Below are 115,343 nucleotides of genomic sequence, written 5' to 3' on the forward strand. Positions count from 1 at the left end.
GAATAAGTTATTTTTTAATTTAATTTCTAATAATAATTTTTTGACCTATATCTACTTTATCATCTGTTATCAATTTAACGATGTAAATTCCGTCACTTAATCCCGAAGTTGAAAAGTTATAATTTGAATCCGATCCTAATTTAGCTTTGCTAAAAATAAGTTTTCCAACTATATCATATATACTACATGAAACTAATTCTTTTTGAAGTGGATTGCTTATTTTTAAGTTTTTAGCGTTATTATCCTGATACATTATTAAATTTTCTTTAGTAACGTCATCAACTCCTAAAGTACTACCATTTTTAAATGTAATTTCAAACTGTGTATTATTAACCCCTTCAGGCAATGTCATTTCATGAAAATTGTTTTTAATATCAAAATATTCGTTAGTGATTTTATCATGTAAAAACACATTATCTACGGCATCTAAATTAATGATTTCGTTAACCATAATTTTATAATTAGCTTCTGCATTATTTGTAAACCCTAGCGGAATTTTTTTATCAATATCCATTTGCATTGCATTAATCACAACTGATCTATCTTCAACAACAAAATAAGCATCTGCTTTAGCATCAACTCCCGTTGAAGCGGCATCCATTGCGTGATCTAATCCATCAGTTGCATTCTCAGCAAAAGCCACAACAATTTGGCGAACGCCTTGACTATTTAGCACCGCATTTAATCTAATTTGTGGCGTAGGAGCTGTACTAATTGTAGTATAATCAAAACCTGAAACCGAAGCAATAGCTTCATAATACCCCGTATCTTTTGTAGTTTTTGAGGTATTTTCTTTTCTTTCAAACTCAGATAAATTTGTTGAGCCTTCTTTAACAAAAACGCGAAAACTGTTTTTCATTTCTACATTCCCATTCGCCGTTCCCGCAATCATAAAACCTTGCCCGATTGGCGAAAAGCGTCTTTTATAAGAAGCTCCAGTTCCTGCAGCTGCTACTTGATTTCCAGAACCATCGTAGGTGTAATATGTAGCTGGACTATATACTCCATTACCAGAACCTCCCATAGGAGAATAGGTTCCATACCCTCCTTTATAACTTGCTATATAGTGCGTATTATTTGTCTTGTCTTGTTCCCAGAAATAAGCTATCCCACTAGTATTTGTTGCTGCCAATAAAAAAGCAGACAAATCAATTGCTGATGGATAAGGATTCCCAGTTAATACTAATTTACCTGCTAAAACCGGAATTGCAATTGTACCATCATTAGGTTTGCCTTTAAAGTCATAACGTTGCTTACCTCCTGGGTTATTTTGTACAGAGTTCACCATATTTGTATTTGTCCCTGAAGTTCCTTTCATTGTAAATCCTTCTCCAGCCGCTAGTGTACTTCCTGAACCTACATAAACCCAGTTCGAAGCTGCTAATGAAGGTAATTTCCAAATCCAATAAGGAGCTATCCCAAGTGGAGATGCTGTACCGTCATAATTATTTGACGGTAAAATTGTCGCTGCCGTACTAGTTGTATTTGTAGTAACATCATTCAATTGAGTAATTCCAAAATTTGAATTTCCAGCAACAACATCATTCCCTCCTACTGGAGAACACCAATAGTTATATTGAAAGTTATTAGTACTTCCTTCTTGATAAACTGACAAATTACCTAATCCTTTATTGGTACTTGCTACAGCTGATCCTTGTAGTAATTGCCCATCATTTCTTAAATAAAAATTACTAGTTCCTCCATTTAATTCTAAACCACTTTTTATATAAACAACTTCATTACTTACATAAACACTACTATTAGGACTCACAAACATTTGCGATTTCACAGTAGAAACTGTAAATAAAAACCCTAAGGCTAGGCAAATTTGGGTAGGTATATTTGTTTTCATAAGCGTAAAAAATTTAGTTAATAATACATTCTTATTATGGAGAACTAATGATTTTCTTAACAGAAGGAACAATCGTTCTTTTTAGATAATTTGTTTTACAAAACTACAATTAATAACAATTCAGAATTAAAAAATAACCGATAAAACACCTATAATATCGACAAACTACACGTTTACTGATTTAATTAGCTTTTTTTCTTACAATAATATCTATATATAAAGATTTTAAAATCTAACATATAAGAATATTCGTATTTAATAAATAGAAGACTGAGTTAATTCTCAATAAATCAACAAGGTAGGTTTGCAAAAAAAAAGATTTCTACTTAAGAAATCACAAAATGGGGAGACTTTTTACTTTTTGGTTTTCACCAAAATAAAATTTAAAAAGCTAAAAAAAGGCTTTTTATTCAAATAACTAAGATCGCTTTCTTTAGTATAAGCTTCTCTTTCAAAACTAATATTCAAGTAGGCGCGATCAAAATTTTTATATTGTAATAATCTGAAAACAAATTCTAAGAAGTACCAAATAAAAAAAGGGATTATTAGCATTTCTAATTGTTGTCTCAAATGAATTTTTTCATGGTTTATAAAAATTGCATTCTTCTTATCTGATTTATGTCTTATAAATACAAAGGGGTAAATTGTTAAACCGCGAAATCCTTTTGGGATTAAAAACTTTGTAAATACTAACAACATCTAAATCATTTCAATAATGATTAAAGATAATAAAAAAATCAATTCAATACACAATATTAAATATTTAATAAGTAAAAGGCACTATCGCTTTAAAAAGCATAAATTTGTAATCACACAACTGATTTTTCTTAATTATCATTGCTACAATTGACTTTTATAGAAGGACAAGTTTTAAATACTAAAAATCATACCGTTACAAGAATGCAAGAACCTGAGAATCAAAATAAATTAATTGAAGGAGAAGATTTTTATTATACCCCAGAAGGTTATAAATGCTTCACCGAAAAACACCACTTAAAAAGAGGCTATTGCTGTAAAAGTGGCTGTCGTCATTGCCCGTATGGCTACGACAAAAAAACAGGAGCAATTAAAAAATAAGATGATTGCTACAATCAACTTATCAATTTAAAAAATTAAACATAATAAAATGGATATTTGCGCTCAGAAATTTAGGATTACCATCTTCAAATCCTATCATCGGTCGGATATTCGTTATCCTTAGTGATTTGTACGCATATTAGTAACAAACAGTTCACCTATTTAACGAATAAACATTTTAAGATGACTTTTAAAGAACAAATCCAACAAGGAATTCCAACTACTTTACCGCAACCAAAACCGTTTGAGGGCAACATTAATCACGCGCCTAAACGAAAAGATATTTTATCTACAGATGAAAAAAAACTAGCGCTTCGCAATGCCTTACGCTATTTTGATGCAAAACATCATACCGAATTAATTCCAGAATTTAAAGATGAACTAGCCACTTACGGCCGTATATACATGTACCGCCTGCGCCCTGATTACGAAATGCGTGCGCGTCCCATAGCAGAATATCCTGGGAAATGCGAACAAGCAAAAGCGATTATGTTAATGATTCAGAACAATCTGGATTATGCAGTGGCGCAACATCCGCATGAATTAATTACTTACGGTGGTAATGGAGCTGTATTTCAAAACTGGGCTCAATATTTATTGACCATGCAGTATTTGTCTGAAATGACCGAAGACCAAACCCTAACCATTTACTCTGGACACCCTATGGGCTTGTTCCCTTCGCACAAAGAAGCGCCAAGAGTTGTGGTCACAAACGGAATGGTAATCCCTAACTACTCCCAACCTGATGATTATGAAAAGATGAATGCGCTTGGCGTATCTCAATATGGTCAAATGACGGCAGGAAGTTATATGTACATAGGTCCACAAGGAATTGTTCATGGAACAACCATTACTGTTTTGAATGGGTTTAGAAAAATAAAAAAATCCCCCGAAGGAGGTTTATTTGTTACTTCAGGATTAGGAGGAATGAGCGGCGCACAACCCAAAGCGGGTAATATTGCCGGTTGCATCACTGTTTGTGCCGAAGTAAACCCAAAAATCACCCACATTCGCCACAGTCAAGGTTGGATTAACGAAGTCTTTGAAGACTTAGACCAACTGGTGAGCAGAGTCGCTTTGGCGAAAGCCAATAATGAGGTAGTCTCATTAGCTTATTTAGGAAATGTAGTTGATGTATGGGAAAAATTCGATCAAGAAAACATTTCTATTGACCTTGGTAGTGACCAAACTTCGCTTCATAATCCTTGGGCGGGAGGCTATTACCCTGTCGGAATTTCATTTGAAGAATCGAATAAACTAATGACTGAAAATCCCGAATTATTCAAACAAAAAGTACAAGAAACATTACGCCGTCATACAGAGGCTATCAATAAACACACCGCCAAAGGAACTTATTTCTTTGATTACGGAAATGCTTTTTTACTAGAAGCTTCCCGCGCAGGTGCAGCAATTATGGCCGAAAATAACATTGATTTTAAATACCCTAGTTATGTACAAGACATCATGGGACCTATGTGTTTTGATTATGGATTTGGTCCGTTTAGATGGGTTTGCGCTTCAGGGAAACCCGAAGATTTACAAAAAACAGATGACATTGCATGCGCTGTTCTTGAAGAAATGGCAAAAACAGCTCCTATTGAAATTCAGCAACAAATGCAGGATAACATCACTTGGATCAAGGGGGCGCAGGCCAATAAATTAGTAGTAGGTTCGCAAGCCAGAATATTATATGCCGATGCGGAAGGTCGTGTGAAAATTGCCGAAGCTTTTAATCAGGCTATAGCCAAAGGATCAATTGGAACTGTGGTATTAGGTCGTGATCATCACGATGTATCTGGAACGGATTCACCCTACAGAGAAACTTCAAATATTTACGATGGATCCCGTTTCACGGCTGATATGGCAATACAAAACGTAATAGGCGATAGTTTTCGCGGTGCAACTTGGGTTTCTATTCATAATGGTGGAGGTGTTGGCTGGGGAGAGGTAATTAACGGTGGCTTTGGTATGGTTCTTGATGGTTCTAAAGAAGCTTCAAGACGCTTAGCCTCAATGCTTTTCTGGGATGTCAATAACGGAATCTCTAGAAGAAGTTGGGCTCGTAACGAAGGCGCTATTTTTGCAATAAAAAGAGCGATGGAAACGCAACCTTTATTAAAAGTGACCATCCCTAATATAGTTGAAGATAGTTTATTAGATTTTTAAACATTAAAAGTATCTTTAATACCTCCTAATTATAAAATAATCACACTATGAAAGCAATTAAACTTCTTCCCGTACTTTTCCTTTTCATATTAGGTGCCTGTAGCTCTGTGAGAGTGAATGCCGATTATGATAAAAATGCCGATTTTACGCAATACAAAACCTATGCCTTTCATAAAAACGGCATAGATAAAGTACAAATATCTGAATTTGATAAAAAACGAATTCTGCGTGCCATCGATAATGAATTGGGCAAAATGGGAATGACAAAAAGTGAGAATCCAGATCTTTTAATCAACATTATGACTAAAGAAAGAGAAAAGCTAGAAGTGAACCAGTTCAATGCTGGATTTGGTTATGGTTGGGGATTTGGTTGGAATCCTTACATGTGGGGCGGACGCAATTACGTAAGCTCATCGACAGAAGGAACCTTATACATCGACCTGATTGATGCCAAGAAAAAAGAATTAATTTGGGAAGGTGAAGGCGTAGGATATTTAACCGAAAATCGTGATAGAAAAGAGCAAGTAATCAACGAATTTGTTGCTAAAATTCTAGCACAGTTTCCTCCAAAACAATAAAAAAACAAGACTTTTTACTAGAAATGGCCTACCTTTGCGTAGGCTTTTTTTATACCCAATTATGATAACACAAGCAGATATATCCACACTCGATGATATTAAATTATTAGTTGATACTTTTTATGACAAAGTTCAAAAAGACGACTTTATAGGCCCTATATTTAATAACAAAATAGGCAACCGCTGGCCAGAGCATTTAGAAAAAATGTACCATTTTTGGCAAACTATTTTATTGGAAGTCCATTCTTATTCTGGCAGCCCTTTTCCACCACACAAACATTTACCCGTAGACAAAGAACATTTTGACCGATGGATGAAAATTTTTGTAGCTACAGTAGATACTTTATTTGAAGGGCCAATTGCCGATGAAGCTAAATTACGTGCTAAAAACATGGCCGAAATGTTTAATTATAAAATCAACTATTTTAGAGACGCAGCCAAAAATAACTAGTCTTTAAACTAAAAACAATACCTCATGCGTAAATTACTCCTTGCTTTTTTAGCTTTCGCGATCATCTCTTGTTCTAGCATTAAACCTGCAACGACAGCAAACCAAAATCCAACATTAAGATACATCAACACAATTGAAGTGCCTTTTAATCAAGAATTCAAAAATACCGTTGTAGGCGGATTGTCAAGTGTAGATTATGATGCTAAAAATGATTTATATTATTTTATTTGCGATGATCGATCCGTTTATAATGATGCGCGTTTCTATACCGCCAAAATTCAATTGACTGCAGACACCTTAAACCATATTGCTTTTCAAAATGTAGTTTCTTTAAAAAATGAGGCTGGTCAAAAATACGCAAACTGGGAAAAATATCCTGATAGCTCTATAGATCCTGAAGAGATGCGTTATAACCCAAAAACAAAATCAGTAGTTTGGAGTAGTGAAGGCGCTAGAGTAATTGCCAAAGATTTTGCGGTTGTTCAAAATCCGTCTTTGCAGTATGCAAAACTAAACGGAGATTACAGTAACGCATTTGAATTACCCAGTAACCTCAACATGCAAAAAGAGGAAAAAGGGCCACGTAGCAATGGGGTGCTTGAGGGAATTACTTTCAACAAAGATTACAGTGTTGTTTACACTAACGTTGAAGAACCTTTATACGAAGACGACACTGAAGCAACAACAACTAAAGGTGGCTTAATCCGTATCTTTAAATTTGATGCTAAATCACGAAAAAACACCGCCCAATACGCCTACCTTTTAGACCCTATTGCTCATGAACCCAACCCACACACTGGCTTTGCCGTAAACGGAATATCGTCGATTCAATTTTATGATGACAATCATTTATTCGTTTTAGAGCGTTCGTATTCCGTAGGAAAACAAGCGTGCACCATAAAATTGTATTTATGCGATTTATCGAAAGCGACTGATATAAAAAACATAGATTCATTACAAAATCAAGAATTCACTGTCGCTCCTAAAAAATTAATTTTGAATATGGACGATTTAGGAATTTTTACAGACAATATAGAAGGAATTACTTTTGGTCCTAAATTAGCCAATGGCAAGCAGTCATTACTTTTTGTGACTGATAACAATTTCTCTGACAAACAAAAAACGCAAGTATTGCTTTTTGAAATAGAGTAATTTACCTTTATAAATAACATTAGAGATCCGCAACCGTTTTGTTGCGGATTTTTTTTCACTTTGTCATTGCGACGAAAGAAGCAATCTCACTCAGCATTTCGGTTCCAATAGTTTATTTATTGTAAATTTTTAGCTTGATTGCTTTGCTTCATCATTGGCAATTACTTGCAATTACTTTGAGTGTATAATTATCTAATCCTACCTTTTACCACCACTCCCTAGCCGCGATTGCAATGAAAAGCTTTTTATGCAAGCCGTTTTTTGGTTTTTCTAGTTTATAAAAAGCGACCGCAGGAAGCTCTTTTAGAAACTTTAGAAAAACAAACGGCTCAATAAAAACTTGTAATGAAAAGCGGGAAATAGCTTCTATAATTCGTACTTTTGTAGCTCACCACTACAACGTTTTAGATATGAATGCAACTATTGAAAGTAATCCCTTATTAGACCGATTACCCAAACATTTAAAGCAATTTATTAAAGCTCAAGATTATAGCGATTACACGCCTATTAATCAGGCAGTTTGGCGCTATGTAATGCGTAAAAATGTAGATTATCTTTCGCGAGTAGCACATAGTTCGTATTTAGAGGGCTTGAAAAAAACCGGAATTCAGATTGATAATATCCCCAGTATGTATGGTATGAACCGCATTTTGACCGAAATAGGTTGGGCTGCTGTTGCTGTGGATGGCTTTATTCCGCCTAATGCATTCATGGAGTTTCAGGCGTATAACGTTTTAGTGATTGCATCAGATATTCGTCAACTCGAACATATAGAATACACGCCTGCTCCCGATATTATTCACGAGGGTGCTGGGCACGCGCCTATTATTGCCAATCCTGAATATGCGGAATATCTTCGCCGTTTTGGAGAGATAGGTTGCAAGGCGATTTCGTCAAGCAAGGATTACGAGATGTACGAGGCAATTCGACTTTTATCGATTGTAAAAGAGGCCGAAGGAACGCCACAAGCGACGATTGACGCTGCTGAAAAAGCAGTGGAGGACTTGCAAAACAATATGGGAGAATTATCTGAAATGGCTCAAATACGTAACCTGCACTGGTGGACCGTGGAATACGGTTTGATTGGTACGGTTGAAGATCCTAAAATTTATGGTGCTGGATTACTTTCATCTATAGGAGAAAGTGCGCACTGCATGACGCAAGAAGTAAGAAAAATACCTTACGATATATCGGCGGCTTACCAAAGTTTTGATATTACAAAACTACAGCCACAACTGTATGTAACTCCTACTTTTGCTTATTTGAATTTGGTTTTAGAGGAATTTGCTAATAAAATGGCTTTGCGCACTGGTGGTTTGTCTGGAATTGAGAAATTGATTAATTCAGCTGCTCTTGGAACGATTGAATTGAGTACTGGATTGCAAATTTCGGGTGTTTTCACCAATGTGATTGCACATGAAGGCAAACCAATTTACATACAATCGACCGGAAAAACAGCGCTCGCTTCACGCGAAAAAGAATTGGTAGGGCACGGAACTTTGACGCATCCTGAAGGTTTTGGTAGTCCGATTGGGAAACTAAAAGGCATCAACTTAGCTATAGAAGACATGAGTCCGAAAGACTTGCTTGCTTATGATATACTTGAATCTAAAACGGTAAGATTAGAGTTTGAAGGAGGAGTTGTTGTTGAGGGCGAAATCGTAACGGGTTCTAGAAACTTACAGGGTGAAATTATCTTGATTCGTTTTAAAAATTGTACCGTTACCCATGGAGAAACGATTTTGTTCCAACCGGAATGGGGCGTTTATGACATGGCTGTGGGTAAAAAAGTAGTTTCGGCTTTCTCTGGACCCGCTGATGTGAATAGTTTTGACTTGATTACACACATGCCTTCTAGCACGACAATAAAAGCACAACAAAGCGCAGAACGTGATGATCTGGAGGTTTTGTATCAATCTGTTCGAATGATTAGAGAGAGTAAAGACACCACATCTTCCTTGGTTGTGATTTTTGGAGATCTGCAACAAAACCATCCAAAAGATTGGTTGCTTTCTGTAGAAATCGCCGAACTGCTACAGGAACGCAACGATATGTTTTTAATGGAAGAAGTTGTTGCTTATCTCGAAACACAAAAACTAAAAAGACCCGAAGTAGCGCATTTAATTTGTGGTGGACTAGATTTAATTTTTGAAAAAGCCAACGCATAATAAGACCGATTGATTCGCTAATTGATGTGAATTGAATAAATATAAAAACCGCAAATTTGCTAAATAGTTTAGCCAATTTGCGGTTTTTAATTTTAAAAATATCCTAAGAAAATAAAAAACAGTTCATATAGCGTTAAACTATTTACAACTTAATTTGTTGATCTAGCTCTTTATCATTTGCAATAACTTTCCCTTCATATTTTAACGTCCAACCTAAATTTTTGGTCGTAATTAATAATTGTGACAATTCACTTATTAAGCGATTTTGAGCATTGGATTTTAAAGTAGACCCTTCAATCTTCTTCGCTAGATTCGCTTTTACTGATTTGTTGATTTTGTTGTAATCATCACCCGTAAATGGATTCAACTTGCTTTGTTCTACATCGTAGAATTTAATATCTGGATTGATTTTTATTTCTTCTTTTGGAATATAAACGATCGAAATTGTTTTATTCGCTTCATCAATATCGTATTTCATTTTATGTAAATCGTAAGCTACCGTTACATCAGCATTGACAACTACTAAGGCTTTTTTGTCAAAACTCACCATCCCCATCAAGTATTTCTCTTGATTTTTATAGGTAATTACTTCAGAGAAATGTCCTTCGGTTACAATAAGCTTTCCTACGTTCAGGATTTGCTGCTGAATCAAGCCAGCGCTGTCTATAGTTGTAGCATCGTCTGCTTTCTTGAAATCACAAAATTTGAACAGCAAGAATACTGTTCCTATCAAACCTATAAAAATAAAAAATCGCTTTAACATAATTAAAATTTCATAAATGAATATTGTGAAACCACTTTAGCTATTTTAACTTTTAAGTTGGCTTCAAATTTTTGATGACTTTCCGATGCTGGATTGAAAGGTCGGTGTTGCAATGATTTCTGAATTGTTGCTACCGATTCCATCGTTTCATGAGCAGCCTCAGCAATAGTTGTTGCTCCAAATCGCTCCCAAATATAATCAATAGCTACTTGATTGGGATGCAACATGTCTGCATTATAAAAGCGATAATCACGAAGTTCATCCATCATGATTTCATAACTAGGAAAATAACTCATGTTTGACGAAAGTCGAAAGTCAAAAGTAGCGTGTAGTGCACTTATTAAATGTGACTTGCTCAACTGATTTTCGACAAAACCATCTTTGATATGGCGTACTGGTGAAACTGTGAAAATAAATTGAATTGCCGGATTAATAGATTGTACTAGCTGTATGGTATTTGCAATACTTTCCTGAATTGTTTGTATTGAAAGTACCTCTTTACTAAATTCTTTTTGCGGTATTTTGTGACAATTTGCAACTATTTCTTGGTTTTCATTGGAGCGATACACCCACGAAGTCCCGTAAGTAATAATGATGTGTGATGCTTCTTGTAAATACTGGTTAGTAAAATCAATTAATCTGTTTAACGAAATTAAAAAAGCAGCTTTATCAGGATTTGAAAGTTCCGAATGTATCTCGAAACAATGCCACATATTGCTGTGGAAGAAAATATCTTTCTCAGTAAAATATATTTTATTAACTGCCCTATCCACTAATTTCTCTATCGAAACTGGGTTAAATATAATTCCAAACGGATTACATGTATTTTGAAACTTAAAGTAGTCTAATTTAGCCGACATATTTTCGGCAAAGCAAGAACCCAAAGACACCATCTTTGCGTCATAATCAATAGGATTATAACTCTTAGAAATGGGTATTTGGGTTCTGAATTGCATATTTTTTTTTACTAGTAGAAAAATACGGTCTTTAAAGAACCCGATTTTCCATTATTTGGAACAACATCGTCTGTATTTTGCTCAGTAGGATAATTTTCATTATCGTATTTATAACTATTGATATACAACAAAGCCGAAGACACTATTTGATCTCCATCTTTACTTTCATCAGCTATAGTCGTTATAATCACATTATTTTTTGATGCCCTTTCATTGTTATCTAATAACTTACTGTAATTTACTATCGCTGCAAAGGGATTATTTTTAGTATCATACTGAAATTCATACGTTTTAGTTTCTACAACCCCCATAACCGACAGTTCTGAAATCCGGATATCTTTTACCAAGTTGGCGGCCTTAAAAAACAACTGTCCATGATATTCTTTAGTTTCTTTTAAATCAGTACCTATTCGATACTTTTCATAAGCCACTACGCCGTCATTCCCGTGAATATAGCTAACGATATAACTAGCAGACTTAGCCTCAATTAATTGCTCATTTTCATAGCGATAATAAACGGTTTCTATCAACTGAGAAGCTTTATTTAAAATGGTCTTTTTTTTAATTAAATCGTCAGTGTAGGTAAAAGTTGTTTTAAAATTTACCTCATCTATACTTTCTATTTTATTGTCCTGATAAGTAAAAAGAGTCGGTTCTTCTTTTCCGTTTTCTGCTGTTTCAACCAATCTCTTTACCAGTTTACCACCCTGTTCCTTATCTCCTGAACAGGAAATAAGGGCAACTAAAAAAACGATTAAATATCCAAACCTACAGCTCCCTTTTTTCATACTTATACTTACCAATAGTCCTATTTGTATTGCGAAACTACAAAATAAAAAAGACCGTTATTGACGCTAAAAGATTTTATTTTATTTCAAAAAATCTTTTGCTTTCACCAATGCCTCTGGAATTCCCTCTGCTTTTTTTCCACCAGCAGTTGCAAAGAATGGTTGCCCACCTCCTCCACCTTGAATGAATTTACCTAATTCACGCACAACAAGTCCCGCGTTTAGATTTTTATCTGCCACTAATTCTTTTGAAATATAACAGCTCAACATTGGTTTTCCTTCTTCGGCTGTAGCCAAAACTAAAAACATGTTATTTCCTAATGTTCCTAATTCGTAAGCCAAATCTTTAGCTCCTTCAGGATTTAAGTCTACTTGTTTTGCCAAGAACTGAATTCCGTTGATTTCTTGGATTTCTTTAGCCAAGTCGCCTTTCATGTTTTTAGCCTTGTCTTTCAACAAGCTTTCTAATTGTTTTTTCAATTTTGCGTTATCGTCTTGTAGCGCCACTACTGCTTTTAAAGCGTCTTGTGGGTTTTTAAGAGAAATTTTAATTTCGCTTAACAATTCTTCTTGCGTAGCATAAAACTTCTTCACCGCATCAGAAGTTATCGCTTCAATACGACGAATTCCTGCTGCAACTGCTCCTTCAGATACAATCTTGAAAGACCAAATTTCAGCGGTATTGTTTACGTGGATTCCTCCGCACAATTCCATGCTGTCGCCAAATTTTATTGCACGAACAGAATCTCCATATTTCTCACCAAATAAAGCCATAGCACCTTCTGCTACCGCTTGCGCGAAAGGAATGTCTCTGCGCTCAATTAACGGCAATTGTTCCTGAATTCTTGCATTAACAAAATCTTCGACTTGCTTTAATTCTTCATCAGTTACTTTAGCAAAATGCGAAAAGTCAAAACGCAGGTTATTTGGCGTTACCAATGACCCTTTTTGCTCTACGTGCGTTCCTAAAACGGTACGTAAAGCCAAATGCATCAAGTGTGTTGCCGAGTGATTCTTAGCAGATGCTGCTCTTAAATCAGTATTTACTTTTGCTACAAAACTTGCATTTACATTTTCAGGTAACTGCTTCGCTAGTAACAATATTAAGTTATTCTCTTTTTTAGTGTCTATAATTTGGATGGTCTCATTTGCCGAAACCAATGTTCCTTTGTCTCCTACTTGCCCTCCTCCCTCTGGATAAAACGGACTCTTATCAACAACGATTTGGTACAAAACACCATCTTTCTTAGAATCTACTTTTCTAATACGAGTGATTTTTACATCCGCTTCGGTTTTATCGTACCCTACAAATGTTTCTACGTTTCCAGGAACTAATACAGACCAATCTTCAGTTGAAACTTCAGATGCTGCGCGAGAACGTGCTTTTTGTTCTTGCATTGCTACATCAAATCCAGCCTCGTCTAACGCTAATCCTCTTTCTCTTAAAATCAAGGCTGTTAAATCTTTTGGAAAACCAAAAGTATCATAAAGCTCAAAAGCTTTCGCTCCGGCTACTTCTTTACCTTTTGTTTCGCTAATTACATTTTCAAGCAATTGCAATCCTTGATCTAATGTTCTTAAGAAAGAAGCTTCTTCCTCCCGAATTACATTAGTCACTAAGTTTTGTTGCGATTTTATTTCTGGGAAAAATTCGCCCATTTGATCTGCTAGAACAGCAACCAACTTATAAATAAAAGGTTCTTTAGTATCTAAAAATGTGAATCCGTAACGAATAGCACGACGCAATATACGACGAATCACATAACCCGCACCTGTATTAGATGGCAATTGACCATCGGCAATAGCAAAAGCCACCGCACGTACGTGATCTACAATGACACGAATTGCGATATTGGTTTTATCTTGCTCCTCCGAAATGTTCTTAATCTCGTTAGAAGTATATTTTAATCCTGTAATCTCTTCAACTTTAGCGATAAGCGGTGTAAAAACATCGGTGTCGTAATTTGAAGTTACGTTTTGAATTGCCATACACAAGCGCTCAAATCCCATTCCAGTATCTACGTGTTGTGCTGGTAATTTTTCAAGAGAACCATCGGCTTTACGGTTGAATTCCATAAATACGTTGTTCCAAATCTCCACTACTTGAGGATGATCTGCATTTACCAAACTTGCTCCACTTACTGCAGCTCTTTCTTCATTGGTACGTAAATCGATATGAATTTCAGAACAAGGTCCGCATGGTCCTTGATCTCCCATTTCCCAGAAATTGTCTTTTTTGTTTCCAAGGATAATATGGTCTTCGGGAACAAATTGTTTCCAGATATCAAATGCTTCTTGGTCAAAAGGAACGTTCTCTTCTTCATTTCCTTCAAAAACAGAAACATACAAACGGTCTTTGTCTAGTTTCAATACTTCGGTTAAGAATTCCCATGCGAACGGCAACGCTTCTTTTTTGAAATAATCACCAAAAGACCAGTTCCCTAACATTTCAAACATGGTGTGGTGGTAGGTATCAAAACCTACATCTTCTAGATCATTATGTTTTCCTGAAACACGAAGACATTTTTGCGTATCGGCAATTCTATTGCTTTTTGGCGTGGCATTCCCTAGAAAATATTCTTTGAATTGGGCCATCCCTGAGTTATTGAACATCAAGGTTGGATCATCTTTAAGAACAATTGGTGCAGAGGGAACAATTAAATGTCCTTTGCTTTGAAAAAAATCTAGAAATTGTTTACGTACGTCTTGTGATTTCATTATTTTGATTTAAAAATTTAAAGATTGAATAATTTAAAAATTTTAGTGGTTTGATCCATTTAATTTTTTTCATTATTTAATCTTTGTACACTCATACCTTGCCCCAGATAGCAGTGAAAAGCTTTGAAGTTTTGAAATCTATTTTTTTCTTGTGGTGGCAGAGCGACCGGAGGAAGCTCCTGCCAGCGCAGTAGAAAAAATGATTTCAAGACGAGAACTTGAAACGAATAGCTGGAATAGGCACATTAATATATTTATTACTAAAAAAAGGCGATAACAAATGAAACATTTCTTAAATTTGTTGTTCTAACCTTTTTATAAGGTGCAAAAATAGGGTATTTTAAAATATGGCGAAAGTAAAATATTATTACGATTCTGAAAATCTAGCATATCGGAAAATTAAAACTAAGAAAAGAAGGAAATTTGGTTTCATAGCCTTGTTTTTACTGGCTTCAGTGCTTTTTGGTTTTATTAGTTTTGTGGTTTTATTGAACACTCCGTACTTTAAAACACCAAAAGATTTGATTCAGGCGCGTGAAATTGAAAATTTGAAACTGAATTATGCCGTTTTGAATAAAAAAATGGACCAGCTAGACAATGTGATTACCGCTATTGAGGATCGCGATAATAATTTGTACCGAACGTATTTTAATACTACAGCTATTCCTGAGGAAGACAGAAAATCAGGGTATAGTAACAATAATCGTTACGCTGCATTAGAGGGTTATGATAATTCGCAGTTGGTTTTAAATACCACAAAAAGAGTGGATGTGTTATCTAAGGAGCTGGCGATTCAATCTAAATCTTTAGATTATATTTTAAAATTAGCGAAAGAAAAAAACAAATTATTGTCTGCCATTCCTGCCATTCAGCCAGTGAAAAATGAAAATTTGAAACGCATGGCATCTGGTTTTGGATACCGTACAGATCCGTTTACTAAAGCGCGTAAAATGCATGAAGGAATGGACTTTACAGCCAATACTGGCACTCCTATTTATGCTACTGGAGATGGAGTTGTTGCTCGTGCGGACAATACGGCATCAGGTTATGGAAACCACATTGTAATTAGGCATGGTTATGGATACGAAACACTGTATGCGCATTTAAGCAAATACAATTGTAGAGCTGGTCAAAAAATTAAACGTGGTGATGTTATAGGGTACATAGGGAGCACCGGAAGATCAGAGGGACCGCATTTACATTACGAGGTTCATAAAGACGGAAAAGTGGTGAATCCTCTTAATTTTTATTACGGAAATATATCAGCTGTGGAATATGTGGCCATTTCGCAACAAGCCAATCAAGAGAATCAGTCTTTAGACTAGTATTCAGGAATGAGTTAGTAGTAGCACTATTTATTTGAAAATAAAGTTTAAAAAAATTAAAATATAAAAAATGCATATTGAACTATCTAAAGACAAGAGGTATTATAGCATAGGTGAAATTGCTAAGGCATTTGATGTCAATGCCTCACTGATTCGTTTTTGGGATAGTGAATTTGATATTCTAAAGCCTAAGAAAAATGCTAAAGGAAATAGAATGTTTACTCCAGAAGATGTGACCAACCTGCAACTGATATATCATTTAGTTAAGGAAAGAGGTTTTACGCTTGAAGGAGCAAAAACACACTTGAAAGAAGGTCAGAAGAAAACACTGGATAAATTTGAAATTATCAGAAAATTAGAAACAGTACGAACACAGTTAACAAACATTAAGAATCAACTTTAAAAGTGGATTTAGATTATAATTTTAAAACCAAATATTAAACATTAAAAAAAATAAACATGAAAAGATTTTTGCCTTGGATTATTGTAGCCGTAGTTATTATTGGAATGTACAGCTGGATTAAAGGAATTAACAATACTGCTGTAGAATTAAACCAAAATGTAGAACAATCTTGGGGAGATGTACAAACAGCTTACCAAAGACGTAATGACCTAATAGGAAACTTAGTAAACACCGTAAAAGGAGCTGCTGAATTTGAAAAAAGCACATTGACAGCGGTTATTGAGGCTCGTGCCAAAGCTACGCAAGTAACTATTGACCCATCAAACATTACTCCTGAACAATTACAAGCATTCAACTCAGCTCAAAGTGGTGTTAGTAGCTCTCTATCCCGTTTATTAGTAAGCGTAGAGCGTTATCCTGATCTAAAAGCAAATCAAAACTTCTTGAAATTACAAGACGAATTAGCAAGTACCGAAAATCAAATATTGACTTCTAGAACTCGTTTTAATGAAGCAGTTAGACCTTATAATACTCACATCAAAACATTCCCAAATAGCATGTTTGCAGGAATGTTTGGATTTAAAGAAAAAGCTTATTTTAATGCTGTTGAAGGTGCTGATAAACCTGTAGAAGTAAAATTCTAAAACAACTCCATTAAAAAGGATTTTAAAATAAACCATTAAGAAATTTAGATTATTAAGAAATAATGAATCTTGTTTCTTAATGGTTTATTGTTTTAAATTAATTATAACATAAAAAGTAACTCATGTCTAAAGTAGAAGATTTTTTAACACCTGAAGAAGAACAAGAAATTGTTGATGCAATTTGTGTGGCCGAAAAAAATACCTCTGGAGAAATCAGGGTGCATCTAGAAAAAACAACAAAACTTGATCCTTATGATCGTGCGCTGGAAGTTTTTAATGAGTTAAAAATGGATCAAACGCAGTTAAAAAATGGCGTCTTGATTTACTTAGCCGTAGCAGATAAAACGTTTGTTATTTGTGGAGATCAAGGAATCAATGATATTGTAACCAATACATTCTGGGACAGCACAAAAGACGTTATGATTGCACATTTCAAAAACGGGAATTTTAAACAAGGATTGATTGACGGAATTTTAAGAGCTGGAGAGGAGCTTAAACAACATTTCCCATCGTCTGAAGATGATACGAATGAACTATCAAACGAAATATCTAAAGGATAATATGATTTTACAAAAAAAGAATACCGCCTTATCGTTACTCTTGCTTATTGGACTTTTCATAACACAATTAGGGTTTGCACAATTTACGATTCCGAAAAAGCCGGATGTACAAACTAGCGTTTATGATTATGCCAATGTGTTGAGCGCATCAGAAAAGGCACAGTTAGAAGAAAAGCTAATCAAGTACGCAGATACAACAACTACCCAAATTGTTGTGATTACTATTGAAAGCTTGAAAGGAGAAGATATAGGCATCCTTACTCCAAAATGGGGTCATGAATGGGGAATAGGCGGAACAGCAAAAGACGATAACGGCGTACTTATTTTATTAGCTAAAGAGGAAAAAAAAATATGGATATCTCCAGGTTACGGTCTTGAAGACCGTTTAACAGCTGGTATAGGTGGTGAGATTACTCGAAATATAATTCTGCCAGAATTTAGGGCAGGAAGTTATTACAATGGTCTAGACAAAGGTACAGATGCACTTTTTGACGTTTTTAAAGGAAAATATAAAGGAGAACGAAAACAAAGTAATAAGGGGAGTGATTTCCCGCTATTACCCTTAATTATCATTGTTATAATTATACTCATGCTGGTTTCTAAAAACAAAGGAGGAGGCGGAAACTCTGGAAATCGCGGTGGCGGAGGCCCTAGTTTACTAGACGTCATCCTACTGAGCAGTCTTGGCCGTGGTGGCGGAGGCGGTTTTGGTGGTGGATCTTCTGGAGGAGGATTTGGTGGCGGCGGCGGATTCGGTGGCGGATTCGGTGGCGGTGGTTTTTCTGGAGGAGGCTCCGGAGGAAGCTGGTAAAAATACAATCTAAAAAAAAAGCTGCAAAATGCAGCTTTTTTTATTTTATAGCACTAAAATATTATATTGAATGTACTTTTTTAACTCAAAAAACCTAAATAATAGCAAACTATAGCATAACCTACTTTTTATCTTATCTAGCGCAATAGATATGCTTTAGTGGTTCTCGACTCCGCTCGAACTGACAATTTGACTTTTTACAAATAGCATTTGTACAAAGTTTTAAGAAGCAATTTTACCAAAAAAAATCCCGATTTTCATCGGGATTTTTTAATTTTTATTTCTCTCTAATATAGATATCAATTGGAACTCCTGAGAAATCCCAGTTGTCTCTAATTTTATTTTCAAGGTAACGTTTGTACGGTTCTTTTACATATTGTGGCATGTTCGCAAAAAACACAAACTGAGGTGTAGGTGTTGGCAACTGCATACAATATTTAATTTTTACGTACTTTCCTTTAGTAGCTGGTGGCGGATATGCTTCAATCACTTTCAACATGTATTCGTTGAATTTTGAAGTTGCAATACGTTGTTGTCTACTTTCGTATACTTTAACTGTAGCCTCAAGCGCTTTTAACAAACGTTGTTTTGTCAAAGCAGATACAAAAAGAATTGGCACATCAGTAAATGGCATTAACTCTTCTCTAATTTTTTCTTCGTAATCTCTAGTAGACATCGTCTCTTTTTCGACTAAATCCCATTTGTTTACTAATATTACAACTCCTTTACGGTTTTTTTCAGCCAACCAAAAAATGCTTTGGTCTTGACCTTCAAATCCACGAGTTGCATCAATAATTAAGATACAAATATCGGCATGCTCAATAGCACGCACTGAACGCATCACAGAGTAAAACTCTAAATCTTCCTTTACCTTAGCTTTACGACGAATTCCCGCAGTATCTACTAAGTTAAATTCAAAACCAAAACGGTCAAATTTTGTATCGATAGAATCACGAGTAGTACCCGCAATATCAGTCACTATATAACGATCTTTACCAATTAATGCATTGATAAAACTTGATTTACCAGCATTAGGACGACCCACAACTGCAAAACGAGGCAAGTCTGAAGTTTCTTCCACTTCAGGTTTTTCAGGAAATGCTTTAATTAAAGCATCTAATAAATCTCCTGTACCACTTCCTGAAATACTTGCAAAAGTATAATACTCCCCTAAACCAAGGTTGTAAAATTCCACTGCGTCTTTCTCACGCATGGCGTTATCCACTTTATTCACAGCAAGAAGCACTGGCTTAGTTACTTTACGCAATAATCTAGCAACAGCATCATCCATTGGAGTGATACCTTCTTCTACATCAACTACAAAAATGATGACATCAGCCTCATCAATAGCAAGTTCTACTTGCTTACGGATTTCGCCTTCAAAAACGTCATCAGATCCACGAACGTATCCTCCTGTATCAATTACAGAAAACTCTTTTCCGTTCCACTCGCTTTTACCATAGTTCCTATCTCGGGTAACTCCCGAAACTGAATCTACAATAGCTTCTCTTCTTTGTATCAGCCTATTAAAAAGGGTTGATTTCCCTACATTAGGTCTTCCTACTATCGCAACAATGTTATTCATAATCTAATTTTCAAATATTCTGCAAAGGTAGTGTAAAAAGCGTGAATATCAATTTTTTTGATATATTAGCACTTTCACTGACATTTAACTCTAAAAAATGGTACTTATGGAAGTCGATAATGAAATAAGATTACTGCTTCGTTTTTATAAGGACGTACCCGAAAAAACGGATTTATTATTGGATAAATTCAAGCATTTTGCACAAATTAAAGACGATAACTACCACATTAAAGTTAGCGGAAATCATGTGTGGTTACATATTATAGGATTACAAAAAGAATATTATTCTCCTCACCTCCACTTAGAATTAGAAACTCCTACTGAAAACCAGACCCATATTCGAGGTTTGTTTGGCCCTGATCCTGTGCTGTGGAGTTTTTTTATGTTTCTACATTTTATAGTAGCGGGTGTTTTTTTAATCTTCCTAGGAATACTTTATTCTGATTACGTGTTGAAAAACGAACTCACCACAGATTTCCTAGTACTTACCTTAATGTTTATTGCTTGGTTTTTATTGTATTTTATTGCACGGCAAATAAGACATAACGGGAACGATCAAATGAAAGAGTTGGAAGTTTTATTCGAAAACATCATCGCTTCATGATTCCTAAAATTGAAATCTGTTGCGGTTTTGCGTAAGGGATAGCAGTGAAAATCCTTTTTTAAGGCTGTTTTTTAAGCCTTAAAAAAGATTGAAACGAATAGCCCGACCCGCATAATCCCGATAACTATCGGGATAGTTATCGGGATTATGTGGGTTACGCCCAAATTAAAATTGTTCTTTTTATTACGCCCAAATCTTTCAACCATGGTGGTGATTACTTATTGCAAAATTTTTCTTTGAAACAAAAAAAAATCAGCACTAGAAGTAAATTCTACTACTGATTTTTAAATTATTGCAATATCGAATTCCGATACGCTAACAAATTATATATTTTATTGGTTATAACCAAAACGTTTTAACATGTTGGCGTTGCTTCTCCAATTTTTATTTACTTTGACCACCAATTCGATGTGGATTTGTTTTCCAAAAAACTTTTCTAAATCGGCACGAGAGTCCACTCCTACCTTTTTCAAAGCTGCTCCTTTGTGTCCAATGATAATTCCTTTTTGTGTTTCGCGCTCCACCATAATTAAAGAACGGATGCGAATAATGTTGTCGTCTTCAAAAAACTCTTCGGTAACAATTTCGACCGCGTACGGAATCTCCTTACTATAATTCAATAAGATTTTCTCGCGAATAGTCTCATTTACAAAGAAACGTTCTGGCTTATCTGTCAATTGATCTTTTGGATAATAAGCAGGTGATTCAGGCAAAAGCGAAATGATTCTTTGAAAAACTTCGGGTACATTAAAATTCTTTAAAGCTGATATTGGGTAAATTTCGGCATTAGGTACTTTGGCAGTCCAGAACGCTACTTGTTCTTCCAATTGTACTTGATTCGAATTATCAATTTTATTCAACAATAACAATACTGGTATTTTAGAATGAATGATTTTATTAAAAAACGCTTCATCTTTTAAATCTTGCTCCCCTATTTCGACCATGTAAATCAAAATATCAGCATCTTCGAATGCCGATTTTACGAAATTCATCATCGATTCCTGCATTTCGTATGCTGGCTTAATAATTCCAGGAGTATCTGATAAGATCATTTGAAAATCTTCACCGTTTACAATTCCTAGGATTCTGTGACGTGTTGTTTGTGCTTTGGATGTAATGATTGATAATCGTTCTCCAACAAAGGCATTCATTAATGTTGATTTCCCAACGTTAGGATTCCCTATAATATTTACAAAACCTGCTTTATGTGACATTTAATATACTATTTATTTTGCAAAGGTAGTTATATCAAGTCAATAGATAAAATAAAACATTTTTTTAAATTTTTGTTGCAAATGCCGAATTTCGTTGTATCTTTGCACCCGAAACAACGCGGGATAGAGCAGTAGGCAGCTCGTCGGGCTCATAACCCGAAGGTCACAGGTTCGAGTCCTGTTCCCGCTACTAAGTAGCCTTATTGAGATTACAAAACGCACATCGCGGGATAGAGCAGTAGGCAGCTCGTCGGGCTCATAACCCGAAGGTCACAGGTTCGAGTCCTGTTCCCGCTACTAGAAAAGCTTCAGAGAAATCTGAAGCTTTTTTGTTTACATTACTTTTTCAATTGATTCCAAGATCAATTACAATACCTGTTGACTAGTGAAATTTTAACTTGATAACATTACGAGTTTAAAATCAGAAAAAAATTATTCCGCGTTTTACAAAAACTCTTCTTAGACTGAAGTGTAGAAATAAATAAGTCATAAAAGTGATTTTAATCGAAATCTCTTTTATTTTTGCCAAATGTTAGAAATTCTATACCAAGACCAATATATTATCGCAATTAATAAACCTAGCGGTTTGTTAGTTCACAAATCATTTTATGCACGCGATGCAAAAGTGTATGCTATTCAAGAATTGAGAAATCAAATAGGAGGACAACACGTTTATCCTATTCATCGGTTAGACCGAAAAACATCTGGAGTATTACTGTTTGCGTTAAATAAGGAAGTATTAAAAATCATGAATGATCGCTTTGCGTCAAGGGAAGTCGAAAAAAAATATTTAGCAATCCTACGTGGCTGGTCGCCAGAAGAACTCACGATTGATTATGCTTTAACTAATGATGACAATGTAACACAAGATGCAATAACTTACTTTAAGTGTTTGCAAAAAACAGAAATTGATTTAGCTTTTAATAATAAACCAACATCACGCTATTGTTTGGTAGAAGCGATTCCTGAAACGGGACGTATGCACCAATTGCGCAAACACTTCAAACACATCTTCCATCCCATTTTAGGAAGTCGCCCCCATGGTTGTAACAAACAAAATAAATTATGGCTAGAGAATTACGACCTTAAAGGAATGATGCTCCATGCCCATCAGTTAATTTTTAATCATCCCATTACAAATGAACAACTGATTTTGAATGCAATTATTAATGAAGAGTTTAGCAAAGTAGGCACTATTCTTAATCTAGATTTGAGTAAGTATGAATCCAATACCCGTTTATAAGTTATTATTGCATTTTTAAATTTTAAATTCGCATGCCAAAAAACTATTATAACCCTCAAAAACTGGTTAGCTATTTCAATACTACCCGTTACAAAGATAGCATTCTAACAATAGTAACGTTTGTAACATATTAGCACAGCTAACCTACTGCAACCGTCAATTACCTTTTTTTTACTTTGAACTTTTTTCTAGGAGCTTATTCCAGCTATTCGCTATATCTTTTATTTTTATAACTAAAAAATAAAAGGATGCCGCTGCTATCTGGGCTACGGCATCTGTTTTTATTAGAGCATTATTTTTTTCAACCACTCCAAAACACAAAAACCAAGCATTTACAAAGAGCATTGAAAAAGCCCTAGTTTTCAAAAACTTATTAAAAAATCAATTAGACAAGAGTTTGATTTAACTTGAAATCTTTTTTTTCTCAAACTTAATTTTCTGAATTTACAGAGGTTTATAACAGCAAAAAAGAGCATAAATATTACTGCTTATGTTCTTTTTTTGTTTTTTTACATTTTAGGAACTTTTTCAGTGCCCCCCCAATCACTCTTGGTTTTTTATTTTGTTTACTTGCTCAACTTTGTTGGCACGAAGTGAAAGCTAATCGCAAAGCAAACTCGTTAAAATTATTTATTATAAGAACACTTCGTAGAACGGGCACTAACTAGATACTCGCATTAGCCTTTACGGATATATCAAGGTTATTAAATTATTTTTTTTCTCAAACCAATAATGTGACCTATTAAAAAAATCAAAAAATAAATAGAAATATAAAAAAAACCATAACTATTAATTAAGTAGTTAAAATCATTAAAAAGAATCAAAAGTGAAACTAAACAAATAATAATTTCCATTGGTTTTCTTATAATAAATAATTCATATTCTTCAAAATAATAATAATATTTAAAAAATAATAATTTTATAAATACTCCTAGCAAAGCCACAAATAGGAATGCTAATACTGTTATCGGATCAAGAAAACCTATTAAGAGTAGAAAATATGCTAGATAAATCATATTGACATTTATATTAATATACCTCATCGTCTTAGAATTTTTTGTTTATATATCTCCTTGATACTGATTTTGAAAAAATTTAGTATATATCCAAGCAATCGGACTCAATATTCAACTAAAGAGAAGCCTTCATATCTAAATACCTCGCCCCATAATAACTAAGATTTGTTTCTCGATCTAGTTCCTTTCCATTAAACAAGTACGGTAAAGAAAACGAGATAGAATGCTCATCAAATAAAACGGCTACAATAAGTTATACATACTCAACGTGCAGGCTTCTGCTACCATTTCTTGCGCTAATATACGAAGTACTTCCCAAATGATCAGTTTATCCTCAATACTATAAAACACAAAAATCAAGCATCAACGCTTGGTTTTTGTGTTTTGTTTACTTGCTCAACTTTACAATTACATTACCGTTACAAAAGCCACACGAAAGGATTCATGCGGGAACGCGGAATTCTTAATTCTAATTTAAGTTCACAATTTCTTCTCTTGAAAATCCTGCATTTAAAATAGCAACTGTATCGGTAACTTCCTCGGAATAAACCCCTCTAACAATATTAGTAGAGTTGGGTAAATATTTTACATAGTAAAATCTACCTATATTTTTGTTTGTTATTTCTATATAAGAATTATTTTCTGAGGAGCTGTATTTTTTATTTCTTATATAATATGAAATCCATAAATAAGACCTTTTAGGAAATTTTTGAATACTATCAATTTTTCCAATTGTTACTACACCCCTTTCTTTTAAATCATTATCATACCTTAAACTTCGTATTTGACCATACAATAGAAAAATAAAGAATGCTAACAAAAATAATAAAGGAATTACATTTTTCTTTTTTATCATAATTAATCTAATGTTTGTGGAGCACTATTTGCGCCAACTTCAGATGGTAGTTGCTTTTTCATATATCCATTTCCCACTATTATCAGAATGTACAGCACCATCTTCCGCATCCATTCCAATTGGTGGTTCAGCAATCATTCCTGTAGGATCAGTAAACCTAATAGGATTATTAAAAGTGTAAACATATGCGCCATAATTCGGTATTTTCTCCGCCAAAGGATCCACACTCAACCAAAGCGAGGTCTTCATATCCAAATACCTAACCCCATAATAGCTAAGATTCGTTCCCCAGTCGAGTTCCTTTCCATTAAATAAGTATGGCGAAGAAAACGAGCTAGAATGCTCATCAAATAAAATCTCCCCAAATCGATTTTATGAGATTCAACGACTCCAAAAAAACAATAAAAACTAGAGTTTAAGGCTATGTATTCTACGTGTTGCGAAATAGAACCATTTCGTGTACTAATATACGAAGTACTTCCTAAATTATTGGTTTTTTCTTAAAACTATAAAACACAAAAACCAAGCAATTACGCTTGGTTTTTTGTTTTGTTTACTTGCTCTACTTTGTGGGTGCGAAGTCAGAGACATTCGCACAGCATACACGACAAATTTACTTTTCTATAGAACTCTTCGAAGAGCTGGGTTCAACGAAAAAATTAAAGTATTACGTAAATCTGCCAACATGAACCAATTAGAATTGGCGGATAAAATACATATTCATGTTACTCATTTGTCTAAAATGGAAAATGGTCATTTATTACCTAGCATAAATATTGTACAGCGACTAATGAAAGTATTTGCTGTCTCGGCTGATAGCCTTTTAAATGATAGTGAAAGTGGGTTAGTAGACATACAAAACAATGAACTTAACCAACAAATATTATTGATTAATCAACTCGATGAAGATGAAAAGAATGCACTAATTAAGATTATCAATTCAATGCTCACTAAAAAAAGAATGAAGGATTTATTAGATGGTAAAGTGAATTTTTAAGGAACCAAAAAACCGAACAAATTGCTCGGTTTTTTTATACTCATTTCTCTTTGTTTAATTGCTTAACTTTGTGGGCACAGATTGCAAATCTGCGCTATCATTGTCGACATATCCGAGCGATCGGAGGCATATTCGAGTAAGCTAGTTATATCGTTCAATTCCCTTTTAAATTTCCTATTTCTTTTCTTGAAAAACCCGCTTTTAAAATAGCAGTAGTGTCTGTAATTTTTTTTGAATAATCTACTCTAATTATTTCTGGAGAATCTGATAAATATTTAATTTCATAAAACTTACCGATATCTCTTTTGGTCGCTTTATATTTTGTATCACTTTCAAAAGAGGTATGTTTTTTATTATCAACATAATAAAATAAATAAACGGTTGATGCCCATTTAGGTGGTGTGAAAATAGAATCAATTCTCCCAATTGTTATTTTACCGTTGTTTTTAAACTCTTTTTCAAATTTGTGAGTTCGTATATAAGCGAACACACAAATAAAAATTAAGGGACTTAAAACTAATATTGCTTTTGTTTTTAATTTCATAACTACTTAATTCCTTGTGGTGCTGAATTTGCTCCAACTGCTACTAATCCTTTAAAAAACTCCCTAACCATCGCTTCTCCAAAACCTGAACCTGATAGATAATTATCACTTGCTTTTGCAAAACGATTACTCAAAACAGCAGAACCTGCTTGAACAGCCCATTTATTAAATGATACTGGAGTTTGAAATCCCTGACCTTTCATAATATTATTAGGCGTCCACCCTATAGTTTCTCCAAAAATTGCGGGGCCAATTCCAGGCACTATTGAGCTAGCTGTCGAAACCATATTTATATCTCCAAAACTTCTTCCATTAGCTAAATATTGAGCTGTTGCATTAGATGCCATATTAATTCCCGCAGAGCTCCAAGTTATTTGAGATAAAGCTGCTACTCCTTCTGACCACAACTAAGAGCCTGCAGCAGCGACAGCTCCTTCAGCGGCCAGTACTGGCAAGACAACTGCTGCAGCTATCAAATAAGCATGATCTGGGTCTTTATCTGGTCCATACTCCCCTGAGGAAACATAATTACTTTTATAACCTTTAATATTTATATTATCTAATTCAATAGTATTTCCAATATCCTTAGCTCCATTTTGTCCTTTCCAAGTAGTAGTTGCTTTTTCATATATCCATTTCCCACTATCATCAGAATGTACAGCACCATCTTCTGCATCAACTCCAGCGGGCGGTTCTGCAATCATTCCTGTTGGATCAGTAAAACGAATAGGATTATTAAACGTATATACATAAGCTCCATAGGCTGGCATTTTCTCCGCCAACGGATCCACATTCAACCACAAACTAGTCTTCATATCCAAATACCTCGCCCCATAATAGCTAAGGTTGGTTTCTCAGTCTAATTCCTTTCCATTAAACAAATACGGACTGGAAAACGAGCTAGAATGCTCCTCAAACAAAATGGCTTCAAATCGATTTTATGAGATTCAACGATTCCAAAAAAACAATTAAAACTATAGTTAAAGTCTATTTACTCCACATGCTGGTTTATACTTCTATTTCGAGTACTAATATACGAAGTACTTCCTAAATGATCAGTATTTTCTCAACGCTATAAAACACAAAAACCAAGCAATTAAGCTTGGTTTTTTATTTTGTTTGCTTGCTCAACTTTGTGGGTGCGAGTGCGAAGTCAGAGACATTCGCACAGCATACACGACAAATTTACTTTTCTAAAGAACTCTTCGTAGAGCTGGGGGCATCGCGCTAGCCGTTGAGCTTATTTCTGCTCGCGCCAGCTGGGGGGAATTACCATTTGAATTTTTCTTTTGGTATTAGCCATAAAAACAGGGAAAGAACGAATAAAACTCCAATCACATTTAGAGCATGAACTCCAATATTACTAGAAAAAATAATATCGTTTTTACTATCGTAGTAGAAGTTTGATTTATTAGTACTTCCTTTTTTTAAATTTGAAGGAAGTGCTATGTTATCGTAAATTTGATATTTAAATTCAACTTTGCAACTAGATCTACTGCGACCACGATGAATTTCTAAAATCTTAACAGTAACAGGTTTTTGATTTTTAATCATTCCTTTTTTTTCGTTTATATCTTTATAACCGACAAACAAAGTAGTTAATAAACTTATGTTACAAACTATACAAATGATAAATTTAAGAGTAAAAAAATTAGACATTGATTGATTTATTAATTGTGTTCATTAATCCCTGTGGTCATGGTACTAGCTCCTGTAGTTGCAGATTTATTTAAAACAGTACTTACCTTTTGATACACCTCTTTTTCTTTGGTTGCAGTAGCAATTATGCTATTTTGGGTTCGAATTTTTTTAGCTTGTCCTTTTACCGTCCCAATACCTGAAGATTCTATTCTCGCTATTTTACTTTCTGCTTTAGATATTATCTTCTCTTGTTTGGTAATATATTTTTCTAAGCTAGTACCTTTTAAAAGGTAACCCATCCCTAAGTCTGTTAAAGACGAAATAAGTGTTTGAGTTAAATCGATATCTCCATTTTCACTACCAACATATTGTTTAAGAACATCTTCCATTGCTCCCAACCCTATTTCTAACATTTTTACAATGATTTTTCTACCAGTAGAAGTACCCGCCCATTTTGCAAATTTTGCAACACCTGAAACAGCTCCAAAACCTCCTGCAATTGCAATTTTACCCGCATCACCCCATTTCATTTCTGCATTGGCTTGAGTAAAACTCTTATTTTCAAATAGCATTTTTCCACCTATAATTGAAGCGTACTCTGTAAATGCCCCTAACAATGCTCCTGCTACAGCTTGCTTTCCATTGGGGTCAACATACTTAATTGGATTTTGATAGCAATAATTATAATTTGAAAGGTTACCAGAATTATAAACACCTCCATTATGTTGTCCATCAAAATAAAATTCGTGTTCAAAAGTAGGATTGAATAATGCCAACGGATCCACACTCAACCAAAGTGAGGTCTTCATATCCAAATACCTAGCCCCATAATAGCTAAGATTTGTTTCGCGATCGAGTTCCTTCCCATTAAACAAGTATGGCGAAGAAAACGAGCTAGAATGCTCCTCGAATAAAATCTTTCCAAATCGATTTTATGAGATTCAACGATTCTAAAAAAAACAGTTAAAACTAGAGTTAAAGGCTATGTACTCTACATGCTGGCTTATGCTTCCATTTCGGGTACTAATATACGAAGTACTTCCTAAATGATCGGTTTTTTCTTAGCCCTATAAAACACAAAAACCAAGCAATTACACTTGGTTTTTTATTTTGTTTACTTGCTTAACTTTATGGGTGCGAAGTCAGAGACATTCGCACAGCATACACGACAAATTTATTTTTCAAAAGAACTCTTCTAAGAGCGGGGGGTCTCTATTTTTTCCTGACTTTCATATTTTAAAATCTTTTGAAATTTTTATTTTTATTTTTTTTCTCTTCTTTAATTAAGTAATTTCTATAAACACCTGATGGTCGAAGACTACTACTATCGTTAAATTTTAATGACTTGTAAAATAATTTCTTATCAATTGAATTAGTCTTTACATAAGGTAAGTCAATTGAATTAATGACCTTATCTCTTATATCGGGATAATCAAATATTGCAATGACTATAGCAATGCCATTTTTAGAATCATAAATCCCAGTAAAGTCATCATTTTTATCTAATTTATTATAATGAAATTTAATTGAATCAACCTTAATATACAACAAACTTGTAACCCCTCCTAAATACTTATAATCATAAACTTGTCCTTCAAAATACAAAGAGGACTTCGAAAAATAAAGATCTTTATCATCTTTATATTTCTTGCCAGAAAAATTAGTAATCATAATGAATATCATAAAAAAGGAGAAGCCACAAAAAAATACTACCATGATAATTTTAAAAACTTTCATATTTATTGAAAAGGATTAATTAATTTACTTACACTTTTTAATTTGTCTAAAAAAGACTTTGGTTGACCAATATTTTGCCCCTTATTAAACTTAACATTCCCTTTACCTATTGTACCATCGCCAACTATTCCCGTAGAGACTCCAATACCTACTCCAAATGATCCTCCCATTGAATATACACTCCAATCACTTCCTTTTGCAATTGTCCTAGATCCAGAAACACCAAAGTCAACTCCAGCAGTTATAGAACCTGTTGAAACACCAACTGCACCTCTATAATAATCATAATCACCGTCAAATGAATTATGTCCTCCCTCACCTGAATGATTATAAGCTAAAAAATAACCGAGACCTGCATTAACATCTGTTGAAACAGAACTTTCTATCCCGAAACCTATTTCAGCACCATTATAACTATAAACATAACCTGCATCTTCCCCTCCTAAAAATACTACATTTCCTGTTATTGCATTCCCTTCTGTTTTAACAACTGCGGAAGATTCAAAACCTACACTCTTTTCAAATCCGATTGCTAATTTAGAAAAATCAAAATCTTTAACATTCTTCTTCAAATTATTTACCGCCGTTTCGACCGTCTTTCGTTGTTCTTTAGGTAATAAATTTAAAACTGTTTGATATACTTTTTCTGCAGTTGGAGGATCAATTCCAGCAGTTTCTTCACCCATTCCAGTAGGGTCAATAAGGTTCATTGGGTTTTGGCTTACATAAATATATGGCGAGTTCATAAAAAACTTCTCCGCCAACGGATCCACATTCAACCACAAACTAGTCTTCATATCCAAATACCTAGCTCCATAATAGCTCAAATTCGTTTCTCGGTCGAGTTCTTTTCCGTTAAACAAGTATGGCGAAGAAAACGAGCTAGAATGCTCCTCAAACAAAATCTCCCCCAAATCGATTTTATGAGATTCAACGATTCAAAAAAAACAATAAAAACTAGAGTTAAAGGCTATGTACTCAACATGCTGGCTTATACTTCCATTTCGGGTGCTAATATACGAAGTACTTCCTAAATGATCGGTTTTTTCTTAGCGCTATAAAACACAAAAACCAAGCAATTACGCTTGGTTTTGTATTTTGTTTACTTGTTCAACTTTGTGGGTGCGAAGTCAGAGACATTCGCACAGCATACACGACAAATTTACTTTTCTAAAGAACTCTTCGTAGAGCTGGTTTTTTATTTTTTTTTAACAACATATACGCCTCGAGTAAGTCTAGTTTCATGAGTAATTACACGAGTATTTAAACCTCCGTTTTTATCTTTTCCTCCATTTTCTATCATTACTTCATCAGTGATAATCCCATCAAAATAATTTAAACCTAATCTATTAAATTTGATATTATACAATGGAATTTCTTTATTTGATATTGCTACAAAAGTGTCTGTTACTATCGTTTTCAAATACTCCACTTCATAATTTTTATCATTAGTTGTTAGAAAAGAATAATACATAAATCTAGCTTTTTTAACATCATCAAAAACTGTAGTGATTGTATCTAAATCACTTTTATATTCTATTTTCCCATCATACTTCTCGTTAACGAAAACAGTATCAGGAAAAATAAGAACTGCTTGATCATACCTTTTTTTATCGTTTTTCACCTGTTTAACTTCTTCTTTACAAGAAATAAAGAAAATGAACAAACAACTTATAATAAATGTCTTAATTTTTATCAAAATTTACTCTTTATAATAATTTATCTTTTTTTGTAACTCTGCGTTGTCCTTTTTAACTTTTTGTTCAGCTCTCATTAGGTTTAACTTATTCATTTTATCAATAATTCCTTTCTGAGACTTATCAACAGTAGTGTCTTTAGTTCTCGTATTCACTTGAGATAAACTCCAACCAGTAGTGCCAGTTGCAGTATTCTTTTCTAGTTTCATGTCAATCATAGCATTATTTGAATCAACCGTAGAAGTTGAAGATAAACCACTACCACCATTAGCTTCAAACTTACCTGCTACTTTATCCCCAATTTTAGCACCTTTAACGGTTTCTTTGATTAATTTTAATGTCATTTTAACACTTCCATTATATTTAACACCATCCCTCTTTGATGAAGCAAAGCTACCAGCTTGAACTAAACCACTACCAACCAACATTTCTACATCAGTTCTTCCACCTTTTCTAATCAAACTTTGGTCACCTGATGAACCCCCGCTTCCATTAGACAACATATAATCTCCTCCTTCATAATTTTCAATTTTAGAAATGGTTTTAGAAATAGAAGCCTTTACACTATTAATTTTCTGATTTACATAATTTCGAGAATTAGTGACTATATTATCAATTTTATGAGCTACATAACTTTTTGCAGCTGACTTTGCTCTGTTTACCAAACTATTCCAAATAGGTATATCGGGCCAATTCCCATCAGGATCTGTAAAGTTTATTGGATTATTAAATGAATATATATAACCTCCAACACCTAAATCATTCTCGCCTTCATCGTCTAATGATAACCACAAACTCGTCTTCATATCTAAATACCTCGCCCCACAATAGCTAAGATTCGTCTCCCTGTCTAATTCCTTTCCATTAAATAAGTATGGCGAAGAAAACGAGCTAGAATGCTCCTCGAATAAAATGGCTTCAAATCGATTTTATGAGATTCAACGACTCAAAAAAAAAAACAATAAAAACAGGAGTTAAAGGCTATGTACTCAACATGCTGGCTTATACTTCCATTTCGGGTACTAATATACGAAGTACTTCCTAAATGATCCGTTTTTCTCAACGTTATAAAACACAAAAACCAAGCAATTACGCTTGGTTTTTTATTTTGTTAACTTGCTCAACTTTGTGGGCACGGATTGCAAATCCGCGCTATCGTTGACGACATATCCGAGCCATCGGGGACCCAGCCTTTAACATAGCATTCACAGTTATTTGATAATGCACAGATACAGCATAATTCCCATCAGGGTTTTTCCAAAACATCCCAATTTAATAATTGTACTTGTCTATTAAATTTTAAATCCTTCATAATTATACTATCATTATAAATATTTAAAACTAAAAACTTGTTGCCACCGATTTCTAAAATACTATCACTTTTCGTAAATTCCCAATCCATAGAAGGACCATATTGTCCTCCATTTTTATCACAGAAAAAATTAACACATTCCCCGTTTTTATTAAACTTCAAATATGTTAGAAAATGTACACTGTCTTTTTTATATTTTTTTGATTCGTTATAATAAACCCATTTTTTATTGGCATTTGTTAATCCAATCATATCTTTATTTTTACAAGACGCAAAAATAAATACAATAAATAATAATATTATACTTTTCATATTTAAAATTTAATTTGGCACAAGTAATGCTTTAGTTATTGGAATTGGAATTTCTTCACCCTTATTATTAAACAATTGTGTTCCTCCTGAACTTCGATATTTCACTTGATAACCTCCTAAAATATTAGACTTATTAAAATCCTCTATAATACTTTGAAAGTCAGTTTCACCCTCCATAGAAGCTTTATCTATATATTTAACAAAGTTAGCCATTTGACCTTCAGTGAAAGTTTTACTAGTCTTTTTAAAACTACTGTGTTGAAATTGCTTTAAATAAACTTTAGCATGCTTAGAATATGTATAATCCCCTCTATTACCTTCTTTTTTATGATAATCTTCATGTTTTAGAGTACTCATTAAATCGTATTTATTATTAAGATCAGGGTCAACACCTCCCTTTGAATTTGGATGGACCCACACTTTATTATTTGAATCTGTGTAAGCTAAGCTTATGTCCTCCATATCATAATTAGCTCCGATTCCTATTACTCCTGCTTGATTACCGTAGTAACCAACAACATTTGCTACAATTTGTCTATTAGTATTATTCCAAGTAAACATGCTTCCAGAAATATCTAAATCTGATAATAAAACTCCTTTACCATTTGGCAAAACTACAGTTATATATGGTGAATCATTTACGACAACTCTATTAATACTTCCATTCTGATTTACATAGATAAAATCGTTACCATCAGGGTCTTTTGCATTAATAGGATTATTTAAACAATAAATATATGAACCAACACTTGGGTATTTCTCTTTAAACAAATCAACATTCAACCATAAACTCGTCTTCATATCTAAATACCTCGCCCCGTAGTATGAGAGGTTCGTTTCTCTGTCGAGTTCTTTTCCATTGAACAAGTACGGCGAAGAAAACGAGCTAGAATGCTCCTCGAATAAAATGGCTCCAAATCAATTTTATGAGATTCAACGATTTCAAAAAAAAAAGCGATAAAAACTAGAGTTAAAGACTATGTACTCCTCATGCTGGCTTCTGCTACCATTTCGAGTGCTAATATACGAAGTACTTCCTAAATGATCAGGGTGAAAATAAAAAATATCATTCTCGGGCAAGCCAATTCCTGTAAAACCTTCGGCTGCTAGTACGGTGGCGGGTTCTACTGGAGGTCCAAATTGCACCGGTGGCCCTGGAACATCGCCTGGAGCGTTAAAAATAGGGTTGCGAGGCCAACCTTCTGGAGGCTCTTGGTTTTCTTCCACAGGTGTTACCACCGATGATGGGTAAGGATCACCCGTAAACTCAGGTGTCGCATAAATACCTTGTTGCGTTGGTGGTCCTGGTGGCACGCCCAAAGTTTTTACATAAGAATCTAAGGCTTTTTGCTCTGCAGCCGTTCGTTGCGTGTAATCCACACCACCTGCGGTAATGCCCAAAGGTTGTGCAAAAGCACCGTTCCCTAGTTTACTCACAATACGTCCTGCTCCTTCAAAATAATGCTTGGTAAATTTACCTTTGCTTATCACAAAATAAGGACTCACATAACCTGTGTAATCATCAGTATGTACGATTGTTGCTGCTGTTTGTCCGTTTACGGCAATGTGTTGACTGTCGCCGCTACTTTTTATCACACGCTCGCCGCCTGCATCATAGGTGTATTGATGAATGCGTCCGTTATCATTGATGCCCATCAATCGGTTTTCTTCATCCCAGGTCATCTTCATCCCCCCAGCCCCCGAAGGGGTAGCTCCCTCGATATACGTAGGGTTTCCGTTTCCATCATAGGTATAATTTCTACCTGCTGCTCCTGGATTCGGTGTTGCATTAGCTTGTGCCGCTTCGCTGATATATGACGGAGCATTAGGATGTGCTTCATTATCATAAGTATAATCTAAAACATAGCCTTTTTGCTCGTTGTTTACCGTATGTCCCAAGTCTTTTTTGGTGATGTTGTGCATTTTGTTATAGCTCATGTTTAGGTCATAATTAGCTTTGGTAAACTCCCCTTGATAGGTTGCTTTTGCACTTTTTAAGCGGTAAAAATCATCGTACTGGTACTCGTGATTGGATGTTCCTCCTAAGGTGTTATTGACTACAGGCGCTGTGTTTTTTATCCCTAAAACATTCCCAACCAAATCATAGCTGTAACTGTTGTTCATGATCTGGCGACCTAAACTTGAGCTTACTTGCAATTGTTGCAAACGGCGCATGGTTGGGTCGTAGTTGTAATTGGTTTCGGTATCGTTTCCGTATTTTAAATACTTGCGTAGCTCAAACTCGTCATACGCCAATTGCTTGATGTAATCGTACGTATGGCTTTCTTTTTTCCCTTGCATACTTTGCAAGTTTCCTGCTCGGTTGTAGATGTAATCAACTACTTCCCCATCAGGGTAGGTCATTTTCTGGATTCTATTCCAAGTGTCGTATTCAAACTGCGAAATATAGGTTTGTATGTCCGTTGGCGTGATGCGTAGCGTGCGAATCTCTTTTTCGACTTCGCCTAGTTTTAATTTGTTTTAGGAGCTATTTCCAGCTATCATTCCAAACGAAGTTCACTGAACTCCAAAAAAATAAATATAAAGTGAAGTAATCTTTTTTAGCTGTAAAAAAACAGCCAAAAAAGGATTTTCCCTTCTATCTGGGCTAGGGCATCTGTTTTTATAAGTACATTTTTTTTACAAAAATTATTATTCCTTTCAAAATCCTATAAAAGACAAAAACCAAGCAACTACACTTGGTTTTTTATTTTGTTTACTTGCTCAACTTTGTGGGTGCGAAGTCAGAGACATTCGCACAGCATACACGACAAATTTACTTTTCTAAAGAACTCTTCGTAGAGCTGGAGTTTATTAATCCTTCTCAGAGCATGGCAGATATATTTGTGGTTTTTTTTCAAATCCGTTCCAAAAAACATGAAGAGTTTGACAATTAGGACACTTGACCATAATCTCCATTTTAGAATATAATTTATCAGAGTTAATATTATCATTTTCCCAACATTCATCTAAATGAATATCGGAGATTATCATCCACTGATTTTTAGAAGGAATCTCACTTAAATTAATTATTTCATTACATTTTTCACAAATTATTTTTGGCATAATCGCTTAATTTTTTGGCATTATTTTTACATCCTTGATATTTTTGGCTCCTGCTCCTTGAACTCTTTTTAATACATTTCCAAGTTGATCTGCGGTAACATTAGTTTTCGACAAATCTAATACTATCCCATTTGCTTGCTTATTTTTCTTCGCTATAGCAGATATGATACTATTGGGATTATTTGAAATTGGAGTATAAACATCATAGTTTACTCCATTTACAACCAAATCTGATGTTCCTCCAGTACCTGTTGCTGTTCTAGTACCTGAAGGCGGTCTTAAAGTTACATTATTCCCTTCTTTCCACATATAATTAGCAGCATTCATTTCACTACTTGAATAACTTCCTTCTGAGATAGTTAAAGAAAAATTATTTTTTCCAGCAGATAATTTAAACCCTCTCAATATAGAGATTGTAGCATAAACAGTCGCTAATTTTGGAATAGATTGTGCTACTCTAGCACCGTCACCATCCATAATTCCACCAATAAAACCTGTTGCTCCATATACCAAATTTGATGAAAAATTCTGAATTTGCCACGTAGGATTTAACTGATCGTTCCAAGCAATTTCATAATTTTTAAAATCATTAGGATTAGGAGATTTCATAGTATGAGAATATCCATATCCCGCATGATTTGGATTATTTATTATATGTTTTGCAACTCCCACTATTCCTCTACCAATAGAACCAAAAAAACCTTTCCAAAATCCAGGCACAGGATCCTCAGGTCCCATACCAGTTGGATCTATAAGATTTATAGGATTATTAAAACAATAACTATAAGGAGATTGATCAATAAATTTCTCCGCCAGCGGATCAACATTCAACCACAAACTCGTCTTCATATCTAAATACCTAGCCCCATAATAGCTAAGATTCGTTTCTCGGTCGAGTTCCTTCCCATTAAACAAATAAGGAGAACTAAACGAGCTGCTATGCTCCTCGAATAAAATCTCTCCAAAGGCTATGTACTCCACATGTTGGCTTATACTTCCATTTCGAGTACTAATATACGAAGTACTTCCTAAATGATCAGGATGAAAATAAAAAATATCATTCTCCGGCAAGCCAATTCCTGTAAAACCTTCGGCTGCTAGTACGGTGGCGGGTTCTACTGGGGGACCAAATTGCACCGGCGGACCTGGTACATCGCCCGGAGCGTTAAATATTGGGTTTCTTGGCCAACCTTCGGGAGGCTCTTGGTTTTCTTCTACAGGTGTTACCACCGATGATGGGTATGGATCACCTGTAAACTCAGGTGTCGCATAAATACCTTGTTGGGTAGGCGGTCCTGGTGGCACGCCTAAACTTTGTACATAAGCATCTAAGGCTTTTTGTTCTGCAGCCGTTCGTTGCGTGTAATCCACACCACCTGCGGTGATTTTTAAGGGTTGTGCAAAAGCTCCGTTCCCTAGTTTGCTCACAATACGTCCTGCTCCTTCAAAATAATGCTTGGTGAATTTTCCTTTGCTAATCACAAAATACAGACTTACATAGCCTGTGTAATCATCAGTATGTACGATTGTGGCTGCTGTTTGTCCGTTTACAGCAATATGCTGACTGTCTCCACTGCTTTTTATCACCCGCTCGCCGCCTGCATCGTAGGTGTATTGATGAATATTTTTTCTTGGAGCTATTTCCAGCTATTCGCTATATCTTTTATTTTTTGAAAATAAAAAATAAAAGGATGCCGCTTCTATCTGGGCTAGGGCATTCCGTTTAATAAAAAACTTTTTTTTGAAAATTATTATTCGTTTTAAAAAATCCTATAAAACACAAAACCCAAGCAACTACGCTTGGTTTTTTATTTTGTTTACTTGCTCAACTTTGTGGGTGCGAAGTCAGAGACATTCGAACAGCATACACGACAAATTTACTTTTCTAAAGAACTCTTCGTAGAGCTGGGCTTTAATTGTATAAATTTAAAATTATTATCAATTTTAAATTTATCAATTTCAATTCTTTTTAAAAACTCTTTTCCTTTAGGAGGATCTAATCCATTCGGGATTTTATTGTAAGTATTTTCAATCACCAACACTTCATCTTTAAAATAACTTTTCTTGCTCAAATTAAAATCATTTACCATTATTTCAATACTAGAAGTGATTTTTCGTTCATCTGTATTATAAATAAATGATAATATCATTGATTCATGATAGTTGAAAAATATCTTACATGAAATAATATAGTATATCTCATTCAACTTATATCTTCCATAATAATAATATTTATTTTTAATATGTAAATCAGAATACTTAATCTTATTTAGAGGTATTAGAAATTTTGACGCAACATCATCTAAATTTATAGTGTCATTTTTAATGATTATTTCATTTTTCATAAAAAATTCACTTGTTGGAAATTCTTTTATTTCGATAAATTTATTCAGAAATGGATCATTATTATTTTGTGACATACACGAAAAAAATATAAAAATTAAAAAAACGCAAAAATATTTTCTCATTATTGATTGGGTTTAACTTCGGTTATTGTATAATTAATATTACCATATTGAGCATGATTTGGACCTGTAATTGTCGTTGGAGTATCATCAACAAATTTCATGCTTTTATCATCATAATAAAATCTATTTAATGCAACATCAGTTGCTTTATTTTCTCTATCAGCAGGTGTCGGTGAAGATGTAGGGTCAACATAATTATCATAATACGAAAAATAAACTCCTTTTTTATCTTTACCCATTCCTACTACATTAACGTAATGATCAGTTGCAACATTATCATTACCAGGAGAATCCGAATCTTTATAATTCACCCCAACAACAACTGGTTTTCCTTTTTTCAGATTTTCAACTAGTACGTTAATTCCTTTACTAATATTAACATTTGCAGTTTTGCTTTTATCTAATTTATCTTGCACATCTTGTCTTTTTTTATCAATTACCATATTTATTTGGCTACCATCATAAACAGGACTAGAATTTTTAACTTGATTATTTTGCTGTCTCGCAGCCTTTCCGCAAACATGTACATCTTGATAATCAATCCATTTTTTTCCTTGCAAAACATTTTTAACATTGGTAACTGCATTTAAGGCATCCTTTATAGGGTCTATGGGTTTTCTACCGTCAGGATCAACTAAATTTAAAGGGTTATTAAAACAATACACATAACTACTAACATTCGGATACTTCTCCGCCAGCGGATCCACATTCAACCAAAGACTAGTCTTCATATCCAAATACCTAGCCCCGTAATAGCTAAGATTCGTTTCTCTATCTAATTCCTTTCCATTAAATAAATAAGGCGAAGAAAACGAGCTAGAATGCTCTTCGAATAAAATTTCTCCAAAGGCTATATATTCTACGTGTTGCGAAATAGAACCATTTCGAGTACTAATATACGAAGTACTTCCTAAATGATCAGGATGAAAATAAAAAATATCATTCTCGGGCAAACCAATTCCTGTAAAACCTTCGGCAGCTTGTACTGTTTCGGGTTCTACTGGGGGACCAAATTGCACCGGCGGACCTGGTACATCGCCCGGAGCGTTAAATATTGGGTTTCTTGGCCAACCTTCGGGAGGCTCTTGGTTTTCTTCTACAGGTGTTACCACCGATGATGGGTATGGATCACCTGTAAACTCAGGTGTCGCATAAATACCTTGTTGGGTAGGCGGTCCTGGTGGCACGCCTAAACTTTGTACATAAGCATCTAAGGCTTTTTGTTCTGCAGCCGTTCGTTGCGTGTAATCCACACCACCTGCGGTGATTTTTAAGGGTTGTGCAAAAGCACCATTTCCTAGTTTGCTCACAATACGCCCTGCTCCTTCAAAATAATGCTTGGTAAATTTCCCCTTACTTATTACAAAATAAGGACTCACATAACCTGTATAATCATCGGTATGCACGATGGTTGCCGCTGTTTGACCATTCGTGGCTACGTTTTGGGAGTCTCCGCTGCTTTTTATCACACGCTCGCCGCCTGCATCATAGGTGTATTGATGAATCCTTCCGTTATCATTAATGCCCATCAAGCGGTTTTCTTCGTCCCAGGTCATTTTGCGGAAGCTTTTTTCCTCAGTGTAACTTGTGGGATTTCCGTTGCCATCGTAAACATAGGCTCTTGGCTGTTGGCTAGTAGCTGTTGGCTGCGCTGCTGTTTCCTGAATACTACTTGGCGCATTAGGGTGCAGTTCGTTATCATAAGTATAATCTAAAACATAACCTTTTTGTTCATTGTTTACCGTATGTACCAAGTCTTTTTTGGTAATGTTGTGCATTTTGTTATAACTCATGTTTAGCTCATAACTGGCTTTGGTAAACTCCCCTTGATAGGTTGCTTTTGCACTTTTTAAGCGGTAAAAATCATCGTATTGGTACTCGTGATTGGATGTTCCTCCTAAAGTGTTATTGACTACAGGTGCTGTGTTTTTTATCCCTAATACATTTCCAACCAAATCATAGTTGTAACTGTTGTTCATGATCTGGCGACCTAAACTTGAGCTTACTTGCAGTTGTTGCAAACGGCGCATCGTTGGGTCGTAGTTGTAATTGGTCTCGGTGTCGTTTCCGTATTTTAGATACTTGCGTTGCTCAAATTCATCGTACGCCAATTGCTTGATGTAATCGTAGGTATGGCTTTCTTTTTTACCCTGCATGCTTTGCAAGTTTCCGGCTCGATTGTAGGTATAATCCACCACCTCACCATCAGGGTAGGTCATTTTTTGGATTCTATTCCAAGTGTCGTATTCAAACTGCGAAATATAGGTTTGTATGTCCGTTGGCGTGATGCGTAGCGTGCGAATCTCTTTTTCGACTTCGCCTAGTTTTAATTTGTTTTAGGAGCTATTTCCAGCTATCATTCCAATCTTTTTTGGCTGTAAAAAAACAGCCAAAAAAGGATTTTCCCTTCTATCTGGGCTAGGGCATTCCGTTTAATAAAAAACTTTTTTTTGAAAATTAATATTCGTTTTCAAAATCACTATAAAACACAAAAACTAAGCAACTACGCTTGCCTTTTTATTTTGATTACTTGCTCAACTTTACGGGTGCGAAGTCAGAGACATTCGCACAGCAAACACGACCAATTTACTTTTCTAAAGAACTCTTCGTAGAGCTGGAGTACTTCCCAAATGATCAGTTTTACCTCTAAACTATAAAACACAAAAACCAAGCATTTACGCTTGGTTTTTTATTTTGTTTACTTGCTCTACTTTGTGGGCACAGGTAAATACCTGCGCTAACGATTATCTACAAGCCTGCGCCATCGGGTTTTTTTATTTTGCTTACTTGCTCCACTTTGTGGGCACAGATTGCAAATCTGCGCTAGCGTTGTCAACATATCCGAGCCATCGGGGTAGCGTTGTCAACATATCCGAGCGATCGGGTAACGATTATCTACAAGCCTGCGCCATCGGGTTTGTTTCTATCTTTATTAATTAGTTTAAAATTTCTTCTTCTTCTTTTGAAAGAGGTTCTTTAAAAAAGTCATCTCGAATTAACATTTTACCAATACTAGTTTTAATTGCCAATACACCTTCTTTTTCATTAAAGTAATAAAATGGCTGATGTAATTGGGTAATTTTAGCAGGTTTTAAATAAATTTTATCTAAACTAATATTTCTAACTTTTATTTCTTCTTTAAAAGACAAATGATATTTGATTCCTGAAATGCATATATCTCCTCCTTTTTTTGTTTTAAAGTCATAAAATAATATCCACTTTTTTTTATATTTATAATAAAGTACTTTATCCTTCTGTTTAAAATCTATGAAATTTTGATTTCCTGTAAATAATCTTGAAATACTAAACTCAAATTCGCTTAAACATTTTTTTTGAGCAGAAAATTCTAATTCCATTCCAACGTATGGTCTGCTTTTATAAGGATTGTTGTTAATTCTATAATTATACTGAATTGTATTTTGAGAGTAAATTACAGAGGTAAACAAAAAAATTGATACTATTAAACTATTTACTTTCATCTTTCTTTTGATAAATTAAATTTGAAACTCTTGTGTCGTAATTAGATTTTTCTTTTTCATAAGTTGAATTATTATTTTTAGCTAAATCGGTTATATAGCTTTTAAATTCTTTTGAACTTTGCTGACCAGAAAATACTAAATCTTTAATATCTCCTTCACTTAAATTTAAATTATTCGCTTTACTATATTCGCTGAATACATTTGTCAATTCAGACGTGTATTTATTATGGTCACTATCTTCTTTAACTGGTAATAATGCAATTTTTTGATGAAGAGCTTCGTGAGCAACTACCAAAATAACTCCCAAAGTAGTATATTCATAATTAGTTTCTACAGATGTAGTCGATTTAAAATATGTTGTCACATCTAAAGAACTAGGAGCTTTATCATACTGTCCTTTAGCATATTCTGTAAAAGCTGCAGAACCATTACTGTTGACTTTTTGCGTATTAACAGTTAATTTTAAATTGAATTTGGAATTATTTTCATATTTCGAAATTAATGTATTAAATGTTTTACTTCCTGTTTTCAGCGAATTAAATGCTTTTCCAAATTCCCCTTTAGAAAATAATGGAGATAAAATAACATCTTTACCATCAGGGTCAACAAAAATCACTGGTTGCAAATCCGCGCTATCGTTGACGACATATCCGAGCCATCGGGATAATATCATAGTAATCGGGGGCCTTTTACTTATTTATCCATTCTTTAGGAACACCTTCATTTTTAATGCATACAGGATGAGTTGTTTTATAAACGTAACCTTTACTATTTATCCAAATCTTAATAATACATGGACTTAAACCATTTCCTGATTTTTCTATAGTATACCTGCAGTTTGGGTTTAATTTGACTTTCGATTTGTATATAAGGCCTCCTTTTGTAGAAATATATTCCTTAGGAATACTATCAAATGAAAAACTAGATGGTATTAAATGTACATTGCCTTCCCATTTAAAAAGCATAGCTGCTTCATATGGAAAACCATCTGGCTTAATAGAATCATTTTCAATCGAAAATGAACTTATAGGAATGTCATTACAACTAATAACTTTTTGTGTCTTTGTATCAAAATAAATATTGTGCTTTTGACATGAAGTTAATAAAAGCAACATAATAATTAAATGTTTTTTATTATTCATCTTTCTTGTTTGCTTTTTGATAATTTTTCCACCATTGGTCTATCCTGTTTATAATATCTTTTTGGGTATTATTTTTATTTTCAAACAATTTAGACAATTTATCTTTTCCATAATTGTTATTAATAAATTCATTAAAATTTTCAAACACTGTAAATCCTCCTTCAGCCTCGGCTTCTTTATGAGCGTATGCGGGGTCATGTGAATCATTTAAATGAGCCCAATTATTTACATATTCAGCAAAAGAACCTAATAAATGGCCCAAATTTCCACCAGCTTTATCTATTTGGGGTATATGTCCAACTTCATGTGCCATTAAACCAAAAAATCCTTTTATCCATGCAGCATTTGTATTGTACACATAGCCTTTTGGAGCATCATTCCAAAAGACATTTATTGCAGAATTATTAGAATTTGACCCCTCTGTTAATGCTCCACCTCCAACAGGAGTATATTGAAAATTAATCTTAGCATTGCTGATATTCTTTTCACTAACTCCACTTACTAAACTCAAAAGATGTGAAGCTCCCTGTGTAAACTTATATCCTTCTTGATAAGAAACCTTTGTTCCTAATCTTCTTGTATATGTTTTGTAATTTGCCTTTAATAAAACACTAGCGTTAGCTTGCTTTCCATTAGGATCAATATATTTAATAGGATTTTGATAGCAATAATTGTAATTTGACAGGTTACCAGAATTATAAATACCTCCATTATGTTGTCCATCAAAATAAAATTCGTGCTCAAAAGTAGGATTGAATAATGCCAACGGATCCACATTCAACCAAAGTGAGGTCTTCATATCCAAATACCTCGCCCCATAATAGCTAAGATTCGTTTCTCTGTCTAATTCCTTTCCATTAAACAAATAAGGACTAGAAAAACTAGAACTATGCTCCTCAAACAAAATCTCCCCAAAGGCTATGTATTCTACGTGTTGCGAAATAGAACCATTTCGAGTGCTAATATACGAAGTACTTCCCAAATGATCCGTTTTTCTCAATACTATAAAACACAAAAACCAAGCAATTACGCTTGGTTTTGTATTTTGTTTACTTGTTCAACTTTGTGGGCACAGGTAAATACCTGCGCTAACGATTATCTACAAGCCTGCGCGATCGGGTTATATATCTTTCATCAAGATTAATAATTCACTTGCATATTCTCTTATTTTACTCCAATCGTTCAAATCTAATGAAATTACCTCCCAAAAAGAATCATTAGGTAAATTACTCATCTCACCAAATATTTTATTAATATCATTTAACTTCTTAAAAATTATTTGATTAATTAAATCATCACATTTATGATTTATATTACGTAAATAAAAAACATATGCATAGTCAAAATCTAATGCAAGTTCATCTGTAGAAGGATATGTTCCTAAGTCTATAAGATAATTTATTTGTTCGTCTTTTGTCGAAGCTAAAATTTTTATAATTTTTAATAATTTCATAACTTAAAATTAATCTTTTTATCTAATAACCCCTCCTATATCCCCGTCTTTACCTACGACCCTCCAATATGGTTTTGCTCCTTTATGTCCACCTCCGGGATGCCATCTTATTTGAGGCCCTGTTGGATTACCTTTAGAATTATAATGTCTTAATACCCATCCATTACCTTTTTGAGAACCTTTACCGAGTGTTTCAACTTTCCATCCTGATGTCCCTTCCAAAGTAGATGATACATCTGAAGGTTTTTTACCTCTTAATAAATTAGGATTAGCCATAACATCATCAATATTTCTTATTGAAGCACTAGAATTTGCAATTGAAAACATTCCAACCTCTAAAAAAACAGATAGTAATTTCCCTGCATTAAATTCTTGTGAATTATGAGATGCAAAATTATACGCTCCATTTGGAGCATGACAAGACATACAACCTGTCCAAATGTAACCATCCGATCCTTCTTGAGAAAACTCTCCTAAACTTCTTGGATAATGGAACATATATTCAGGGGCTTCATTAGATCCTATTGTATAAACAATTGATGTAGTCTGATTTACACGCTCATATATCTTATTGTCATCAGGAAGAAAAGTAACTGTCGGTTCCTCCGCAGTTACAGTATAATTTGTTTTAGATTTATTTTTTTCAGGAATATCTTTATAATCACTGCTTGACGAAAACCACCCTTTTACAGTATCAATTGCTCTACCAGCCCAACTCTTTTTCGGCGGGTCACTTCCCGCAGTTTCCTCGCTCATCCCAGTTGGGTCAATTAGATTTATTGGATTTTGACTAACATAAGCATATGGTGAATTTCTATAAAACTTTTCCGCCAACGGATCCACATTCAACCACAAACTCGTCTTCATATCCAAATACCTAGCTCCATAGTAAGTTAGATTAGTTTCTCTATCCAACACTTTACCGTTAAACAAATAAGGAGAACTAAACGAGCTAGAATGCTCCTCAAACAAAATCTCTCCAAAGGCTATGTACTCCACATGCTGGCTTATACTTCCATTTCGGGTGCTAATATACGAAGTACTTCCTAAATGATCGGGGTGAAAATAAAAAATATCATTCTCTGGCAAGCCAATGCCTGTAAAACCTTCGGCAGCTAGTACGGTGGCGGGTTCTACTGGAGGACCAAATTGTACGGGTGGTCCTGGAACATCGCCTGGAGCGTTAAATATTGGGTTTCTTGGCCAACCTTCTGGAGGCTCTTGGTTTTCTTCAACTGGTTGTAAAACTTCACTCGGGTACGGATCACCTGTAAACTCAGGTGTCGCATAAATTCCTTGTTGGGTTGGTGGTCCTGGTGGCACGCCCAAAGTTTTTACATAAGTATCTAAGGCTTTTTGCTCTGCAGCTGTGCGCTGTGTGTAATCCACACCACCTGCGGTGATTTTTAACGGTTGTGCAAATGCACCATTTCCTAGTTTACTCACAATACGCCCTGCTCCTTCAAAATAATGCTTGGTGAATTTTCCTTTGCTTATCACAAAGTACGGACTCACATAGCCTGTGTAATCATCAGTATGTACGATGGTTGCCGCTGTTTGTCCGTTTACGGCAATATGCTGACTGTCGCCACTGCTTTTTATCAGACGCTCGCCGCCTGCATCGTAGGTGTATTGATGAATGCGTCCGTTGTCATTAATCCCCATCAATCGGTTTTCTTCGTCCCATGTCATCTTCATCCCCCCAGCCCCCGAAGGGGTAGCTCCCTCGATATACGTAGGGTTTCCGTTTCCATCATAGGAATATGTCCTACCTCCTGCTCCTGGATTCGGTGTTGCATTAGCTTGTGCCGCTTCGCTGATATATGACGGAGCATTAGGATGTGCTTCATTATCATAAGTATAATCTAAAACATAACCTTTTTGTTCGTTGTTGACCGTATGCACCAAGTCTTTTTTGGTGATATTGTGCATTTTGTTATAGCTCATATTCAGCTCATAACTGGCTTTGGTAAACTCCCCTTGATAGACTGCTTTTGCACTTTTTAAGCGGTAAAAATCATCGTATTGGTACTCATGATTGGATGTTCCTCCTAAGGTGTTATTGACTACAGGTGCTACATTCTTAATACCTAATACATTTCCAACCAAATCATAATTGTAACTGTTGTTCATGATCTGGCGACCTAAACTTGAGCTTACTTGCAGTTGTTGCAAACGGCGCATGGTTGGGTCGTAGTTGTAATTGGTCTCGGTGTCGTTTCCGTATTTTAAATACTTGCGTTGCTCAAACTCATCATAAGCCAATTGCTTGATGTAATCGTAGGTATGACTTTCTTTTTTACCCTGCATGCTTTGCAAGTTTCCTGCTCGGTTGTAGGTGTAATCGACCACTTCCCCATCAGGGTAGGTCATTTTCTGAATTCTATTCCAAGTGTCGTATTCGAACTGTGAAATATACGTTTGTATGTCGGTTGGCGTGATGCGTAGCGTGCGAATTTCTTTTTCGACTTCGCCTAGTTTGCCATAATAAAATTCTTGTCCGCCACTGGCATCTTGCACAAACCACAATCGGCCACGGCGCGAGGCTGTACCATCGGCCTTACCGTAATTGTACTGCACATTATTCTGCGGGTTTTTCGGATATTGAATGGTTTCTAATCGGTTGTAATCGTACAAATACTGAATCGCACCTCCATTTGGTACCGTGTTTTTGATGTCTTGCGTAACGCGTTTGGTCAGGTTGCCTGCCAAATCGTATTCCATGGTCGTAGTTCCTGCATCGGGATGGGTGAACTCGGTTCTTCGGCCTAACCAGTCGTAACTGCTTTTGGTGATGTGGTCCATGGCATCAGTCACCTGGATCGTTTCTCCAAGTGCGTTGATGTCAAATTTGGTAACCAAATCATTCTGAATACTCGCTAAATTACTTCCTTTAACATCCGTTTGCGATTGCACGGTTTTACCCAAAGCATCGGTTTGTGTCGTAAGCATCGTGGGCACACCATTGTAATTGTCTATTTTAAAAGTGGTCGCATTGGTGCTTCCGTCTGGCAAGGTTACTTTTACTGCACGGCCTACTTCGTCGTATTCGGTTTTCGTAGGCGTAACATTCGAAACCGCTGCACTAAAATTAGCATCTATCGTAGTGGTCGTAGTAGGATAATAACTAGTCGTTGGGCGACCCAAACCGTCATAAATTACTTTTCCAGATACGATTTGCGCTTCTTGATCGGGGCTTCCGGCTTGGGTGAACAAACTGGCGGTTTTTTTAACCTGCAACGCTCTCCCAAAACCATCGGTATAGGTATAGGTTACGATGTCCTTGTCTAATTCGGGATCGTAATTTCTAGTTTTCGCATACGGCACTTTGGCTGTTGGGAAATAATCATACGCAATCGTGTAAGGTTTGCCACTGGCAATTTCGTATGGCCCGCGAATAGTCGCTGGACGACCTATGGCATCAATGGTATATTCGGTGCTTTGGTCGTTACGGTCCGTTGTTTTTAGCGGAATCCCAAAACGATAATCGTATTCCATTTTATTTTGGTACCCAAAAGCATCTTTAATTTCGGTCAAAAACTGATGATTTTCGCTGTCATACACATAATCCATTGTCATGCGTTGGTCTTTGTAATTGGCAGGTCCTGTTATTTTTTGCAGGTTTCCGTAGGTATCATATCCTATATCGGTAAGGGCTATTTTATCAGCCGCACTGTAGTTTTTGATTTGAGTAACTTCGGCAGTAGTTGTGTTGATGGTAGTCGCTCTTTTGCGGCGCAAGCCATCCTTGGTAAACACTTCCAGCTGTTTTGGAATTCCTCCAAAATAAGGTGTTGTACTTTCGTAATAACTAATTTTGGCCGTTACTTTATCATCAGCGCTTCCGTTACCTAAATCTTCGTATTGTGTGATGTTTCCGTTAGCATCGTAGGTATTAAAAGTATTGGTTTCGAGGTAGTCGCTACCGCCTTCATACATTTTTTGATTGCTGTGAATCATTCCCACAAAAACACGTTTGGCATCGCATGCAGCAGTACCCAAACTCGCTACGGGTACACTTGCCTGCGTAACGACATCAGTAAAACTGTATTCGTTTTCTGATTCCTGACGCATTTTGTTGTTTTTGTCTAACGTATAACTGCGTTTCAACAAGTTTTTTCTAAAATAATCTTGGTTGTAAAATTCTTGAACCGTAGTCGCAAAAACAGTATTATCAGCTGCATCAATTTGTTCTTGAATGATTTTCCCGAAACCATAAAATTCACGTTCGCGACGGTCGTAATACCCATCTTCATACTTGAATTTCGCTATCGAATGATCAATTCCGTCACCTGTATGTCCATCATTCACATCTACGGATTGCAATACCCATTTGGCACTCGGGTTTTCGTAAGTGGGTTTTATTAATTCGTAGTCAACCACATAACTATTCCCAACGGCATTAGTTACTCCTTTTAGCTTGTTAGTACGTTTGATATTGGAAAGGCGAACGATTAGATTGTCTTCATCAGTTGAGAGAATGTAATCGAGGTTTCCGTCTCCGTCCATGTCTAAAAATGAGGATTCTGATCTGGAAGTACTCCATCCTTTGGATGCTCCAATAGTAGGTGTTAAACGCAATACCCAAATCGTAAAATCAAAAGAAGCATTCGCACTAAAACCATAACTTGTACTTTTGTTTTGATTCATTTGATTATACTTTGGATAACTTATTGGGCTACTAAAAGAATTTCCTAAGTTTAAAGAAACATAAATAAAATTTTCGGCATAATTAATTTTATCGGCAAGTCCATCACCATTAATGTCTAAAAATGACTGTTCTGAATCAGACTGTGATCTAGAAAAGTTAGCTCCTCCAGAAATAGATCCTTGCTTAATACTATACCCTAAACCTAAACTCCAATCCGATGAAGTTCCGCTGTTAATAGTGTTTAAATTCCAATTCTCAAGCGGTAAAAACCCATAACCTGAATTTAAATATACATCTCCTGAATTACTTATTTTGTCAGGTAATCCATCACCGTTAATATCACTATGGATCTTGTCAGAATAATCACTACCATGACCAGAAGAGCCACTCATTGAAATTTCATTACTTCCTTTTTTGGCATCAGAAGCAGTTCCTGTTTTCCCAGAAACAATTTTTGTATATAAATTCCCAATACTAACCGATAATGAATTACTAGCTCCTCCGTGCTTATAACCTCCTGAAAAATTAGGGCCTTCAGAACTTGTATTCGAGTGGCTAAACTTATCTCCCAAATCAATTATTTGTCCGGATATACTTCCAACTGGAGAGGTTAACTCTACATTACTACCTCGAATATAATCAGGAAATCGATCTCCATTAAAATCACTCATGGTTTGTGTCACATAAGTATCTCCGTCAATAGACTTACTATATCCAATACTACCACTTCCAGCAAAATCAGTACCTGTAGAAACCCCACCCGATATACTTTTACTTTTACTTTCATTAATCATATCAAGTGCAGATGTACTTCCATCTTGAATATTGGGCATATAAAAATCAGTGTAGTCTGCAATATCATCTTCTCCTAGACGAGAAGTTCCTATTGTAGCTCCTTGAATATAAATCCCTTCTTCTAAACCTTCCCACTTTGCTTTTGCATAGGAAGGGTTTAATGATATAAAATAATTATCTGCTATTTCATAACCTTTACCATCATAATTTTCTGGATCGGTATTATTCAAATCTGGTTCCGTATTGTAGGCATCCGACTGTTTTAACAAAGATTGATCTATAGTATTTGAAGCTAAATTTCCATTAATAACAAAACCACCCCATTGCCGATGGTATAACCCTAAAGTTCGCTCGTCTGGATTTAAAAGACTATAAATAGTAAAATCATCAGTCGCACCATTCCAAAATTCATCATCTGCAAGGTTATTTACATCTTTTAAATCGGTTACTTGAAGTTGAATATTTAATGTGTTTTGCTTGGGATAGTTTCGAATTATCATTAAAGATTCTGGATTGGAAACGGTCATTTCTAACTGAATCGGAATACCTATAATTGCGTTTGGATAAACTACTGAATTATCAAAAGCATTATTTACTGATATTAATGTTCCAGCGGTTAACCGGTATCGGTTGCGGGCTAATAGCACATTGTTTTGTTTAGCTGTAATGATTACTTCGCCATCAAAAGTATTAATATTTGGATATTGAACAACAGTTCCTAAAACAAGATTTTGTGGTGCTATATTTAGCTTTAGTTTTCCGTTTAAGGTAGATTTAATACCTTGATTTTCATAGTTTCCAGCCCTTTTATTATATAGTAAGTGAGAGACTTCCATAGGTACTGTTTCTGCATTTCCTCCGGGAATTACAGGTAAAGATATTGTTGGCGAAAAAGAAACCGTTTGCCAATTTATGTTCGTTTGAGTTTCAAGTGAAAGGTTTACCAAAGTTTCTTTCTCAAAAGCTGGGAGTGCTACCGAAGCTAAGTCGAAAGAAACAATCTCGTTTGCTAAAAATGTCTTTTCGAAAAGAATGACAGGTGGATTTGTTTGATCCAAATACGTTTTAGTAATGACCAGTTTTATATGATCTGACGTAATTGGTTTGTTTAAAATTCCTTTAAGAACTACAGTACCAGCAACTGGAATGACTTTACCTGCTCTACTGCTACTAAAAAAATCGTTTGAAGCCTGATAAGTTGCCAACGAATATAAATTAGAATCTTGTAAAGTGTTAGGTACAGTCATTTTACTACTAACTATATTACCGTTAGCGTCCCTATCGTATTTTGTTACCTCAGAATAGGTAATAGTAGGATTCCAATTTACAGTATCAAAATTACCATCTTTTACAGAACTTACTCTGAAATACAATCGTTCCCCTTTTTCTACCGAAATTAAATTATCATGTTTGTTTTTATCATTATAATCAGTTGCTATAATTACTTCATCCCAAAGCAATTGATTCCCTTTTTGAAAGTACAAATGCACACCATCTGCTTTATCATCACCCACATTCGTAAGATATTCAGCCCGTGCTTTAAGACCTTCAGTTGTTGATTCTTTTACTAAATTATAGTTATGTGAAATATTTACAATCCCTTTAACAGGAGCTTCCCACATACGCACCACATCATGCAATGGATTTTGTTTTTCAATTTCTTCAACCGAAATGGTACTTGTTCCTGCTATTGTAATATTTCCACCACCAGCGACAGGCGATGGCGTTCCTAAACTTTTATTTATAAAAGTTGGAACTCCATTTACCAATCTATTGTACAATACTTGTCCGTCTTTAACATAATCAACTAGTCCATCACCATTAAAATCCATAAAATAGGTTTTGGTTTTATTGATTGAACGTTGTTCATCGTATCCAATATTTCCATATTTCAAATTCAAATCAACCCCCCAATTAAATGAAGTAGATTTTGAATATCCAATTTCATTCAAATCAACAAGTTGCGGTTTATCAAAAGTATTATTACCTGTTGATGAAAGATTTTTTCTAAAAAACACTCCATCTTTATTTTTAAATATTTTATCAGGCAAACCGTCACCATCAAGATCCTGTAGCATTACTGCCGATTTCGAATCGCCCCAACCATTACCCCCATGACCTCCAACAGTATATCCTTTTAAACTACCAGAATTAACCACTAACCCTACACCAAGACGATAATTTACCCCCGTATTTGAACCGTGAGAACTACTCACCAATGAATGATGTCCAGCAAATAAAATATCGTTTGGAACAGGAATATTTGTATTAACAAGGTTATCGCCAGGCACAGTCCATCTCTGCTCCTCTCCAAACGGATTATACTTTCCACTCGCATCGCGTACATCATCATAATAATCCAAGGTATTGGTGTAAAACAATTTAGATGCTGAGTCGTATTCTGAGATGGAATTTAACAAGGTTTTCTTAAATGCTCCTTCTTTATAATTCAACTCATAAGAACGCACCATTTGTGATTTGTAGCGCACTTCAATTTTTCGCAACAATTGATTGTTCAATTGCCTGAAACCCAAGCGTGCCGAAACCTGAACGTCTGCCCTATTGGCTTCGCCTAGATCGCCACTTTTGACGAAAGTTACATTGTAATTCCCTTTATCTGATCCAAAACCTGTGTAATACACTTTTTTGATATACAATTCGCCATCGCGTTTGTCGTATTCGTACTGTACCGTATTTCCTTTTAAATCGACTTGAAGGCAAAGTGCCCAATGCCCAATGTTCCCAGAAGCATCTTGTAAAATACCATTATCGGCTAGTCCCGATTTTGTCCCTCCGTAATAACTAGCGACTCCACTTTTGTCTTTTACGATCCAATAATAATTTTTAGGCGATGATCCTTTTCGGATAATTTGCTGAAAAGCACCTTCTCTTCTCGGATAAAATTGTTTATCGGCTGTTCTATTTACCCAAGCATCACGATGGGTATTGGGGATTAAAGCTTCGCCTGCAATGGCATATGATTCTGTTTCTTGATTGGCATCATAACGTGGTGCTCCCCAACGGGTTTCAATACTTACCGCCGGCACTGATACATCCCAGCCTGTTCCGGCCCAACTGTAGCCACCATCACTGTCGTATTGCAAATTGAACGAAGGTTGCATACCGCCTCTACCACTTGGAATTGCGATTCCAAAACCGGTACTAGCAGTTCCTCTTCCGTTTGCAGATGGAGGCGCAATAGACTGAATGCCTACTAGCGGACTAGCTGCTTTTAAATCTTTGATGCTCGTAGGCGTGTATCCTGAAGTTTCTGGAGACTCTGGCATTTTGATAATTCCAGCTATAAAATCGGTGAAATGCGTGGTTTTGGCCGTGATTATCCCCGCTTTTATATCTATTGAATCTTTTTTGACTTCTTGCCAAAGGCGTTTGTTTTCATCAAAATAAAATACGTTGATGTCTTTCTCTGTATAGCCTTCGGGAATGGATTTTTTATCGAACGGCAAAGCTAGTTTTATTGCCTTATCAAAAAGGGTTCCGTGTGGTAATAATCGAAAACCCGCATTGGTAGCGGTAACATTGACCATAGCCGAATTTAATGGAGCAATGTCTATTTTTCGTAAACCTCTTACCGATACTTTTACATTGGCTTTAAGTGCGCCGGCAGGAAAAACTGCCGAAAAGCTTTTATAATCAAGGGTATTTACAGTTTCAAAATTGATTGTTTTCGAAAAAGATTCTTTGGCTTTTTCTAAAGTTCTAAAATGATCTACTGTTAAAAAATCACTGCTTTTTAATTTTTCATTCGTGATAACTCCCGTTGTAGTTTCTTTAAAAACCGTAATCATTTGCCCCTCATGCAACTCTTTTTTATCAATAACCAATTCAAATTCAGGCTGATTAACATCTACAACAATCCCTGCAATGGTTAACTTTTGTATCTGTGATGGTGCATTGGTTCCTTTGACATACAACTTATTATCTGATTGCAGCAAAGTATAATTACTTGAAACAGCTTCGCTTTTATAGACAATGCGAACATTTTTAATTTTATAGCCATTCGCTAGTCCGTCAGGAGCGGTAAACAACAATACGTTGTCTCCTTGTCGAAGTGATTTTTCCGAAAGCAACTCTGATTGTGGGGTCCAGCTTTTATTAGGTGATAAAAATTGCCCTCCAATACTGGCTTGATTGTTCAAACTTCTGGAGATAGATGCTGATAAATCATAGCCATACAAATCATATTCTAAATAGGCACTTTGATTTGCTGTAGGAAGGTTGCTAACTGCCAAATGAAAAACGTTGTCATAAGCATCATCTGTATCTTGAGCATCTCGTACACCTATAAATCCTTCTTTAATATCGGCTGTAAATACTTTAGCAACTTCTATTTTATTAGGTGTAATGGCGACAGAATCAACTGCTGTAATTTTTACCTCTTCCTTTGGAGTTGCATTCGAGAAGGAAGCCATAAAACTTCCTTTTCTAAAATTCACAGCAAACAAAAAGGAACTCACAAAAAGCACTAAAATTATATATCTTTTTTTCATTTTATCGAATAATCAACTATATCGTAATCATTTATTTTTTATCGGCAACAGACTATTTTACAATCACTTTAAAAGTCTTGGTTCCATAGGTAGACTTAACTGAAACTAAGTACATCCCAGCTGCCCCTTTAATTGTTCCATCGTAAATATAATTCTCTACTTGGGTCAAGTCTTTTTGCTGCATAACACTACCATTTAAAGTGTAAACTGTAATAGTAGCATTTGTTTTTTGTTCAAATTGCATGGCAATAGTAAAATTTCCATCAGGTGAAGGGTTAGGATATAGGATCATAACATTAGCTCCTATCGCCTCTTTTCCGTCACTATCCACAACAATTTTTTTAGTGGTGTTGCAACCTTGATTATTTAACAATCTAAGCTCATAGTCACCCTCTTGATCTACTAAAATTTTAGGACTATTATCAATAAAATTTCCATCATAATACCATTGGTATTCGTAGTTTCCTGATTCTAAACCTTCACTAGCATCTAGAATTATAGGATTACCATCTGTCAATACATAATTTGATTTTAGTTTTGTAGCAGTCCCTTCCTTATCAGCTACAAAAACGGTTTCTGAGTATAAATTGCCTTTGGCGTCTCTTATAATATAATCGTAATTCCCAGACGAAAGCGTTACTTCTACCTTACTTTTAGAATCTTGATTCCATTGTTTTAAAACAGCATCACTTCCTTCTTTTTTTACAGTTATGGTAAATGGTGCTTCACCACCTTGAATAGAATAATTTAATTTACCTGAATCTTTAACACCACAATCAGCTTGTGTAATCCAAACACGACTGAACATTTGTGGAGCTATTTTTAAAGTAAATTTAGCTGTTCCTGTTTTTTGTTTGTCCCAATCAAAATCTTTCAGCACTAACTTTTCTTTGCTTGCAGTACTTGCTAAACGCACATATTCAGACTCGTTTTCTTCATACGTGCCTTTGCCTGAGTAATCCACTTGTAACCAATAATACGTGTCCTGAGGAGCTGTTCCTTTGATAAAATTGGGATTAAAAGTCCATTCCAGTGCAACATCGGCTGTTTTAGAAAAATCCAATTGCCATTCTCTTGCAATTCCGATAGGCTCTCCTTGTTCTTGTTTTTTTAGTAGTAAGTTTTTCCCGTTATCGCTCCAAAAAGTAAAATAGTTGTTTGGTAATTTCTTTGCTTTACTTTGTAATTCGAAAGTTAGCAAGCCTTCCTCAACCATATTGCTGCTTTTAGATTGCAATAAGCCGCTGGCATCATCCCTACCTACTCCAGTGATCGAAGAGGTAAACCCTTCATGTTTATCAATATCCCAAATGGTTTGTCCTAAACTATTGAGGTAGTTTTTAATTTCAAATTGTGACAACGAAATACCGTACTTTATAGCCAAATAACTAGCTACTTTTTGTGTTTCTACACCAGATAAAACCCTATTATATACTAGAATTTCACTAATATTTCCTGTAAATTCTTCGGGAGGAAGATTTTGAAATTTTGATTTAGTTCCAATCGTTAATGTTGTCGCTTTGGCAATGCTATCAGTGATGTTTTGCTGGAAAAAATGAATATTGGCTTTCTGTAATTTTATTTTATCTTTATAAGACTGGTAATAGTATTTTTTTAAATCAGCTAAACGTTTATTCGTAGCAATTGCTACTGTTTTTTGAGGATCGTTTATAGTCCATAAAAACTGTTCTTTTAAACTGTCATTCACTTTATAAACTAAAAAAAAAGTTTGTCTTTTTTTACTATCAATTCCTAAAGGTAAGATTAAGGAATCCTGAGTTGCGTCAAAAATGATGCTTGGATTAAAATTAAAAGCAGTCCCTTTTTGTTTTCTTGCAGAAACAGTCGCATCTTTTTTTGTCACATTATCCCAATAATAGGAATCACCATTATTTTTGGATTTAATCCAAAAAAAAGGCTCTTGTACATTTCCAGGTACTTCTTTTTGCTGCGAGAAAACGTTATTCACAGTCAGCATTGCAATTAAAATTACGAGTAAAAAAAGCTTCTTATTCATTTTTAGTATGATTTTCAAGAATATTATGTATTAAAAATTACCTAAATCATCAAAATCAAAGGAATACCCAATTATTAATGAAATACTATTAATTTTATTTTTGTTTTCGCTATAGCGATGTCCGTTTTCTTCGGTAGCTAACACATCAGTAAGTCCTAAATTATAACGCGCACCTATAGATAAATTAGAGCTAAATTCATATCCCGCAGAGAATGTTCCGTAAAAATAATTCTTGCCCGTTAGGGATTCTTTTAATACTTTTTGAACATTAGCATCCGACTCAAAATAAGCTCCTGAATCAGCAAATAATTCTTGACTATTTGAGGTATATTTTATATTATCACTACTTAAATTAAAGCCAACATAAGGCCCAACACCAATGTAGAATCCTTCAATAGGATAGTACTTGAATTGTGCGCCTACATTAAGATAACTGTAACCAAAATTGATTTTGTATTTTAATCCTTTTACATCCTCATAGTTTAAGTCGGTTCCTTGATTTGAATAAGAAAGTTCCGTTTGAATACTCACTTTAGCATAAGGATATTTCCAATTAATTAAAAAACCCGCTGTAGCACCAAACTTTCCTTCTTCAGCAAGTGTATAATCTTGATAAATTCCGTTGGGTACAATAACATCTGGAAGGTTGGACATTGTAGAGTAAATTCCGCCTGCAAAAAGACCGTATGTAATTTCTCTATCTCCTTGTGCAAAAACCGAATTTGTGCTTACTATTAAAAGAAGCAATATAATTTTTTTCATATTTTTTATTAAAGTTACCATTGGTGAAAACTATAGCCTACAGAAAAACTAAGGACACTACTCTTATTTTGATTTTCGATAAATTGAAAAGAGGATGCATTACTTTTTACTACATCTTTCACTCCTAAATAATAGCGTAAATCAAAGTGAATGCTTTGATGCAACTCATAACCCACAGCAAAACAAGCCGAGAAATCATCTGCACCATCTAAACCATCTTGATAGAATTGTCTGGTAGCAACATCATACAAACCACCTGATTCATTAGAAGTATACGTAATATTATTAGGTGATAAACTAATACCATAAAAAGCCCCAAAACCAAGATTTAATCCTTCATAAGGATACACTTTGTACAAAGCTCCTATTTGTAAATAGGAATAATGGAGTCCTAACTCATATTCTTTTCCTACAGCATCACGGTAAGTTGCTTTCTCACCAGATTGTCTAAATAAAATCTCTGGTTGTATTGCTACGCGGGTATCACGAAGCTTTAAATTCAAGAAAAAGCCCCCTTCTAAACCATAGACTCCTTTGGTTTCTATAGCACTATTATCAGCTGTATTATCTCTCCCCTTAATACTCTCTGGTAGGTTACTGATTTTAGAACTCAAGCCACCAAACTTAAGCCCATAGGTTATATTAGTCTCATTTTGACTATAGCTTAAAGTGTTAAAAAAAAAGGGAATAATTGATAAGTATAGGATTACTTTCATATGGGTATTTTTGCGCGAATATAGACAATATTTTCTTACTTATAAACAGTTGCCTTTACAAAAAAACCATTTATCATAGCTTAAAGCTGATTTTAACTCAACAAAAAAAGCAAATTAACTCATTATTAATAATGAATTTTAAATATGCATTTACAAACTAAAATAACAGATATCTCCATTAAAATCAATTAAAACACTAGTATACACAAGTGCATTATTTGACTTATAAAACAACTGATAGCCTAATTGTATTGCACAAAAAAAATTAATATTTATAAAATAAACAACCTAAAACCATCGCAATTAAAATAAGAAAAAGTATTCTTTTATTACTTTAATACTACTGTAATTTATATTCTTTTGACTTCTAAATAAACTTTATGAATATTAGGTTTTTTTTTAATTCGCTTTTTGGTAATTTTAAAAAAAACAACATTGAGTTAAACGTTTACTTTCTTACAAAATTGTATTAAGCATTAACATTTTTTTTAAATTAATTACTTATTGCTTTTAGCAATGATTATTTTAAGTAACTAAACTATAAATAATTTATGTCACTAATTTTTTGGCATAAAAAAAACCCGTGCAAATGAAACACAGGTTTAATAAACTAACTAAACATAAACAACTACTTATTTAAAACCAAAAAAATAAATTAGCATTCAATTTAATCTTCAGAAACTAATGGTCTTTCATAATCCATAGCAACATCTAACAATACCGCTACACCTCTATCATTAACCATAGTCATATTTAATGTATCTAAAAGAGCCAATCTTCTTGAAGTCAACCCACTGAATTGATTGTAAGAAATATTCATCTCCTTAAGGTTATTTAACTTTTCTAAATCAAAAGGAACTTGTCCTTCTAAATTATTTTCAAAAAGACTTAAGTTTTCTAAATTTGTCAAATTTGCAACTTCAATACTTAGTCTTCCTGTAAATTTATTACTATTTAATAATAATGTTTTTAAAGTTTCAATTGTATATAATGATGTTGGAATCTTACCTTCAATTTGATTATTAAAAATAACTAACGCTTCTAGATTTTTTAATTTCCCAATTTCTAATGGCAATTCACCTGTAAACCCATTCATATACAACTCTAAGTTTTTCAAACCTTCTATTTCACATATTTCAGCAGGAATACTACCTGATAATTTATTGAAAGAAAGATCCAATACTTTTAAATTTTTCAAATCTTTTATAGATGACGGAATTTTTCCGCAAATAGCATTTTTGTGAAAATTCAATTCTTGTAAATCCAATAACCTTGCAATATCTGATGGAAACTCTCCAACTAGATTATTATCTTGTAAGTCTAAAGCAATGATTTTATCACCATCTAATTTAACACCATACCAAGTTGCAACTGGTGCACCAATATTCCATTTATTAATCCAATTTTGTCCATTAGTAGACTTATATAAATTTAATAAAATTGCTTTATCAGAAGGTGAAACACCTGCCATCATGGAGCAAGAAGCGAGAACCGAAAGAAATAGAGTAAAGATGTTTTTCATAATCAAGTTGTTTATCCTTTGTTATTATAAAATAAAATTACATTGAATTTAGCTTATCGACAAATAAAATCGACAAACTACATCTTTTATTTTTTAAATATATAAAAAACCTACAAAAAAGACTAAAATTCTGTTAAAAATATATGCTAGCTATTTATAACGTCTAAATTAAAATTTTATTTTACTTGCATTAAATAAAACGTGATCTATATAATGTATTTTCTTAAGTAAACAAAAGCCCAATTTCAATAAAAAGATTCCTAATAACAGCACAATTAATCCTGTACTAAAACTATATTGCAATTATATATTTTCAATGATGTGTAAAACTAATTTCTATTTATAATATCTTAAAAACCCCCTACGCTTTAATGTAGCGATTTTTACAACAGCTCATTTGTAGCTTTCGCTAAATCAAAATCTTTATAAGTAACACCTCCTGCATCGTGAGTTGACAACCTAATATTTACTTTGTTATAAACATTAAACAACTCTGGGTGGTGATTTTGCTTTTCAGCAATAAAACCTAACTGCACAATAAAAGCAATTGCTTCCGTAAAGTTTTTAAACTCAAATTTCTTTTCGATTCCTTTATTATTGTAAGACCATCCTTTTAAATTTAACAAGAAAGGTTGCGAAGTAAGTTCGTCATAAGTTTCCATATCGATAGTTTTTTAATAAAATTAGTTATTTTTTAGATATAGGCAGTATGTTTTAACTTAATATAGTATTTTAGACCTCTCGAAATTTACCACTCTATTGAATCCTAATTTTTCTTTCCAAATTTACGCCTCTACAAAGCAACTCCCTATAGAATGGGACACTATTGCTTGTAAAAATATTTTTTTGACTACTGCTTATTTACGCGTTTTAGAAACTTCGGCACCTAATAATATGTATTGTCATTTTATAGGTCTTTATAAATCTAATGAATTAGTAGGCGTAGCCTTATCCCAATTTATTAACTTAAGTGAAGTTAGCTCTTTTGGAGAGAGAGACCACTGTATAAAAACAGCCATCCGAAATTTTGTTTTTAAAAATGTTAGTTCTAAAGTATTGGTTATAGGTAACAACATGCTTACTGGACAAAATGGTTTTTGCTTTCGCGAAAGCATTACCCACGAGATCGCTTTATCGCTTTTAGAGAAAGCTTCTCATTCTTTACGCCAACTCTTTTTAGAAAAAGGTCTAAAAACGCAATTAACCATATTTAAAGACTTCTCAGAAAGTGCACTTCCGTATTTTGAGATGCAAGAATTCAGTTCGTATTTCAAATTTTCAACACAGCCTAATATGCTTTTCGATATTAGAGATTCCTGGCATCACTTTGATGACTATATTGCTGCTTTAAGTAAAAAATACAGAGATCAATACAAACGCGCTCGAAAAAAATCAGCTGACATTCATAAACGAAAACTATCCCTTGATGAAATAGAGAAATACAAGACTCGGATTTTTGAATTGTATATGAATGTGGCTAAAAATGCTCCTTTCAATACTTTTTATTTACCCGAAAATCATTTTGAAGTTTTTAAATCTTGTTTAAAAGACAATTTTCTTTTCTATGGCTACTTTATTGATGATACCCTTATTGGTTTTAATACCTTGATAAAAAATGGTGTTGATATCGATACTTATTTTTTAGGATATGATGAGCAATACCAGCGTGAAAAGATGCTTTATTTAAATATGCTTTATGATATGATTACTTATTCGATTAATAAAGGATACAAACGCATTGTATTTGCAAGAACTGCACTAGAGATAAAAAGTTCTGTAGGTGCAACACCTGCAAACATGTTGGGTTTAATGAAACACAGCAACCCTATCATTAATTTGTTTGTATCTAAAGCGTTCCGTTATTTTGAACCTGAAATGCAATGGCAACAAAGAAATCCTTTCAAAGAAGCAAACTAAAGTTCCTTTAACGGAATTGCTACTTTCATTTTAAATGGTGATACTTTTATATCAAGCATGGATTGTGTACCACAATATTCCCCATCAATTTGAAAGCTTACTGGACGATCAGTAGTAATTCTTGCATTATCAGTAGCTATTATTTCTACATTCTCGAGTTCGATAGGCATGTTACCCGTGATTATTTTCCCTAAAACAACAAAATCTAAATTTTTTAAAATTATTAATTCAAACTTGCCATCATCCATACGTCCGTTAGGATTAATCACAACTCCAGTACCGTATTTTTGAGAATTAGCAATGACAATCATTCCTGCTTCACATTCCATTACCTTACCACTATACTCAATAGTTGCTGTAAATGGATCTTCTCTTTCAATCAAAGTACTTACCGCTTGCAAAGCATATCCTAGCTTCCCTCTTACTGTACTGTTTTGATAGTTTTTTATTAGCTCAGCATTTAATCCTATATCACTCAGGTGTAAGCTTTTTTTGCCATTTATAACCACCATATCTATAGCGATACAGTTATCTTGAAAAGCAATATGCAAACAATCATCAATATTATTAGGCAGCCCTAAGTCAGTAGCTAATCCATTTGCGGATCCTGCGGGTAGAATACCAAATAACACCTCTTCTTCCTCAAGAGCCTCGGCGACTAACTTGATCGTTCCATCACCTCCAGCTATAACAACACGTTCAGGAACATGTTTAGCATACAACTGCTTTATATTAAAAATATCATTATTATCTGTCGTTTCGTAAAGAACAAAATTATTCCCTTGACTTTCTGTAAAAAGAGCTACTGCTTCAATTATCGCTGCTTTGTCAAGGTCCCCCGAAATAGGATTAACAACCAATAGGACATTCTTTTTCACAATTTACTTCTTTAATTGATTTTTAATAATTAATTTTCGCACTCTTCAAAAGTATTAAATAAAATGAAACCTATTTTAAAATTATATCGTGGTTATGCAAATGAGCAAGAATTAATTGTAATGGGCCATGTATTTAAGCCTACAACGATGAAAGATTACGATTTTTTATCTACCAATTTTAAGAATGCTGGCTCTGTTATTAATATGTATCGCATTAAAACCGACGGTAATGCTGACGTTTACTTAAAATATAACGATACTGAAATACATACAAAAACACTTCATGATGGGTATTTTAAATTTTGCATCCCTATAAAATCTTCGTCAGATTATGGCTGGATGGATTATGAAGTAAGTATTATTTATCAAAAACAGCGCATTACCAGCAGGGCAAGCTATATAAAACCTTATAAAGGCGACTTGGGCATTATATCTGACATTGATGATACCTTTTTAGTTTCCTATACTTTGAACCCTTTAAAGAAACTGTACCATCTTTTATTTCGAAATGTAAATTCGCGCAAAATATTTGAAGATGTAACGGCACATTATCAAGCATTGAGTGAAGCAGGGCGCACAAATAACAAGGAAAAAAATGCGTTTTTTTATGTCTCGAGTAGCGAATGGAATTTATACCGTTTTCTAGTCAAGTTTACTGAGATTCATAATTTACCTAAGGCTGTTTTACTTTTAAAAGACATTAAAACTAGTTTGACTAATTTTTTATGGTCTGGAAGAGGTGAACACAATCATAAGTTCGAAAAAATAAAACACATTTTAGAATTTTACCCTGATTTACAATATGTATTAATGGGTGATGACTCGCAACATGATCCTTACTTATATGAATCAATTAGTAAAATATTTCCTTTGACCGTAAAAGCCATTTACATCAGACAAACCGGTAAGAAAAAAAAGAAAAAAGTACTTGATACGCTAACAAATATAGCGTCTCTAAATGTCTCTATCTGTTATTTTAAATCAAGTGCCGAAGCAATTGCTCACTCTAAAGAAATAGGGTTAATTAAATAAACAAAGGGCTTACTATTACAAAAATAGCCCAGATAGCAATGAAAATCCTTTGCATAAAAAAAATCCTTTTTTGCAACTTGTACAGAGCGACCGTAGGAAGCTCCTGTACTAGTTATGCAAAAAAAGATTTTTTATGCAAAGATTGTAATGAATAGCTGGATTAGCTACGCATTATCAATATCTTCTTGAACGATTTCCCAATCTAATAACAATTGGTCTAGATCGGCTTTTTTCTTGTTGTATGCTTTAAAAAACGCGGCGTCTTCAATATTTTTATCGTAGTTCGAAGCAAGCATTTTATCATCATGCTGAATTTCTCTCTCCAGCTGTTTTATTTGGCTTTCAATTTTGCTTAATTTATTATTTAAAGCTTTGTTTTTCTTTTGATCTTCGTAAGAAGACTTATTACTTTCTTTGGGAGCAGTTGCTTTTTGAGCGTCTTTTTTTTCCACCTCACGCATGTTTTCAAGATTGCGTTGCTCTAAGAAATAATTAATATCACCTAAATATTCTTTGATTTTTTGGTCTTTAAATTCGTAAACTAAATTAGACATTCCCTGCAAGAAATCCCTATCGTGGGAAACTAAAAGTAAAGTTCCTCCAAATTTTTGCAATGCCGCTTTTAAAACGTTCTTAGATTTTATATCCAAGTGATTCGTAGGTTCATCCATCAACAAAACATTGATTGGTTGCAATAACAATTTACAAAGTGCCAAACGATTTCGCTCCCCACCAGAAAGTACTTTTACCTTTTTCTCTACATCATCTCCTCTAAAAAGGAATGACCCAAGCATGTCACGTACTTTGCTACGATTAGTATCAGCAGCAGCGTCTTCCATAGTTTGTAATAAAGTGATTTCTCCATCAAGATATTCTGCTTGGTTTTGAGCAAAATACCCCAACTGTACATTGTGTCCTAACTTGATATTTCCTTCATATTCAAACTCATCCACAATTGCTTTGATGAAAGTAGATTTCCCTTGACCATTTTGACCTACAAAAGCAATTTTACTTCCTCTTTCGACTAATAAATTAATGTCTTTAAGAATCGTTTTGTCTCCGTAGCTTTTAGTCACATGTTCTGCCTCAACTACAACTCTACCTGGTTCTTTAGAAACTGGAAAGGAAATATTCATAACCGAATTATCATCTTCATCCACCTCAATACGTTCTACTTTATCGAGTTTTTTTATTAAAGACTGCGCCATAGAAGCTTTAGAAGCTTTGGCACGGAATTTTTCAATTAACTTTTCAGTTTCTTCAATTTTTTTAGTTTGATTTTTTTGTGTCGCCAATTGCTTTTCGCGAATTTCATGACGCAATTCTAAATATTGAGAATAAGGTTTATTAAAATCGTATGCTTTTCCCAATGAAATTTCAATAGTTCGGTTCGTAACATTATCAAGGAACATTTTATCGTGCGAAACGATTACAACGACACCTATATAGTTACGTAAAAAACTTTCTAACCAAATGATACTTTCAATATCCAAGTGATTAGTAGGTTCATCTAATAGCAAGACATCATTAGCTTGTAATAATAATTTAGCTAACTCGATACGCATTCTCCAACCACCAGAAAAAGTCTCCGTTTGGTTATTGAATACTTCTCTTTTAAATCCTAAACCAAGTAGGATTTTTTCAGTATCTCCTACATAATTATACCCACCTAATAGATCAAAACGGTGTGTATAGTCTGATAAATCTTCAATAATTTGAGAATATTCCTCACTTTCATAATCAGTGCGCGTGACTAATTGATGATTAATTTCTTCTAATTTTTTTTCTACAATTTTTATATCGACAAATGCTTCGTAAGCTTCTTCTAATACCGTTCTTCCTTGTTCAAAATCAATATCCTGACGTAGAAAACCCATTCTAACATCTTTCTCTTGCGAGATCACTCCTGAGTCTGGTTTGAAATCACCCGCTAACATTTTAAGCATGGTCGATTTACCTGCACCATTCTTCCCTACAAGACCAACTCGATCTCCAGCTCCTAAACGAAACGTTACTTCTTCAAATAAATAAGTACCTCCGAATGAAACGGATAAATTGTGTATATTAAGCATATTTTGTGACTAAAGTTACTTAGGCAACAATCCTAAAATTGTACCTTTGTTAAAAATTTATGCAAATGTTAAAAAAAGGATCCAAATTAAATAGTATTTTAACAGGAACTTGTCCAAAATGTCAAAATGAAAGCATGTATCAGGACAAAAACCCACTTCATTTAGCTAATGTTTTAAAAATGAACGAACATTGTAGCCATTGTGGTTTAACTTATCAAATTGAACCGTCGTTTTTTTACGGTGCAATGTACGTAAGTTACGGCCTAAATGTTGCCGTAGGAGTTGCTGCTTTTATAATTTCATTTGTCATTTTAGGTACTACCCTAAAAACCGCATTTATAAGTATTATTGTAGCCCTCGTCTTATCATTTCCTTTTGTATTAAGATTTGCTAGAAACATCTATATAAATATGTTTGTTTCCTATGACCCTAATTTTAAAAACAAGTAAACGCATTAATTAAAATTCTTGGGTTTCACCCTTTTAATATCAATTGTTGGATCTAAAGCAATACCATTAACTATGGCATCAAACAAGGCTTTTGCCATAGAAGGTCCAAGCATTACCCCGCGTGTACCTAAACCATTAAGAAGATGTAGTGATTTATGATCAACATGAGTTCCTATTAAGGGCCGCCTATCATAAACTGTAGGACGAACACCTGCAAAATGGGCAATAACCTCAAATTCACAGTCAATGATTTCGTTGATTCTTTCTAAAAGCTCTTGCCTCCCTTCTAAAGTTGGCAAGTCTGTTTTATCTTTCCAATTATAGGTTGCTCCTACTTTGAATAAATTATCACCCAAAGGCAAAATAAAGACACTGGTATTAACAATAACGTCAAGATTGAGATCTGTAGCTTTTATTATAAAAAGTTCCCCTTTTGTACCATCTAAAGGCAGGTATTTAAAAAAAGGATTTTCATGCATTCCAAAACCTTCAGCAAAAACAATATTTTTTGCTTCAATACCTTTATAAATCACACTGTCTGTTTTTATTTCTAAAAGACTGTAATCAAATGAATCCTGGATAAGTAATTCTTTATCTTTTAAATATATTCTATACTTTGTCAACAACAAAGCAGTATCAACATATCCCGTATGCAAAACTTCACCGTAATTAAAGGGAGATGTTATTCCGTCATATTTTTTTGTGATTATAGCAGTTGATAAAAAAGGAGCTAAACCCGTTTTATCCGAAGCCGAAAACCAATTATTTTGCTCTTCAATAGAAAAAAATTTCCTCAGTATTGGAGTCGAAAAATCAAATTTTGTTTTTAACTTTTCTTCAACAATGGCATAGAAATCCTTCATTAATTTAAGCTGTTCCTCTGCTTTCCACACTTCACTAAATCTTTTCAAGATCACTGGGTTATAAAGACCACCAGCAATTTTTGAAGAATTTTGAGAATCATTATCGAAAACAAGAATTGACTTATTATTATTCAAAGCAACTTCGGCAAATGAAATACCTGCGAGACCAGAACCAACTATTAAAAAATCAATCATAAATAAATATTAAAAGAGAATTAGTATAATACAAAAAGACTCTTACCATTTAAGATAAGAGTCTTTTGTTGTAATTAAAATAGGAATTAATAATTCCACATATCTGATTCAAAATCACGAATCTTTTCTTTAACTCTTAAAGCTTCAAGTAATTGATTTTGTGAATTATCCTTCATGTATTCATCAATAGCTCTATCACCATAAACGTTTTCTTCTTTGTAAATTACACTATTAAAACGTCTTGAGTTTAGTATTTGATCAAATGATATTGGCATAGATGAATTGGCATCGTTAAAAGCTTTTGCGGAATGCAAAACTTCTCTAGCGTCAGGGAAGAAAATCCAAAATAATTCGATATAATCTTTCACCTCACTATGCATAGAGTAAACATCAGGAGTCACAGGACAAATCCCTAACAAACGATATTTTAATTCACTTTGACGTTTGTCAAAATACCAGTACCCTTTAATTTTATACTCGCTAACATCTTGAGCAGTTAAGTCATCTCTTGTAATATACTCAGGAGAAACACTTAAACCAGCATTAATTTGCTCTCGACCTATATCAGTTGTATCAATACGACTTAACGTAGCTTGGATATCATTGTATGATTTCTTAGTGTTAAAATAGCTGTCTGAATAAACTTCTGTAATAGCACCACTTCTTATCGCTTTAGTAAGAACATCGTATAAAGAACGTCTATCAGAGCCAATATTAGCAGTATCAATTGGAAAATATAAAGGGAAATTGATTTTTTCATTTAAATCAATAATTTCCCACACAGTTTTACCCATCAAGATATCTCTATCATGAACATAACCATAAGCCAAAGGCTTGTCGTTATCTGAAATAAGTTCAGCTGCAGTTTTTAAACCAATCTGATCAGGTGTTTTTGCATTAAGCAAATTTGATTGAGCAGAGGAAACAAAACTTCCAACAACAGAAAAAACAACTATTAAAAAATTTCTTGAATTCATCATGGTATCATTATAAGATATTAAATGCTTTAAAAGCACTTTGTATTATTGTATTTCGAAAATAACTGGAGCAGTTCTTGGCAATAAATAACTACCTGCACCCACTAATTTAGTTTTAATTTCAGAAATGGTAACTTGATCTCCTCTTCCAGCTCTAGCTAAAACAGCTTTACATTGTGCATTTAATCTATTTCCAGAAACTACTACTGTAGCTTGACCTGAAACTTTTAAATTAAATCCAACAACATCTAAACCAACTTGAAAGTCGAAATCTTCAAGTTTAGCACCAATAGTTGAAATTTCAAGGTTAGATTTAGGTCCTTTTACGATACCTGTTTCTCCTCTAATAGTTCCAGTTGGACCAGGAATACCTTTGATTCTGAAAACTTTTTTATCAGAAGCAACTTTTCCATCATTCATTTTACCTGAAACATTGATAACAACTTCTGTACCTGAACCAGGTGTCATTACATATTTCCCATTACCTACTTTAGATAAACCTGGAGCAGATGCATTAACTTGATTATCAGAAATACCTGCAAATGAAATTGTCATTGGATTTTGAACTCCTCTGTAAACAACATTCATTTTATCAGCAGAAATAGTAGCTGAATTAGGTCTTGGAACTACAACATATTTCCCTTGAAATTTTAATGGGATGTTTTTACCATCTTCAAGAAAGTTAAATTGCCCATTAAGAGTTTGCTCACCAACGTTACCTGCTGTCATTGCAACAACTGCTTGACCTGCAACTATATTTCCTGGCTTACCATTAAGTGTAAACGAAGTTGGTTTTGTATTAGCATCATATCTACCTAAAACAACTTTACCAGTAACTGGCTCTCCTTGAAAATAAGCATTTTTATCTAAAACTACAATTGCCTCATAATTACTATAAGAAGCAGCAGCAACAGCCGCTTTTCCTAATAATGTATTGTAAACATCAACCTCTGCTTTTTCAACATCATTTTGCCAAGCAGACAATTTTGCTAATGAAGCAACTGCTGGAAAACCTTTATAATGATAATCTAAATAAGGAATTAAAATTCCGTCTTTATTTTTAACATCACTCAAATCAAATTTAGCATTTACCTCAGCAATAATTGGTGATAATTTTTTATTGTCACCTAAAGCCGCTTTCATATCTGACTTGTACTTTTCAATAGTACTTAAAACTTCTTTACCTTTTGCTGAATAACCTGATGGACTAAACCAAGCCTGATCTAATTTATCTCCTTTATCCATTGCTTCGTAAGGCAATTTCCCTGTTTCAGGATTTACCGTAATTCCAACAAGTACTTCAGATTTTATAGCTCCTATGTAAGCATAAAAGTTTTTAGTAATAATTTCAACCTTGTGAGCTGTAGCAGCCGCAGTGGTAAATTCTCCACCAGCTTCTGAAGCTTTAGCATCTAAACCACTCAACATTTGAGCATTTGTCTGCATTGCTGAAGTGTTTGAAGCTTCAAATTTTTCATTCATTAATCCAAATGCTGACAATACTTCTTTGGACATATTTAATGCTAACATTGCGATAAAAACCAAGTACATTAGGTTTATCATCTTCTGTCTAGGGGTTTGTTTTCCTCCTGCCATATTTTCTAAAAATTAGTTTATTAATTATTAATTATAGTTTAAAAACTAATTATTTAGATCCCATTGCAGATAACATACCTCCATATACTCCATTTAACGAAGATAAGTTTTTTGTAAGTGACTGCATTTGATCTTTCAATTTCAAATTGTTCTCAGCAACTTCTTCGTTAATTTGAGCGTTTCTTGAAGCGCTTTGTAATTGTACTTTATACAAACTATTTAGAGACTCCATTTGAGCAGCTGCCAAAGTTAACTCTTCGCTATATTTTTTAGTAGAAGCTATTGAATCAACAGTAGGAGCAATTCCTTTTGCAGCAGATTCAAAGTTCTTAATACTGTTTCCTAAACTTGACATTAATTCTCCGTCAATTTTAGCATCTTTAAGCATTGCGTCTAACTTTTGAGACAATAATCCTTGAGCTTCAGCTGGAGCTGCTTCAACTTTTACAGTTTTCTTTTTAGCTTCACCATTATTAAGTTCTGGATAAACTAATGACCAATCATATTCATCATCAACAGGCTCAAAAGCAGATAATGCGAAAATTAACGCCTCAACAACTAATCCGATAGTTAACATTAAGTTTCCTGTAATAATACCAAACTCAATGTGTGTAATTTTGAACAACGCTCCAATGATTACAACTGCTGCACCCATTCCGTATGCGAAATTCATTGCTTTTTTGCTTAATAATGCCATAATTTTAATTTTAAAGTTTTTTATAAATATGAATAGATTTGGTAATGTATTATCTTTTTTTCTTTGCAGTTATCTGCTCACCCATGTAATCTTGAACTGTTCTAAATCCGATGAAACTTCTTGCAGAGTCAGCATATTCAAAATCTCTAGTACTTACTTGTAAAAAGTAAGCCACGTCTTTCCAAGAACCCCCACGAACAACTTTACGTTTGTTTGAAGCATCAAGAACATTAGGATTCATGGTTGAAACATACTCATAAGCATTAGGATCATAAGATGAATCCGTCCACTCAGAAACATTACCAGCCATATTATAAAGGTTATAACCATTAGGATCATATGATTTTGCTTCTACAGTATATAAAGCATCATCCGCAGCATAATCTCCTCTATTAGGTTTGAAATTCGCTAAGAAACATCCTCTATCACTTTTAGCATAGGGACCTCCCCAAGGATATGTAGCAGACTCTAAACCACCTCTAGCAGAATACTCCCACTCAGCTTCTGTAGGTAATCTAAACGAATTCACTAAATCATGTCCTTTCTTTTTAGACTTGATATAAGCATTTTTATTTAATGTTCTCCAAGCACAAAAAGCTTTTGCTTGCGTCCATTTCACACCTACTACTGGATAATCACCATAAGCTTTATGCCAGAAATAGTCATTATGCATTGGCTCATTATAAGAATATGCAAAATCTTTAATCCAAACAGTTGTATCAGGATAAACCTTAACCTCCTCCGTTTTCACAAAGTCTTTTCTTTTACCAACTTTAGCTTTAGCTGCAGCTTGAATATCCATCCAAGAATAACGAAACTTAAGTTTATCAACATCCATAGTTCTCAAACCATTGTAAGAAGACTCTGCTGGTAAATACATTGAATCCATAACTTCAGCATAATACTCATCAGGATACAGTTTTGTATCTTTAATAAGTTTAACCTTTCTATTTAGCTTTCTACTCGCATAAGGATCATCAGAAGTACCGATACTATAATAGTTGTCATACATATACTTGTCATAAGCGGTCATTTTTTCAGGATCAGAATCGTTAAAAGCAAAATCTCCAATGCTTCCAACTTTCTTTCCTTTTCCATCACCACCTTTAACTCCTGTTTCATCAGCTAAAATAGCCAATCTTACTCTCATTGTTGAGTCTTTTACCCAATCAACAAATTGACGGTACTCACTATTTGTAATTTCAGTTTCATCCATATAGAATGCCCTAACGGTTACCGTTTTTGTAGGAGCATCTTGAACATTAGCAATATCTTGATCAGATTTTCCCATGATATAAGACCCACCAGGGACCAATGTCATACCATAAGGCTTTTCAGGATGCCATTTTCCACCGTTAGCTCCGACTAACTCACCTCTGTCTCCTGATTTACCACAGCTGTTTAATAGTGTCAAAATTGCTACAATCGCAACGAGATTCTTCATATAAATTGGGGTTATAAATTCATTATAATTTGAGTGGTCATCATTATTTATTAACTTAATTCAAAAGTAAATAACAACAATAAGTCAACTCTTTATTTTTTAAATAAGTACAATATTAAAACAATTAACATACATTTATTTTACGCTACAAACGTATATAATTATTTTTAAATAAAAAACATTTATTTTAACGTTCTTTTATAATTTTATCAACGCCTTACACCAAAGGTTCTAAACTATATTTTTTCTTTGGGCTTTCCACCATCTTTCGGGCAATTCCTGATTACAAGCACCTAAATATTCATCATATGAACAAGGTAATAACGTATTTCTTTTTAATTTATTATTAACATTTGAAATAAATGGTATTTCTATCCACCATCGATCTGTTTTATCGCTTTTATAAAACACTAAAACTTCATCTTCTATCGGCACTATGTACTTGATATAGTTATCTCTAGTCCCAAAAGGATATTCATTTGAACGGTAATGAAAACCTTCAATAAAATACCAAATAATTTGTGCCACCAATACAGATTCTTGAATAGTACTGTTGTGATTAAATAATCCAAAGACAGACACCTTATCACTTATTCCTGCATATCTAGACAAAGCACAAATTTCTTTTCCATTAAATCCGTTAGGCGCAAATGTTGTGAAATTACCAGAATCTGATGATTTAACAGCATTCAAATCCAAACTTACTATATCAGCATCTCTAAAAACAGGTTCAGCTAAAGCAATATTATTTGAAATTTCACCTAAACGGTATCCATCAAAAAATAATTTTTCGATTAAATCTATCTCTTCTTGTGAATTATAATAGGTTTGATATCCAATGTTGCAATAATTAAAAAGATTGTTTGGCTCATCAATAATCATTTTTGTTAAATAAGAATTCGCTAATTCACCACCATCTTCTTTTCCGAAATCAAATTTACTATCAATAGCAACCAAGTTCACCATTTGCTCCAGCTCATCATAAGCCCTATACAAAGCATAAGTCAAATCCTGTGAACCGCCAATAACTATGGGTACAATTTTAAGCTTAATCAAAGCTGCAGTTACTTTGCGTAAAGCAAAATAAGTATCAGTCGTACTATTACCCGCAAGTATATCTCCTAAATCAGCTACCGTAGCGTCCCAATTACCAGGAAACATTCCATACAATTCTTTCCTGATAGCAGATAAATCAACCGTAGTAGCCCCATGTGCGTTACCGCGATTTTCAGCAACACCAATAACTGCAATAGTAATCTTATTTAAATCAGGAAATTGATCCTGAGTATGAAAAACAACCTTACTAGCTAATTGTTGTGTAGAAAATGTTTTTAATACGGTAAGTATTTCCCCATCTATAGGTTTTAAAAAATCAAACTCCATTCTATTTCTTTTTGGCTACGGTTTTTTTAACTGGTGCTTTTTTAGCAACTGCCTTTTTAGCGGGCGCTTTTTTAGCCGCCACTTTTTTCGCTGGTGTTTTTTTAGCAATCATTTCTTGAACTTCTCCCAAAGTCAATTTTGCCGCATCCACCTCTTTACCTAACTCTATTTTGATTTTTCCTTTGGTAATAACTGAACGCCCCCAACGTGCTTTTTCAACTAGAATTCCTTCGTCTTCCCAATTATGAAGTACTTTATCAATATTTTTCTGTACTTTATCTTCAATTAGCGTTTCAATATCTAATTGTGATAAATTATCAAAATTGTATTTCTTATTCACATTAATAAACAAGCCATTCCATTTAATAAAAGGACCAAATCTACCCACACCTTTTTGAACTCCCTCACCTTTATAAACAGCTATAGGCGCATCAGCAAGTGCTTTTTCATCAATTAGCTGCTTGGCACGATCAAAATCTACATCTAGTGGATTTTCACCTTTTGGCAGTGATACAAATGCAGCTCCATGGCGAATATACGGACCATAACGACCATTACTCACCTCAACTTCTTCTTCTTTGTATTGCCCCAGATTTTTAGGAAGCAAAAACAAGTTTAAAGCTTCTTCTAAATCTATAGTTCCAATATTTTGATCAGACATCAAGCTAGCAAATTTTTTCTCTTCATCATCTGCAGCACCAATTTGAGCCATTGGACCAAACTTTCCTAAACGAACAGAAACTGGTTTTCCACTTTTAGGATCCGTTCCTAAAATCCTTTCACCGCTTTCTCTTTCAGCATTTAGCTCAACATCTTTTACTGTAGGATGAAATTTATCATAAAATTCTTTCATCATGATCGCCCAATCCACATTTCCTTCGGCAATCTCATCAAAATCTTGTTCTACTTTTGCTGTAAAGTTATAATCTAAAATATTCCCAAAATTCTTAACTAAGAAATCAGTAACAATAGTTCCAATATCCGTAGGTACTAATTTCCCTTTATCTGAACCTGTATTTTCTTTCAACAACTTCTCCCCTACTTCATTTGCTTGCAAAGTAAGCTGTGTATAATTACGTTCTTGACCATCAAGATTCCCTTTTTCAACATAATTTCTGTTGATAATAGTAGAAATAGTTGGCGCATAAGTAGACGGACGACCAATTCCTAACTCCTCTAACTTCTTCACTAATGAAGCCTCAGTATAACGAGCAGGTGGTCTTGAATATCTTTCGGTAGCGGTAATATAATTATTTAGTAGTTTCTCGTTTACTTTCATTGCAGGCAACATACCTTCTTGCTCTTCTTCGTCATCATCATGCCCCTCAAGGTACACTTTCAAAAACCCTTCAAAAAGCAATACCTCACCTGATGCAGTAAATAGTTCTTTGTGATTATTCGCTTCAATTTTAACATTAGTACGCTCTAACTGCGCATCACTCATTTGTGACGCTAGTGTTCTTTTCCAAATCAAATCATACAAGCGCGCTTGATCTCTATCAATATTTACGGTATGACGCGACATATCTGTAGGACGAATCGCCTCGTGCGCCTCTTGAGCACCTTTGCTTTTATTTGTAAATGTTCTGGGTTTAGAAAATTCTTTCCCGTAAGATTTAATAATTTCAGCCTGAGCAGCATCCATTGCGTCTTTAGAAAGATTTACACTATCCGTTCTCATATACGTTATCAATCCAGCTTCATACAAACGTTGCGCTAACTGCATGGTTATCCCTACTGGCAAATACAACTTACGAGCTGCTTCTTGCTGCAAAGTAGATGTTGTAAAAGGACCTGTAGGAGATTTCTTTGTTGGCTTCGTTTCTAAATCAGAAACCTTATAAGAAGAACCGATATTTTTATTTAAAAAATCTTCGGCTTCTTTTTTAGTAGTAAAGTTTTTTGGAAGTTTTGCCTTAAACGATTTCCCTGCTTCATTCGTGAATTCAGCAACAACCGAATAACTAGCTACAGCATTAAAATTTTGAATATCACGTTCTCTTTCCACAATTAAACGAACAGAAACCGACTGTACTCGTCCAGCAGAAAGTCCGCCTTTAATTTTTCTCCAAAGTACCGGAGACAGCTCATAACCTACTAATCGGTCAAGGACACGACGCGCTTGCTGAGCATTCACTAAATTATAATCAATTTCTCTTGGATTATCAATAGCTTTTAAAATAGCTGTTTTAGTAATCTCATGAAAAACAATACGTTTTGTTTTTTTTACATCTAATTTAAGCTCCTCAAATAAATGCCAAGAAATAGCCTCACCCTCGCGATCCTCATCACTCGCTAACCAAACCATTTCGGCTTTTTTAGCTAAGCCTTTCAACTTGGTTACTAATGCTTTTTTATCAGATGAAACTTCGTATTTAGGTTTGAAGTTGTTGTCGACATCGACACCTATTTCTTTCGAAGGCAAGTCGGCTATATGGCCATAACTTGACTCTACTTGAAAATCACTACCTAGAAATTTCTCTATTGTTTTCGCTTTTGCTGGGGACTCAACTATTACTAAATTCTTTGCCATTGCTCTATTTTTCTCGGACAAAAGTAGAAGTTTTTTTTAAATATCGGGCTTTTGAATATTTTTAAAATTTTTTTAGTCCAAAAAGCAAGCTATAAAACCCAAGCACAAAGCTCTAATTTGAAAGAAATAATTCTATTCAGTTTTAATCAATTTCACAAGTTTACTATCGCCATTCTTTATATTTAATGTATCATTTATATAATTCACTTTAGAAATTACCACAGTCAAATCATTATCACTAAATATGAATCCAGTAACATTATGAAATTCAAAATATCCATTTTTATCTGAATACGCCTTAAATTTAGGATTTATTGTTTTTATAATTGCTTTTTCAATTGGTGTTTTTGTTTCAGAATCGATAACCAAACCACAAATAGATTGATACCCATCACATGATACAATTAAAAGAAGCGTAACAATTAACATTATTCGTTTCATTAAATGAAAAGGATTCAGAAAAGTATTCATTGAATTTAAGAATATTAATTTAAACTTATTATTAAGCCACACCTATATTATAAGGAATTATCCTTTTCCTGCCACAACCACATCAATCCCCAACTCTTCAAGTTTCGCTTTAGTTTCGTTATCAATACCACTATCTGTAATCAAAACATCAATTTTATTCAAATTACATATTTTACCAAAACCCCTAATATTCATTTTAGTAGAATCTGCCAGTACAATGACCTTTTCAGCTACATCTATCATTGCCTTATTTAAATGGGCCTCAAGAGCATTCGAAGTGCTCAATCCAAAATCCAGATGAATTCCGTCTGTTCCTAAAAATAATTTATTACAAGAAAATTGTCCTAAAATTGATTCCGCAATAGGTCCAACAGCCGAAGTAGAACTGTTTCGAATATCTCCGCCTAACTGTATTGTATCAATACTTGGTTCTTTGCAGAGTTCTAACGAAACCTTTAACGAAGGGGTTAACACCGTTAATTTATGGAAGCCTTTGATAATTTGGGACAAATATTGAATATTTGAACCTGAACCTAAGATCACGTAGTCATTGTTACTTATATATTTTAAAGCCTCTTGCGCAATTTGCTTTTTCTGCTCTACCTGCAAGGTCTCTTTATCATTCACATCTCTTTCAAAAGCATAAATAGGTTGCTTGCTTGCCCCACCATGCGTACGATGTAAAAGCTTTTCGTTTTCCAAGAAGTTCAAATCCTTTCGAATGGTTACGGTTGAAACATTATGAGTTTCACATAAATCAACCACGTTAACATACCCTTTTTGATTTAATTCCTTAAGTATATCCTCTTGCCTCCTATTGATTATAGTCATAATAGCTCCTAGTTTATTTTATTTTGTAAGTATTTAAAGGTACAAAAATAAAATTTATAAATATAATTCGTTTTATTTAATTTGGTTTCGTTTTATTTCATTATGTTTGTTATTCGAAAGTATCGAAAGTTAAAAAACAACAAATATCACACACAATGAAACTATCTGAACAATTAACAAAACTAAAACAAACTCCAGAATGGGATGTAATCATCATTGGTGGAGGAGCCAGCGGACTTGGAACGGCACTTGATGCTGCCAGTAGAGGGTACAAAACTATTTTGGTTGAAGCAGTAGATTTTGCTAAAGGAACCTCTAGCAGAAGTACTAAATTAGTTCACGGTGGCGTACGTTATCTTGAACAAGGTGACGTATCACTTGTGAGAGAAGCACTTAAAGAAAGAGGATTACTAGCTCAAAATGCAGGACATCTTGTTAAAAACCAATCTTTTGTTATCCCTAATTACAACTGGTGGGGTGGTTACTTCTACACTGTTGGATTAACAATTTATGACATGCTTGCTGGTAGATTGAGCTTAGGAAAGTCTAAATATATTTCGAAGAAAAAAACAATTGAACTACTTCCTACTGTTGAGCAAAAAGGATTAGTAAGCGGAGTTGTATACCAAGATGGTCAATTTGACGATTCTCGTTTAGCGATCAACATTGCTCAAACTGCTGTTGAACAAGGCGCTTGTCTTTTAAACTATACTAAAGTGGTTAATTTAATAAAAGACAGCAACAATAAAGTTACCGGAGTCCAAATTAAAGACCAAGAAACTGGAGAATTATACGATTTAAAAGGAAAATCTATCATAAATGCAACTGGGGTTTTCACCAATGCAATAATGAAACTAAACGATACTGTTTACAAAAAATACATTGTTCCTAGTCAAGGAATTCATCTTGTTTTTGACAAATCATTCTTACCCAGCGATCACGCATTAATGATTCCGAAGACAAGTGACGGTAGAGTATTATTTGCCGTGCCATGGCATGATAAAATTGTAGTAGGAACCACTGACACTTTAATAAAGAGCCACAGTCTTGAACCTATTGCATTAGAAAAAGAAATTGAGTTTGTATTAGAAACAGCACAACGCTTTTTAGCAAAAAAACCTACACGTGCTGATGTATTGTCGGTTTTTGCAGGACTGAGACCACTTGCCGCTCCTGAAAAAGAAGGCAAGAGCACTAAAGAAGTTTCTAGAAGTCATAAAATTATAGTTTCGGATACTGGCTTAATTACTATAACTGGCGGTAAATGGACTACTTATAGAAAAATTGCCGAAGACATTATTGACAAAGCGATCGCTGTTCGTCAATTACCAAAAAAAGAATGCAAAACAGAACATATTGCAATTCACGGAAACATAAAAACCAGCACAGCAAACCGTGAAAACCATTTATACATTTACGGAACTGATATCCCAAAAATACTCGCACTTCAAAACGAAGAGCCTGAATTAAAACAAAAACTACACCCTGATTACGACTATACCATGGCCGAAATTGTTTGGGCAATTCGTAACGAAATGGCAAGAACAATTGATGATGTACTATCAAGAAGAGTTCGTTTATTATTCTTAGATGCTCGTGCAGCGGTAGAAGTTTCAGAAAAAGTTGCAAAAACAATTGCAAAAGAGCTTGGACATAATAATGCTTGGGCTGAAGAACAAGTAGCTGAATTTAAAAAACTAGCAAACGGATTCCTTTTAACAGAATACAGATCAAATTAATTAACCACCACAATACATTATAAACTATGAAAGACAAATTAATCTTAGCGCTTGATCAAGGGACAACTTCCTCGAGAGCCATCGTTTTTAACCATAGCGGGGAAATTGTAAACATTTCTCAAAAGCCATTTGAACAAATATTTCCAAAACCAGGATGGGTAGAACATGATCCTAACGAAATTTGGTCTTCACAAATAAGTGTTGCTGCAGAAGTAATTGCAAAAACAGGAATAAACGGAAAAGAAATTGCTGCGATTGGAATTACCAATCAAAGAGAAACTACAATTGTTTGGGATAGAGAGACTAGTGAACCTATTTACAATGCGATTGTTTGGCAAGATCGAAGAACAGCAAAATACTGTGACGAATTAAAAGCACAAGGTCATGCTGAGATGATTCAAAAGAAAACCGGGTTACTTCTAGACGCCTATTTTTCTGGAACTAAAGTTAAATGGATTCTTGACAATGTTCCTGGCGCTCGTGAAAAAGCCGAACAAGGAAAATTATGTTTCGGAACAGTAGACACTTGGCTAATTTGGAAATTGACTCGTGGCGCTATGTTCATGACTGATGTCTCCAATGCTAGTAGAACATTATTATTAAATATCCATACTTTAGAATGGGACGACGAATTATTAGCATTATTCACTATTCCTAGAGCAATGCTACCTGAGGTAAAACAAAGTAGTGAAATATACGGAGAAACCTGTACCACTTTATTCGCAACAAAAATTCCGATAGCAGGTGTTGCAGGAGATCAACAAGCAGCACTTTTTGGTCAATTATGTACAGAACCCGGAATGGTAAAAAACACTTACGGGACGGGTTGCTTTATGTTAATGAACACAGGTGACAAACCTGTTTATTCTAAAAACAACTTACTAACAACTGTTGCATGGAAAATTAAAGGAAAAACAACTTACGCATTAGAAGGAAGTGTTTTTGTAGGAGGAGCTGCCGTACAATGGTTAAGAGATGGAGCAAAAATGATTGAGTCTGCAGAGGAGATTGAGACTTTAGCATTAAAAGTTCCTGATAATGGCGGCGTGTATTTTGTACCTGCACTTACTGGTTTAGGAGCACCACACTGGGATCAATATGCTAGAGGAGCTATTGTAGGAATCACTAGAGGAACTACAAACGCCCACATTGCCCGCGCTACACTTGAAGGAATCGCTTATCAAGTTTATGATTTAGTAAAAGCCATGGAAGGTGATTTTGGAAAAGAAGGAAAAGAATTGCGTGTTGATGGTGGTGCCGTTTCAAATAACTTACTAATGCAATTTCAATCAGATTTATTTGATTTTAAAGTAATCAGACCAAAAACATTAGAAACAACTGCATTAGGAGCTGCATATTTGGCTGGACTAGCAATTGGGTATTGGGATAGTGTAGATGATTTACAACAACAATGGTCAATAGACCGTGAGTTTACTCCAGAGATGCCTCGCGAAGAAGTAGACAAACTTGTTCACAACTGGGACAGAGCCGTGGGACGTGCTTCAAACTGGATCGAAGATTAAATTGTAAATCATTTAAAAACACTAAAATATGACACCATTTATAGCAGAAATCATTGGTACAATGCTAATGATATTATTAGGAAACGGAGTAGTTGCAAATGTTGTTCTTAAAGACACTAAAGGACACAATTCAGGATGGATTGTTATTACAACTGCTTGGGCTTTTGCAGTATTTGTAGGAGTAGTTGTTGCAGGCCCAGTAAGTGGCGCACACTTAAATCCTATTGTAACATTAGGATTAGCCTTAGTTGGTAAATTTGCTTGGAGCCAAGTTGCGACTTACATACTTGCGCAAATGATTGGCGCCATGTTAGGAGCATTTTTAGTTTGGCTTTCACACAAAGATCATTTTGCTGTCACAGAAGATGAAGGCGGAAAACTAGCTTGTTTTAGCACTGGTCCAGCTATTAGGAATTATAGTTCCAACTTAATTAGTGAAATCATAGGAACCTTTGTTCTTATTTTTGTGATATTTTATCTTTCAGGCCCTGACTTAAGCATTGCTACTGCAGCTGATGCAAAAATAGGATTGGGATCAATAGGCGCTTTGCCTGTTGCCATATTAGTATGGGTAATTGGACTAAGCTTAGGAGGCACAACTGGATACGCAATCAACCCAGCTAGAGATTTAGGCCCTAGAATTGTTCATTCCTTACTTTTTAAAGGAAGCAGTGACTGGAGCTACTCTTGGGTTCCTATTGTGGGTCCAATAATAGGATCTAGTCTTGCAGCATTTTGTTATTTAATGCTTACTTAAATCCAATTTAAAACAAACCAAAACCATGAAAAAATTTATAATTGCCGCTGTAATCTCACTTACAGGGTTGGCTGGATACGCCCAAAAAACAAATGTTTCAGACACTATAATTGTTGCTGTGAAAGAAACAAAAGCATCACGTTTAGATTTTAATGTAGGGATTGAAACCAGTCACTTATGGAGAGGATTAGTTATTAATGATGGTATGACTGCAACTGGAAACATTCATTATGCCTTAAATGAAAGCCAAACATTAAAAGTGGGTATTTGGGGTGGCGCAGGTTTTGATGGTACCTACCGCGAGATAAACTACTATGTTCAATATCAAAAAAACAACTTATCTATAGCGATATGGGATTTATTTAATACCACTGGAATTGCATCTCCAAAGGTTTTTAATTATGATAAACTAACTACAACACACATTATTGACTTAAGGACTTCATACCGTTTTCCAGAAGCTTTCCCAATACGCATTGAAGCAGATGTATTATTGTATAGCGGCTTAAATGATCGTGAATTAAACAGTAACAATGATTTTAGAAGTAGAAATTCTACTTATGTAGAATTAAGCTACCCATTGATTAGAGACCAAAAAGTAAACTTAAACGCTTTTATAGGTGCTGCATTCCCGTTGAACGGAAGCAAACACTTATTCACAACGAAAACTCAAAGCAATTTTGACGTAGTAAACACAGGTATAAAAGCCACTAAAAATATCGAAATATTTAATTACAAACTACCTGTTTCTGCCACTGCAATGTGGAACCCTTCTAACAAAATTGCTAGAATACAGTTAGACGTAAATCTATTTTAAAGTTTTAATTTTAATTTGTTGGTTAAAGGCTCTCTTTTTTCAAAAGAGAGCCTTTTTTTTGGTAATAATCATCCTCAGTTCCTAGCCTGGATAGCAGCATAAAGCGCACAGCAAAAAAAGCTTGAGTTTCTAGAGGTATAAAAGCGACTAAAAGAAGCTCTTTATATCACTTAAGAAACCCTGCTTTTTTGCGAGCACTTGAAGCGAATAGCCAGAAATAGCTCCTAATAAAAACACCCATAATTAGTAAGCTTCAAATTGCATTTTAAATTAAGCTAAATTTTGTTAAATCTTCGGCTGACAACTTGTCAGATTGTTTCAAATAATTGTACATTTGCATTCTTATTAAAACACACTTTTGAAAGTGACTTATGGAAAAGATTATTGAAGAAAGCAAACAAGGGGAATCTCTTGTTTTAGAAAATAAATCAGGGAATACTAAAAAACTTTTTATAGAAAGCTACGGCTGTGCGATGAATTTTTCGGACAGTGAGATTGTAGCTTCCATTCTATCGGAAAACGGATATAACACCACGCAAATACTAGAAGAAGCCGACTTGGTTCTAGTAAATACTTGTTCGATACGTGATAAAGCGGAGCAAACGGTGCGCAAAAGATTGGAGAAATACAATGCTGTAAAGCGTATTAATCCGAAAATGAAAGTGGGTGTTTTAGGCTGTATGGCCGAACGCTTGAAAGACAAATTCCTAGAAGAAGAAAAAATAGTTGACCTTGTTGTAGGGCCCGATGCCTACAAAGATTTACCTAATTTACTGAGCGAAGTAGAGGAAGGTCGTGATGCTATCAATGTGATTTTATCGAAAGATGAGACTTACGGTGATATTTCGCCAGTTCGATTAATGAGCAACGGTATCACTGCTTTGGTCTCGATTACTCGTGGTTGTGATAATATGTGTACGTTTTGTGTTGTTCCTTTTACAAGAGGTCGTGAACGCAGCCGTGAACCGCAGAGTATAATGAAGGAAATTCAGGATTTGTGGGACAAAGGCTTTAAAGAAATTACGCTTTTAGGACAGAATGTGGATAGCTACTTATGGTATGGTGGTGGATTAAAAAAAGATTTTACAAGCGCAACGGAAATGCAAAAAGCAACAGCAGTAGATTTTGATCAATTGCTTGAAATGGTTGCTGTTGGTTTTCCAAAGATGCGTATTCGTTTTTCGACTTCAAATCCGCAGGACATGCACGAAAGCGTTTTACACGTTATTGCAAAACACAACAACATATGTAAACACATTCACTTGCCAGTTCAGTCTGGAAGTAACCGAATCCTGAAAGAAATGAACCGCCTTCACAGTCGTGAGGAATACATGACTTTGATTGACAAAATAAGATCGATTATCCCAAATAGCTCTATCTCACAAGATATGATTGCTGGTTTCCCAACAGAAACTGAGCAAGATCATCAAGATACGTTGAGCTTAATGGAATATGTGAAATATAATTTTGGATACATGTACTCCTACTCGGAACGCCCTGGAACATTGGCAGGAAGAAAAATGGAAGATGATGTTACCGATGAAATAAAAGCAAGACGTTTGCAAGAAATTGTAGACTTGCAGCAAAAACATGCATGGGCACGATCTGAGGAATTTATTGGACAAACGGTAGAGGTTTTGGTCGAAAAAGTTTCTAAAAAATCAACCGAAGAATTCTCAGGAAGGAATTCACAAAGCATTACAGTGGTTTTTCCAAAAGAGAATTATAAAATCGGGGATTTTGTAAATGTAAAAATAACCTCTTGTACCAGCGGAACTTTGAAAGGAGAAGCAGTGGGATTGAGTGAAATGAATTAAAAAAAAGTGTGAAGTTTAAAGTTTAAAGTTTACCTCATTTGGTCGACTTTAAACAAAAACAACTTTAAACAATATTATAGAACATGGATACAGTTCAAAATATAAAACAACGATTTGAGATTATTGGGAATGACCCAAAGCTTAATCGTGCCATTGAAAAAGCAATACAAGTTGCTCCTACTGACATCTCCGTTTTAGTGGTTGGAGAAAGTGGCGTAGGAAAAGAAAGCATTCCGAAAATCATCCATTCTCTTTCACATCGAAAACACGGGAAGTACATCGCAGTAAACTGTGGTGCTATACCGGAAGGAACTATTGATAGTGAACTTTTTGGTCACGAAAAAGGGGCTTTTACAGGTGCCACAAGCACACGCGAAGGATACTTTGAAGTAGCTGATGGGGGTACAATTTTCTTGGATGAAGTAGGTGAATTACCACTAACCACTCAAGTAAGATTATTACGTGTTCTTGAAAACGGCGAATTTATAAAAGTAGGATCATCACAAGTTCAAAAAACAGATGTCCGTATTGTTGCGGCAACAAATGTGAATCTATTTGATGCTATTGAAAAAGGAAAATTTAGAGAAGATTTATACTATCGTTTGAGTACTGTTGATATTCTATTGCCGCCCTTAAGAGAAAGAAAAGATGATATTCATTTATTATTTAGAAAGTTTGCTGCAGATTTTGCTCATAAATACAAAATGCCACCATTAAAACTGGATGATAGTGCAGTACAGGTCTTGCAGAAATTTCGCTGGAGCGGAAACATTCGTCAATTGCGAAATGTTGCCGAACAGTTATCTGTATTAGAAACTTCTAGAGATATTACAGCTACAACCTTACTATCCTATTTACCTACAGAAGGAAGTAATTTACCGTCAGTAATTAAGGACAAAAAAGCTGAAACCGACTTTAGTACCGAAAGAGACATACTATACAAGGTTCTTTTTGATATGAAAAGCGACTTGAATGACCTGAAAAAACTGACTTTAGAATTGATGAAAAACGGGAGTACAAAAGCCCAAGACATTAATCCAAATTTGATTCAGAAAATATATGGTTCTAAAGAGAACGACAACGAAATTGATTTTGAAGAAGAACCAAGAACAGCTCTACTTTCACCTTCAAACAAAGAAGAGGAGTACCATGAAAATGATGAGAACTACCTTTTTGCTGAAACAGTTGAGGAAGAGGAAGTCTTGCGTTTAGAACAAAAAGAAATTGAAATGATTAAAAAATCATTAGAAAAAAACAAAGGAAAACGCAAAGCTGCGGCCGATGAATTAGGAATCTCTGAGCGTACTTTATACCGAAAAATAAAGCAATTTGACCTTTAAACAATCAAATTCTAAATTGTCTATTTATTTTTAAATATCTTTGAATTTTAAAACACAATGAAAAAAATATATTTATTACTTACAATTGCTTTTACTTTTAGTAGTTGTGGCGTCTATAACTTTACAGGAACTGGTAAAATTGATGCTGATACTTTTCAGGTAAACTTTTTCCAGAATAACGCACAGTTAATCGAACCCGGTATTGATAGAACTTTTACATTAGCACTTCAAGATCTTATACAAAATCAAACAAACTTAAACCTAGTTAAAAATAGTGGAGATTTAACTTACGAAGGAGAAATTGTTGATTATAGAATAAGCCCTATGACGGCAACTGCAAATCAACAAGCATCTCAAAACCGCCTGAATATAAGAGTAAATGTTCGTTTTACCAATCGTAAGAAAGAGACTGATGATTTTGAAAAAAGTTTTGAGTTTTATTATGATTATCCTGCAACAACGCAGCTTACAGGAGCAATTTTAACTACTGCCCTAGATGAGATTTTTACTCGAATCACACAAGATATTTTCAACGAGTCGCTAGCTAAGTGGTAAACAAATAAAGATAAATTAAAGTAGTACATTAATATGAACGTAACCGATTATACTTACTTGATCAATAAACCAGATCTCCTCACAGAGCAAGACGCGCTTGAATTAGGATCGGTTCTAGACGAGTTTCCCTATTTTCAAAGCGCACGGGCTTTGCGATTAAAGGGGCTTTATAATCAAAATAGTTTTAAATATAATTTTGCTTTAAAAGTTACAGCTGCCCATACCACAGATAGAGCTGTTTTATTTGATTTTATTACTGGTGATAATTTTACAACAATTCAAAAAGAATTATTCGATAAGAATGCACTAGCAATTTTAGAGATTCCAGTATTTGATAGTATTTTAATTGCTCCAGAAAAAAAGTCTGTTCCAGAGACGCAAAGTGCAGAACAATCTATTTTGTCTTCCATAAAAGAAGCTACTGTTGTAGAAGAAAAAGTAAACACAGTCAAAACTGAAGATAAAACTGCGGAAGAAGCAGCCGAAAATTTAGAAATAGGTCAACCACTAGACTTCAAACCTAACGAGACACATTCTTTTCAAGAATGGCTAAAATTATCACGAGTCCAACCTATAATTAGGGAAGATAAAACGGAAACAATACAACCAACAGCCGCAGAAGACAAAGAGAAAAAGAAAAAAGCAAAACTAATTGATCAATTTATAAAGACAAGTCCCAAAATTTCTCCAGTCAAGAATGGTGCTACTCCAGTTATACAAATCGACATTAATAAAGAGGAGAACTCATACTTAATGACCGAAACTTTAGCCAAGGTATATTTAGAACAAAAAAAATATCAGAAAGCGATTCAAGCATATGATATATTAATTTTGAAATATCCAGAAAAAAGTAGTTTCTTTGCAGACCGTATATCAGATATTAAATTAATACAACAAAATAACAATTAATAATAAATAGTATGTTTTCAATTTTTTTAGTTTTAATTACAATAGTATGTTTTCTATTAATCGTAGTAATTATGGTTCAAAACCCTAAAGGCGGTGGATTATCATCTTCATTAGGTGGTTCAACTCAAATGGGAGGTGTGCAAAAAACTTCTGACTTTTTAGATAAAAGTACTTGGACATTAGCAACCGTATTAATAGCACTTATTTTACTATCAAGCTTGAGTTTTACAGGAACATTAAGTGACACTGATTCTAAAATTATTGACAATACACAAACTGCGGCGCCAGTTGTACCGGTACAAAATACCACTGCTCCTGCAACACCAGCAAAATAATTTTATTACATACATATACTTAATGCCAGCTTGTCAAAGCTGGCATTTTTTATAGGTAAATATGTCAGTTAAAATAGCATGGCATAGTTTCTGAATCCTTATTAAATCATTATAATAAAACAATAAAAAAACATATAATTATGGCTTTAAACATCAAACCACTTTCAGACAGAGTTTTAATCGAACCCGTTGCTGCTGAGACTAAAACTGCTTCAGGGATTTTTATTCCAGATACAGCTAAAGAAAAACCACAAAAAGGAACTGTAGTAGCAGTTGGAAACGGTACAAAAGACCACGCTATGACAGTAAAAGTTGGAGATAGTGTTCTTTACGGTAAATATGCTGGTACTGAATTAAAATTAGAAGGTACAGATTACCTGATCATGAGAGAAGATGATATTCTTGCAATAATCTAAATACTCTTAACCCCCGAAGGGGGAATTCTAAAGTTTTCTAAAACTTGGAACATTAAACTTGAAACTAAAATCTAACAAAAAAAGTAATGGCAAAAGATATAAAATTTGATATAGAAGCACGCGACGGACTAAAACGCGGAGTTGATGCATTAGCAAATGCAGTAAAAGTTACACTAGGACCAAAAGGCCGTAATGTAATCATTGGAAAATCATTTGGTGGCCCTACAGTTACTAAAGATGGTGTTTCTGTTGCTAAAGAAATCGAGTTAAAAGACCCATTAGAAAATATGGGAGCACAAATGGTTAAAGAAGTAGCTTCAAAAACTAATGATTTAGCTGGTGACGGAACAACAACTGCTACTGTTTTAGCGCAAGCAATTGTAAAAGAAGGATTGAAAAACGTTGCTGCAGGTGCTAACCCAATGGATTTAAAACGTGGTATTGACAAAGCCGTTGATGCTATTGTTTTGGATCTTGCTAAACAATCTCAAGTTGTAGGTTCAGACTCTGATAAAATCAAACAAATCGCTTCTATTTCGGCTAATAATGACGAAATCATTGGGGAGTTAATCGCTAAGGCTTTCGCCAAAGTAGGAAAAGAAGGTGTAATTACCGTTGAAGAAGCTAAAGGTACAGATACTTATGTTGATGTAGTCGAAGGAATGCAGTTTGACAGAGGATACCTTTCTCCATATTTTGTTACTAATTCAGAAAAAATGGAAGTGGAACTTGAAAATCCATATATCCTTTTATACGATAAAAAAGTATCTTCTTTAAAAGAATTACTTCCAGTTCTTGAGCCAGTAGCACAATCAGGAAAACCATTATTAATCATCGCTGAAGATGTTGACGGAGAAGCGTTATCTACATTAGTAGTAAACAAACTTCGTGGAGCTTTGAAAATTGCTGCTGTAAAAGCACCTGGTTTTGGAGATAGAAGAAAAGCAATGTTGGAAGACATCGCTATCTTAACTGGTGGAACAGTAATTTCTGAAGAAAGAGGTTACACGCTTGAAAACACTACTTTAGAGATGTTAGGAACTGCTAAAAAAGTAACTATCGACAAAGACAATTCAACAATTGTAAGTGGTGCTGGTGAAGCGGATATGATCAAAAATCGTGTCAACCAAATTAAAGGTCAAATGGAAGCTACAACTTCTGATTATGACAAAGAAAAATTACAAGAGCGTTTAGCTAAATTAGCTGGTGGTGTTGCTGTGCTTTATGTAGGAGCTGCATCTGAAGTTGAAATGAAAGAGAAAAAAGACCGCGTAGACGATGCTCTTCATGCTACTCGCGCAGCTGTAGAAGAAGGAATTGTTGCTGGTGGTGGTGTTGCTTTATTAAGAGCAAAAGAAGCATTAAGCAGCATTAAACCCGACAATGCAGATGAAGCAACTGGAATCCAAATCGTATCTAGAGCTATTGAAGCTCCTTTAAGAACAATTGTAGAAAATGCAGGCCTTGAAGGCTCTGTAGTTGTTGCAAAAGTTGCTGAAGGTAAAGGTGATTTTGGTTACAATGCTAAAACAGATGAGTATGTAGACATGCTTAAAGCAGGAATTATCGATCCTAAAAAAGTGACACGTGTAGCATTAGAAAATGCAGCATCAGTTGCGGGAATGATTTTAACTACTGAATGTGCATTGATTGACATTAAAGAAGATGAATCAGCAGGTCACTCTCATGGAGGTGGTGGTATGCCAGGAATGATGTAATATTTTACTAATAACACTATAAAAAAAGGCAGTTCAATTAAGAACTGCCTTTTTTATTTGCCTTTTATAAAAAAGACTATTTGTTTTTGATTTGGTTTAAAACCAAAATACTTTAAATCTTAATATTCAAAATAATAGAGTTTTTAAATGCAACCAAACTTCTTTTAAAAACCAAGTAAAGAATCTAACTTTAAATTACATTTACCTTAACTACTCCTCATCTTCTATTTGAGGTGATTTTTTAGCAAACTTAAGAAGCACTGGTAATAACGTAATCACCACTAATGCAATAACAATTAACTCAATATGTTCTTTTAAGTTGATTCCGTAATTATCAAGAAGAAATCCATACAGGTAATGTCCTGCAAAAATCAATGTAAACGACCATAAAAAAGAACTTACAACGTTATAAAACATAAATTTCTTTTTATCCATAGTAACAATTCCAGCTACAATAGGAGCGAAAGTTCTAAAAATAGGCAAGAATCTAGCAAAAATTATAGCTCTACCACCGTGTTTTTCAAAAAAGTCTTTGGATTGAACTAAGTATTTCTTTTTGAACCAGAAGGTATCCTCTTTATTATACAAATAATACCCGCTTTTTGACCCAAACCAGTACCCTACAATATTTCCTAGTATTCCTGATAACGCAACCATTGTAGACAACAACACTACATTTACAAAATCACTATCAATAAAGAGTACATTCTCGATTAATTCACGACTGTATATTCCCGCAAGAAAAAGTAAACTATCACCTGGTAGAAAAAAACCAGCAAAAAGCCCTGTTTCGGCAAACACTATAAATAAAACGATATATATACCAAGCTTAACCCCATTCACATCAAAGTGAATATAAAAAAGTGGGTCAATTAAATTCTTCCAATCAAAACTGTTCATTCTAAAGTGTTTTTGTGCTAAAATAATTTGAGCGTGAAAGTAAGTATTATTTATCTCAAGAGCAATTTATTATTTTAATTTAAATATTAATTAACTATTACTTTTATAATAAGGTAAATAAAAAAAAAATTACAAACAAATAAAAACCGAAGCTAGAGTACGGCTCAAAACCAATAAAGCATCCAAGCTACTTCATCCTATACTTTTTCTAATTTAAAGTTCAAATTCTTGTCCCATTAACGGAATACAGCAATCAAAACCATATTTCTCGATAATTTTAAGTCGGAGTTCGTCAGCGGGTTGGTTCTCGCCATGAACAAGAAAAACTTTTTTAGGTTTGTGTTTTAATTCAGAAAGCCAATTCAGCAAATCTTTTTGATCACCATGTGCTGATAAGCCTTTTATCTCAGTAATTCTAGCCAAAACTGGATACTGTTTTCCATAAATCTTCACTTCATTTGCTCCTTCAGTCAGCTTTCTACCACGCGTACCTTCAGCTTGGTATCCTACTATAATTACTGTGGTTTCTGGCGTACCTATAAATTCTTGCAAATAACTCAACACCCTACCTCCAGTAACCATACCACTTGCCGCAATCACTACCTTAGGTTGTTTATCACTTATTGCTGCTAAAGTATCTTTATAATCTGTAATCATAGTAAACATTTTACTCATCGCAACACAATCTGCTACTGAAATTTTATGCCAATTACTGTTATTTAAAAATACATCAAAAGCGCTTACCCCCATTGGTGAGTCAATAATATAAGGAATATCAGGTATTTTATTTTCTAATCTAAGTTGCCACAAAAGATACATGATTCCTTGAGCACGTTCCACAGCGAAACTCGGAATGATAACTGTCCCTTTTTTGTTAAAAGCATTATTAATTTCGATCGCTAACTCTGATTTAGCATCTGTATCAGGATGAAGACGGTTTCCATAGGTACTTTCAAGAAAAACATAATCGGCATTTTTAGGCTTTGTAGGCGGAAACATTAAAACATCATTATCCCGACCAATATCTCCCGAAAAAACAAGCGTTTTATCTTCACTTTTTAACTGTATACTACAAGCACCAATTATGTGCCCTGCATTAGTAAATAAAGCCGAAACTCCGCCAGCTAAAGGTATAGACTCATTTATTTTAACAACATGAAATAAAGGAAATACTTTTTTGGCCTGTGCTACTGTGTAAAGAGGCTTAGCAATTTCATGCTTTGAATAATTTTCTTTATTGGCTTTATTAGCTTCTTCTTCCTGAATTTTAGCACTATCCATTAAAATTAGTTTTGCTATTGCCATTGTAGGATTACTACAATATATCTTACCAGAAAAACCTTGATCTGCTAGTAAAGGTAACCAACCACAGTGATCTAAGTGACCATGAGTCAATAAAACACAATCAATAGACGCTGCTGATATAGGCAAAGGAAGCCAGTTGAGTTCTCGCAGCGGCTTTATACCTTGAAACAACCCACAATCTATTAAAATCCTAATTCCATTATTTTCAATTAATGTTTTTGAACCTGTCACGACTCCTGCTCCACCAATAAATGTAACTTTCATACTATTTTGTTTTTGAAGTTATACACAAGAGCTTGATTATTTAAGAAAATGACACAATTGGGACACTTCTTTCAAGGCTCTTTTCACTCTATTTTCACTTAACCCTACTTTTTGTAGCACAACTGAATTATTCATCAGCTCTTTAACCAGAATAATATCTAGAAACAATAGTTTATCCTTTTCGGCAAGCGTAAGTGTCGTTAGACAAGTAACTGGATAAAGGCAATCCTTATCGTTTTTAGTTTTTAGATTATTCTCTTTGGGATAATCCCAGCTTAAAAGATAAATACCTGAACATGCTGCGTAAGCAATTGCATCACTTGTAAACCGATTATTAGTAGCAATCCAACATTTAGAGACCAGGTCGTTATTAGAAAAAACAAGATGCTTCTTCTCTTTGATATCATTAAACCTAGAATGAATATACAAAGGTACTTTAACATCCGAAGCGGCATTAGTACTTCCATGAAATTTACACTCTACCATCGCGATAACTTGATCTTTTTTAATTAAAACATCAATCTCATGAGATACACACTTACCCTGCAAAGTTAAATTCGTTTTTGCTTCATAACCTTCTGCCGCAAAAAGACGGGCAATATATTTTTCGAAGAAAAACCCCGCAGGACCAAGTAACAATAGCGCTGCTCGTAGATTATATCTAGCCGCGTGAGAGTCGGATTGTTTTTTTAGTAAAGCAAAAGCTTTTTTATAAATCTGCTTTGTTGTGATTCCTTCGTAGATTTCATTTTCTATTTTCTTCAAAATAGTATCAACCTCTAAATCATTAGCGCCAGATTTCACTAAAGAATTCTTCAGTTTAGTAGCATCAAAATTTACAATTTCACCTGAATTTTTTATTATTTTCATAATTTAAAAAAATGATTATCAATTAAATACGCATTTAATTAAAGATACGTAAAAACAAATCGAATTTTTGAATTAAAAGTAAAAATATATGTCCTAAAAAAACTGATTACTCCATGGCAATAACACCTACCCCTACCTTTACTTTATGTTGACCCGAACTTAAACAACTCCTTTTAATGGTAAAATACAGGAATGAACCCTCATACTATGGTGCTCTACTAATGTTAAATTATTTGAGGGATCAAATTCACACCAATCCATTTATGGTACATAAACACAAGAGGTTTGCGCAAAAAATTTGATAAATCAATATAAATAAAAAGTGATTATCCATTTATACCTCAAGAAGCAAGTATCGATGGTAAGAAAGCGAAGAAATAATCATTAAAACACCGCTATTATGCAAAAATCTGCAAGTATATTTTAATCTAAGGGAGTTTTGCTACGTCGAGTTGCGATGCTATCTTGGCTATCGATTTAGATCAAACTACTAAATAGGACTATTTTATAAATTGTATTGGTATTATGTACAAACAAAAAATCAATTGCATTGTTTTTGATAATAAAAAGCGGGGATAAACAACAGCACAAAAATTGGTTGAACAAGAAACCGCCTAACATAAAAGAATGCCAGTTTATTTTCTTCTCCAAAAAAATGAAGAATTACGAAACAATATAAAATTAGAACTAAAAAGAAAAAAAGATACAATAAAGTCGCAAATTTAATCATTGTAATATCCTTAAATAGCGTATAAATCAATCCCAAGGAGACAACCATATTAAGTGAGTACCGAAAAAGAAATCCTATAAATAATTTAAAATAATTAAATTCAGGTAATGGAGCGTCTTTAAAATCGCTTTTAAAATACAGTAAAAACGGATCATAAAACAACTCATTTTCATAAATGCGCACCGCTACAAGTAGCAAAACAAATACAAGTGAAAAAACAATTGTAGTTTTATGTTCGAATAGTTTTTTTAGCATATAATGAAAATTTATTAACCCAGATAACCCACAATATAAAAACGACTCCGTAGATAAATAACGGAAAAAGAGTTCCATGTAACAACTCGCCTTCTTGAGGATAATTATACATTAAAACTACTAAAAGTGCAATGCGAATAACATTCAATATATAAATCACGATACCGCCTGTGATTATAAAAAAAAGCGTCTGTTTTACTTTTCCTGAAAAGGCAACAATAAATGATGCAAATAAAATTATGACACTAATTGCATTACATCCTTCAATAATTCGAGCAAGGTATTGTTGTTTGTAAATTAACTTAATATACGACTCTGAATCTTTCACCACTATTAAATCTGCATTAAAAAAATGCATGAGCTGTTCGGTATTTTTAGCCACTAATTGTGTAATTAAATCCATTTTATTGCCTTCAAATGTGTTCAAATAAAATTGATAAATAATAGTAAGCACTATATAAGTCAAAAAGAACTTAGCCAAGAACATTAAAAAAGGTTTGTATTGAATAAGATATTGTTTCAAAATCTAATTTTTAACAAATTTATGTAATTTATAATACAGAGATTAAATACTTTTGTAAAAAAATATAAAAACATGACATTTCAGGAATTACAACCTAAAGTAACAGAGATTACTACAGCAAGTGCTCTTTCGAGAGATGAAAAACTTTTAGCAGTATGTCAACTTCTAAATGAAAATATAGCCTATTATAACTGGGTTGGTTTCTACTTTGCAAACCACGAAACTCAAACATTACACTTAGGACCATATATAGGAGCAGAAACTGATCATACTGTAATTCCGTTTGGAAAAGGAATTTGCGGACAGGTTGCAGTATCGAATGATAATTTTGTAGTTCCTGATGTTGCTGCTCAAGACAACTATATCGCTTGTAGCTTCACAGTAAAATCAGAAATTGTAGTCCCTCTATTTGTAGATGGCAAAAACATAGGTCAAATAGACATTGACAGTCACGTAATTGATCCATTTACAGCCGAAGACGAACGCTTTTTAGAATTTGTAAATCAAGAAGTTGCAAAATTGTATTAACTGATAAATTTGACAAACTCGCTTATTCTAAGATAGCTTATCAAAAAAAACAGCAAAAGACAATTTTTTATAAAGTATAAATATTATTTTTCAAAAATAAGTAGTACTTTTGCACCGTCTAACAATAGATGCTAGACATACATAAAAATCATTAAACAAATATTGGAATGTATTTAACTAAAGAGATTAAAGAAGACATCTTCGCACAACACGGAGAAAAAACAAACACTGGAAAAGCAGAAGCGCAAATCGCTTTATTCACATTCAGAATTAGCCATTTGACTGAGCACTTGAAAAAAAATCGTCATGATTACAATACAGAGCGTTCACTAGTATTACTAGTAGGTAAAAGAAGATCTTTGTTAGACTACTTGAAAAAGAAAGAGATTAACAGATATCGTGAGATTATCAAAGTATTGAATATCAGAAAATAATCAATATAAAAAAGAGGTGCGCAAGTGCCTCTTTTTGTTTTTATAAGCAATAATTTTACTGAATAAGTAAGTCCTTTATTAAAAGGCATTAGAGAGCGTAAAACAACATAAAGTTAGTACACGAAGTACTAACAAATAAAAAAGTTTGGTTTTTCATTGGGTTTTAGGCATTAACTACGCAAACAACAACTACAACACAACTAGAACCCATGTTTAACTAATAAATTAAATTTATGATTCCACAATTATTTGTAGAAAGTATCGATTTAGGTGATGGAAGAAACATCACAATCGAGACAGGTCGCTTAGCTAAACAAGCTGATGGATCTGTATTAATTAGAATAGGTAAAACTGTTATTTTAGGAACAGTTGTATCTTCAAGAAAAGCAAGTCCTGGTATTGACTTTTTACCATTAACAGTAGATTACCGCGAAAAATTTGCTGCAGCAGGACGTTTTCCTGGTGGATTCTTTAAGAGAGAAGCAAGACCAAGTGATAGTGAAGTATTAACAATGCGTCTTGTTGACCGTGTTTTACGTCCACTTTTCCCAAATGACTACCATGCAGAAGTACAAGTTATGATTCAGTTAATGTCTCATGATGAAGATGTAATGCCAGATGCATTAGCAGGTCTTGCAGCATCAGCAGCTTTAGCTTTATCTGACATTCCTTTTGAAACATTAATTTCTGAAGCTAGAGTTGGTAGAGTTGATGGAAAATTCATCATTAACCCAAGTCGTGCTCAATTAGAATTATCTGACATCGATATGATGATTGGAGCTTCTATGGATTCTATCGCAATGGTAGAAGGTGAAATGAAAGAAATCTCAGAAGCTGAAATGGTAGAAGCAATTAAATTTGCTCACGGACATATCAAAAATCAAATTTCGGCTCAACTACGTTTACAAGCTGCTTTTGGCAAAAAAGAAGTGCGTACCTACGAAGGAGAAAGAGAAGACGAAGCTATTTACGCAAAAGTAAAAGCAGCATCTTACGATAAAATCTATGCTATTGCAAGCAAAGGTTCTTCTAAACAAGAACGCACAGCAGCATTTGACGAAGTTAAAGAAGAAGTTAAAGCTTTGTTTACTGAAGAAGAATTAGCTGTAGATGGAGAATTAGTTTCTAAATACTTCAAGAAAACAAACAAAGAAGCAGTTCGTAACGTAACCCTAGATTTAGGAACACGTTTAGACGGTAGAAAAACAACAGAAATCAGAGACATCTGGTGTGAAGTAGATTACTTACCATCTGTACACGGATCTGCATTGTTCACACGTGGAGAGACTCAAGCATTGGCAACTGCAACTTTAGGAACTTCTAGAGAAGCTAACCAAATTGATTCTCCATCTCAACAAGGTGAAGAAAAATTCTACTTGCACTATAACTTCCCTCCTTTCTCTACAGGTGAAGCACGTCCTTTAAGAGGAACTTCAAGAAGAGAAGTAGGTCACGGAAACTTAGCTCAAAGAGCGTTAAAAAACATGATCCCTGCTGATTGTCCTTACACAATTCGTGTTGTTTCTGAAATATTAGAATCTAACGGTTCTTCTTCCATGGCAACTGTTTGTGCTGGAACATTATCATTAATGGATGCTGGTATCCAAATGATTCGTCCCGTTTCTGGAATTGCAATGGGATTGATTACTGATGGTGACCGTTACGCTGTATTGTCTGATATTCTTGGTGATGAAGATCACTTAGGAGATATGGACTTTAAAGTAACTGGAACTTCTGAAGGAATTACAGCTTGCCAAATGGACATCAAAATTGACGGTTTGAAATACGAAATTATGGAAGCTGCACTTGCTCAAGCTCGTGACGGTCGTTTGCATATCCTTGGTAAATTAATCGACACTTTAGCAACTCCAAAAGAGGAAGTTAAAACTTACGCTCCAAAAATCATTACAAGAAGAATTCCTAATGCTTTCATTGGTGCATTGATTGGACCTGGTGGAAAAGTGATTCAAGAATTACAAAAAACTACTGGAACTACAATTGTTATCAATGAAGATCCTACAACGGAAGAGGGAGTTATCGAAATTTTAGGAACTGATCCTGCTGGAATTGAAGCAGTATTAGCTAAGATTAAATCAATCACTTTCAAACCTAAAATGAATGAGTCTTACGAAGTTAAAGTAATCAAAATGTTAGATTTTGGTGCAGTAGTAGAATACCTTGAAGCTCCAGGAAATGAAGTATTACTACACGTATCTGAGTTAGCATGGGAACGCACAGAAAATGTTTCTGACGTTGTGAATATGGGCGATGTTTTTCAAGTGAAATACTTAGGTATGGATCCAAAAACTAGAAAAGAAAAAGTTTCAAGAAAAGCACTTATGCCAAGACCTCCACGTGAGGAGAAAAAAGAGTAATCAGATCTTAGTTTACTAAAGGTTTATTTATAGAAAACCCCAATTCAGTCAATGAATTGGGGTTTTTCGATTAATAAAATCTAGCTTTTTTTTAAAAAATACTAGTTTATTATTTTTTTAATTAAAAATAGTGTTTTTTATACCGCAAATTATGATTTTTTTATATTATATTTAACAAAATTTGTAAGAATACTAAATTAACTATTAGAAAAATCTAACTATAAAATTATGCTCACAAAGTTAAAAGTAAAATTATCCATAGCTTTATTTGCTGTTATTCTTACCAAATACAATGGCCATTGTCAATCTGCATCAGAGACTTTACTTTACAACTGGTACGACAATAGTATTGGAAAAGAAAACCTAGCCATAAACAACGGTAGTATTCATGTAAATCCTTATAAAACTATAGGCGAAAACAACATGTATTATATAACTGACAAATATAGTAAAGGTATCATTAGTTATGAAGGGCAAATATATAATGATGTAGATATTAAATATGATATATTTACAGATCAATTAATTTTAAAACCATATGGAGAATCAAATTACATAGGAGTAAATCTTATCCTTGAAAAAATTGATTTCTTTTACCTTAACGATAAAAAGTTTGTCAATTTAAGTTATCATCATACAGATCTACCTGAGTTTATCAATGGTTATTATGAAATTAGTGTTGCTACAGACATAAACGTACTTTATATTAAACATCATAAAAACATGAGAGAAAAAATAAACAACAATCATATTTTTAAAGAATTTAAAGAAAAATACGAATTTTTAATTAATTATAAAAACTCTTACTATAAAATAGAAAACAAAAAAGATATCATACAAATATTCCCTAAACATAAAAGTAAAATAAGTGCTTATTATTCTAAAAATAAGAATTTAGAAAAATCAGACGAAATAAAATTTATGGAAAACTTATTGAGATATATTAACTTTTCGAATTAAAGAACTCAAAATTATACTCATGAGGAAATTCATCATTACACTATTATTATTGTTCCTAAATCAGGTTATTTACTCCCAAGATAACAATACTGTTTATACTATTCAATTTACAAATAGTAACAAGCTCTCAGTAATTGAAGAAATAGAAACAATATCAAAATATAAATTTTACTTTCAAGAGAGTTGGCTTGAAAATAATGTTTTAATATCCGGAAATTATACCAACAAAACTATAACTGAAATACTTTATAAAGTTTTAGAAGATACGAATATCAATTTCATAATTGAAAAAAATAACGTAATCCTATTAAAAAACAGCATCATACATAACAAACTATCTGAAAATTATTTTGGAACACAATCTGATGATAAGCGAATAGATAATAATTCAAATAAACCAATTTTTTTTCAACAGTATGATACTATAAAAAAGAATGAATCAAAAACAGCATCTATTATTGCTTTAGTAGGTAAGGAATCAACATACTCAAACGATGATCTATACACACTCTCTGGTTATTTAAAAAATACAAAAAACGGAAAACCATTAGTAGATATTTCAATAAAAGTAAAAAACAGTGATATTCATACGACAACAAACGCTGATGGATATTACACACTTCAACTTCCCTATGGAATGAATACAATTGAAATCAAATCTATTATTTATAAAGACTACAGTAGAAACATAATGGTTTATAGTAATGGAAAATTGGATTTCTTACTATCCGAAAAGATAAACCAATTAGATGAAGTGGTTGTAAATGGAAAAAAAGGCAAAACAATAAGAACGGCAATAACTGGAGTAACAACTATTCAAGCTGAAGGAATAAAAAACATCCCAACTGTTTTAGGAGAAAGAGATATTTTAAAAATTGCACTAACTATTCCAGGGGTAAAAACAGCTGGTGAAGGTTCGGCTGGATATAATGTACGAGGTGGAAAAGAGGACCAGAATTTATTTTTACTTGACAATGCCACATTATATAATCCTTCTCATTTTTTAGGTTTTTTTACAGCAGTTAATCCATATACTGTAAAACAAGTAGACATCTATAAAGGTGGAATTCCTTCAGATTTTGGAGGAAGATTATCTTCTGTTTTCGATATCATATCGAAGAATGGCGATAACGAAAAAATTAAAGGTGAAGGAGGTATCGGTCCTGTAACAAGTAATCTTATTGTTTCGACTCCTATTGTAAAAGGTCGCTCTAGTTTATTAATTGGCGGAAGGGCAACTTATTCTAAATGGATTCTAAGAAGTTTAGACGAAGAACAATTAAAAAATAGTGAAGCTTCATTTTATGACTTATTTGCAAAATACAATCATACTATAAATAAAAACAACGTATTTGAAACCACTTTTTACTATAGTAAAGACGCCTACAGTATATCATCTGATTCTTTATTTAAGTATAGCAATAGACTTGTTTCTGTTAAATGGAAACACACATTTAATGAAAAAAGCAAAGGAGAATTTAATGTAACTAATAGCGAGTATAAATTCAATATTGATTACGATTCTAAAAACCCAAATGCCTTTGATTTTGGCTATAAAATAGATGAAACTCAAATAATTTTCAAACTTAACTACTCATTAAATAAAAAGCATAAACTAACATATGGAATTTCAAGTAAGTTATACGGTATAAACCCGGGGAGTTTAAACCCAAAAGATCCAAACTCTTTATTAAACACGATTAGTATTGATAAGGAAAAAGCATTAGAATCAGCAGCTTTTATTTCTGATAATTTTAAAATAACAGACAAACTACTCTTTGATATTGGAGTTAGATATTCTATATATGCATCTTTAGGGAAATCGTCACAAAAAATATACCAACCTGGATTACCTCTAAACGAGGCAACTGTTATAGAAGAAAAAGAATTTGGCAAAAATGAGGTTATAAATACTTCAAGTGGTTTTGAGCCTAGACTAGCTTTGAGGTATATGATTGATGAAAAACTTTCTATTAAAGCTGGTTATGATAAAACTTATCAATACATTCATTTACTATCAAATAACACTACTCAATCACCTACAGCTACTTGGAAACTATCTGATTTAAATGTAAAACCCCAAAGCGGAGAACAATTCTCATTAGGGCTGTATAAAAACATAGATTATAAAGACTTAGAGTTAAGTTTAGAAGGGTATTATAAAAAATCAAAAAATATTTTAGATTATAAAGTTGGTGCAAATTTACTACTCAATCAAAACCTTGAAACTGATTTACTACAAGGTATTGGAAAATCATATGGTGTAGAATTTTTATTAAAAAAGAGTGAAGGCCGATTAAATGGCTGGATTGGTTACACTTACTCTAAATCTTTTATAAAATTAGATAGTCAATTTAACGAAGAAAAAGTAAATAATGGTGAATTCTTCGTCACAAATTTTGACAAGCCACATGATCTTAGTGTAGTTTTAAATTATAAATTCACACATCGATATAGTTTTTCGGCTAATTTTATTTATCAAACTGGAAGACCTATAACCTACCCTGTTGGACAATATAGCTATGGAAATGCTGAATATACTTTATACAGTGATACTAATAAATTTAGAATTCCTGATTATTACAGATTAGATATTGGATTAAATATTGAAGGAAATCATAAAATAAAAAAACTAGCGCATAGTTTTTGGAATATTTCTATTTATAATTTATTAGGAAGAAATAATCCCTACTCAGTCTTTTTTGTTACTAAAGAAGGTCAAGTAAAAGCATATAAAACATCAATATTTGCGATACCAGTACCAACAATTACCTATAATTTCAAATTTTAAATAAATATGAAAAAAAACGCTAAATATTATTTCTTAATAGTCCTTACTTCTATCGTAAGCTGCACAACACCTTATGCATACGAAACAAACGCATTTAATGACGCTCTTGTAGTTGAAGCAACAATTACAAACGAAATGAAAAAACATGAAATAAAATTGACTCATACTTTTCGATTTGAAGAAAGTGGCCCAAATTTCGAAAACGACGCTCTTGTTTACATTACTGATAATGAAGGTAATAAATACGATTTTGAAGAAGTAGATGAGAAATATGTTTCAACTTCAACATTTCAAGCAGTTGCAAATAGAAATTATCAATTACACATAACCACTAATAATGGCAAATCATACAGCTCAACAACAGAAGAATTGACTAATGTAAATGAAATACAAAATATAACTCCAACTGTTACTACAAAAGAAGGAGTACTCGGCGTTGAAATTTTTGTCAATAGTTTCGATCCAACAAATTCTTCTAAATTTTACAGATACGAATACGAAGAGACTTATAAAATTGTAGCCCCAAAATGGGTAAATGTAAAAGCTAGTGCTAAATACTTAGAGAATGGCGCAATAGCAGCTGGCGAAGTCGAATTACAGCCTAGGACAACGGAAGTAAGAACTTGTTTTACGACCAGAAAATCAGACAATATTATTTTAACCAAAACAAATGACTTATCAGAGGACAGAGTAAATTTTCCAGTTCGATTTATTAGCAGTATCGATCATATTATAAGAGACAGATATAGTATTTTGGTCAAGCAGTACGTTCAAAATCTTGCTTCACAAACTTTTTATGCGACATTAAAAGGTCTATCAGATTCTGAAAGTATTTTATCCCAAAATCAACCAGGTTATTTTTCAGGAAATATTAAATCCGATGACAATCTAAACGAAAAAGTTTTAGGTTTTTTTGATGTTTCATCTTATTCCGAAAAAAGGATATTTTTTAATTATGCTGATATTTTCCCTAAAGAAAAAAAGCCTGATTATCCATATGACTGCCCACTTGAACTAAGCGAGGATCAAAAAGATGAATATCTATATAAATATTGTTTTGAACAAATGAACAATTGCGAAGGAGTAACTGTATTAGCAAATATCATTAATGATAAAAGTGTCTTTGTTAGTGGTTACGATAAATATGGAGTTATTCCATTTAATTCTAACCCAACTATTTTTCTTGAACTTTACCCTATCCAATGCGGTGATTGCACCTCTTTTTCTAACAATATAAAACCTTCATTTTGGATAGACTAAAACTTTTACTAGTATTAACTTTATTATTAAGTTACAATGAAAGCACAGTTGCGCAAAATAATATCTCAATACAGCAACTAAATACGATTGATCAAACAATTAATGAATCTATTTTTATTACTACTAATTCAAATACATTTTTAACAGGTGAAACATTGTATTACAAATTATTTTGTATTGATAAAACAACAAATATTCCTTCCAAACATAGTAAAATTGGATACATTGAACTTATCGATAGTAACAAAAAGCCAATCTTCAATCATAAATTATTTCTTAAAAACGGAACAGAAAATGGAGATTTCTTTCTTCCCACAACATTAGAAACTGGGAATTATAAATTAATTGGATACACTAACTGGATGCTTAATAAAAATAATCCCGAATATTTCAATATTACCATTTCTATTATAAATCCGTATCAAATAAACTCTAAAACTGTTAAGAATGAAATTGCCGAAAATAATTATTTAACACAAAAAAAAGAAACAGGTCTTGGGGCTGATCAAATCAATATTTCAATTGAATTTAATAAAAAAACATATTCAAATAGAGAACGCGTAGATTTAAAAGTAACATCTCCTTTTGAGGAAATTTTAAAAGGTAGTTATTCTTTATCTGTTAGAAAAAAAGAAGATTTATTCTACAGTAATAAGTTGAGTTTTGAAGAAAACCAAACTTCCAATAATAATTCAAATTTTAACAATAGTATCGCCACTGAAGATTTATTGCTACCTGAACTTCGAGGTGAAATTATAACGGGTAAAATCATCCCAAAAACAAAAAAAGAAAATATAGAAAATAAACAAATTGCTTTATCAATTCCAGGAAAAAACTATGACCTCAAAATAACAAAAACAGGTAAAAACGGAAGATTTTTCTTTAATTTGGAAAATAAAAATTTAAGTGATAATATTATTATTCAGCTTATTGATGCAGATAAAGAAGATTTCAATATTGAAATTAATACCCCTAAGAAATTAAATTACTCAACTTTATCTTTTAATGAGCTACGGTTAAATCCTGATTTTAAAACAAATATAGAAGAAAGAGCTGTTGCAAGTCAAATTGAAAACGCATATTACAATACAAAAAAAGATAGTTTAGTTCCTATAGAAAATTTAAAAACTTTTTTCGACCCCTTATCGAAAGAATATATTCTTGACGACTATACAAGATTCCCAACACTTAAAGAAACTATTGTCGAAATAATTAGTGGAATGTATTATACTGAAAACAAAGACACTTACACATTACATCTGATGGACTATGACCCTAATATTGAGTTATCACTGCCAGCTCTAGTTATTGTTGACGGTTTAATAATTGAGGATATAAATGAACTTTTTAAATATAAAACAGATAACTTTTACAAAATTAATATTGTAAGAGGGGGGTATTACTTTGGAACAAAAATGTTCAATGGATTAATTTCTTTTACGACAAAAACTAATAATTATAATAGTAGTCTTCAAGGAAGCTACCTTATAAAACCGATAATAAAAAGACCGCTAAGTAAAAAAGTTTACTTTCAACCTGATTATTCCACTATTAATAACAATAATAGAATACCTGACTATAGGTATCAATTACTATGGATGACCGATGTATATTTTAATAATAAAGAAAATATATTTTCTTTTTATACGTCAGATGTATCGGGTACGTTTGAAGTTAGCATTGAAGGCTTTTCAGATACTGGAAAACCAATTTCAAGCAAAGAAACATTTGTAGTAGAATAACCCATCATTTCTATTAATTTTACCGTTATTTAAAAACAAAACTTCTATATCATTAAACGATTGATTATGCAAGTGCAGAGAAATTACAATAAAATATTCTCTCTAGACTAAGATCAGGATCATGAGTAACTCAATAAAAAAATCCCGTTTCTTCACGAAACGGGATTTTTTAAATTTTAAACTTGTTATCCTATTATCGTTTCAACAACTCCGACTTCCCTTTTATTCCATTCATTATTACATTTGGAGTATTATATAAGTAAAGTTTTGATTTCCCTTCTAGAAAAACAGCAATTTCTTTAGAACAATTTAGCATAGCTTCTGAGCCATCATGTTGCTTTACATCTGCATTACGAACCATTAACTTTTCTGCTCTTAATATTGGTTTTCCAACTAAACTCAATCGTAATTTCTCAGCGTCACCACTTGCAGACAGCTCTGCATCTTTATACATTTGCAAATCGAGTGATTCAGTTTTTAATATTGCTTCTGCATCAATTTTATCGCTTAAAATCATTTTGATAGACTCGGCTTGTAAGTCCACTTCTGCATCTGCATCATTACTTAGACTGAAATTAATATTTTTAGCTGTAATATTCAATTTCATTTTTGAATCATCTTTACCCATAATATCAAAATCTTCGTTGACAACTACAGATCCTAGTTGCTTTATTTGTGCGTCATTATACAGCTTTATAGCATGAATAGTAGTGACATTTAAAGTAATATCCATTTTTTTACTTGAAGTAATTCTTGCCGAAGTTCTTATTTTAAGAATACTATCTACAACTTCAAACTTTACAACATCTTGTAGATTAGCATCCGTTCTAAGAAAGTAATTATTACTAAGATTCCCTGCTGTAAAAGTTATTTCAAGGTTATCGTAAATCTCAACAGTATCGAAGCCATCAAGTGTGTATGTTCTTTCAACTACATTTTTATCTCCTTTTATTTTAGCTTTTTTCTGTGCGTATGAATTCGTAAAACAACCAACTAAAAATAATGTAAGTAGTATTTTTTTCATTTTGTATATTTTAAATTTTATTTTATTTATTTTGAATCTTATTCTTTAATCTCAACTGTACTTTCTATAATTTGCAGTATGGGGATAATTACCTTTCCTGATGCCGTTTTTAGCGTTAAACTGATATTGTCTATCGCGATAATTTCACCTTCATTACCATTAACTTTTATATGCTCACCTACGGTGTAGTTTTTTCTAGCATAAAAAGTAAATAACAAATTAGTAATTACATCTTTGGATCCTAATCCAAATGCCAAAGCAAAAGTCAATAAAAAAGCCCCTAAAATTATCGTAATATTATTTGTAACAATAGTCGTATCTACACCTGCCTGATTAAGTGCCGTAATGGTTACTAAAATTGCAATGCCGTAAAACACGATACTACTAATCATTTTTGCGCCACTCATATTTAAGGAGGTAAACAATCCATGTATTGTTTTTCTAACAAAATTAGCGATGTATATCCCAATCATTAACAATGCGATAGCACTAAATAATCTTGGTAAATAACGTAACAAGTTACTTATTTCAACAGATATTATTGTCCACTGCATCACATCGGCAGCGATAATCATAAACACTAAAATTAAAATCCAGCGCACAAAACCTATTATGATTTCAGAAATATTTATTTTGAAATCTGATTTCCCAAATAAATCAGATTCATTTATTTTATCACCCACTTTATCAATATTAGATACCGTGAGTGCTTTACGCAAAATAAAGATAACTGCTTTTGAAATTACCCAACCTATAACTAATACAAGTAATGCGTAGATAAAACTGATTAACCCCTCACCTATTTTAAAGAAAAGTGTATTCACAGTATTTAAAGTATCTGATCTCAACTGGTCTAAAACTTCCATATCTTATTTCTTTGTATCGTTATTATTATCATCATTTTTTGTCTTAAACATTCCTTCTATTGCTGACGCATAGTTTGACGAAAACAAACTAGTTACTTCCATAATGAATTTTACTGCGTTAACATCATCCATTACCTTTTGCTTTAATTCTTTAGGGACTTCTTGTAATGGAAGCCCTATTTTTTTGAAAGGATTCTCGTTTTCCATTATATAGCTAATTTATTATACACTTCGGCGATTTTTACTTTTGCTCTTGATAGCCGCATCTTAACGGCACTTTCTGATAATTCTAATACTTCTTGAAGTTCCTTTATGGGGACGTCATCTTGGTATTTCATTTGTAAAATCATGCGGTCCTCAGGAGGAATCAACGTTAGTGCTTTTTCCAGTTTATCTACTTGCATTTGATACAAACTAAAATCATTTACTTCGATAGCCAAGTCATATTGTTCTTCTACTTGATTTGAATGTGATGACATCTTACGCTCTTTATCACGATTCAGATAATTAACACAAAAATTATAAGTAACAGAATACAACCATGTTGAAAACTTAGACTTTCCGTTAAAACCTGAAACCTTTACAAAAACATGTAAAAATACATCTTGAGTTAAATCTTTAGCTTCATCTATAGACCGAACAAAACTGTAGCATTTGTTATAAACTAAATGTTCGTATCGATCATATAAAACTCCAAACATAACTGTATCGTTAGTCTCTCCAATTTTTGATGCCAATTCTTCGTCAGTTACATCTTTGTATTTCTCCACTTTGTATATCCTTTATATAAGTTAGACACAACTATTATTACAAAGTCACTATTAAAACACAGTTAATTTTTAACTACAAAACTTACATCAACCCTACGAGCCATAGTTTCAGTACTACTGTTTGTATCTACTCCATGATGTTGAGATAGTATTCTTTTTGGTGAGATTCCGTTTTCTATTAAAAACTGTTTTACCGCATCATTTCGAAGTAAAGATAATTTATTATTGTAATCAATATTTCCTTTTTTACTACTATAGCCTTCTAAAAACACTAATAAGTTTGGATTGCCATTTAAATTTCGAAATACCTCTCCTAAACGTAAAGCATCACCTTGCTCTATTTTTGTAGCATTATTATCAAAAAAGACTTGCGCTTGTACCTTTTCATACTTCTCTTTCAAGATCTCCTGTACTGAAACAAATTTAGCCGATGGCTTTATAGCAACATCAGCTTGCTCTAAAGCTACAGAATCAGTAACTACAACCAAATTATCTACACGGTTTACATTTGCAATTGTTTCTGTTTTTTCGACAGCCTTAGTACTTGTCGCAGCAACAACCGCAACTGCAGCTGGAACTGCAATCGTATTCACTTTTTGGAGCATCAATAATTGTTCTTGATTACGCAGTAAAGCGTCATATTTATTATTTAATAAGTTGAACTGCTGCTCATAGTTTTTATTTCCATTATCAATATGGGGCAGCTTTTTATTATTATTTGCTACTGAATTGTAAATAGTATCTCTTATAACCGTTATTTTTTTTGATGATGTAAAAACAGTATCACGAACAACTGTTTGTTTCATTACTGTATCCATCTTTATACGTAAAGAGGCTATTTTATTTTCTAACAGATTCATTCTTTGCATCAAGCTGTCATTGTTAACCGTATTATATTCTGAAATAAGTTCACTCGTGATTTCATTTTTAGGTACAACTGCAATATTTTGATCTTTAAACTTTTGCAAAAGCGAAATTAAATGCGGCTTTGAAATCACTATCTCTCCCTCTTGGTGGTTTTGTCCAAAGAAAAGTGTTGTAAAAAGTAATAGGATAAGGGTCGTTTTTGTTTTCATACTATATTATTTATTGAATGTTGTCAAATTAGAAATTAGTTCTCAATTTAGAACTGATTGTATTATATCGTGCTCTTCTATTGAAGAAGCAACTTATAATTAAGACACTTAATAAATAGAAAAGTCACTTTTTTTTTAAAATAAATGTGACCTATCGGTTTTTCATGTGTCTTAACTATAAATCATTTAAATATTCACGACATGAAAAAAATAACTCTAGTTGCATTAACAATACTCTCACTAAGTTCTTGCGTTAAGAAACAAGATGGCGAAAATCCAGAAATCAAAAAAGAAATTGTTCAAACCAATTCACAATTAAATAAGACCCTTGAAGAACAAGAAGAAGCAAAACAACAAATTGTTGCCCTTTCAAGAAAAAAAGATTCGTTGCTAAACGTGTTAAAAAGCACTAAAGAATCTATGGCAAGAATGAACGATTCAAAAATTGACAAAGGAATCCAAGGAGTTAATTTAAAACTGAACGAACTAAAAGGTCAAAAAGAAAACATTGAAGAGCAAGTTACTTTACAAAAACAAGAAATGGAACTAGCTGCTAAAAAAATTGATTTATTAAATCAAGAAAAAGTGGTTTATGATGCACAACACAAAGCATTATATGACAAAGGTGCTGCGCCAAAAGATTTTGCAAAAATAGACACCTTATTAGGAGCGATCAACGGAAAAATCAATGATCAAAAACGAAAAGTAAAAGCGTTAACTAGAAACATCTCTGATGTAGAAGACCAGGTATTATCGATTGATGGTCAACGTGATTTTCTAAGTAAAAAAATAAGAGAAGATTATAATGCTCAAGAAATTTTTGGAGAATTTGCAAAAGAAGAAGAGTCCAAAATTACGACACAAATTAGTGCGATTGACACACAAATATCAAGCCTTACTGGTAACGTAAACAGCATCAACACATCTGTAGCTTCATTAAATGACAGCATTTCTGTAAAAACAGAACAACACAATTTAAATTCACAAAATCAAGCTGATGCTAACAAAACTCAAAACAGATTATACTACGCATTGATTGCAGTAGGAATTGTAATCTTACTTTTTGCAGTATTTTATATCATCGGAAAAAGAAAAAAACAACAAAATAAAAAAACTAAATAATCATGGCAAATAAAAAAACTTCAGATAAAAAATCAACTTCAGCATTTGATTCAATTAAAAATTTCATTGGTAATGTTACTGATAACGTAATTGAAGGGACTGCAGTAGTTACCGAAAAGCTAAAAGACTCTAGTGCAAAAGCTTATGTTGCAAGTTCAGAAATAGTTGAAGAAGCAAACCAACGCATCCATTTGTACACTGATAAAATTTCGCTTCAAAAAGAAGAGAAAAATATTATCGAAAGACAACAAGAAATTATAATGAGCTTTGGCGAAAAATCATTAGAGCACTATGTAAAAACGGACACTTTACACAAACCATTTTTGACTGGTAATGAAATAGCTCTTTTAGTTGAGGAGTACAAGGGGAACGTAAAAAACCTTATTTCTATCGAAAAAAAATTAAAAAAACTTAATAATTAAACTATGAGAAATATTTTACTCCTTGGGTATTTAATTCTGAATGTTTTTTTATATACCCTCAACTTTGAGATCTTCCACACTCCTCAAGCCATTGATCTAGGATTTGGAATCTTCACGACATTCCCACTGCTTATTACTATGGCATTTGGATTGATCTTTTGCTTATTTTTCTTTCTTATGGATAAGAACAAGCAAATGAAAAATGAAGCGATTATCGAGAATCTAAAAAATGAAATTACCATTCATAAAAAAGATTTTGAAATTGCTACTCTTAAAATGAATTCTTCGCCTATAGAACCTCAAGTTTTGGTTGCTGAAGAGATCATATAAACAATTAATACTATTTTCACATGAAAAAAACGATATACCTCTTATTATTATCCCTTTCAACTTTTGGATTTGCACAAGTAAAAGACATCAGCTTTACCGCTTCACCTTTTGTAGATTACACTTTTTACGACAAACAATCTGGTCTAGAAAACGCTACATCTGTAGGTGGAAAGATTGGTTTTGGTTTTGGCGAATATGTTGAAATTCGTGCAGTTTACATGCAATCTTTAGGTTTAAAAACTAGATTTTCTGATTTTGGGATTACAGGTTACAATGAAGGTACGTTTCAATCACAAGATGTTGATCTAACCCGTTGGGGAGGAGAATTCAAAACTAACCTTGGTAAAGGGCGCTTTATTCCTTACCTAACATTAGGTTCTGGAGTGCAAAACATTGCGATCAAAGACGGAGCAGATTTTGACCAAATATATACCAGTCTTGGTCTTGGCTTTAAAACCAAATTAACTGACCGTATCGTTTTTACTATTGAAGGAAAATACAACAACTACAACTTTAACGCTGGTGAAAATTTACTTACGGAACAAAACAAGAATGATTTTGGTGTGACTAATGCCGATTTTGAAACCAATGGATTGACAAATTGGTCTGCACAAGCATCCTTACAATTTTACTTAGGAGGAAGAAAACCCGGTACAATGAGCGAACTAGACAAGGCCTATTACAGTAAATTTAGTAATGGTTTCAAAGGTATTCAGTGGATTATTGAACCTAGTATCAACTACATTAAATTTGATGATAAATCACTTTTCAAAGACACCTACTTAATGGGATTGTATGCTGGTTTTGACTTTAACCAATACACTGGAATTCGTGCTTTCTATTTACAAGCTTCAGAGAACGAACAAATTTCGACCTCTTTTGACCACCTGTCTATGTATGGTTTGGAGTTTAGAGCGAGATTGAATGATGGTAACGGAGTAACACCGTACTTAATTTTAGGTGGTGGTATTTTGAATACGCAAAGTAATTACTTAGGAAAAACAAATACGGCAGTAGATAGCGAAGAATTTGCTTCGGCAGGTTTGGGTTTAAACATTCCGTTGAGCAAGCATATTTTGATTACGGGTGGTGCAAGAGGTATGATTACATCTGCAGCTGATGTTACTGATTTATCAAGCCCAGACAATTTGCAAACACATATTATGTACAACGCCGGAATCAAATTAAGTTTTGGCGGTAAAAAAACAAATCCTGATACTATTTACGCCGCACAGTTAAGCGAACAACTGAACATCAAAGACAAAGAAACACAAGTTTATATTGATGAGAAAATTGCACAAAACAATGCAGACAACACAAATAAAATTGCAACGTTAAAACAAGAATATCAAGATAAACTAGATGGACTGGAAACAGACTTAGAAAAAGCAAAAGCAAATGACGACATTGACAAAGCAGTAGTTATTCTTGAACAAAAGAAAACGGCTCAAAACGCTCTTGAGGAAGTAGCTCAAATAGAAAAAAAGGCCATTGAAAAGAAAGAAGCACAACAATTAAAAGTAATTGCCGCAAAACAAGAAATTAAAACAGTAGCAAATGATAGTATTGCACCTATTGTTAATAAAACTGTAAAAGACAGTATTGTTTCAACTCCTGTTACTACCTTAGCAAAAGAAAGTGCTACTAAAACAGTAGTAACAACACAAGTTCCTGCAACTACAGTAAAAACAACTAATAACAATCCTGTTGAGTATATTAGATTAACTCCAGCGGAATTAGAAAGTTTGATTGATCAAGTTATGGAAACCAATAAAACCAACTATAACAATGCTCTTGAAAATGAAAAAATCAAGAAAAGAGTAGACGTTTTAGAAAAAGCATTGTTAGAAAAAAATAAGCCAGCGGCTAAAAAGAAATAACAATTCCTTTACGCATAAGGATAAAATGGAGTATAATGAATTAATTATACTCCATTTTTTTTAAACTATAAAAACTAAACAAATGAAATATCAAGTTACTATCAACAATATCCAAACAATTGAAGAATCAAACACCTACTGGTCAACTGAAGATTATGTAGCCTTACTTGCTGAATATGGTTTTCCTGATGCAAAAAGCAGAGATAATAAAGAGTTACGCGAATTACTTTTTATGGCAATTAGCGATTACGAGCCTAATGAAGCTGCTGTTATCTTACTAACTTACAAATTATCAGAAGAATTAAGTGAAGGGCAAATTGAGCAAATCTCAAATGATATGCTGCTGGATAAAGTTTGCGAAGAATATCCAGTTATTAAGCTACACGCACCTTTATTTCATTGCAACCAATTACTGCATCATGCCTACAACGGCAAATTTCCAAATGCCAAAGCACTTGTTTTAAAATGTAAAATCACTAGTGACGAAAAAGGAGAATTAACTAAAGAGCAATTCTTAAAAATCTTAAACAATGGCTTGGCAGAAGCAACACTTATTAAACGTCTTTTTGACGAACCAATGACTACCGATGCTCCGTTTCCTGACGCGGAAGGAATTGTATGGGAATTAAACACCGTAGACAATGAAAATTACGAAATGATAACCTCTGAATATTGGATGGAACGCAATGACATTATCGCTGGAGAGTTTGAAGGTGAAGTGCTAGAAGAAGCATAATATCGATTTCAAGTTGCTTTTCGGACTTTTACATTTCAGCCACAGTTTACCATCGTTTTCACTTAATTGTGAAAGTGATTGTAAACTGTGGCTACTTTTTTTTATAACTTTCTATTTTTAGCAAAAATATTCTGGTCGAACGGGTTTTGCATTAGGGATAGCAGCGGCATCCTTTGATGAAATGCAATGGAATCAAAGATACAGCGTATAGCCCGCCCGTAGGGAATGCCCTGCTCCAACTTTACTAAGTAATAAATTAAAATAATTATTTTCATGTTTTTTGTAACATTATCTGTACTTCATACGTATAACTATTTGTACACTTAAAAGTAGGAGACAAACACATGAGACAACTAAAAATTACCAAGCAGGTAACGAATCGTGAAACTGCATCGTTAGACAAATATTTACAAGAAATAGGTAAAGTTGACCTTATTACGGCCGATGAAGAAGTAGAATTAGCTCAAAAAATTAAAGCTGGGGATCAAAAAGCCCTAGAGAAATTAACAAAAGCAAACTTGCGTTTTGTTGTTTCGGTAGCAAAACAATATCAAAATCAAGGATTAACTCTTCCCGATTTAATTAACGAAGGAAACCTTGGACTTATAAAAGCAGCACAACGTTTTGATGAAACGCGTGGTTTCAAATTCATTTCGTACGCTGTATGGTGGATTCGTCAGTCGATTTTGCAAGCACTTGCTGAACAATCTCGTATTGTACGTTTGCCATTGAATAAAATTGGTTCTATCAACAAAATCAACAAAATGTATGCGTTATTAGAGCAATCTAACGAGCGCCCGCCATCTGCTGAGGAAATTGCAAAAGAGCTAGACATGACGGTAAATGATGTTAAAGAGTCTATGAAAAACTCTGGTCGTCACTTATCAATGGATGCTCCTCTTGTTGAAGGAGAAGATTCTAACCTATATGACGTATTGCGTTCAGGTGAGTCTCCTAACCCAGACAGAGAATTAATCCACGAATCTTTGCGTACTGAAATTGAGCGTTCATTAGAAACATTGACACCTCGTGAGGCTGATGTGGTTCGTTTGTACTTTGGTCTTGGTGATCAACACCCAATGACTCTTGAAGAAATAGGCGAAACGTTTGACCTAACTCGCGAGCGTGTACGTCAAATTAAGGAAAAAGCAATCCGAAGATTAAAACATACTTCTAGAAGTAAAATATTAAAAACATACTTAGGGTAATTTATCCTAAGGTTTAAAAGTTCTTGAATTCTAAAAATCACTTTTGCTTTATAGATCATAAACTTTTAAATAATAATAAACAACAGTTTGATTGACTGTTCGTTTTTTGATTGATGATTGAAACTCCGGCTGATTACCGGAGTTTTATTTTTTATCAAAAAAACTCTCGGTCTGTTCTCCGCCGCGGCGGATCGGGTTTAGCTTCACTCAATTCGTCTTTCAGACTCGTGTCCGGAGTTTTACTTTTTACCCCCCCTAACCCCCGAAGGGGGAATTGAACACAGATACCTATTTTATTACAATTTATTCTTGCAATTGATTTGTTTTACCCTTCGTAATCTCGATAGATATCGGGATCTGTTCGGGATTTCCATTACAATATTTTTTTATCTATTGCACTATCGCTCCATAAATAAAAAAGGATTTTCACTTCAGTCCCTTACGCATTGCAACCTTTTTAGCCTAAAGTTGTACCCTCAAAAAAACTTTCGCATTTGTTTTAAATAACCTAATTTTGCACAAACTACAACTAAAGAATCTGAAACAAACTCAGATTAAACAACAACACAATGAAAAACACACTTATTGCACCATCAGTATTGGCAGCCGATTTTGGAAATCTGCAACGCGACATCGAAATGATTAATAATAGTGAAGCAGACTGGTTTCATATTGACATCATGGACGGTGTTTTTGTTCCAAACATTTCTTACGGAATGCCAGTTTTGCAAGCGATTAACAAACATGCTAAAAAAACGATTGATGTTCATTTGATGATTATTGATCCAGATCGTTATATCAAAACGTTTGCTGAATTAGGCGCTAATATATTAAGCGTACACTATGAAGCTTGTACGCATCTTCACAGAACGCTACAAGCCATCAAAGCGGAAGGAATGAAAGCCGGAGTGGCAATAAACCCTCACACTAATATTGACTTGCTAGAAGACGTTATCAACGATATTGACTTGGTTTGTATCATGAGCGTGAATCCTGGCTTTGGAGGACAATCTTTTATTGAAAACACCTATGCCAAAGTTCAAAAACTAAAAGCTTTGATCACTAAAAAAGGAGCAACAACATTAATTGAAGTTGATGGTGGTGTTACTAACAAAAATGCAAAGCAATTAGTTGAAGCTGGAGCAGATGTTCTGGTAGCTGGAAGCTATGTTTTTGGAGCTGCAGACCCAGTTGCGACAGTTGCAGACCTTAAAAAACTAACTTGTTTCTAAAATATCAAAAATCCCAATCTTTACCGATTGGGATTTTTTATTCCTCTTTATTATTCTTCCTATTGGGCAAGCAGATATTTTATTAAATCGGTGCTAGTCAATATCCCTATTAAAGTATGTTGCTCACATATAGCTAAGGCGTGAAAATCATTAGTACCTAGAATTTCTGCCGCCTTTTTATTGTTGTGTACGGCTAGATCGCAATCACATTTTTAGTCATTACTTGTTGAATCGTAAACATATTGTACACCACTGATGACAAATCAACATCGGTCACATCCTCTGAACCTGTACAACAAACGCGTAACAAATCATTCAGGCTCAACATTCCCACAATTTTATTATTGCTCACCACAGGAATGTGCTTGATTCTGTTTTCCTTAAACAAAATTTCAGCGTTAGTCAACTCATCTGAAAGATTTAGCTTGACGATTTTTTTTTCATAATTGACGATACTGGAACTTGGTTTTTCATGATTCCTATTTTTAAATTCAACAAACTGACATATAATTAGTTATAGATAAAATTACAAAAGATTTTCATTGTAATAAATGATCATTATCATGTTTTTAAACAGACTGTATTTTAACCACTTGTCCACATTGACTTTAAACCTTTCCTTGAATTGTTCTTCAATGGTAATCTTAACTTAATTGAACCAACAGATTTATACTAAAGAAACTTATTTTAAAACAAGGAGCCAACAAAGTAAGGTTTACGGCAG

100 protein-coding genes and 2 tRNA genes are annotated in these 115,343 nt (G+C 33.7%); 44 read left to right on the top strand and 58 right to left on the bottom strand.

The window, feature by feature from the left end; all coding sequences use genetic code 11:
* Nucleotides 1–19: 19 nt before the first annotated feature.
* Nucleotides 20–1,852 carry a T9SS type A sorting domain-containing protein gene (locus HNP99_RS00265; protein WP_173850171.1) on the bottom strand — a complete coding sequence of 611 codons (1,833 nt, stop codon included), beginning with the start codon at nucleotides 1,850–1,852 and terminating at the stop codon, nucleotides 20–22.
* A 900-nt stretch (nucleotides 1,853–2,752) separates the two neighbouring features.
* On the opposite strand from HNP99_RS00265, the gene HNP99_RS00270 reads away from it, so the two are divergent.
* From HNP99_RS00270 to HNP99_RS00295, 6 genes are all read left to right on the top strand, one after another.
* Complete coding sequence (locus HNP99_RS00270; RefSeq protein ID WP_173850998.1) at nucleotides 2,753–2,929, top strand: DUF5522 domain-containing protein; 177 nt, start codon at nucleotides 2,753–2,755, stop codon at nucleotides 2,927–2,929.
* Between the two features lie 183 nt (nucleotides 2,930–3,112).
* Complete coding sequence (locus HNP99_RS00275) at nucleotides 3,113–5,095, top strand: urocanate hydratase (protein ID WP_173850172.1); 1,983 nt, start codon at nucleotides 3,113–3,115, stop codon at nucleotides 5,093–5,095.
* Between the two features lie 47 nt (nucleotides 5,096–5,142).
* Entirely contained in the window at nucleotides 5,143–5,673 is a 531-nt protein-coding gene (locus tag HNP99_RS00280; protein WP_173850173.1) for a DUF4136 domain-containing protein, read from the top strand.
* A gap of 61 nt (nucleotides 5,674–5,734) precedes the next feature.
* A complete protein-coding gene (locus HNP99_RS00285) occupies nucleotides 5,735–6,124 on the top strand; it encodes a group III truncated hemoglobin (protein WP_173850174.1) in 390 nt (129 codons plus the stop codon).
* Between the two features lie 24 nt (nucleotides 6,125–6,148).
* Entirely contained in the window at nucleotides 6,149–7,276 is a 1,128-nt protein-coding gene (locus HNP99_RS00290) for an esterase-like activity of phytase family protein (protein ID WP_173850175.1), read from the top strand.
* Nucleotides 7,277–7,686: 410 nt separating this feature from the next.
* Nucleotides 7,687–9,444: an aromatic amino acid hydroxylase gene (locus tag HNP99_RS00295; RefSeq protein ID WP_173850176.1), complete on the top strand. Its 1,758-nt coding sequence runs from the start codon at nucleotides 7,687–7,689 to the stop codon at nucleotides 9,442–9,444.
* Between the two features lie 142 nt (nucleotides 9,445–9,586).
* Here the strand turns inward: HNP99_RS00295 and HNP99_RS00300 are convergent, their stop codons facing one another.
* From HNP99_RS00300 to alaS, 4 genes are all read right to left on the bottom strand, one after another.
* Nucleotides 9,587–10,207, bottom strand: coding sequence for a DUF4230 domain-containing protein (locus tag HNP99_RS00300; protein WP_173850177.1), 621 nt, complete (start codon nucleotides 10,205–10,207; stop codon nucleotides 9,587–9,589).
* 2 nt (nucleotides 10,208–10,209) lie between these two features.
* A complete protein-coding gene (locus tag HNP99_RS00305; protein WP_173850178.1) occupies nucleotides 10,210–11,163 on the bottom strand; it encodes a GSCFA domain-containing protein in 954 nt (317 codons plus the stop codon).
* A gap of 11 nt (nucleotides 11,164–11,174) precedes the next feature.
* Nucleotides 11,175–11,951 (bottom strand): hypothetical protein, encoded by a 777-nt coding sequence (locus tag HNP99_RS00310; RefSeq protein ID WP_173850179.1) that lies wholly within the window; start codon nucleotides 11,949–11,951, stop codon nucleotides 11,175–11,177.
* A gap of 81 nt (nucleotides 11,952–12,032) precedes the next feature.
* Nucleotides 12,033–14,669, bottom strand: a complete 2,637-nt coding sequence (alaS, locus tag HNP99_RS00315) for an alanine--tRNA ligase (protein WP_173850180.1) — start codon at nucleotides 14,667–14,669, stop codon at nucleotides 12,033–12,035.
* Between the two features lie 347 nt (nucleotides 14,670–15,016).
* On the opposite strand from alaS, the gene HNP99_RS00320 reads away from it, so the two are divergent.
* From HNP99_RS00320 to HNP99_RS00340, 5 genes are all read left to right on the top strand, one after another.
* Nucleotides 15,017–15,994 carry a M23 family metallopeptidase gene (locus tag HNP99_RS00320; RefSeq protein WP_173850181.1) on the top strand — a complete coding sequence of 326 codons (978 nt, stop codon included), beginning with the start codon at nucleotides 15,017–15,019 and terminating at the stop codon, nucleotides 15,992–15,994.
* Nucleotides 15,995–16,064: 70 nt separating this feature from the next.
* Complete coding sequence (locus tag HNP99_RS00325; RefSeq protein WP_173850182.1) at nucleotides 16,065–16,397, top strand: MerR family transcriptional regulator; 333 nt, start codon at nucleotides 16,065–16,067, stop codon at nucleotides 16,395–16,397.
* Between the two features lie 56 nt (nucleotides 16,398–16,453).
* Nucleotides 16,454–17,041 (top strand): LemA family protein, encoded by a 588-nt coding sequence (locus HNP99_RS00330; protein WP_173850183.1) that lies wholly within the window; start codon nucleotides 16,454–16,456, stop codon nucleotides 17,039–17,041.
* A gap of 122 nt (nucleotides 17,042–17,163) precedes the next feature.
* Nucleotides 17,164–17,601 (top strand): TPM domain-containing protein, encoded by a 438-nt coding sequence (locus tag HNP99_RS00335; RefSeq protein ID WP_173850184.1) that lies wholly within the window; start codon nucleotides 17,164–17,166, stop codon nucleotides 17,599–17,601.
* A gap of 1 nt (nucleotide 17,602) precedes the next feature.
* Complete coding sequence (locus HNP99_RS00340; RefSeq protein WP_173850185.1) at nucleotides 17,603–18,412, top strand: TPM domain-containing protein; 810 nt, start codon at nucleotides 17,603–17,605, stop codon at nucleotides 18,410–18,412.
* Nucleotides 18,413–18,689: 277 nt separating this feature from the next.
* Here HNP99_RS00340 and der read toward each other — a convergent pair whose 3' ends face one another.
* Nucleotides 18,690–19,997, bottom strand: a complete 1,308-nt coding sequence (gene der / locus HNP99_RS00345; RefSeq protein ID WP_173850186.1) for a ribosome biogenesis GTPase Der — start codon at nucleotides 19,995–19,997, stop codon at nucleotides 18,690–18,692.
* 106 nt (nucleotides 19,998–20,103) lie between these two features.
* Here der and HNP99_RS00350 point away from each other — a divergent pair, with 106 nt between their 5' ends.
* On the top strand, nucleotides 20,104–20,601 hold the full coding sequence (locus HNP99_RS00350; protein ID WP_173850187.1) for a hypothetical protein: 498 nt from the start codon (nucleotides 20,104–20,106) through the stop codon (nucleotides 20,599–20,601).
* A gap of 332 nt (nucleotides 20,602–20,933) precedes the next feature.
* Here HNP99_RS00350 and era read toward each other — a convergent pair whose 3' ends face one another.
* Nucleotides 20,934–21,815, bottom strand: coding sequence for a GTPase Era (gene era, locus HNP99_RS00355; RefSeq protein ID WP_173850188.1), 882 nt, complete (start codon nucleotides 21,813–21,815; stop codon nucleotides 20,934–20,936).
* Between the two features lie 117 nt (nucleotides 21,816–21,932).
* On the opposite strand from era, the gene HNP99_RS00360 reads away from it, so the two are divergent.
* The 3 genes from HNP99_RS00360 (at nucleotide 21,933) to HNP99_RS00370 (ending at nucleotide 23,058) form a co-directional block, all read left to right on the top strand.
* Nucleotides 21,933–22,005 (top strand) — tRNA-Met (locus HNP99_RS00360).
* 34 nt (nucleotides 22,006–22,039) lie between these two features.
* Nucleotides 22,040–22,112 (top strand) — tRNA-Met (locus tag HNP99_RS00365).
* Between the two features lie 232 nt (nucleotides 22,113–22,344).
* Nucleotides 22,345–23,058, top strand: a complete 714-nt coding sequence (locus HNP99_RS00370; protein WP_173850189.1) for a pseudouridine synthase — start codon at nucleotides 22,345–22,347, stop codon at nucleotides 23,056–23,058.
* A 1,485-nt stretch (nucleotides 23,059–24,543) separates the two neighbouring features.
* On the opposite strand, the gene HNP99_RS00375 is transcribed toward HNP99_RS00370, so the two are convergent.
* On the bottom strand, nucleotides 24,544–24,930 hold the full coding sequence (locus tag HNP99_RS00375; protein WP_173850190.1) for a hypothetical protein: 387 nt from the start codon (nucleotides 24,928–24,930) through the stop codon (nucleotides 24,544–24,546).
* 39 nt (nucleotides 24,931–24,969) lie between these two features.
* A complete protein-coding gene (locus tag HNP99_RS00380) occupies nucleotides 24,970–25,287 on the bottom strand; it encodes an RHS repeat domain-containing protein (RefSeq protein WP_173851000.1) in 318 nt (105 codons plus the stop codon).
* A gap of 187 nt (nucleotides 25,288–25,474) precedes the next feature.
* On the opposite strand from HNP99_RS00380, the gene HNP99_RS00385 reads away from it, so the two are divergent.
* Nucleotides 25,475–25,927 carry a helix-turn-helix domain-containing protein gene (locus HNP99_RS00385; RefSeq protein ID WP_256434480.1) on the top strand — a complete coding sequence of 151 codons (453 nt, stop codon included), beginning with the start codon at nucleotides 25,475–25,477 and terminating at the stop codon, nucleotides 25,925–25,927.
* A gap of 154 nt (nucleotides 25,928–26,081) precedes the next feature.
* Here the strand turns inward: HNP99_RS00385 and HNP99_RS00390 are convergent, their stop codons facing one another.
* The 26 genes from HNP99_RS00390 to HNP99_RS00515 all read right to left on the bottom strand — a co-directional run bounded on the left by HNP99_RS00390 (nucleotide 26,082) and on the right by HNP99_RS00515 (nucleotide 60,414).
* Nucleotides 26,082–26,471: a hypothetical protein gene (locus HNP99_RS00390; protein WP_173850192.1), complete on the bottom strand. Its 390-nt coding sequence runs from the start codon at nucleotides 26,469–26,471 to the stop codon at nucleotides 26,082–26,084.
* Nucleotides 26,472–26,473: 2 nt separating this feature from the next.
* Complete coding sequence (locus tag HNP99_RS00395) at nucleotides 26,474–26,818, bottom strand: hypothetical protein (RefSeq protein ID WP_173850193.1); 345 nt, start codon at nucleotides 26,816–26,818, stop codon at nucleotides 26,474–26,476.
* A 60-nt stretch (nucleotides 26,819–26,878) separates the two neighbouring features.
* Nucleotides 26,879–27,286: an RHS repeat-associated core domain-containing protein gene (locus HNP99_RS00400; protein ID WP_254596798.1), complete on the bottom strand. Its 408-nt coding sequence runs from the start codon at nucleotides 27,284–27,286 to the stop codon at nucleotides 26,879–26,881.
* 454 nt (nucleotides 27,287–27,740) lie between these two features.
* Nucleotides 27,741–28,130, bottom strand: coding sequence for a hypothetical protein (locus tag HNP99_RS00405; RefSeq protein ID WP_173850194.1), 390 nt, complete (start codon nucleotides 28,128–28,130; stop codon nucleotides 27,741–27,743).
* A gap of 11 nt (nucleotides 28,131–28,141) precedes the next feature.
* Nucleotides 28,142–29,029 (bottom strand): RHS repeat domain-containing protein, encoded by an 888-nt coding sequence (locus tag HNP99_RS00410; RefSeq protein WP_371810410.1) that lies wholly within the window; start codon nucleotides 29,027–29,029, stop codon nucleotides 28,142–28,144.
* Between the two features lie 319 nt (nucleotides 29,030–29,348).
* The gene (locus tag HNP99_RS00415; RefSeq protein WP_173850196.1) at nucleotides 29,349–29,783 is read right to left on the bottom strand and encodes a hypothetical protein; all 435 of its coding nucleotides are present in this window, start codon (nucleotides 29,781–29,783) and stop codon (nucleotides 29,349–29,351) included.
* Between the two features lie 68 nt (nucleotides 29,784–29,851).
* Nucleotides 29,852–30,763: an RHS repeat-associated core domain-containing protein gene (locus HNP99_RS00420; protein WP_173850197.1), complete on the bottom strand. Its 912-nt coding sequence runs from the start codon at nucleotides 30,761–30,763 to the stop codon at nucleotides 29,852–29,854.
* Between the two features lie 284 nt (nucleotides 30,764–31,047).
* Entirely contained in the window at nucleotides 31,048–31,473 is a 426-nt protein-coding gene (locus tag HNP99_RS00425) for a hypothetical protein (protein WP_173850198.1), read from the bottom strand.
* 78 nt (nucleotides 31,474–31,551) lie between these two features.
* Entirely contained in the window at nucleotides 31,552–32,460 is a 909-nt protein-coding gene (locus tag HNP99_RS00430) for an RHS repeat domain-containing protein (RefSeq protein WP_173851002.1), read from the bottom strand.
* 332 nt (nucleotides 32,461–32,792) lie between these two features.
* Nucleotides 32,793–33,170 carry a hypothetical protein gene (locus HNP99_RS00435; RefSeq protein WP_173850199.1) on the bottom strand — a complete coding sequence of 126 codons (378 nt, stop codon included), beginning with the start codon at nucleotides 33,168–33,170 and terminating at the stop codon, nucleotides 32,793–32,795.
* A gap of 9 nt (nucleotides 33,171–33,179) precedes the next feature.
* Nucleotides 33,180–34,079 (bottom strand): RHS repeat-associated core domain-containing protein, encoded by a 900-nt coding sequence (locus HNP99_RS00440; RefSeq protein WP_371810411.1) that lies wholly within the window; start codon nucleotides 34,077–34,079, stop codon nucleotides 33,180–33,182.
* A gap of 33 nt (nucleotides 34,080–34,112) precedes the next feature.
* Complete coding sequence (locus tag HNP99_RS00445; RefSeq protein WP_173850201.1) at nucleotides 34,113–35,534, bottom strand: RHS repeat domain-containing protein; 1,422 nt, start codon at nucleotides 35,532–35,534, stop codon at nucleotides 34,113–34,115.
* A 708-nt stretch (nucleotides 35,535–36,242) separates the two neighbouring features.
* Entirely contained in the window at nucleotides 36,243–37,823 is a 1,581-nt protein-coding gene (locus HNP99_RS17655) for an RHS repeat-associated core domain-containing protein (RefSeq protein WP_173850202.1), read from the bottom strand.
* A 290-nt stretch (nucleotides 37,824–38,113) separates the two neighbouring features.
* Nucleotides 38,114–38,656 (bottom strand): hypothetical protein, encoded by a 543-nt coding sequence (locus HNP99_RS00455; RefSeq protein ID WP_173850203.1) that lies wholly within the window; start codon nucleotides 38,654–38,656, stop codon nucleotides 38,114–38,116.
* A gap of 47 nt (nucleotides 38,657–38,703) precedes the next feature.
* The gene (locus tag HNP99_RS00460; protein WP_173850204.1) at nucleotides 38,704–40,923 is read right to left on the bottom strand and encodes an RHS repeat domain-containing protein; all 2,220 of its coding nucleotides are present in this window, start codon (nucleotides 40,921–40,923) and stop codon (nucleotides 38,704–38,706) included.
* Nucleotides 40,924–41,640: 717 nt separating this feature from the next.
* Nucleotides 41,641–42,060 carry a hypothetical protein gene (locus HNP99_RS00465; RefSeq protein ID WP_173850205.1) on the bottom strand — a complete coding sequence of 140 codons (420 nt, stop codon included), beginning with the start codon at nucleotides 42,058–42,060 and terminating at the stop codon, nucleotides 41,641–41,643.
* A 109-nt stretch (nucleotides 42,061–42,169) separates the two neighbouring features.
* Nucleotides 42,170–42,856 (bottom strand): hypothetical protein, encoded by a 687-nt coding sequence (locus HNP99_RS00470; protein ID WP_173850206.1) that lies wholly within the window; start codon nucleotides 42,854–42,856, stop codon nucleotides 42,170–42,172.
* Between the two features lie 16 nt (nucleotides 42,857–42,872).
* Complete coding sequence (locus HNP99_RS00475; RefSeq protein ID WP_173850207.1) at nucleotides 42,873–43,298, bottom strand: hypothetical protein; 426 nt, start codon at nucleotides 43,296–43,298, stop codon at nucleotides 42,873–42,875.
* 19 nt (nucleotides 43,299–43,317) lie between these two features.
* Nucleotides 43,318–44,325 (bottom strand): RHS repeat domain-containing protein, encoded by a 1,008-nt coding sequence (locus HNP99_RS17660; RefSeq protein WP_173850208.1) that lies wholly within the window; start codon nucleotides 44,323–44,325, stop codon nucleotides 43,318–43,320.
* 120 nt (nucleotides 44,326–44,445) lie between these two features.
* Nucleotides 44,446–44,778 (bottom strand): hypothetical protein, encoded by a 333-nt coding sequence (locus HNP99_RS00485; RefSeq protein WP_173850209.1) that lies wholly within the window; start codon nucleotides 44,776–44,778, stop codon nucleotides 44,446–44,448.
* A gap of 18 nt (nucleotides 44,779–44,796) precedes the next feature.
* Nucleotides 44,797–54,735, bottom strand: a complete 9,939-nt coding sequence (locus HNP99_RS00490) for a toxin TcdB middle/N-terminal domain-containing protein (RefSeq protein WP_173850210.1) — start codon at nucleotides 54,733–54,735, stop codon at nucleotides 44,797–44,799.
* Nucleotides 54,736–54,787: 52 nt separating this feature from the next.
* Complete coding sequence (locus tag HNP99_RS00495) at nucleotides 54,788–56,752, bottom strand: T9SS type A sorting domain-containing protein (protein WP_173850211.1); 1,965 nt, start codon at nucleotides 56,750–56,752, stop codon at nucleotides 54,788–54,790.
* 30 nt (nucleotides 56,753–56,782) lie between these two features.
* Nucleotides 56,783–57,514, bottom strand: coding sequence for an outer membrane beta-barrel protein (locus HNP99_RS00500; protein WP_173850212.1), 732 nt, complete (start codon nucleotides 57,512–57,514; stop codon nucleotides 56,783–56,785).
* A 14-nt stretch (nucleotides 57,515–57,528) separates the two neighbouring features.
* Nucleotides 57,529–58,230: an outer membrane beta-barrel protein gene (locus tag HNP99_RS00505; protein ID WP_173850213.1), complete on the bottom strand. Its 702-nt coding sequence runs from the start codon at nucleotides 58,228–58,230 to the stop codon at nucleotides 57,529–57,531.
* A gap of 667 nt (nucleotides 58,231–58,897) precedes the next feature.
* A complete protein-coding gene (locus HNP99_RS00510; protein ID WP_173850214.1) occupies nucleotides 58,898–59,752 on the bottom strand; it encodes a leucine-rich repeat domain-containing protein in 855 nt (284 codons plus the stop codon).
* A 383-nt stretch (nucleotides 59,753–60,135) separates the two neighbouring features.
* Nucleotides 60,136–60,414: a 4a-hydroxytetrahydrobiopterin dehydratase gene (locus tag HNP99_RS00515; protein WP_173850215.1), complete on the bottom strand. Its 279-nt coding sequence runs from the start codon at nucleotides 60,412–60,414 to the stop codon at nucleotides 60,136–60,138.
* A gap of 97 nt (nucleotides 60,415–60,511) precedes the next feature.
* Between HNP99_RS00515 and HNP99_RS00520 the strand changes: the two genes are divergently transcribed.
* On the top strand, nucleotides 60,512–61,669 hold the full coding sequence (locus tag HNP99_RS00520; RefSeq protein ID WP_173850216.1) for a GNAT family N-acetyltransferase: 1,158 nt from the start codon (nucleotides 60,512–60,514) through the stop codon (nucleotides 61,667–61,669).
* Here HNP99_RS00520 and HNP99_RS00525 read toward each other — a convergent pair.
* The gene (locus HNP99_RS00525; RefSeq protein WP_173850217.1) at nucleotides 61,666–62,547 is read right to left on the bottom strand and encodes a diacylglycerol/lipid kinase family protein; all 882 of its coding nucleotides are present in this window, start codon (nucleotides 62,545–62,547) and stop codon (nucleotides 61,666–61,668) included. The two genes, HNP99_RS00520 and HNP99_RS00525, sit on opposite strands and share 4 nt — an antisense overlap.
* Before the next feature lie 63 nt (nucleotides 62,548–62,610).
* On the opposite strand from HNP99_RS00525, the gene HNP99_RS00530 reads away from it, so the two are divergent.
* Nucleotides 62,611–63,579, top strand: a complete 969-nt coding sequence (locus HNP99_RS00530; RefSeq protein WP_173850218.1) for an App1 family protein — start codon at nucleotides 62,611–62,613, stop codon at nucleotides 63,577–63,579.
* A 164-nt stretch (nucleotides 63,580–63,743) separates the two neighbouring features.
* Here HNP99_RS00530 and HNP99_RS00535 read toward each other — a convergent pair whose 3' ends face one another.
* Nucleotides 63,744–65,651: an ABC transporter ATP-binding protein gene (locus HNP99_RS00535; RefSeq protein ID WP_173850219.1), complete on the bottom strand. Its 1,908-nt coding sequence runs from the start codon at nucleotides 65,649–65,651 to the stop codon at nucleotides 63,744–63,746.
* A 65-nt stretch (nucleotides 65,652–65,716) separates the two neighbouring features.
* Between HNP99_RS00535 and HNP99_RS00540 the strand changes: the two genes are divergently transcribed.
* Nucleotides 65,717–66,100, top strand: coding sequence for a DUF983 domain-containing protein (locus HNP99_RS00540; protein ID WP_173850220.1), 384 nt, complete (start codon nucleotides 65,717–65,719; stop codon nucleotides 66,098–66,100).
* Between the two features lie 5 nt (nucleotides 66,101–66,105).
* Here the strand turns inward: HNP99_RS00540 and HNP99_RS00545 are convergent, their stop codons facing one another.
* The 9 genes from HNP99_RS00545 to HNP99_RS00585 form a co-directional block, all read right to left on the bottom strand.
* Nucleotides 66,106–67,158 carry an NAD(P)/FAD-dependent oxidoreductase gene (locus tag HNP99_RS00545; protein ID WP_173850221.1) on the bottom strand — a complete coding sequence of 351 codons (1,053 nt, stop codon included), beginning with the start codon at nucleotides 67,156–67,158 and terminating at the stop codon, nucleotides 66,106–66,108.
* A gap of 86 nt (nucleotides 67,159–67,244) precedes the next feature.
* The gene (gene porN, locus HNP99_RS00550) at nucleotides 67,245–68,135 is read right to left on the bottom strand and encodes a type IX secretion system ring subunit PorN/GldN (protein ID WP_173851004.1); all 891 of its coding nucleotides are present in this window, start codon (nucleotides 68,133–68,135) and stop codon (nucleotides 67,245–67,247) included.
* A 45-nt stretch (nucleotides 68,136–68,180) separates the two neighbouring features.
* The gene (gene porM, locus HNP99_RS00555) at nucleotides 68,181–69,731 is read right to left on the bottom strand and encodes a type IX secretion system motor protein PorM/GldM (protein ID WP_173850222.1); all 1,551 of its coding nucleotides are present in this window, start codon (nucleotides 69,729–69,731) and stop codon (nucleotides 68,181–68,183) included.
* Between the two features lie 49 nt (nucleotides 69,732–69,780).
* The gene (gene porL, locus HNP99_RS00560) at nucleotides 69,781–70,428 is read right to left on the bottom strand and encodes a type IX secretion system motor protein PorL/GldL (protein ID WP_173850223.1); all 648 of its coding nucleotides are present in this window, start codon (nucleotides 70,426–70,428) and stop codon (nucleotides 69,781–69,783) included.
* 49 nt (nucleotides 70,429–70,477) lie between these two features.
* Nucleotides 70,478–71,872, bottom strand: a complete 1,395-nt coding sequence (gene porK / locus HNP99_RS00565; RefSeq protein ID WP_173850224.1) for a T9SS ring complex lipoprotein PorK/GldK — start codon at nucleotides 71,870–71,872, stop codon at nucleotides 70,478–70,480.
* 231 nt (nucleotides 71,873–72,103) lie between these two features.
* Nucleotides 72,104–73,255, bottom strand: coding sequence for a formimidoylglutamase (locus HNP99_RS00570; protein WP_173850225.1), 1,152 nt, complete (start codon nucleotides 73,253–73,255; stop codon nucleotides 72,104–72,106).
* Nucleotide 73,256: 1 nt separating this feature from the next.
* Nucleotides 73,257–75,788 (bottom strand): type I DNA topoisomerase, encoded by a 2,532-nt coding sequence (topA, locus tag HNP99_RS00575; RefSeq protein ID WP_173850226.1) that lies wholly within the window; start codon nucleotides 75,786–75,788, stop codon nucleotides 73,257–73,259.
* A 132-nt stretch (nucleotides 75,789–75,920) separates the two neighbouring features.
* On the bottom strand, nucleotides 75,921–76,259 hold the full coding sequence (locus HNP99_RS00580) for a carboxypeptidase-like regulatory domain-containing protein (protein WP_173850227.1): 339 nt from the start codon (nucleotides 76,257–76,259) through the stop codon (nucleotides 75,921–75,923).
* Between the two features lie 57 nt (nucleotides 76,260–76,316).
* Nucleotides 76,317–77,090, bottom strand: coding sequence for a DeoR/GlpR family DNA-binding transcription regulator (locus HNP99_RS00585; RefSeq protein ID WP_173850228.1), 774 nt, complete (start codon nucleotides 77,088–77,090; stop codon nucleotides 76,317–76,319).
* A 155-nt stretch (nucleotides 77,091–77,245) separates the two neighbouring features.
* Here HNP99_RS00585 and HNP99_RS00590 point away from each other — a divergent pair, with 155 nt between their 5' ends.
* The 11 genes from HNP99_RS00590 (at nucleotide 77,246) to groL (ending at nucleotide 89,016) form a co-directional block, all read left to right on the top strand.
* Complete coding sequence (locus HNP99_RS00590) at nucleotides 77,246–78,829, top strand: glycerol-3-phosphate dehydrogenase/oxidase (RefSeq protein WP_173850229.1); 1,584 nt, start codon at nucleotides 77,246–77,248, stop codon at nucleotides 78,827–78,829.
* A gap of 26 nt (nucleotides 78,830–78,855) precedes the next feature.
* Nucleotides 78,856–80,352 (top strand): glycerol kinase GlpK, encoded by a 1,497-nt coding sequence (glpK, locus tag HNP99_RS00595; RefSeq protein ID WP_173850230.1) that lies wholly within the window; start codon nucleotides 78,856–78,858, stop codon nucleotides 80,350–80,352.
* Nucleotides 80,353–80,380: 28 nt separating this feature from the next.
* Nucleotides 80,381–81,109 carry an MIP/aquaporin family protein gene (locus HNP99_RS00600; RefSeq protein WP_173850231.1) on the top strand — a complete coding sequence of 243 codons (729 nt, stop codon included), beginning with the start codon at nucleotides 80,381–80,383 and terminating at the stop codon, nucleotides 81,107–81,109.
* Nucleotides 81,110–81,134: 25 nt separating this feature from the next.
* Nucleotides 81,135–81,926, top strand: coding sequence for a hypothetical protein (locus HNP99_RS00605; RefSeq protein WP_173850232.1), 792 nt, complete (start codon nucleotides 81,135–81,137; stop codon nucleotides 81,924–81,926).
* A 371-nt stretch (nucleotides 81,927–82,297) separates the two neighbouring features.
* The gene (gene miaB / locus HNP99_RS00610) at nucleotides 82,298–83,743 is read left to right on the top strand and encodes a tRNA (N6-isopentenyl adenosine(37)-C2)-methylthiotransferase MiaB (RefSeq protein WP_173850233.1); all 1,446 of its coding nucleotides are present in this window, start codon (nucleotides 82,298–82,300) and stop codon (nucleotides 83,741–83,743) included.
* An 83-nt stretch (nucleotides 83,744–83,826) separates the two neighbouring features.
* A complete protein-coding gene (locus HNP99_RS00615; protein ID WP_173850234.1) occupies nucleotides 83,827–85,083 on the top strand; it encodes a sigma-54 interaction domain-containing protein in 1,257 nt (418 codons plus the stop codon).
* Between the two features lie 57 nt (nucleotides 85,084–85,140).
* Complete coding sequence (locus HNP99_RS00620) at nucleotides 85,141–85,638, top strand: LptE family protein (protein ID WP_173850236.1); 498 nt, start codon at nucleotides 85,141–85,143, stop codon at nucleotides 85,636–85,638.
* Between the two features lie 33 nt (nucleotides 85,639–85,671).
* Complete coding sequence (locus tag HNP99_RS00625; protein ID WP_173850238.1) at nucleotides 85,672–86,547, top strand: tetratricopeptide repeat protein; 876 nt, start codon at nucleotides 85,672–85,674, stop codon at nucleotides 86,545–86,547.
* Between the two features lie 11 nt (nucleotides 86,548–86,558).
* On the top strand, nucleotides 86,559–86,882 hold the full coding sequence (gene secG, locus HNP99_RS00630) for a preprotein translocase subunit SecG (protein WP_173850240.1): 324 nt from the start codon (nucleotides 86,559–86,561) through the stop codon (nucleotides 86,880–86,882).
* Between the two features lie 140 nt (nucleotides 86,883–87,022).
* Nucleotides 87,023–87,298, top strand: coding sequence for a co-chaperone GroES (locus tag HNP99_RS00635; protein ID WP_173850242.1), 276 nt, complete (start codon nucleotides 87,023–87,025; stop codon nucleotides 87,296–87,298).
* An 86-nt stretch (nucleotides 87,299–87,384) separates the two neighbouring features.
* Entirely contained in the window at nucleotides 87,385–89,016 is a 1,632-nt protein-coding gene (gene groL, locus HNP99_RS00640) for a chaperonin GroEL (protein ID WP_173850244.1), read from the top strand.
* 210 nt (nucleotides 89,017–89,226) lie between these two features.
* On the opposite strand, the gene HNP99_RS00645 is transcribed toward groL, so the two are convergent.
* The 5 genes from HNP99_RS00645 to xrtF all read right to left on the bottom strand — a co-directional run bounded on the left by HNP99_RS00645 (nucleotide 89,227) and on the right by xrtF (nucleotide 93,863).
* Nucleotides 89,227–89,916 carry a DedA family protein gene (locus HNP99_RS00645; RefSeq protein ID WP_173850245.1) on the bottom strand — a complete coding sequence of 230 codons (690 nt, stop codon included), beginning with the start codon at nucleotides 89,914–89,916 and terminating at the stop codon, nucleotides 89,227–89,229.
* 213 nt (nucleotides 89,917–90,129) lie between these two features.
* The gene (locus HNP99_RS00650) at nucleotides 90,130–91,485 is read right to left on the bottom strand and encodes an MBL fold metallo-hydrolase (protein WP_173850246.1); all 1,356 of its coding nucleotides are present in this window, start codon (nucleotides 91,483–91,485) and stop codon (nucleotides 90,130–90,132) included.
* 36 nt (nucleotides 91,486–91,521) lie between these two features.
* Complete coding sequence (locus HNP99_RS00655) at nucleotides 91,522–92,355, bottom strand: restriction endonuclease (protein ID WP_173850247.1); 834 nt, start codon at nucleotides 92,353–92,355, stop codon at nucleotides 91,522–91,524.
* Between the two features lie 541 nt (nucleotides 92,356–92,896).
* Nucleotides 92,897–93,340: an exosortase F system-associated membrane protein gene (locus HNP99_RS00660; protein ID WP_173850248.1), complete on the bottom strand. Its 444-nt coding sequence runs from the start codon at nucleotides 93,338–93,340 to the stop codon at nucleotides 92,897–92,899.
* The gene (xrtF, locus tag HNP99_RS00665) at nucleotides 93,315–93,863 is read right to left on the bottom strand and encodes an exosortase family protein XrtF (RefSeq protein WP_173850249.1); all 549 of its coding nucleotides are present in this window, start codon (nucleotides 93,861–93,863) and stop codon (nucleotides 93,315–93,317) included. The genes HNP99_RS00660 and xrtF overlap by 26 nt, the downstream gene beginning before the upstream one ends.
* 72 nt (nucleotides 93,864–93,935) lie before the next feature.
* On the opposite strand from xrtF, the gene HNP99_RS00670 reads away from it, so the two are divergent.
* The 7 genes from HNP99_RS00670 to HNP99_RS00700 all read left to right on the top strand — a co-directional run bounded on the left by HNP99_RS00670 (nucleotide 93,936) and on the right by HNP99_RS00700 (nucleotide 103,953).
* Nucleotides 93,936–94,391: a GAF domain-containing protein gene (locus HNP99_RS00670; RefSeq protein ID WP_173850250.1), complete on the top strand. Its 456-nt coding sequence runs from the start codon at nucleotides 93,936–93,938 to the stop codon at nucleotides 94,389–94,391.
* Between the two features lie 167 nt (nucleotides 94,392–94,558).
* A complete protein-coding gene (rpsO, locus tag HNP99_RS00675) occupies nucleotides 94,559–94,825 on the top strand; it encodes a 30S ribosomal protein S15 (protein ID WP_026707725.1) in 267 nt (88 codons plus the stop codon).
* Nucleotides 94,826–95,058: 233 nt separating this feature from the next.
* Entirely contained in the window at nucleotides 95,059–97,200 is a 2,142-nt protein-coding gene (locus HNP99_RS00680; RefSeq protein WP_173850251.1) for a polyribonucleotide nucleotidyltransferase, read from the top strand.
* 228 nt (nucleotides 97,201–97,428) lie between these two features.
* On the top strand, nucleotides 97,429–98,160 hold the full coding sequence (locus HNP99_RS00685) for a hypothetical protein (protein WP_173850253.1): 732 nt from the start codon (nucleotides 97,429–97,431) through the stop codon (nucleotides 98,158–98,160).
* A gap of 19 nt (nucleotides 98,161–98,179) precedes the next feature.
* Entirely contained in the window at nucleotides 98,180–100,951 is a 2,772-nt protein-coding gene (locus tag HNP99_RS00690) for a TonB-dependent receptor (RefSeq protein WP_173850255.1), read from the top strand.
* Between the two features lie 6 nt (nucleotides 100,952–100,957).
* Nucleotides 100,958–102,211 carry a DUF4249 domain-containing protein gene (locus HNP99_RS00695; RefSeq protein WP_173850257.1) on the top strand — a complete coding sequence of 418 codons (1,254 nt, stop codon included), beginning with the start codon at nucleotides 100,958–100,960 and terminating at the stop codon, nucleotides 102,209–102,211.
* Nucleotides 102,199–103,953: a hypothetical protein gene (locus HNP99_RS00700; protein WP_173850259.1), complete on the top strand. Its 1,755-nt coding sequence runs from the start codon at nucleotides 102,199–102,201 to the stop codon at nucleotides 103,951–103,953. Before HNP99_RS00695 ends, HNP99_RS00700 begins: the two co-directional genes overlap by 13 nt.
* Nucleotides 103,954–104,146: 193 nt before the next feature.
* Here the strand turns inward: HNP99_RS00700 and HNP99_RS00705 are convergent, their stop codons facing one another.
* The 5 genes from HNP99_RS00705 to HNP99_RS00725 all read right to left on the bottom strand — a co-directional run bounded on the left by HNP99_RS00705 (nucleotide 104,147) and on the right by HNP99_RS00725 (nucleotide 107,689).
* On the bottom strand, nucleotides 104,147–104,977 hold the full coding sequence (locus tag HNP99_RS00705; protein ID WP_173850261.1) for a GIN domain-containing protein: 831 nt from the start codon (nucleotides 104,975–104,977) through the stop codon (nucleotides 104,147–104,149).
* Nucleotides 104,978–105,015: 38 nt separating this feature from the next.
* Complete coding sequence (locus tag HNP99_RS00710) at nucleotides 105,016–105,843, bottom strand: mechanosensitive ion channel family protein (RefSeq protein WP_173850262.1); 828 nt, start codon at nucleotides 105,841–105,843, stop codon at nucleotides 105,016–105,018.
* Nucleotides 105,844–105,846: 3 nt separating this feature from the next.
* Nucleotides 105,847–106,050 (bottom strand): hypothetical protein, encoded by a 204-nt coding sequence (locus tag HNP99_RS00715; RefSeq protein WP_173850264.1) that lies wholly within the window; start codon nucleotides 106,048–106,050, stop codon nucleotides 105,847–105,849.
* Nucleotides 106,050–106,613: an RNA polymerase sigma factor gene (locus HNP99_RS00720; protein WP_371742399.1), complete on the bottom strand. Its 564-nt coding sequence runs from the start codon at nucleotides 106,611–106,613 to the stop codon at nucleotides 106,050–106,052. Before HNP99_RS00720 ends, HNP99_RS00715 begins: the two co-directional genes overlap by 1 nt.
* Nucleotides 106,614–106,675: 62 nt before the next feature.
* Nucleotides 106,676–107,689, bottom strand: a complete 1,014-nt coding sequence (locus HNP99_RS00725) for an OmpA family protein (RefSeq protein ID WP_173850266.1) — start codon at nucleotides 107,687–107,689, stop codon at nucleotides 106,676–106,678.
* A 201-nt stretch (nucleotides 107,690–107,890) separates the two neighbouring features.
* Between HNP99_RS00725 and HNP99_RS00730 the strand changes: the two genes are divergently transcribed.
* From HNP99_RS00730 to rpe, 7 genes are all read left to right on the top strand, one after another.
* A complete protein-coding gene (locus tag HNP99_RS00730; RefSeq protein WP_173850268.1) occupies nucleotides 107,891–108,811 on the top strand; it encodes a coiled-coil domain-containing protein in 921 nt (306 codons plus the stop codon).
* Nucleotides 108,812–108,813: 2 nt separating this feature from the next.
* On the top strand, nucleotides 108,814–109,233 hold the full coding sequence (locus tag HNP99_RS00735) for a hypothetical protein (RefSeq protein WP_173850270.1): 420 nt from the start codon (nucleotides 108,814–108,816) through the stop codon (nucleotides 109,231–109,233).
* A 3-nt stretch (nucleotides 109,234–109,236) separates the two neighbouring features.
* Nucleotides 109,237–109,563, top strand: coding sequence for a hypothetical protein (locus tag HNP99_RS00740; protein ID WP_173850272.1), 327 nt, complete (start codon nucleotides 109,237–109,239; stop codon nucleotides 109,561–109,563).
* 20 nt (nucleotides 109,564–109,583) lie between these two features.
* Nucleotides 109,584–111,443: an outer membrane beta-barrel protein gene (locus HNP99_RS00745; RefSeq protein WP_173850275.1), complete on the top strand. Its 1,860-nt coding sequence runs from the start codon at nucleotides 109,584–109,586 to the stop codon at nucleotides 111,441–111,443.
* An 82-nt stretch (nucleotides 111,444–111,525) separates the two neighbouring features.
* Entirely contained in the window at nucleotides 111,526–112,179 is a 654-nt protein-coding gene (locus tag HNP99_RS00750) for a hypothetical protein (RefSeq protein ID WP_173850277.1), read from the top strand.
* A 344-nt stretch (nucleotides 112,180–112,523) separates the two neighbouring features.
* Nucleotides 112,524–113,387: a sigma-70 family RNA polymerase sigma factor gene (locus HNP99_RS00755; RefSeq protein WP_007137700.1), complete on the top strand. Its 864-nt coding sequence runs from the start codon at nucleotides 112,524–112,526 to the stop codon at nucleotides 113,385–113,387.
* Between the two features lie 569 nt (nucleotides 113,388–113,956).
* Nucleotides 113,957–114,619 (top strand): ribulose-phosphate 3-epimerase, encoded by a 663-nt coding sequence (gene rpe, locus HNP99_RS00760; RefSeq protein ID WP_173850279.1) that lies wholly within the window; start codon nucleotides 113,957–113,959, stop codon nucleotides 114,617–114,619.
* Nucleotides 114,620–114,678: 59 nt separating this feature from the next.
* On the opposite strand, the gene HNP99_RS17820 is transcribed toward rpe, so the two are convergent.
* Both HNP99_RS17820 and HNP99_RS17825 read right to left on the bottom strand, forming a co-directional pair.
* On the bottom strand, nucleotides 114,679–114,783 hold the full coding sequence (locus HNP99_RS17820) for a CBS domain-containing protein (RefSeq protein WP_371810416.1): 105 nt from the start codon (nucleotides 114,781–114,783) through the stop codon (nucleotides 114,679–114,681).
* A 29-nt stretch (nucleotides 114,784–114,812) separates the two neighbouring features.
* Nucleotides 114,813–115,025 (bottom strand): CBS domain-containing protein, encoded by a 213-nt coding sequence (locus HNP99_RS17825; protein ID WP_371810379.1) that lies wholly within the window; start codon nucleotides 115,023–115,025, stop codon nucleotides 114,813–114,815.
* Between the last annotated feature and the right edge of the window lie 318 nt (nucleotides 115,026–115,343).

It is taken from the genome of Flavobacterium gelidicaeli (assembly GCF_013294005.1).
Taxonomy (GTDB): Bacteria; Bacteroidota; Bacteroidia; order Flavobacteriales; family Flavobacteriaceae; genus Flavobacterium.

Excerpts from the sequence above, each read along its gene's own strand:
- HNP99_RS00265 (WP_173850171.1), bottom strand. The coding sequence starts at position 1,852 with ATGAAAACAAATATACCTACCCAAATTTGCCTAGCCTTAGGGTTTTTA.
- HNP99_RS00270 (WP_173850998.1), top strand. The coding sequence starts at position 2,753 with ATGCAAGAACCTGAGAATCAAAATAAATTAATTGAAGGAGAAGATTTT.
- HNP99_RS00275 (WP_173850172.1), top strand. The coding sequence starts at position 3,113 with ATGACTTTTAAAGAACAAATCCAACAAGGAATTCCAACTACTTTACCG.
- HNP99_RS00280 (WP_173850173.1), top strand. The coding sequence starts at position 5,143 with ATGAAAGCAATTAAACTTCTTCCCGTACTTTTCCTTTTCATATTAGGT.
- HNP99_RS00285 (WP_173850174.1), top strand. The coding sequence starts at position 5,735 with ATGATAACACAAGCAGATATATCCACACTCGATGATATTAAATTATTA.
- HNP99_RS00290 (WP_173850175.1), top strand. The coding sequence starts at position 6,149 with ATGCGTAAATTACTCCTTGCTTTTTTAGCTTTCGCGATCATCTCTTGT.
- HNP99_RS00295 (WP_173850176.1), top strand. The coding sequence starts at position 7,687 with ATGAATGCAACTATTGAAAGTAATCCCTTATTAGACCGATTACCCAAA.
- HNP99_RS00300 (WP_173850177.1), bottom strand. The coding sequence starts at position 10,207 with ATGTTAAAGCGATTTTTTATTTTTATAGGTTTGATAGGAACAGTATTC.
- HNP99_RS00305 (WP_173850178.1), bottom strand. The coding sequence starts at position 11,163 with ATGCAATTCAGAACCCAAATACCCATTTCTAAGAGTTATAATCCTATT.
- HNP99_RS00310 (WP_173850179.1), bottom strand. The coding sequence starts at position 11,951 with ATGAAAAAAGGGAGCTGTAGGTTTGGATATTTAATCGTTTTTTTAGTT.
- alaS (WP_173850180.1), bottom strand. The coding sequence starts at position 14,669 with ATGAAATCACAAGACGTACGTAAACAATTTCTAGATTTTTTTCAAAGC.
- HNP99_RS00320 (WP_173850181.1), top strand. The coding sequence starts at position 15,017 with ATGGCGAAAGTAAAATATTATTACGATTCTGAAAATCTAGCATATCGG.
- HNP99_RS00325 (WP_173850182.1), top strand. The coding sequence starts at position 16,065 with ATGCATATTGAACTATCTAAAGACAAGAGGTATTATAGCATAGGTGAA.
- HNP99_RS00330 (WP_173850183.1), top strand. The coding sequence starts at position 16,454 with ATGAAAAGATTTTTGCCTTGGATTATTGTAGCCGTAGTTATTATTGGA.
- HNP99_RS00335 (WP_173850184.1), top strand. The coding sequence starts at position 17,164 with ATGTCTAAAGTAGAAGATTTTTTAACACCTGAAGAAGAACAAGAAATT.
- HNP99_RS00340 (WP_173850185.1), top strand. The coding sequence starts at position 17,603 with ATGATTTTACAAAAAAAGAATACCGCCTTATCGTTACTCTTGCTTATT.
- der (WP_173850186.1), bottom strand. The coding sequence starts at position 19,997 with ATGAATAACATTGTTGCGATAGTAGGAAGACCTAATGTAGGGAAATCA.
- HNP99_RS00350 (WP_173850187.1), top strand. The coding sequence starts at position 20,104 with ATGGAAGTCGATAATGAAATAAGATTACTGCTTCGTTTTTATAAGGAC.
- era (WP_173850188.1), bottom strand. The coding sequence starts at position 21,815 with ATGTCACATAAAGCAGGTTTTGTAAATATTATAGGGAATCCTAACGTT.
- HNP99_RS00370 (WP_173850189.1), top strand. The coding sequence starts at position 22,345 with ATGTTAGAAATTCTATACCAAGACCAATATATTATCGCAATTAATAAA.
- HNP99_RS00375 (WP_173850190.1), bottom strand. The coding sequence starts at position 24,930 with ATGATAAAAAAGAAAAATGTAATTCCTTTATTATTTTTGTTAGCATTC.
- HNP99_RS00390 (WP_173850192.1), bottom strand. The coding sequence starts at position 26,471 with ATGAAATTAAAAACAAAAGCAATATTAGTTTTAAGTCCCTTAATTTTT.
- HNP99_RS00395 (WP_173850193.1), bottom strand. The coding sequence starts at position 26,818 with ATGGCATCTAATGCAACAGCTCAATATTTAGCTAATGGAAGAAGTTTT.
- HNP99_RS00400 (WP_254596798.1), bottom strand. The coding sequence starts at position 27,286 with ATGAAGACTAGTTTGTGGTTGAATGTGGATCCGTTGGCGGAGAAAATG.
- HNP99_RS00405 (WP_173850194.1), bottom strand. The coding sequence starts at position 28,130 with ATGTCTAATTTTTTTACTCTTAAATTTATCATTTGTATAGTTTGTAAC.
- HNP99_RS00415 (WP_173850196.1), bottom strand. The coding sequence starts at position 29,783 with ATGATTACTAATTTTTCTGGCAAGAAATATAAAGATGATAAAGATCTT.
- HNP99_RS00435 (WP_173850199.1), bottom strand. The coding sequence starts at position 33,170 with ATGAAAAGTATAATATTATTATTTATTGTATTTATTTTTGCGTCTTGT.
- HNP99_RS00445 (WP_173850201.1), bottom strand. The coding sequence starts at position 35,534 with ATGACCTACCCTGATGGGGAAGTAGTTGATTACATCTACAACCGAGCA.
- HNP99_RS00455 (WP_173850203.1), bottom strand. The coding sequence starts at position 38,656 with ATGTCACAAAATAATAATGATCCATTTCTGAATAAATTTATCGAAATA.
- HNP99_RS00460 (WP_173850204.1), bottom strand. The coding sequence starts at position 40,923 with ATGACCTACCCTGATGGTGAGGTGGTGGATTATACCTACAATCGAGCC.
- HNP99_RS00465 (WP_173850205.1), bottom strand. The coding sequence starts at position 42,060 with ATGGAATTAGAATTTTCTGCTCAAAAAAAATGTTTAAGCGAATTTGAG.
- HNP99_RS00470 (WP_173850206.1), bottom strand. The coding sequence starts at position 42,856 with ATGATATTATCCCGATGGCTCGGATATGTCGTCAACGATAGCGCGGAT.
- HNP99_RS00475 (WP_173850207.1), bottom strand. The coding sequence starts at position 43,298 with ATGTTGCTTTTATTAACTTCATGTCAAAAGCACAATATTTATTTTGAT.
- HNP99_RS00485 (WP_173850209.1), bottom strand. The coding sequence starts at position 44,778 with ATGAAATTATTAAAAATTATAAAAATTTTAGCTTCGACAAAAGACGAA.
- HNP99_RS00490 (WP_173850210.1), bottom strand. The coding sequence starts at position 54,735 with ATGAAAAAAAGATATATAATTTTAGTGCTTTTTGTGAGTTCCTTTTTG.
- HNP99_RS00495 (WP_173850211.1), bottom strand. The coding sequence starts at position 56,752 with ATGAATAAGAAGCTTTTTTTACTCGTAATTTTAATTGCAATGCTGACT.
- HNP99_RS00500 (WP_173850212.1), bottom strand. The coding sequence starts at position 57,514 with ATGAAAAAAATTATATTGCTTCTTTTAATAGTAAGCACAAATTCGGTT.
- HNP99_RS00505 (WP_173850213.1), bottom strand. The coding sequence starts at position 58,230 with ATGAAAGTAATCCTATACTTATCAATTATTCCCTTTTTTTTTAACACT.
- HNP99_RS00510 (WP_173850214.1), bottom strand. The coding sequence starts at position 59,752 with ATGAAAAACATCTTTACTCTATTTCTTTCGGTTCTCGCTTCTTGCTCC.
- HNP99_RS00515 (WP_173850215.1), bottom strand. The coding sequence starts at position 60,414 with ATGGAAACTTATGACGAACTTACTTCGCAACCTTTCTTGTTAAATTTA.
- HNP99_RS00530 (WP_173850218.1), top strand. The coding sequence starts at position 62,611 with ATGAAACCTATTTTAAAATTATATCGTGGTTATGCAAATGAGCAAGAA.
- HNP99_RS00535 (WP_173850219.1), bottom strand. The coding sequence starts at position 65,651 with ATGCTTAATATACACAATTTATCCGTTTCATTCGGAGGTACTTATTTA.
- HNP99_RS00540 (WP_173850220.1), top strand. The coding sequence starts at position 65,717 with ATGTTAAAAAAAGGATCCAAATTAAATAGTATTTTAACAGGAACTTGT.
- HNP99_RS00545 (WP_173850221.1), bottom strand. The coding sequence starts at position 67,158 with ATGATTGATTTTTTAATAGTTGGTTCTGGTCTCGCAGGTATTTCATTT.
- porN (WP_173851004.1), bottom strand. The coding sequence starts at position 68,135 with ATGAATTCAAGAAATTTTTTAATAGTTGTTTTTTCTGTTGTTGGAAGT.
- porM (WP_173850222.1), bottom strand. The coding sequence starts at position 69,731 with ATGGCAGGAGGAAAACAAACCCCTAGACAGAAGATGATAAACCTAATG.
- porL (WP_173850223.1), bottom strand. The coding sequence starts at position 70,428 with ATGGCATTATTAAGCAAAAAAGCAATGAATTTCGCATACGGAATGGGT.
- porK (WP_173850224.1), bottom strand. The coding sequence starts at position 71,872 with ATGAAGAATCTCGTTGCGATTGTAGCAATTTTGACACTATTAAACAGC.
- HNP99_RS00570 (WP_173850225.1), bottom strand. The coding sequence starts at position 73,255 with ATGGAGTTTGATTTTTTAAAACCTATAGATGGGGAAATACTTACCGTA.
- topA (WP_173850226.1), bottom strand. The coding sequence starts at position 75,788 with ATGGCAAAGAATTTAGTAATAGTTGAGTCCCCAGCAAAAGCGAAAACA.
- HNP99_RS00580 (WP_173850227.1), bottom strand. The coding sequence starts at position 76,259 with ATGAATACTTTTCTGAATCCTTTTCATTTAATGAAACGAATAATGTTA.
- HNP99_RS00585 (WP_173850228.1), bottom strand. The coding sequence starts at position 77,090 with ATGACTATAATCAATAGGAGGCAAGAGGATATACTTAAGGAATTAAAT.
- HNP99_RS00590 (WP_173850229.1), top strand. The coding sequence starts at position 77,246 with ATGAAACTATCTGAACAATTAACAAAACTAAAACAAACTCCAGAATGG.
- glpK (WP_173850230.1), top strand. The coding sequence starts at position 78,856 with ATGAAAGACAAATTAATCTTAGCGCTTGATCAAGGGACAACTTCCTCG.
- HNP99_RS00600 (WP_173850231.1), top strand. The coding sequence starts at position 80,381 with ATGACACCATTTATAGCAGAAATCATTGGTACAATGCTAATGATATTA.
- HNP99_RS00605 (WP_173850232.1), top strand. The coding sequence starts at position 81,135 with ATGAAAAAATTTATAATTGCCGCTGTAATCTCACTTACAGGGTTGGCT.
- miaB (WP_173850233.1), top strand. The coding sequence starts at position 82,298 with ATGGAAAAGATTATTGAAGAAAGCAAACAAGGGGAATCTCTTGTTTTA.
- HNP99_RS00615 (WP_173850234.1), top strand. The coding sequence starts at position 83,827 with ATGGATACAGTTCAAAATATAAAACAACGATTTGAGATTATTGGGAAT.
- HNP99_RS00620 (WP_173850236.1), top strand. The coding sequence starts at position 85,141 with ATGAAAAAAATATATTTATTACTTACAATTGCTTTTACTTTTAGTAGT.
- HNP99_RS00625 (WP_173850238.1), top strand. The coding sequence starts at position 85,672 with ATGAACGTAACCGATTATACTTACTTGATCAATAAACCAGATCTCCTC.
- secG (WP_173850240.1), top strand. The coding sequence starts at position 86,559 with ATGTTTTCAATTTTTTTAGTTTTAATTACAATAGTATGTTTTCTATTA.
- HNP99_RS00635 (WP_173850242.1), top strand. The coding sequence starts at position 87,023 with ATGGCTTTAAACATCAAACCACTTTCAGACAGAGTTTTAATCGAACCC.
- groL (WP_173850244.1), top strand. The coding sequence starts at position 87,385 with ATGGCAAAAGATATAAAATTTGATATAGAAGCACGCGACGGACTAAAA.
- HNP99_RS00645 (WP_173850245.1), bottom strand. The coding sequence starts at position 89,916 with ATGAACAGTTTTGATTGGAAGAATTTAATTGACCCACTTTTTTATATT.
- HNP99_RS00650 (WP_173850246.1), bottom strand. The coding sequence starts at position 91,485 with ATGAAAGTTACATTTATTGGTGGAGCAGGAGTCGTGACAGGTTCAAAA.
- HNP99_RS00655 (WP_173850247.1), bottom strand. The coding sequence starts at position 92,355 with ATGAAAATAATAAAAAATTCAGGTGAAATTGTAAATTTTGATGCTACT.
- HNP99_RS00660 (WP_173850248.1), bottom strand. The coding sequence starts at position 93,340 with ATGCTAAAAAAACTATTCGAACATAAAACTACAATTGTTTTTTCACTT.
- HNP99_RS00670 (WP_173850250.1), top strand. The coding sequence starts at position 93,936 with ATGACATTTCAGGAATTACAACCTAAAGTAACAGAGATTACTACAGCA.
- rpsO (WP_026707725.1), top strand. The coding sequence starts at position 94,559 with ATGTATTTAACTAAAGAGATTAAAGAAGACATCTTCGCACAACACGGA.
- HNP99_RS00680 (WP_173850251.1), top strand. The coding sequence starts at position 95,059 with ATGATTCCACAATTATTTGTAGAAAGTATCGATTTAGGTGATGGAAGA.
- HNP99_RS00685 (WP_173850253.1), top strand. The coding sequence starts at position 97,429 with ATGCTCACAAAGTTAAAAGTAAAATTATCCATAGCTTTATTTGCTGTT.
- HNP99_RS00690 (WP_173850255.1), top strand. The coding sequence starts at position 98,180 with ATGAGGAAATTCATCATTACACTATTATTATTGTTCCTAAATCAGGTT.
- HNP99_RS00695 (WP_173850257.1), top strand. The coding sequence starts at position 100,958 with ATGAAAAAAAACGCTAAATATTATTTCTTAATAGTCCTTACTTCTATC.
- HNP99_RS00705 (WP_173850261.1), bottom strand. The coding sequence starts at position 104,977 with ATGAAAAAAATACTACTTACATTATTTTTAGTTGGTTGTTTTACGAAT.
- HNP99_RS00710 (WP_173850262.1), bottom strand. The coding sequence starts at position 105,843 with ATGGAAGTTTTAGACCAGTTGAGATCAGATACTTTAAATACTGTGAAT.
- HNP99_RS00715 (WP_173850264.1), bottom strand. The coding sequence starts at position 106,050 with ATGGAAAACGAGAATCCTTTCAAAAAAATAGGGCTTCCATTACAAGAA.
- HNP99_RS00725 (WP_173850266.1), bottom strand. The coding sequence starts at position 107,689 with ATGAAAACAAAAACGACCCTTATCCTATTACTTTTTACAACACTTTTC.
- HNP99_RS00730 (WP_173850268.1), top strand. The coding sequence starts at position 107,891 with ATGAAAAAAATAACTCTAGTTGCATTAACAATACTCTCACTAAGTTCT.
- HNP99_RS00735 (WP_173850270.1), top strand. The coding sequence starts at position 108,814 with ATGGCAAATAAAAAAACTTCAGATAAAAAATCAACTTCAGCATTTGAT.
- HNP99_RS00740 (WP_173850272.1), top strand. The coding sequence starts at position 109,237 with ATGAGAAATATTTTACTCCTTGGGTATTTAATTCTGAATGTTTTTTTA.
- HNP99_RS00745 (WP_173850275.1), top strand. The coding sequence starts at position 109,584 with ATGAAAAAAACGATATACCTCTTATTATTATCCCTTTCAACTTTTGGA.
- HNP99_RS00750 (WP_173850277.1), top strand. The coding sequence starts at position 111,526 with ATGAAATATCAAGTTACTATCAACAATATCCAAACAATTGAAGAATCA.
- HNP99_RS00755 (WP_007137700.1), top strand. The coding sequence starts at position 112,524 with ATGAGACAACTAAAAATTACCAAGCAGGTAACGAATCGTGAAACTGCA.
- rpe (WP_173850279.1), top strand. The coding sequence starts at position 113,957 with ATGAAAAACACACTTATTGCACCATCAGTATTGGCAGCCGATTTTGGA.